The following is a 115,343-nucleotide window of genomic DNA, read 5'->3' on the forward strand; positions in this document are numbered from 1 at the left end:
ATCGGATAGATTCCGGGTCAGGCAAATCATTGTCTGCCTTTAGCCTCTGTCCTGTGTTTATCCATCTGACAAATAACTTGAGAATCTTTTTGAAGTCAAAAGTTGTGTTAGTTTCCTGTCCAGTTCTAGAATAATACTGCATTATTTGAGAAACCAGCTTTACTGAATCCTCTTTGGAGAATTTATCCCAATCTTTACCATAAAACTTTGTTAGATAATAGAGGGTTTTGATCTGTTTTAGTATGGTAATTTTTGCCATGGCCGAAGTAATTAGAACATCTTGGTATTTTTTCAATAATTCTATGTTTTTAGGGCTTAATTTAGCCTCGATTTTATTCCACACCCATGTTGACTGAGTGTCGGTATAGAAAACATCGTCACTTTTTTTGTTATTGTATGATCTGACATGAGTTTTACCGCCAACCCTTCTCATTTCTGATATGATATGCGGAGTAGGCACTTAAAGAATACGATGTATGCCAAGGGTGGGACTTGAATCCACGACGGCTCCGTCTTCAGCGGAGTGCTCTCCCAGGCTGAGCTACCTTGGCGTTAAACTTGCTCCAAATTTAGGAATTAAAGTGTCTTTTGATTATGGCTTCCAAATTACGTCTGGCGTGTCGGTACGCTTGTTTGCCAAGCGGGCCATCACAAAGAAAAGATCGGATAATCGGTTTAGGTATTTTTGGCAGGAAATGTTCGTTGTTTCTTTTTTTGATAATTCCACAGAAATAGTCTCTGCCCGCCTTGTCGTGGTTCGAGCAAGATGCAAAAATGCCGCAACTGTGTTACCTCCGGGCAGAATAAAGTTTGTAAGCGGTTTTAATTCTGATTCAAACCTGTCGATGTGTGATTCTAAGTTTAGTATCATGGATTCTGTGATTCGAGTTTTTTGGTCTGATAGATCTGGGTTCGATAGATCCGAGCCTGCGATAAAAAGCTCGTTTTGGATTTGTACTAGCAGTGATTTTATTTCAGAGTCTAGATTTTGTGTGAGAATTATGCCTAAAACCGAGTTGATTTCATCTACTGTCCCATATGCTCGGATTCGAAGATTTGACTTTGATATTCTTGTGCCTCCCTGCAAGCCAGTTGTCCCGTCGTCGCCTGTCTTTGTATAGATTTTCAACTTGTGTGCTAAACACACATGGAATTATTATCTCTTGATTATCACTAATAATTTAAAAGAAGCATCGATTGTGGGGGAATATGACCAAAGTCTCATGTCCTTACTGCCAATCTCAATTTGACAACAAGGAAGATCTCTCAAAGCATATAGACAGGGTTCATCATGGATCAGGCCTGCTTGAAGGCGACACTCGAAAATTCTAAATCCCTCTTTGAATTTATTTTAAAACTAAAGACGATTCCTAGGGCTGGTTGGCAAAAAAAGCTTGGAATTGCTCGACCAGAATCGGTAGCAGACCATACATATTCGGTTGCTGCAATTGCAATGGTATTATCGGATGCCAAAAAACTAGATACTGGAAAAATCCTCAAAATGGCAATACTCCACGATCTAGCAGAGTCCATAACTGGGGATTTGACGCCGGAAGACTGTCCAAAAACTAAAAAAATCCGACTGGAAAATTCCGCAATGAAAAAAATTCTATCATATCTGGATGTAAAAACGCAAAAACAATACTGGACTATCTGGATGCAATACCAAAAAAATTCTACACGTGAGGCAAGACTGCTTCATGATGTGGATAAGCTGGAAATGGCACTTCAAGCCAGAGTCTACTCTAAATCATACCAAAAGAAGAAACTGGAGCCGTTTTTTGATTCTGCAAAAATACACATTTTGGATTCTGATGTCAAAAAACTATTAGAAAAAATATCATAGGCAAATCCGGCAGGATCTGATTTTAACGGTATTCTAAAATAAAATATAGAGCCCATATCTCGCTAGCTTTCAACACATATTGAATCTCCAAAGAGCTCAATTATCCAATTGGATATTACAAGGCCAACCTAGTCACAGAAGCGAATGCGATTCCTTTAAGTACAATCTCTTGGATTGTAAATTTTGCGAGTTAATCTCTAGTTGAAATAATTGAATAAACATTGGATGGTTTTATAGTGGAATACGCTGGATCCGTAATATGTCGACACAGAAAAAAGATGAACTCATCATTGCACAAAACGAGCTAATCGGCATATTATTTGAGATAATCAAAAGATTTCAGGCAAACCATACCCTAGATGATGAATATTTCCAGATAATCTCAGGTAACCCGGGAGAATTTAGCAGAAAAAGATTGGATGAGATTTTATCGGAAAGAGAAGAAAACAGCAAGACAATATCGAAATTGCTGGAGAAAATCGAGCCTTAGTCGCATCCGCAACTGTCGTGGTCTGATATCATTTTGAGTTTTTTTGGAGCCTGTTCAAATCTTGACTGGACGTAGTGCGACATGTTTGTTATTCGGATTATTGTGGGCTTGTGAGTCCAGGTTCCCTCGTTGTCAAACCATGATTCTATTTCGTCTACGTCGTAACGCTGGCCTGAATTTAGGATCTTGCCAAATGTGTCCTTGATGAAGATTTCATCCTGCGTGCTAAGTGTCTTTTTGTTTTGCACGTTTGCGGTAATCTCGTTTAGTAAAATGATAACTTGGTTTGTCAGTGGCATTATACAGTGGTGGTTTCTTTACATTTTAATAATTATCGTATTGATTAGTATTGTTGCAGTATTTTGTTGCTCTAAAATTGGGACAGAAACGAGTTGCGGCATCGCGAGAATATCTAAACAAGCTGACAAACAACAGGGCAATGCCAGCACTTGCATTACAAAACTCAAAGTCCGATGTCTGGGAGCCGGTAGGTGAGGAAAACCTCTATGCAATAGTAGATGAGTCCAGCGGATTTGTCCTAACTGACACATCTGGGTATATCGTTGCAATTTGCGACAGGGGTGGATTTTCCAAGGCCATATTGCAGGGAGTCCAAAAAGAACAATGTGAGCAGCTAGTGGCCCAATTCGAAAAGGACGGCATTCCCAAATTCGCAGGCAAGGTAATCCTGCCTGTGTAGTGTGGTCAAATTTTGTGCATGGGATATATTTTAAATTCGTACTGGGTTGGTAGTAAATACTAAGGAGATAGTAAGGATATGACAAAATTTTCATCTGAAGTAGAGGTACGCGGGCACCTAATTGATTCCATGATACTGACCAAGATTTTTGATGTGATAATGGATCTTGGTGGTGAGTTTGAAGTCTTGCAGATGACCGTTGGGAAAAAGAAAAAAGAGCCAAGCTATGCCAAGCTGCTAATCCAGGGCAGAAACCAAGGAAACTTGGACAAGATATTAGAGCAGGTCTATCGCGAAGGTGCAACTTCAACTATTGGCAAAAACGTGATGCTCAAGCCAGCACCAAAAGACATGTTGATGCCGGAGGATTTCTATTCTACTACCAATAATACCACAGAAATTTTGCTATCGGGCAAGTGGATTACAGTGGATAACATGATGATGGACAAGTGTATCGTAGTAAAGGGGAAAAGAGCAAACTGCACACCAATCCGCGATATCAGAAAAGGTGACCTAATTGTGGTTGGAGAAACTGGAGTCAAGATAACTCCACCAGAGCGACCCCGCGAGGGCTCTAACGTATTTGCGTTTATGGGAAGCAGTAGTTCATCAGAGCGTCCAACTCAGCACATTGCAAAAAAAGTGGCAGAAGACATTTTCAAGACAAAAAAATCTGCCGGCAAAATCATCCTAGTTGGAGGTCCTGCTATTGTTCATACTGGTGCAGCCAATTCTATCGCAGAGCTGATTAGGCTAGGGTACATTGATGGTGTTCTTGCCGGAAATGCTTTGGCAGTACATGACATTGAATATGCGACACTTGGAACATCGCTTGGCATGAATGTCCATGATGGCTCACTTGCAATCAAGGGCCATAGGAACCATATGGACACAATAAATGCAGTATTTCGGGCAGGCTCTATTTCTGAGATGGTCAAAAAAGGAACATTGAAGCGTGGAATAATGTATGAATGCGTCAAAAAGAAAATCCCGTTCATCTTGGCAGGCTCTATTAGGGATGATGGGCCATTGCCTGATGTCATTACTGATACGGCAGTCGCTCAACATGAATACAAAAAGGTACTCAAGGACGCAAAAATGGTAATTATGATATCAACGATGCTTCATTCTATTGCTACTGGCAACATGCTTCCAGCAAACGTAAAGGTTATCGTGGTTGACATTAACCAGCCAACGGTTACAAAGCTGATGGATAGGGGTACATGGCAGGCACTGGGAATAGTCACTGATGTTGGGGCGTTTTTGCCGCTGATTTCCCAAGAGATCAAAAAGATACGAAAATAGATTATTTATCCAGCCTTTCTTCTCTTTTGATTTCTTTGATATGCCTGATTTTTTGTTGATTTTACCACATACTTTTGTGGGGGAACTATATGGTTACCCATTTTTCATTTTCTGAAATAATAATTGGTTTTTCTTACCATGCTGTATGCAGTGTTTCAAACTTATACAACACTCGGTTTCGAGTAAAACTGGAATTTAACTACACAAAAATCTAACTGCAAAGAACTGAATAGGAAAAGTATTGGAAATATCTAGAGTAAAAATAGGTCAGCTATTCTGTTTTATTTCGTCCAAGATTGATGGATTTTCAAGGCCAGACAAGTCTCCTAGCGGCGCACCTAGCAGTTTTGCCCTCAATAGTCTTCTCATTATTTTGCCTGTGCGTGTCTTAGGCATATCTGACAGGACATGAATTGATTTTGGACATGCGAGCTTGCCTATTTTGTCTGATACATAGTTCTGGATCTGTGTCTGAATGTCTTGGACTGGTTTATCTCTGAGTACAACAAACACTACTATTGCTTCACCAGTAATGTCATCTGGGATTGATATTGCTGCAGATTCGGAAATTTTTTGATGTGAAGAAACAACCCGTTCTATTTCTACAGTGCTTAGCCTGTGGCCTGAAACGTTGATTACATCATCTACTCGGCCGTGCATATACCACAATCCATCAGAATCTCTGACTACGAAGTCACCGTGAAACCAGACATCCTTGAATTGACTCCAGTATGTTTGGATGTACCTGGAATCATCTCCAAGCAAGCTACGCGTTATTGTAGGCCATGGTGCCTTTATTACAAGAAAGCCTTTTTGATTTACCAAAGAATTTTGGTTTTCATCTATTATGTCAAGATCAAACCCCGGACATGGCATGCCTACCGTGGTTGGCTTTAATTTCATTCCAGGAAATACCGATAGCATTGCTCCACCTATTTCGGTTCCACCAGCCAAATTCATGATTGGGATTTTTTTGTTGCCAATTTTTTCATATAACCACCACCAGGATTCTTCATCTATTGGCTCTCCTGTAGTTGGGATTATCCTAATTTTATTCAGATTGAATTTTTCCCTTGGATTGACTCCGGATTTTCTAAACATCCTGGTTGCCGTAGGAGAGATTCCAAAAACTGTCACTCCATATTTTGAGAGCAACTCCCATATTCTGTCTTGACATGGATAATCAATTGCACCATCATAGATTGTCGCAGTTGCACCAATTTCGAGCAATCCATATACATTCCACACTTGCCCTGTGATCCAACCAATGTCTGCAGGCCAAAACAAGACATCTTTTGGTGTCAGATCAATTAGGTATGACGCCTGGTGGCCCGCATAAACCGCAAATCCCCCATGCGTATGAATGACGCCTTTTGGATTACCAGTCGTGCCTGATGTGTATAGTATGAACAGAGGATCTTCCGAATCCATTATTCTTGTCTGGCATGTCTCTGATTGATTGGCCACCAGTTCTGCATAGTCTAGAATTTTGTCAGAAAAAGTGTATTTGTCAATGCTACAATATGGGACTATGACTATTTTCTCAATACTGGTTTGTTCTAATGCATTTTGTGCTGCGTCTATTTGAGATATTGATTTTCCCTTGCGACTAAATCCATCAGATACGAACAAGATTTTTGCTTTTGAATCCTTTAACCTAATGTTTAGTGCATCTGAGCTATATCCTGAAAATATTGTTGTCTGGATTGCACCTATTTTTGCACATGCCAATATGGCAATGATTGATTCTAGGATCATCGGCATGTAAATTGCAACGACATCGCCTTTTTTGATATTCAACGACAATAATGCATTTGCAAGCTTATTCACTTGGATTTCTAGCTGTGAATATGTGATTTTTTTCACAGTATTATTTTCTGATACAAAATAATACACAATTTTGTCTGGCGTTTTTTTGGCAAATTTAGTTACTGTGGAATTTATGATGTTTATCTTGCCGTCAATAAACCATTTTGCCCATGGCTTTCCAGCAGAAAAATCAGAAACAATTGTATACTTTTTGTCCCAGATTATTCCAATGTCTTCATTTACTGCATCCCAGTACCAATCGACATCAGATATTGACTTTCTATGGAGATCCTTCAAAGATGAAATTCCATGTTTTTGCATAAATCGAAAAATGTTCGAGTTTTCAGTCTGCTCTTTTGATGGAATAAACACAAAAGACATGGTCAGAAAATTACTAATCCAAGGCGCCTTGCACAGGAGATCATGGTCTTTCCATCATCCTCGTTTATTCCAACAGATGTAAATTTGGTAATCCAGGCTCCTTTTTCGTTTCTTGTGTTTTCTAGATAATATTCGTGTAGGACTTGTGCTATTTTGTTCCTAATTTCGTGCCTAATTTTACCTGGGTCTGCTGTATTAAGCCATGAAAACTCCGATAATTTTGATATTATTCGTATAATTTCTGCCTCGTCGGCACTAATCTCAGATTCCAATTTTTTTCTTGAATAGATTTAGTGTTATTGTCGGGTCAGCTTTTCCTTTGGTTTGTTGCATTACTTTTCCAACAAGATAGTTTATGGTTTGAGGATTTTCCTTTGCCTGCTGGATTGCAGTGCTTTCCTTGGATATTATGTCGTCAATTATTCTGCCCAACTCTGACTCGTCAGAGATTTTTGCTAAACCTGTACTGGATATGATATCTGATGCTGATTTTCCGGTCTTGATAATTTCTTGCAATGCATTTTTTGCAGAGATTCTGGTTACTTTGCCAGAACTTATCATTGATACTAGATCAGAGAGATGTCTTGGAACTAGCTTGGATTGCTCTCGCTTTTCCCTGGTGTCAACTAGGCCCATCAGATCAGTTGTGATCATGTTTGCAATTTCCTTGGCATTTGATTCATCATGTGCCTGTTCAAATAAATCAGAATAATATTTGTCAGAGGACAGGACGTCTGCCACCTGTCCAGGGATACCGTATTTCACGACGTATCTTTCCTTTTTGGAACTGATGCTCTCTGGCATGTTTTTCTTCCATGATTCGAGTGATGCCTCGTCCATTATTACCCACGGTATGTCGCCTTCGAGGATATACCTATAGTCCTCGTCCTCTTCTTTGGATCTGGATGATATTGTTATTTTTCGCTTGTCGTCCCAATGACGAGTCTCTTGTGCAATTTCTATGCCTCTTTCTTTGAGGCTTGTCTGGCGCGTAAGCTCAAAGTGGATTGCCTTTTCCAAATCGTGAAATGAGCCAATGTTTTTGACCTCTACTCGATTTCCGCCTTCGATGGAGACGTTTGCATCTGCACGCATGGCGCCTTCCAGAGTTGGGTCTGATACGCCTAGGTTTTCAAGCAAATCCGATAACACATTAAGAAAGATTCGCACCTGTCGCGGGTTATCGAAATCCGGCTCAGTTACTATCTCTACTAGGGGAGTGCCTGCACGATTGTAATCAACTAGGGTAATTGCGGTTCTCTCTGATGCTCCCTCATAGATTAGCCTGCCTGGGTCCTCCTCGATTTGGATTCGTCTGATCCTAATCTCTTTTCCCTCAATGGATATCTTGCCTTGTTCACCAATACTGGTTGGACCATACAGATTCAGCTGGGTTATTTGGAAATTTTTAGGCAGATCTGGGTAAAAGTAATTTTTTCTAAAAAAGCCAAGGCTTTTTGGCGTCTTGCAATTTAGTGCCATTGCAATCATCGTTGCCTTTTCTACTGCCTTTTTGTTCAGTCTTGGCAAAGTGCCTGGCATTCCCATACATACTGGACAGATGTTTGTGTTTGGCTCAAATCCGCGATAGTTTGCCTTGCAAGTACAGAAAAGCTTACTTTCTAGCTTGGTCAGCTGGCAGTGGATTTCTAGGCCTATCATAGTGGAACCTCCGGTAATTTGGTCGTGCTTTGTAGTGCATATGCTGCCTGAAGCAATTGTTTTTCCTGTAGGGTATTGGCATGAATTTGAATTCCTACTGGCAATCCGTTTTTGACTTCATACGGAACTGAAATTGCTGGAACTCCAGTCAAGTTGGCAGTAACTGTGTTGATGTCGGCAAGATACATTGCAAGTGGGTCGTCTATTTTTTCCCCAAACTTAAATGGCAATACAGGTACAGTGGGCGATATTAGAAAATCGCATTTTGAAAATGCGGATTGGATCTGTTTCTTGAGCTTACTTTTTACTTTTAGGGCCTTAAGTAAGTATTTTCCTGCAAATCCAGCAGACGGTACAAATCCACCAAGAATCATTCTTCTTGTTACCTCTGGACCAAAGCTGCGCCTTGCCTTTGAAATATATGATTTAAACTCATATCCTTCCGAATCCAAGTCATACCCATATCGTAAATTATCATACCTAGACAGGTTGCTTCCGGCCTCAGCCGTAGTAAGAACATAGTATGTCGCAACAGTATATTCCACCATATCTAGTGATACTTCTTCTATTTTGGCACCCATCTTTTCAAATGCAGATACCGAGTTTTTGAACACGGATGCTACCGTACCATCCAATCCGGCGCCGGAACTCATCTCTTTTATGATTCCAATTTTCTTGCCAGATATTCCGGCATCAATTCCAGATAGATAGTCTTGGTTTTTGTTGTTTATTGTGGTAGGATCATGTTGATCTTTTCCTGCAATATGGTTTAGTAGTAATGCGACATCTTCTACTCGCCTACCCATCGGACCAATCTGTTCAATACTATTTGCATATGACACTAGGCCATATCTGGATACCAACCCATATGTCGGCTTTAGTCCAACGATACTACAAAAGCTGGCTGGATTTCTAACAGAGCCTCCAGTATCAGAGCCCAGCGATAATATTGATTCGAGGCCTGCAACAGACACAGCACTTCCTCCAGACGATCCTCCCGGAACATAGTCAGTATTCCATGGGTTTTTGCTTGGGCCAAATGCGGAAAACTCGGTTGCAACACCCATTGCGAATTCATCGAGGTTTGTCTTGCCAATTATTATCGCATCTTGGGATTTTAGCTTGGATACTACCGTTGCATCATACGGGGATATGTAATTCGCAAGCATCTTTGATGCACATGTAGTCTTGCCACCATTGATGCAAATATTGTCTTTTACTGATATTGGCATTCCATAAAATGCACCGACGTTTTGTCCAGCCTTTAACTTTTTGTCTATTGCTCTTGCCTGTTCTAACGCATCATCATTTAATGAAATAAAGGCATGCAATTTTGGCTCTACTTTTTTTATATGCTCCAGAGTTTTTGCTACAAATTCCTCTGCCGTTATTGTACAGTTTTTGATGCCATTGATGTATTCTATGGCAGAGATTCCAAGATTCATCTAATTCATCTTAGGTGCGCGGACGTAGCTGCCCTTGTAGTTTTTGAGTTGTTGTATTAGAGAATCATCAAATCCTACATGTTTATCTTCTCTAAGCTCATCAATTGCAACCTGTTGCACCGGTACTTCCTCTCCCTCAATGTCTGCTTTGTCTAAAATATCAAAATAACCAAGAATTTTTTTTACCCGATCAAAATACTCGTCGGAATTTTCAATGTCTATTCTCATTAGCTTTGCAATGTGCTCAATGTCTTCTTTTGTTACCAAGGTTTCACCTAAGGCGTTAGCCTGTCTACGTCTCTTGGGTACAGGGTGGTGTCTCTTATGTTTTCAGTTCCAGTCAGAGCCATGATTAGTCTCTCTAGTCCTATTCCACAGCCTGCATGCGGTGGAATTCCATAGTCAAACGCCCGAAGGTGGTACTCGAATGTGTCCACTTTGAGTCCTTTATTTTTCATCCTCTCTTCTAGCTCTGCTTTTTTCTCAACCCTCGTGCTTCCGGAGGATAACTCCAAATCTCCAAACATTAGGTCAAAGGATTCAGATATTTTTGGATCTGATTTGTTTATTTTGACATAGAATGGCTTGGGTCCGGTAGGCCAGTCCTTGATAAAGTAAAATCCTTCCAATCCAATTTTTTTAAGATTTGATGGGTATAGATCATCGCCCCACTCTGTCTTTGCGCCTACCTTCTGCATTTTATCGACTAGTTCTGCGTATGTATATTGTGGGATTTTGTCTGGCAATTCCGGCACGACAAATTCGGATTCTGGGTTGTTTTTAGCGTATTCGGATACTATTCTAATTGATGCTTTAATCAAATCCTCGATTCTCTGCATGATGTCATTATAGTCCACATATGCTTCTTCTAGGTCTATCGAGATTGCCTCAGATAGGTGTCGGTTTGTTCTGGACGGCTCCGCTCTAAATATTGGTGCAATCTCGAATACTTTCTCAAAGCTCATCGTTAGTTGTTCTTTGTACAGCTGGGGGGATTGAGCCAAAAATGCCTCCTTGTTATAGTAAAATATTGGAAATAGTGCAGCGCCGCCTTCTGTTGCAGTTGCAATCATCTTTGGCGTGTTGATTTCTAAAAATCCGTTTTCATAAAAATAATCCCTAATTGATTTGAGAACCAGGCTTCGCGCCTTGAAGACATGTTGCAATGGCTTTCTTTTCAGATCAATTGGTCGAATCTCTAGTCTAGTATCGATGTTTTTGACTGTCTTTGCATATGGCTCAAATGGCGGAATTTTTTCAACTTCGGAGAAGACCCTGAGCTCTTTTGGTATGATTTCTATTCCGTTTGGTGCCTTTTCCGATGGTTTTATCGTACCTAGTACCCCAACTGACGAGTGGGCTTTTAGATGTGATATTTTTTCTCGCACATCATCTGGACAACTTCCCGCTTTTGCAACTATCTGAATTTCACCTTCTTTATCCTTTAATGCCATAAACGAAATGTTACCGTGGCCTCGAACCGATAGGACCCAGCCCATTACTATGACATCAGTGTTTTCCATTTTTACCGATAACTGATTAGAATAATGGGTCCTACGCCATTTTTCTAGGTCTGTGCCTATCATGGTATCTGTGCTTGGCAGTCTGTATTTATTTTTATGAAAGAGGCACTTTGAGCCTAGATTTTCATATTGAACACTTGAAAAATTAATTAGACAATTCTAGATCCATGTTACCATGAGCGGAAACGAGGATATTGTGGACTATATCAAGGAAGTAAGAATGGTTCTGGCAGATAGTATAGATACACTACTAACCCTTCAGCATGATTTGCAAAACGAAATTACTGTAGAAAAAGACGATGAGATAACATCGATCTCCAGCAAGGCCCAGCTTCTAGACATCACATATGATATTGCATATGATCAAAAGATCAAAAACGCTCAGGACGAACTTTCAAAACGCGACATTTTATGAGCAAAGAGTCTCGAGAGCTAAAAAGTGCTCCCAAGACCCTTTGACTGGCACAGTGAATTTGTAATTCACCTTTTGGGGATTCTTGATATGATGTGAACCGAAATTATTAAAATGGTTGCGTAGAAAAGATCCAGATTTTGTTCTTACATACTGACAATTTGTCCATCTTTTTGTCATGAATATTCACTCCAACACAAGATTAGATATTGGACCACTCCACAATCGTGGAGATTTCATACGATGAGATTTCCGATCTTCGGGATTTCATTGTGTCATTGAACTTATCATCAAGTGTCGTAATAGTAGAAGGGAAAAGAGATACTGCAGCACTCAAATCCCTTGGTTGTAGCCAACAAATTCTGGAGTATCACAAGTTTGGTGGTATGACTAAATTTGCAGATTCTGTATCTGATAAGAATTTAATTTTATTATTTGATTCCGACCGAAAGGGAAAGTATCTCGCAAGAAAGGTAATCGAGCAACTTGAGCGAAGAACTCGGATTGATCTTTCATACAAAAAACGTCTAGTGCAGATTACCCGTGGAAGAATTTCTGCTATAGAGGAATTATCACAATACGAAGATTTCATCAATCAATAAAAAAGAAATTAGTTGCCTCCAATTAGGAAGACAACGCTTGCGGATGCTGTTACTAGTTGGTCAGGCGAGAACACTGTGGTTGCAGATTTTGCTTCGGCAAAGTCCTTTACCCCATAGTATGGCATCGATGGTGTATAATATCAGCCATCTAGGCAAAAAAAAGACTAGAAATTACCAGGCCCAATAGTATTATCATGGTCTTATCTGACAGAGAAAAGCTTCTAGTTGTAATATCTAATGCAATTTCGGTCTATTCCATGTATACAAAAAACCCAGACACAATGCCAAAAAATACCACATTGATTGACTTTATTCTCAAGGCAACCCCTGAGGATCTCAAAAAAGACCTCACCATGGATCTAATAGACGAAGTATTTGCATTTGTCTCCAAGACACAAGCTGAACTTTCATAAAGGCTGAATTTATCCAAAATATCATGGTCTCCGTCGCAACCCTAGGTTCGCACTGCGCTCTGCAGGTGCTCAAGGGAGCAAAGGATGAGGGCCTCAAGACCATTCTAGTGTCTGAAAAAAAGCGAGAGCGACTATACAAGAGATTTGATTTTATTGATGAGATGATTCTGGTTGATTCATTTGAAGAGGTACTGGATAAAAAATGCACTACCGTGCTGGACAAGAACAATGCCGTATTGATTCCACATGGCACTCTGATTGCGCAAATGTCAACAAAACAGATTGAATCCATCACGACTCCTGTGTTTGGCAACAAATGGATTCTGAGATGGGAGTCCGACAGAAAACTAAAGGAACAACTCATGATAGAATCCAAGCTTAACGTCCCACAGGCAGTATCTAGCCCAAAGAAGATCAAGCGTCTAGTAATCGCAAAAAGACATGGTGCAGCTGGCGGCAAGGGCTACTTTTTAGCAAGCTCAGAGAAAGATTACATCAAAAAGCGCGATATTCTTGTTAAGCAGGGCCTAATCAAGGGCGACTCTGACCTATACATACAGGAATATGTCATGGGAGTATTGGCATATCTGCAGTTTTTCTATTCTCCGCTCAATAACGATCTGGAATTCTTTGGTGTTGACAAAAGACACGAGTCAGACATTGAGGGTCTAGCAAGAATCCCATCACAACAACAGCTAGGAATGGATTACATTTCCTCGTTTAATGTTATAGGGAATAGCCCAATGGTGTTACGAGAATCGCTATTAGATGAGGTATACCAGATGGGTGAGCGATTTGTGTCTGCATCAAGAAGGTTGGTGAAGCCAGGCATGAACGGTCCGTTTTGCATAGAGGGAGTCTATGATCAGGACGGAAAATTCTGGAGCTTTGAATTTTCTGCAAGAATAGTTGCTGGAACCAATATCTACATGGAAGGCTCTCCATACTCTACCTTACTATATGATATCCCAATGAGTATGGGTAGGCGAATTGCTCGAGAGATAAAACAGGCTTCAAAAATAAAGAAATTAGATAAAGTCACTACTTGAAGACAGTCAGTCTTTACTTTGAAATGATCAATGCCTCTGCAGACAGCACTCCCATTATTACCATTACATTCCTCCGTCTATCACCATTGTGTGGATTTTTTTGTGCAAATCAGATATCAACAGTATTGGGTTTGTTATGATGTGTTTATTTTCCTCTTGAATCACAGACGATGCAGCGACATTCTGCGATTCTAGAATACGTTCAGTTTGATTGGAGATTCAAAACAGGCGTGTTGCCGCCGACAATAATTTCTGCTTTTTTGATTCTCGATTTGTAGTATTTTATTTTCTTACCGGCATCGGATATCTCGTACCTATCTACTTCAATTAGTGTGAGATCTTCTAGCTGGGATAGTATCTTGTATACAGTTGAAATTGACATTTTCTGATCATCGGCTATTGTCTGTGCATCCTTTGCCTTGTTTATTATACAAAACAGGACTGCACGGGAATACACATTTGCGAGTGTCTCTATAATTTGTTGAGTTACGTCGTACTGACTGAGGTTGTAGGTTGACTTTTTGTCTAGCATAATACTCACAGGTTTGGTGCAAGACTCAGAACGGGCTCTGGTTTTTTGATTGAAATGTCTGCTTTGCTGATTCTGGAGCGGTAGACCTTGAATTTTCTGCCCTTGTCAGATATCATCCAGCGTTCCACGTGGACCAGAGTAAGATCCTCGAGGTCTGATAACTTTTTGTAAACAGAAGATAGGGGAATTTTGTACTTGTCTGATATTTCTGCTGCTGTCTTTCCTTGTTTTATTACCGAGAAAAGTATGGTTCTCGATTCTGCATCGGCCAAGGCCTCGATTACCTTTTGCGTGACGTCGTATTTTTTCAGCTGAGGTAAAGTAAATCGTCTAGTCAAGTTACTGTGTTACGTTTTCTCCTCATTAAATAAAATGTTATTGTTCTAGTTATATGGAATGAGAACAGATAATGTCGTTTTGGTGTCTTTTCTAGTAGGTATGATTCAGGGGTTGCTTCTTTCACATCACCCCCAAACCAGTGCACTAATGCCGAAAACACAACATGCTTACTACGGATTTCGCCTCAAAGCCCAGCAATCCAAATCCATTTCTATTGGGTCTGGGTTTTGCAGCATTGCAAAAAACACGGCATTGTATGCCCTGACAAAATGTGGATAGCAAAACTATTTGTCTTGTCATATAACCGCATAAGGTATGTCCAAAGTGACGCTTGCAATTCCTGTTGGAATTGGAATAGCTGCCGCAATCTTTGTGGTAGTTTTTTTTGGATCAAATACATCTCAGGATGATTTTGATTTTACATTGTCTGACCTAATAGAGCGCGGCTCTCCACACGTAGGAGATTCGTCTGCACAAATCACAATAGTGGAGTTTGGTGATTATCAGTGCACATTCTGCTTCAAATTCCACCAATCCAGCCTCGATGTGATCAAAAAAGAATACATTGACTCTGGCAAGGCAAGCCTTGTTTTTGTTGATTTTCCTCTAAACGGTCCTGACTCTGTACTTGCAGCAGAGGCGACTCATTGCGCAAATGAACAGGAAAAATTCTGGGCAATGCATGACGAAATATACCACAATTGGAACGGCGAGAGGACCGGCTGGATTAATCGGGATTCAATCTCCAAGTTCGCACAGACTGCCGGAGTGGATGTCGATTCCATGAATCAGTGTCTTGATTCCAAGAAATATCAAGATAGAGTTCTAGAAACGTATGATTTTGCTAAAGAAATCAATATTGATGCAACACCTTCATTTTTGGTAATATCTGGAGACAAAGTAATCAAGATTACCGGCAACCAGTCGCTAGAAGTGTTCCGAAAGGTCTTAGATGAAATTTAATCTAGACAATTACAATCGTATTGTTGGATTGTGAATATATTTTGGATTTGATTCCAACAATCCCCGGTGCAATCGTTACTTGATGCATTCATGGTATATTGAGGTTCTACACCACCAAATTTTCTTGTCCTAGTAGACATATCCAGAAATAAGATTTTGTTTTACAAGTTTTGCGTCTGGCATATGTTTACACGCATTAAAATTCCAAGCTTGACTAGTGTGTACAGGGTCGGGGGTTGATGTTATAGGTTGAACTCACACCAAATCGTAAATGTGATAATGCCCATGTCATGTTATTTTATAGTGGAATGACTTTGGATAGTCCTATATTTGGAATTGGCAGGTCTGTTTTTGCATGGATTAAGCACTGTCTGATTTTTATTGACTAATGTGGCATTTTGTAGTGTTTTGATGTGCTATTTTGGAATCTTAATATGGCATTCGAAAAAGCTTGTCTTCATTGGGAAAAATCAACATAGAAAAACAAGACTCGGTCAAGATTTACAAAATTAAAAGAACGTTAGACGAATTATCAAGAATTTCAGGTAGGGGAACTGAGCTTATCACGGTGTATATTCCAAAGGGTAAGCAGCTACACTTGGTCATAAACCAATTACGAGAAGAGCAAGGAACTGCCGATAACATCAAGTCTGCCATGACTAGGACTCATGTAGTGGATGCTTTGGGCAGAGTCCAGCAGAGGCTAAAGCTGTACAAAGAAGCTCCCGATCGAGGGTTGGTCATATTTTGTGGTGCAGTACCACCAGAAGGAGGCGGACCAATAGGAAGCGAGGTAATAAAGGTCTGGGAGTTAGAGCCGCCAAAAGAGCTTACCACGTCATTGTATAGATGCGATGATCATTTCCATGTAGATATTCTCAAGGACATGCTAAAAGACGACAACCTCATTGGATTTTTGGCAATCGACACTAAAGATGCAGGATGGGGTTTACTACACGGTGATAAAATTGAGGTATTGCGCGAGACAAGCTCCGGTGTTGCTGGCAAACACAGACAGGGAGGTCAATCTGCCAGAAGATTTGAGAGACTGCGGGAAATGGAATTATCATATTACTATAACAGGGTTGCCGAAGTTACCAAGGAATTTTTCATAGACATTTATCCAATCAAGGGCCTAATTGTCTCTGGGCCTGGACCGACAAAGGAGGATTTTCTAAAGGAAAACTATCTCGAATATAGACTTCAGGACAAAGTACTTGCAACACTAGACACTTCGTATTCCGGCTCTGAAGGAATTCGTGAAGCATTCATGAAGGCTCAGGATGTTTTGTCAGATTTCAGACTAGCTGAAGAAAAAAAACTGGTTGAGAGATTGTTCCGAGAGATAAACAATAGAACTGGTCTTGGGGTGTACGGCCTACAAGATATTCTAAAATTGCTCAAAAACAATGTAGTCGATATTTTGCTAATAACGGATGACACAAATCTAAACAGATTAGAGATTACCTGTAATAGATGTAAGAACACTCAAGAAGAAATTCTAGAGCATTCAAAGCTAATACCAAGAAGGACAGAACTGCTAAACAAACCATGTCCTTCCTGCAAGTCAATGGACCAATCAGAGGCATCACAGGATTTGGTGGATTATTTATCCACGATAGCTATTCCTGTTGGCACAAAAATCGAGGTCATTTCTGGTTTGTCAGAATACGGAGTGATGCTATCTAGCCTTGGAAAAGCAGCAGCCATTTTGAGGTATAATCCTAATCTCTAGCTTGTGTTTTTTGATCAAAGACTAGTTCCTGTTTTTTTCGTATTATCATATGGTGAAATGTTCTCTCAAGGCGAAAATTTGAATCATATTTGGAATTGGAATCGTGTGTTTACTGTATCGTTAGTGGTCTTCCGGTTCTCAGATTCTAAAATTGGATACACATGTCAACCCAGTCAAGCATATAAAAAGTGGAAAATTCCGAGGCGAAAATGTTTGATATGATTTCTGGGTAATTCCAGAAATAAACAGAATCTATGAATTTTTGAACAGACTAAAAGACCAAATGTTCGACTAGAGATTTTGCTTTATTGTGCTGGCCAGATTATCTAATTCTTCTGAGCTTGGTATGGTTCTCTTTGTCCAGACTGCGCCCATCTCGGCATATCTTGGTATGATATGCACGTGAACATGCGGGATTATCTGCTTTGCAGCCCGTCCATTGTTCTGCGCCAAAGAAAACGCAACTGCTCCAGTTGATGCCATTATCGCTTTTGCAATTTTTGGAATTTTTGAGAATAAATCACCTACTTGGTTTTCTGACATGTCTGTTATCTTTTCATAGTGGTGTTTTGGCACGACTAAAACGTGACCCTTGTCAATCGGATACTTATCCAAAAATGCCACATGGTTGTCATCTTCGTATATGAAATGCCCCTCCCTGTTCTTTGATATGATATCACAAAAAATGCAGCTCAACTAGAGAATCATTAAAACTGGATTTTATTATGGTTATGCGATTGATTAAATTAGTACTGGTATTGGAGTACGAATAACCATGGGTGAAAACCGAGATTCCCGACGTGAAAAAGAGAGGGAAAACTATGCTTCCAAGCAAAAGTCACAAAAACAGAAAAACAAGCTGATTGCAGCAGGAATTTTTGCTGTAATAATCGGAATTATAGCATTTGCATCGTATACTTATTATGAAAAAATAGCAGTCACAGGAACCCAAATGTCAGGACCTCCTGGTGCCGGCAGACTAGGGGATGAACACGAGCATGCAGCCATTCTTGTCAGGATCTTTGGTGACAAATTCGACTTTTCTCTACCGGATTATCAAGTAAAAAGTCCGTATATCCACTTTGAGAGCCAAAATGGTGACACCATCCACAGACACGCATCCAATGTTCCACTTGGATTCCTCTTTGACTCAATCAAGATAGGATTTGATGATGAATGCTTTGTGTTCCGAGACAAAAAACCAGAACATACATTCTGCAATAACGAGGATTATTCATTAAATTTCTATGTAAATCACGAAAAGGTACCAACACTGAGCAACCATATTCTCAAAGAAGATGACAGAATCCTAGTGCTATACGGCAATGAAAACCAGACCCAGATAGATAACTACCTAATGGAACTAGATGGGCTCTTCATAGAGAAGCAATAAGCTGAGAATCAGCCAAATTCTAATATGCTATTGCGTAAAATGGTGATATAATGGAGATTTCAAGTAGAAATGTAGTGTCTGGTACCGCGCGAGCGCCACACCGCGCAATGTACAAGGCAATGGGATTAACAGACAATGATCTGGATAAGCCGTTTATCGGGGTGTGCCATACAGGAAATGAGGCAACGCCATGTAATATCCACCTGCCAAGACTAGCTATTAGGGCAAAACAAGGAGTATCTGATGCAGGATTTACCCCAAGGGAATTTTCCACAATAGCAGTATCCGATGGCATAGCGATGGGCCACGAAGGTATGAAGTCATCTCTGGTATCTCGCGAGATAATTGCGGACTCGATAGAGATAATGGTGCGCGCTCACCAGTATGATGGATTTGTAGGAATTGCAGGGTGTGACAAAAGCCTTCCTGGTACAATGATGGCGATGGCGCGACTAAACCTGCCGTCGATTTTTGTATATGGCGGTACAATAATGCCTGGAATGCTTAACGGTCAACAGCTTACAGTACAAGACGTTTACGAGGCAGTTGGAGCATATGATGCCGGAAAGATTACACTGGAATCTCTAAAAAGTATAGAAAACTATGCTTGCCCCACTGCAGGATCCTGCGGTGGAATGTTTACTGCGAATACAATGGCGTCAATTTCTGAAGCATTAGGGATTGCATTACCTGGCAGTGCTTCTCCCCCAGCTGAGGATGAGAGACGTGAGAAGATGGTGTACGATACAGGTGTTGCATGTGTGCAGGCTTTGAAAAACAATATCCGACCGCGGGATATTTTGACATTTGAGGCATTTGAGAACGCTATTACCATACTGAATGCAATCGGTGGCTCTACCAATGCCATTTTGCATTTGCTGGCAATATCACATGAGGCCAAGGTAAATCTGACCTATGATGATTTTGAGAGAATTCGAAGAAAAGTACCTCATGTTGCTGATTTGAAGCCAGGTGGAATGTATGTCATGAATGATCTGGATAAAGTAGGTGGTGTACCATTGATGTTAAAGAGATTGTTAGACAGAAAATTACTCCATGAAAATGTGTTGACTATAACCGGCAAAACAATGAAGCAAAATCTGGATAGTATTGTGTTGCCGCCATCAAATGACGATATTATAAAACCCATGACAAACCCACTACACAATACCGGTACTGCTGTAATTCTGAAAGGATCACTGGCTCCAGATGGTGCCGTAGTAAAAATGTCTGGCGTAAAGATTACCAAATTCACCGGAAAAGCCAAGTGTTTCGACAGGGAGGAGCTTGCTTTTGATGCAGTATCACAGAACAAAATCAAGGAAGGCGACGTGGTTGTGATTCGATATGAGGGTCCAAAGGGTGGTCCTGGAATGAGAGAGATGCTGGCAGTCACTGCTGCATTGGTAGGCCAAGGATTAGGAGAAAAAGTGGCAATGGTAACCGATGGCAGATTTTCAGGAGCGACTCGCGGATTTATGATTGGACATGTGGCGCCAGAGGCCTTTATTGGCGGAAACATTGCTTTGTTGCAAGATGGTGATGAAATCACTATAGATACAGAAACCAACAAGATTGACTTGCATATTTCTTCTGATGAAATGGAAAACAGAAGAAAAGCTTGGAAGCCAAGAAAACCAAACTATGAATCCGGGGCATTGGCAAAATATGCATCACTGGTAGGCTCTGCAGCACAAGGTGCTGTGACTAGTCCTATTTGGTAAATTAAACACGATTATTGCTAAATCGATAGTCTCCAAGAGAAATCTTTTCGGAAATTGATGTGGAGTAAGTCCATGATTATGCAAGAGAGTCACAACTTAAACGAAATTAATTATTATCATTCCAAATCTCAGTTATTATCAAATTAGACGTCATATCTACCAGAATTGATAAGGAATCACGAAAACTATCCTCATTTGAAGACATTAGTTCATAGAGTCAAAATCTCCATGTCAGAGTATAGGCTGACTTTCTTCTGGTAAGATTTGCAGAATTGTTTACAAGATATCTATTGAGAAATTATATCGTAAAACTTTCTAGAAGGTCCTTGCTTTAGAAATCCCATTAACTGCATTGCTATCTGATGATGTTCTTGTGTCTGGTGTATTTTATGATGTGACTCTTCACTCTCAAACTCTGCAATAATGACATACTTTCCGTCACTTGATTTGCCCAGCCTTCTTCCTACAAATCCTGGATTTTTAGCAAGAATTTTGTTTGTTTCTGCAATCCAAGTCGCAAATTCCTCTTCTTTGTCCTCCTTGAGAGGCATGTCTATTATTGCAACATACATTATTCTACCAACATACAATCCAGTTAAGAGTATTTCTCAGATTTCCGGAATAAAATTATCACAGCCAGAGTTGCATGGCTTGTTCATTACGCCCTGGCATTTACCCATACCATCATGCATTATTCTGTGGTGACCGCAATTGCGACACTTTACCCTAAAGTATGCGATAAGATCATCCATTGGAATCTCAGATTTTGTAATTTTACCATCAGTGGCAATATAGTTTGATTTCTCATCTATCATTCATTCCACACCGATTGTTTTTTGAGCCAAGACACCAAATCATGGTACAGATGACTGGTCTGAACATTAATCACGTTAATTTCTACATTGGTGCTTGATTTTGCTGTTTTAGTATATGTATCATACTTGCAAAATACCACCCTGTCCAAATATGTCTCACCTTCAATCTCTTTTTTCCCAAGCTCATCTGATTCCGAAATTGAAAAGCTCACAAACAACACCCCGTCTGCCCAATATGCATTTGCAGACTCTAATGTAGAAATCATACTAACTAGATCATCAAGACTCATCTTTATCAAATCATGGACGTGGATTTTTTTGTAGGGCTCGTAGATAAAATCAGTCATGGATTGGTATCTTTGTAGCTGCTTTATCAGTTTTACAACTAGAATCCATGGACGCTGCAAACAAAAACGGTTCTATCCCCAATCTTTTTTGCAGTAATGCCAATTCCCTCCCTTAACTCCGACTTGCACAAGGCGCACATTACTTCGGTTGCAGAGCTTTTCAGTGGAATTTGCGGCTTGCCAAAATACATCTCCGAATACAGCACATGAGATTTTGGCTTTGCAAGCATCTGACTCATAATACAAATAGATCAAGATCGCATATAAAGGTACCGTACCATACCGTAATTCTTACAACATTGGAGCCTGATCATGCGTAAATTATCCCAAATTCTTGAAAAAATTACCAAAAACTCGCGACAAACAACTCATTAAATATCCCAAATCAGCAAGCAACACTATGGGTGGCCACCTTTGGTAACCATACTTGTACTATAATACCCCTAGGCCTACCTGGAACGCAATTCGATATCTATTCCAAACTAGAACAACATTACACCCACACATTTCTCTTTGAATCACTGACTGGTCCTGAAGAGATGGCAGAATCATCTATCATTGGCTTTGATCCAAAGATAATCATCCAAGGATATTCAGATAGAATTGTAATATCATACAAGGACGGCACTACCAAAATAATTCCAACCAAAGATCCAGTAGCAGAATTAAAACAATTCATTACACCAACCCAAGACCAGTCACATCGATACCTGGGCGGTGCAGTCGGAATCATAAACTATGACGCTATAAAACTGTACGAAAACATTCCAATCAATGACAATTCAAAACCAATAATGGAATTTGGAATCTACCAGGACGGAATATTATACGACAACAAAACAAAGCAATCATTATACTTCTATTATGATGAAAACAGAATAAATCAGATAAAACAATCAGAGAGAAAATTTGGTAACATCACTCTATCTGATATCACAACAAACATGGACGAATCACAATTTACTAATATAGTGAACAAGGCAAAGCAATACCTACACTCTGGCGATATCTTTCAAGTGGTATTATCTAGAAAATTTAACTTTTCAGCGTCTGGTGATATTCTGCGCGTATACAAGGAGCTGCGTGCACTCAATCCATCACCATATCTATACCACATGAAGTTTGTACAAAAAACCTACATTGGGTGTAGTCCTGAAATGCTAGTCCGAGTCACAGGCGAGGAAGTAGAGACATTTCCCATTGCAGGCACACGCAAAATCACAGACGATGAGGCAAAAAATAAGCAATTAGAGCAGGAATTGCTATCCGACCAAAAAGAAATCGCTGAGCATACAATGTTAGTTGACCTTGGACGAAATGATGTGGGTCGAGTCTGCAGATATGGCTCTGTTCGTGTACCAGAACTAATGCGGATAAAGCGATTTTCACATGTACAACATATTGTGACTCATGTTGTTGGAAAGCTAGATGAAAAAAATGATATGTTTTCTGCATTTGAGGCAGTATTTCCTGCAGGAACTGTATCTGGTGCACCGAAGATTAGGGCGATGGAGATAATCAACGAATTAGAGCCCGATATCAGAGAACAATATGCAGGGGCTGTTGGATATTTTTCCAACAATGGTTGTTGTGATTTTGCAATAACAATTAGAAGTATCTTTTTTGATGGTACTCAAGGCTTCATTCAATCAGGTGCAGGAATTGTCATAGACTCCACACCCAAAGGCGAGTTCAAGGAAACGGAACATAAGGCTGGGGCCATGATCGCAGCGCTAAAGGAGTCCACAAAATGAAATTTCTAGTCATTGACAATTATGATTCATTCACGTACAATATTGCACATCTGTTGGGCGATCTTGGTGTGGAATCCGACGTCATACGCAATGACAAGATAACTCTGGATGAAATAAAAAAAAGAAACTATGACGCAATAATAATATCACCAGGTCCAGGTACTCCTGAAGACAAAAGATATTTTGGAATCTGTTCCAATGTGATTCACGAGCTAGGGCCAAAAACACCAATTCTTGGAATTTGCCTTGGACACCAGGGAATAATACATGAATTTGGTGGCAAAGTAGTCAATGCAGGTTGCGCAAGACACGGCAAAACAAGCCAGATCAAGCATTATTCTGATTCATTATTTTCTGGTGTGCAAAACCCGTTTCGTGCAACGAGATATCATTCTCTGGTGGGTGATAAGACCATCATACCAGATGTTCTAAAAGTAACCGCAATATCTGAAGACGACGGTGAAGTAATGGGGGTATCGCACAAGGACTATCTAATCGAAGGAGTACAGTTCCACCCAGAATCGATACTAACCACAGAAGGAAAAAAGATCCTCCAGAATTTTATCAACAAGGTGAAAAAATGTTAGAAGACTACATTGCAAGACTCGAAGTCGGCGCAAATCTCAAGCATGATGAGATGGGCAAGGCAATGGAACTACTTCTAACCGAGGGGACATCTGACCAAGTAAAGGCCGTTTTTCTGCAGCATTTGGCAAACAAGGGCGAAACAGACGATGAATTGCTAACAATGCTTGGTAAAATGGAAGAGCGTGGTATCCACATATCGCCAAAATGCAAGTATGCCATAATAGACGTTTGCGGAACGGGTGGTGACAAACTACAGACATTCAATATTTCTACCACTGCGGCATTTGTCATTGCGTCCTGCAAGGGGATAGTGGCAAAGCACGGTAATCGCTCATCATCAGGAATTTCTGGTAGTGCCGATATTTTCGAGTATTTTGGCTATGATCTAAATATGGACCCTATCAAGATAACATCAATAATTGAAAAACACAGAATCGGATTTTTGTTTGCACAGAGATTCCATCCTGCAATGAAAAATGTCGCAGCTGCTAGAAAAATGCTCCAATCCAGGACCGCATTCAATGTTTTAGGACCATTGTGCAATCCTGCACGCGTAAAACACCAGCTAATAGGCGTCTTTTCCGAGGATTATCTAGAGAGATTAGTCAGTATTTTGAAAAGATGTGGTGCACAAAATATCATGACTGTTCACTCCCAGGATGGATTAGATGAATTATCCACCACATCAAAGAACAAGATCTGCTTTCTGCGGGATGGAAATATGGCAAAAATGATAATCGACCCGCTAAAGTTAGGATTGCACCAGGTAACAATTAAGGACTTGCAGATATCAACAAAACAAGAGGCCATAGAATCATTTGTTACAGTTCTAAATGGTACTGCAAGCCAGGCCAAAATAGAGATCACTGCACTAAATTCAGCTGCGGGCCTAGTTGTAGGAAATGTTGCCAAAGACCTAGAGGAAGGACTGGAAATGTCACTGGAATCAATAAATTCTGGTCAGGCATTTTCTCACTTTGAAAATTTTGTCAAAGATTGTGGTGATTATTCCAAGTTAAAGGAGATTACACAATGAAAACGCTACAGAAATTATTTGACAATTCCCACAAGGCAATATCTGACGGCATTTATGACATAACAGAAAAAATCCCAAAATCAAAAATTGATCTAATACAATCAATAAAAGAAAATAAGCATGCATCACTAATCACCGAAGTAAAGTTCTCATCTCCATCACTAGGTAAAATACGCAAAAAATCTGACCCGGTTCAGATTGCTCAAGCCATGGTGGGGGGAGGAGCCAAGGCACTATCAGTTCTCACACAACCATATCTTTTTGAGGGCTCACCGCAATATTTCATGGAAATTAGAAAGCAGGTAAAAATCCCAATGTTGATGAAAGATATAGTAGTTGACAAGGTGCAAATCGATGCGGCAAGAAAAATAGGCGCAGATTACATGTTATTAATCCAGTCGTTGTTTGATGTTGGTCTGCTCAAGGATATTGACGAGTATATCGATTATGGGCACAAAAACGGCCTAATGGTATTATTAGAAGCCCACACAAAATCAGAATTTACCAATTCTCTAAAGACAAAGGCGGATCTAGTTGGAATAAACAATCGAAACCTAGACACCTTGCAAATTGACATTAATACAACAAAAAAGCTGCTGGAAGGATTTGATAATCATAGAATCATAGTATCTGAAAGCGGAATTGAAACCCCCCAAGACATACAATTTCTAAAAAAATGCGGTGCAGGCGCATTCCTAGTTGGATCTAGCATAATGAAGTCAGAAGATATTAAAGAGAACGTAAGGAGTCTTGTAAACGGCATATGAAAATTAAATTCCCTAAAGACGGACGATTCGGAGAATTTGGTGGAAAATACATACCAGAAACCTTGTTTCCAGCAATCGAAGAGCTGGAGCAAAGCTATCTCAAATACAAAAACGATCCTGACTTCAAAAAAGAGTTAAACTATTACCTGACAGAATATGCAGGACGCCCAACTCCATTATACTATGCAAAAAATCTGACAGAGAAAATTGGCGGCGCTAAAATCTACCTAAAAAGAGAAGACCTGTTACACGGGGGCGCGCATAAGATCAACAATACTCTTGGTCAAGCTCTTCTTGCAAAGAGAATGAAAAAGACAAGAATAATCGCAGAAACTGGTGCTGGTCAACATGGGGTGGCTACCGCAATGGCATGTGCCGTCCTTGGACTCAAAGCTGAAGTATACATGGGCTACAAGGACACCATAAGACAAAAACAAAACGTATTTCGAATGAACATGCTTGGATGTGAAGTACATGCGGTTAAGGCAGGATCGCAGACACTAAAAGACGCAATAAACGAGGCGATTCGCGATTGGATTAAAAACGTAAAGGATACCTATTATTTGCTAGGCTCGGCAGTCGGGCCACACCCATATCCAGTAATGGTCCGCGATTTCCAATCTGTAATTGGCGAAGAGATTAAACAGCAAATCAAGGCCTTTGGGAAAAAAACTCCAGATACCGTAATTGCATGTGTAGGTGGAGGTTCAAATGCGATTGGAACGTTTTATCCACTAGTAGACACTGATACTGAAATAATCGGCGTTGAAGCTGCAGGACAAGGCCTAAAATCAAGGCGTCATTCCGCAACATTGTCTGCTGGAACAAAAGGTGTCCTACATGGCATGATGACATATTTGTTGCAGGATTCAGAAGGTCAAATCCAAGAAACTCACAGTATTTCTGCAGGGCTAGACTATCCTGGTGTAGGTCCAGAGCATTCCTATTTCAAGGACCAAAAAAGAATACAATATGTTTCTGCGACCGACAAGGAAGTAATTGATGCATTTTTGATGCTAACTAGGACTGAGGGGATTATTCCAGCACTTGAATCCGCACATGCAATAGCAGAGTCAATCAAGCTTGCTAAGAGACGATCAAAGTCAGATAGCATTGTAGTTACATTATCTGGAAGAGGAGACAAGGACGTAGAGGTGGTACAAGATTACATCGAGAATTCAAAATAAATTTGCCGAGCTAGAATCTGCTGGACAAAAGGCACTAGTCACCTATGTTATGGTTGGATATCCATCACACAAAGACACATTGTCAGCAGTTCGCGGATTAATTGAAGGCGGCGCAGACATTATAGAGTTAGGATTTCCTTTTTCAGATCCTCTAGCTGATGGTCCAGTAATCCAGCATGCAAGCAGTATATCGTTAGAAAAGGGAACTAAGATGACACAATTTTTGAGCCTAGTTCAACAAATCCGCAAGGAAAGTCAAATTCCACTAGTACTGATGACCTACACCAACATTCTGTACAATAAAGGATATGAAAAATTTTTCAAGCTGGCAAAAGAGGCAGGCCTAGATGGAATTATTACGCCAGACATGACAGTAGAAGAGTCCAAAGAATATCTTAGAGCTGCAAAAAAACACAATTTAGATACAATATTTCTGGTATCGCCAAATACCAGCAAGTCAAGGTTGCAGGAAATAGTAATGCAGACCACAGGATTTTTGTATTTGGTGGCAGTCTTTGGTACAACCGGTGTTCAAAACAAAATCCAATCTTATACGATTTCCGCACTACAAAATACCAAAAAGATCACAAAAGGTAAAGTCCCTGTAGGGATTGGATTTGGAATCTCAACACCGAGTGATATCAAATCTTATGTTAAGTATGGAGCAGACGCTGCAATTATCGGCTCGGCACTAATCAAACTTATAGAAAAGACACCTTCTGCTAAAATCCAGAGTACAATTACCAGATTTACAAGGCAGCTAAAATCAGCAACAAAATAGTTATTTCGAGTATTTTATCTTCAAGGTAAGCAATGTTACGTTTAGTGCTATTGTGCTAATGTTTGCTCCAATTATGACCCAGTCTTGTTTTATTATTCCATATCCAATCCACAAAGACAATCCAGCACATATTGTAATCATTAGCCAATATGACACATCGTTGAGGCTCTTTGTCCTATAGCCACGAATCACTTGTGGTACAAAGCTACCTGTGACTAGGATAGCCGCCACACTCCCAAGTACTGTAACCCAGACGTCCTCGATCATTCTTTGTGAGATAAATAGTGCTGATTAAAGCATATCCGCAAAAAAAGAAATAAAAATATCATTTTCCTTATCTAAATGTGCAGACAAAGTTCATTTTTGTTACTGGTGGCGTCATGTCTGGCCTAGGCAAGGGCGTAGTCACATCTTCTATTGCAAAACTGTTACAATTATCAAACCAAAGGATTTCTTGCGTCAAAATAGATCCATACCTCAACTATGACGCAGGAACAATGAATCCAGTAGCCCACGGCGAAGTATACGTCACAGATGACGGCGGCGAGTGTGATATGGATATTGGAAATTACGAGCGATTCCTAAATCAAAATCTTAAGAAAACACACAATATCACAACTGCGCAGATTTATTCAGCTGTAATAGAGGCAGAGCGCCGAGGTGAATACCTGGGTGCGTGTGTACAGATTATCCCACATATCACAGATGAAATCAAAAAGAGAATACACAAAATAGCAGACGATGAAAAGCTTGACTTTCTTGTCGTAGAGTGTGGCGGAACGGTGGGCGACATTGAATCACTCCCATTCCTAGAGGCACTGCGACAGATGAGACTAGAAGAAGGACCACAAAGCGTATTATTTGTCCATGTTACCCTGGCACCATCATTAGATGTGGTAGGCGAGCAAAAGACAAAGCCAACACAACATTCCGTTCAAGAGTTACGGCGAATCGGTATTCAGCCAGACTTTATGGCAGTTCGATGCACAGAACCACTCTTGGAATCAACAAAAAAGAAAATCTCAATGTTTACCAATGTAACGGCAAGCGATGTGTTCTCATGTCATGACGTACCATCAATATTTTCAGTTCCGCAAATTCTCTATGAACAAGGCATAGTCGATAAAATATTTACCAAGTTTGCCAAGGTGGGTATGATAAACTCGGCTGCAAATTGGGACAAGTGGAATGTCGTGGTCCAGTCAATGCAGCAAAAAGACAGCGAAATCAAAATAGCAATGGTTGGAAAATATGTCACACTGGCAGACAGCTATGTTAGTGTAAACCACGCATTAAAGCACGCAGGAGCTAAAATTGGAAAATCAGTATCCATCGACTGGATAGACTCTGAGGGGATCAACGGAAACGTCGATACGCTATCAAAATACAACGGCATCCTAGTGCCAGGAGGATTCGGAACACGCGGAGTTGAGGGAATAATAAAAACAGCAAACTTTGCGCGAGAAAAAAATATACCATATCTAGGAATCTGCTTTGGATTTCAGCTTGCCGCAGTCGCGTTTGGCAGACATGTCCTAAATTATTCCGATGCAAATTCAACAGAATTAGACCCAAACACTACCCATCCAGTTGTGGACTTGTTGCCAGAGCAAAAGACAATGTCAAATCTTGGCGGAACCCTGCGACTAGGTGCACATGATATCACAATAAAACCAAATACAATTGCATCAAAAACATACAATGCGGCTCATGTTTCAAGACGACACAGACACAGATACGAAATCAATACAAAATACCTGCAGGAATTCGAGAAAAAAGGCCTAGTCTTTTCAGCAGAATCTGATAATTCAAAGAGAATGGAAATGCTAGAGATTCCATCGCACAAATTCTATTTTGGAGTACAGTTCCACCCAGAGTTTAGCAGTAGGCCGGGCTTTCCAGAAGAGTCCTTTGAGGCCTTTGTTCGGGCTTCGGCAATCTAGGTCTTTGAAATTTCGTAGATTTTCTGCCTAGAATCCCGCATTGATATTTTCTTTTTGACATAGCCTTTATCCAACAAATGTCGCAATGCTAGGCGTACCGTTCTGTCTGGAAGTAGGGTCTTTGTCACCAGATCACGCTGTGTCATGGTGCCCTCAAACTCTAGTGTCTTAAGCAATAGCTTCGAGCTTGGAGGCATGTTAAGCAGTTCCTCTGCCAGCTTGACCTTTTTTGTTAGTGCAGAAACGGCTGTGGAGTCTTTTTTGATCTTGATTACTCGTGCTGACGACATGGATTTTGTACATTCTAGTGTGTTGTTTATTCTAAATCTGTCTACTCCATCCATTACAACCTCACAGAACAATCGGGATGAAATGTCATCTACTTCAATAATGCTGGTGTCATGGACGATGAGCGGCCTGCGGGTAGTGTCTAATGAGTTCACGGACACTATGCCAAATACTGGCGAGTCCTGAAATATCATTGGACCACCAGCAGACATTGAATATGCAGAAGAGCCAATTGGTGTGGATATAATGACACCATCGCTGGAATCATGCCAGACCTCCTCATGGTTTACGCGCAAAACATGTTCCATTAGCATGGCGCTCTTTGATGAGAACACTGCGACATCATTCAAAACAGGGTAGACAGCCTTTCCGTCAATTTTGACTCCAATTCTTGAGAATTCCGACGTTTCGTAGTCTGATTTTTTTATCCTGTTTACTATAGAGGAGAATTCCTTTAGATCAATTTGGGCAAAAAATCCGCTTGATTCAGATTCTCCAACGCCAAGGACTGGAACCGGCACATCTTGGGTCTTGTGGAAATAATTGCGAACTCCCCTGTCACCACCAGTAACAATTACACAGTCGAGGTCTTTTTGCGGTTTGTATCCTACATACCTAGATGGTAGCCCATAATCATCCAAAACGGTCTTGATTGTCTTTACGGCAATGTCTGTTGCAGTACCACCGGATATTCCTATTTGCACAGAAAATCTAAATTTTCTTGTAATAATAAAAGCTTAGACGTCCTTGAACTTCATTATATTATAGTAGTATGAGGCATTAACCTGAGTTTGGCTTCTGGTCGGAATCTTATCTAGCCCCACCTCTTTTGATTCAAGGGCAGCCTGTGCAGCGCCACCAGCAAAGCTTAGTGCCCATAATGCATCTTTTTCTTTGAGCATTGCACAGCAATATGTGGCAGTAAAAATGTCGCCAACTCCGACAGTGTCGTAAATGTCCATGTTTGGCAAAGTAATTGAATACTGTCTGTTTTTATGAAACAGTGAGACTTCGCGCTTGTTTGTATATAGCAAGTGTTCTATTTTTTTGTGCAGTATTTTTGCACCCTCAATTCCCTCGACTCCGGTTAGCTGATACACCTCATTTGGGTCTGACTTGAGAACGGTTATGCCGTCAAGATCAAGGCTTGTTCTCTCAAAGGATATCAACCCATCTGGGCCTTTTCTTCGTAAAAACCCCTGTGGATCCAATGCCACAAAATCAGAATCGGATTTTATCTTCTGCAATACTTCCACAGATATTTCATCAAATACAGGGCTGATCAGAATTCCATCTGCTTTTGTTTTGGTGTAATCAATTTTGTCACAGAGATTCTTTATCCATAATGTTCTTTCTGCGCCAGAGATGTCCAGTCTGAATCGTGTGGTATTTTTTTGGGATTGTGAGTTTTCAAACTTTATCTTGTTTTTTTGGAGATAATCTACACTGGTATAGTCAGGGCCAAACTTTGTATACAATTCCACATCAAAGCCCATGTTTTTTGCAGCCATGCCGCAATAACATGCAGGTCCGCCGGGCATGACATACAGATTTCCCCCAATGTAGATTTCATCTATTGTACAATGAGAAAAAATTCCAAGTTTCAATGTTCCCGCTCAATTCAGTTCGGATTTAGTTTTTTGCTTTTGAAAACAGTCTGGGCAGATAATCTGTCCACGCTCTATTACAATTTCCACGTTTGACTTCAGGCAGAAATGGCAGAGTCCTCGCATCTACTATAACATATCAAAACTAGCATAAATTTAAGCTAATAATCTTAGAAAAAGAGATATTCCAAAGATATCGGCCAAAGACTGTGAGAAAACTAATCCCGGTGACACTGGACAAAAAGCTGGTCTTCTTGGTCATGGCAGTTTCCTTAATTGGAATAGGCGTGACTTTTTTCATTTCATTTCATTATACCACCTTGATTTTGGGCGAGCGGGCTACAAATCAGCTAATAGGCGAAGCTGCAATCCGAGGCTCTACCGTAGAGAGTACCATGAACTCCAAAATCCAGGAAATACAGGTAATTACCACAAACCCCATGATGAGGATACTAGTCTCGGAGCTAAACCAAATTGAAGATACACGGATACTTGCAGAGGCAATTGCGCAAAAACGAATGGACTTTTTAATCGAGGTTCAAGCATATGAGGTAAGCATTGGAGGCCTAGACGACCTAGAAAATGTGGAAATCATAGGAATTGACGGAGAACGATTATTTGTACTCATCAACACGAAAAACAAAAATGACTATATGTCTGATCCAATCTTTGTTCGCGGATTAAAAGAGCCATTTACTCAAATAATTCTTGATGCAGACGGTAAGCGGAAAATTGTAACTGCGGCACCTATATTCGAAAAACCGGAAGACCAATCACCCATAGGTGTTGCAATAATCACTGCAAGCACAAAACAAATCGACAGCATATTGTTAAACAGAAAAGGCCTAGGTCAGACAGGTGAGTCATATCTTGTAAGCATGTACGGATACATGATGTCAGAATCACGATTTATTCCAAATGCGCCGTTTGTGCAAAAAGTAGACACTGAGCCACTCAAGTACTGCCTGGCAGATGGCCAGATCTATTACGGTATACACGATGACTATCGTGGCATTTCAGTCCTTGGTGCATCAAACTGCATGAAGAGTCTCGGGATGAGTATGATAGTGGAAATTGACGAAGCCGAAGTCTTTGAGCCAGTAAAAGAACTTCGAGACAAGATAATTGTCCTTGGCGTAATTATTACTGTTATAGTTGGAGTTGCCGCATATTTTCTATCAAAGCGCCTATCAAAGCCACTAATCAGGCTCAAAAATGCTGCAACCCAGGTTGCAAACGGCGACTTTAATGTCAGGACTAACATCAAAACTGACGACGAGATAGGCCAGCTTTCGCGCTCATTTGATCAGATGGCAGAGCAGATTCAGGACTCTCTTCTCAAAATTAAAGAGCGCGAGGAGGTAATCAAGCAGCAAAAAGACATACTATTACAGTTTTCCCAGTACAGCTCCAATTACTGTGTCTGCTTTGTAGACATTGTTGGTTCTACAAAACTAACATCAAAATTATCAGACATTGAGACAAGCAAGTTTTATTCTATATTTTTGAACTCAGCTGCCGGTACAATTACGCAAAACTATGGAATCGTAGTCAAAAACATCGGCGATGCATTACTGTATTATTTCCCAAAGACTGAATCTGAAGATCAGGCCCCATTTGAAGAAATGCTACATTGTTGCATGAAGCTAATCGAGGCTAGAACCACAATCAACTTGTTACTAGGCGCAGAAAACCTACCTGAGGTAAGCTATAGGATATCTGCAATGTATGGTCCAGTCAGAGTGGCAATAGTCGCAACTTCTACAATTGATGACATCTTTGGCTCCACAGTGAACAGCTGCTCGAAGATAAACTCGCTTGCAAAACCAAATACACTTGTAATCGGTGAATCACTGTATCAGAAAGTCAAAGACATCAAAGAATACAAGTTTGAGAAAATCTCAGAATATACAATAGATGCAGAAAACAAGTTTGCCGTGTATCTAGTATCGCAATAATCACATCAAGATTATAAAGAGGCACTCGGAAGGGAAAGCCATGCCATTAAAGCGTGCAAGCAGGGGACGACGAAAGGGCGGAAAAGGCTCCTCAGACCGTATCCAGTGCACAAACTGCGGCGCTACAGTTCCCAAAGACAAGGCAAAAAAAGTAACATCCAGACTAAACCTGGTTGAGGCATCGCTTGCAAAAGAACTGCGGGCACAGGGAGCATACATTGCATCGCCAAAGGTTCTCAAATGGTACTGTGTGTCATGTGCAATTCACTTTGGTATACTGAAGATTAGATCTGCCGATTCTAGAAGACAGACAGGCAAGCTATACTAGTCTTCTTTGATGTTTTTGGACGTTACGATAATTCTCTGAATGAATGTAATTCCTGCAATTACAATTACAATACCTATTGCATACGGCATCAATCCTGGAATCATGCCAATTATGGCAATCACAAGTAGTCTTTCAGCGCGCTCGCCAATCCCAATTCCCTGCAGTTTGACTCCAAGGGATTCTGCACGAGACCTTGCATAGCTTACCAATAACGATAATGTGATGGCGAGTAAGACCCAGATTGGCTCTGCAAATCCACCTACCAGCAATCCCGTAAAGATTGCAACCTCGGCAATTTTGTCAAATATTGAATCTAGGAATCCGCCCCTTTTTGTTACCTTTTTTGTATATCGGGCAACTTGTCCGTCAACCATGTCAAAAAACCCAGAAACTAAAAGCAACATCCCGCCAATTATTGTCGCAGAAAAATACGGTGAAATGTACTGGTTAAGGCCATATGCTATGGCAGACAAAAATGCAAATGCGAGGCCAACGCCTGTCCAAAAGTCAGGAGAAAGACCTGTCGCGCCAAACTTTGCGCCAATCTTTTCCAATGCAGGCCTTAGTGATTCTCTAAAATTATTAAGCAATATCGTGAAATGATTTCCGATTCTATTTAAAATTCATGGCGACCATGGTAGATAACAGCTTGGCTGCAAGCGATGCAGTAGCGCCATTGTCATATGTCGGGTTTAGCTCCACCACATCCAGAACAGAGATTTTGTTATTTTGCATTGAATATATCATCTCAAATAGTTCACGTGATGTAATTCCCACTGCCTCTGGATTTCCCACGCCGGGCGCAAATGCTGGGTCCAGCACATCCAAATCCACACTTACATAGGTTCTGTCAAATGTTGATAGTGCGTCTTTGACCATCTTTGGGCCTTTTCCATCACGGATGTCTCTGTCAGTAATGGTGCGAATTTTATTTTCTTTGAGAAAGGCAAGCTCTTCTTTTACAAAAGAACGAGCCCCAACATGTATTATCTTGTCTGCACCTTTTTTCTCCACCACTCTTCTCAGATATGACGCATGAGAGAATTCCTCCCCTGCATATCCATCTCTCAAGTCATAGTGAGCATCAAATACGATATAGCCAGTCTCCTTTGGAACATTCATGTACGTACCATAGGTTAGCGAGTGCTCTCCTCCCAGAATAATCAACAATCTGTCTTTTTTTGTAAGCTCCGCAGTGAGTTTTCCAACCATGTCGAGCATTTCTTCCACATTTGCAGTGTGCATCGAGTTTCCCAAGTCCTCTATTGCTACGCCTTCCAGGTCAACTCCCAAGTCAGGGTGGAAAATTTCTATATTGTTAAAGGCCTTACGGATTGCGTCAGGACCAAACCTGCATCCGGGCTTGTAAGAATGCGTTGAATCAAAAGGAATTCCATATACAGTAGCAACCGGAGTTTTGGCATCACCGGGACTGATAATCAGTGGGTCCTTGTTCAGATACAAGTCCAGATAGCTCATTATATTTTCAGAAAAAACACTAGAAAATATACTATGCTATGACTTTGCGGCCGACTCTTTGTATGCCTTACCACTTTTTTACTAGACTGACGAGCTTAACAGTTTTTTGACAAACTGGAACCGGTTGCTCAATCCAAGATCGCAAGCTTTGATTCCAGATCATTTGCAAAAATTACTAATAAAACAAATGTTTTGATTTTTGTTTAGATTTCTTTGGTAGCCTCTAATCCATTCATTTTTGGTATCATAATCCAAGATAATCATATTATGAGATTCACACTAGTGTTAGTTTAGTAGCCTATGTTCTTTCAAACATAAACGAATCAGACCATTATCTGCGGTCTTTTCGATAAATGTCTCGATAGGTTTAACTTTGTAAAGGGTTTGCCTTGTGTCTGCTTTTTTATCTCAGAGACAAATTCGTCGAATGATAATTCCATGACATTTCCTGTCTTTCTGTCGCGTATTGACAAGTTTGCCTTGCCCATTTCTTTTTCTCCTATTACCAATGTGTATTGAATCCATTCCGTTTCAGATTCGCGAATTCTCTTGCCCAGAGTTTCATTTCTGTCATCAATATCCACTCGAATATCGGATGAGCTTAGCCTGTCTGCTAGCTCGTCGCAATATTTGAGAAATTCGTCCTTGAGTGGAATTATTCTAACCTGTGTTGGAGTAAGCCATAATGGAAATTTCGCCTTTCTCCCCTCTTTTTGGTCCAGCGCAGCTTTTTCCAATAACGCATAGATTACTCGCTCTATAGCACCGCTCGGCGAATTATGCAGTATTATGGGGTGGTGCGGTGTGTTGGATTCATCGAAGTATCTGATTCCATAGCGAGCGCCGTTTTCCACATCTATCTGATCAGTTGATAGTGCAGATGCCTTGCCCATATTATCCACATAGTTAAATTCCCATTTTAGCACAAAATAGAAAAATCTCTCCTTCCACATTTCTACCAGGACTGGTTTTCCCAGTTTTCTAACCAGTTCCTCAATGTGGGCCTTGTTCTCATTGTAATATTCCTCTGTGAATCTAATTGCCATTTCATAATCAGAGTCGTCGATTCCAACTTCTTTGAGAACATTTCGAGACAGGTCAAATCGCTTTCGGAACTCTTCTATTGCCTGCGGAATACCAGTACAGAATGCATGACAGTCAGGCATGGTAAATGCTCGCAGTCTTCGCAGGCCAACCAGTTCTCCTGATTGTTCTCGTCTGAAGCTATATCTGGTAAGCTCGTACAGCTTCATCGGCATGTTCTTGTATGATATTTGAAAGTCACTTGCCATTAAGAACTGACCAAAGCATGCTGCAAATCTCAAAAAGAGTTGCTTACCTTCAGAGTTGATGTTGTATTGTCTTGCAGGAAATCGATTAAAGTAGCTCTCCATGCTAGGGTGGTGTGAATCATACATGATTGGCGTCTCTACTTCGAGGCCACCATATTCCTTTACCTGGTCTGTAACGAATTGCTCCAGTAAGGACTTGATTAGTCTGCCGTTTGGATAAAACCTCATATTGCCCGAGTCAGATGCCGGCTCATAGTCCGCTATTGCCATTTTCTTCATAAGTTTGACGTGTGGTGGCGGCTCGTCTACTGCCCTTTTTTTGGCAGCCTCGTATTTTGCCAGGATTTCGAGTTTTTCATGTTTTGCAAAGTTAAACTTGTCAACCTCTGCCATTGTGCCGTCTGGCGATAAAATATACCAAAATGATTTAATTTTAGATTCTGATTTTAGTGCCTCCGATGCCTGACCTTCATCATCATGTGAATTTCCATTATCACGTGGTGTGGCATCCTTGGAAAAAACCTTGGAGCTCTCTGCCAATGGGTGTCCCTTTACTTTTACATTGTATGATTTTGTCCAGCCAAACGGGGCGTGCGACACTTCTAAATCAGATGCAAGGGACTCCATTTCTTTTAGTAATGATAGTGCGATATTTGGTGCTGCCAAATTTGACGATAGATGTGCATATGGGTATAGTAGTAATTTTTTACAGCCAACTTTGCCCATGCTGGTCTTTATTTCAGATATTGCCTTTTGCGCAATTTCGGAATCATCTCCGTGTTCTATTGCCAGAAATACCACAACAATCTCTTCTAGTCTTTTTGGCTCCGGTATGATTTCTTCTGCCGTTTTTATCTCTTTTTTAATAGGATTGTATTCTATACTGTCGCAGTGCAGTTGTAGTATTCGCACAATTTGAAGAACATTACGTTATTGACTTAAGTGTTACGACAAGAAACAAAGTATTGCGATCAATTTTACTGCCATTATTGTGCATCTGCTTTGTGCAATACCGGATTGGAAACTATTCCAAGAAACATCTCTTTTTCTGCCCCTCTACCGCGCGAGCCGATCACTACAATTGCATAGTCGCCGGGGTTTGACAGCTCGGTAATCTTTTCCGCAGTATTGCCTGAATCTGTCTTTGGCTTGAAATAACACTAGACCTTGCCTCCAAGTTTGACACCTCTGAGAACACTTGATCTGCAAAAAGATTTCTTTTCTTCTCTGTTGTGGATTGAGTCGTTACCTCTTTTGGATGTATTTCACAACTTACAGCCCAGTTATTGTATCACCTGTTGGCCGTGATTTTATTCTGAGGGCACGAAGCGAGTTAGCAGAGCCATCTAGGGGGGCGGAATTTTTTGTATTTTGTCTATTACTTATTGTACTATAGTTTTTTGATTAATTATAAATTCGACAATTATCAAAGCTGAACATTTAACTTTTAGACTGTAGTGCAATCACAGAGCGAAGTATTATGCTGGATAGTCCAAGATTATTCATCAAAAAGTTGGCAGCACGGTTCAATGTGTTTTCTCCCCTATATCCCTCATCGTAGATCATCTCCACGTCCCCTTGATCCGTTTCCACAAGTGAGGTTATCAGAGAATAGTCGCCTAGATTTGTGTCATTTTTTTCCACAAATAGGCGCAATGAAATTTTTTTTATCATAAATCCTTGCTCTTTAAAATTTCCGGAATCTACCAATACAACTACATCATCCGGATCCCGGTTTACTCTGTTTGGATTTGTCATGTCTATGATTTTCATAGTATCATACACATCACAGTAATCATTATAATATTATTGAAATCGAAATCCACCGTATGTCATGAAGTCAGAATAAACAAAACAGATTAAAATTTAAAAAACTAGAATCTATCGAATCTAGCTCGCTCCAGATCTCGGTCATCTTTGGTTTCCTTCTTCCATTCTTTATAGTGCTCCTTGCACAAAATTGCCTTTTTTGTAGATGTGTTGAGTCGCAGTCCAGCATTTTCCACCTTGGATGAGTTCAAAGAGCGAGTCCCATCGTTGGAGCATCCAGTGACGTTACATTTTGCGCCTTTAGATACAATTCCCATAGGTCTTCTTGGGATTGATATTATTTATAGTTGGACTTGATAATTGCCTGAAACAAAATAACTGGTAGTTAAAATTTCCTCAATACCCATTCATAGTAAGAGTGACATGATGTGGAAGAATCTACTTCCTTTTTACTAAATTTTGCATTTAGTGTGTGGACACTCAACAGAAGCTTAGTTTGGAAGTATTGTCAAGTTAGACCATCAATTTCTAGAGCGAGAAAACACATTGAGAGTAATTTGTACAACTTTTGTAATTTTACAACTGATTGACTATTAATTATCTAAAAATTTTGTTCGTCGAGCTTACCTAGCTAGTACAAAATCAATTAGATCCGTTTTATCGCTAGATTCCAGCCTCAATTAATGCGCAAGATTACAATCATGCTCAACGACCAAGACTATTTTGATTTTCTTGCCGAATGTGTAGAGCACGGAAAAGGCTCCGTGGATGAGCTAATCTATGAGATTATCAACTATTATCTGATTGTTCACAGAAGACGATTTAGGCCGAACTTTAGAAAATCCCAGATAAAGAGGCTCTCAGAATGAAGCCCAAGGATGCAAGGCACATTCTGGAACAATTCAGAAATACCGACCCAATGCTAGCTAGAAAAATCTATGACCAGTTATTGAGGTATCAAAGCTTGGATGATTTACTAGAGGATGCATATGAGGGAATGCATGAAGAATCTAGGAAGCAAAAAACCTTGACTTTTGGTTGATGCACCATCTAGCAATTACAACTTTGCTAGTTATGTAATGATGTAGTAAGACTGTTTGTTTTTTTGTAAGGATAACGTTTTTGCAATCATGCGCTCTATCGTTTATAAATGGAGGATTTTTCACAAGTCACATGGGCGGAGCAAAGAAAAAGGGTGCAGCAGCCATGGTAAAATCACAAGATGACTCCAAGGCAAAAGAATCTGGAGGCAGAAAGGACAAGAAAGACAGAAAGGGAGAAAAGACAGAAAGAAAAGCCGAAATTTCAGTTATTCTAGCCGAAGACCAAGCACTCAAGCTCATAAAATCAAACAATTATCTTACTATCCAAGAATTAGCAAAACAAACTGGAGTCAAGATATCAGCTGCAAATGCATGTCTTGTCGGCTTGCTCAAAAAAGGCGCAGTAAAGCGAGCAGGCGGATTTTCAGGGCACTGGATTTACCAATCAGCCTAGATACAGCGAAATCACATCGCCAGACTTTACATCCTTAAGCGCATCGACATTTGCAAGAATTTTTCCAATTGGTGTTAGTGACTTTGACGTGATAACATCAGACACAAACAAACAGATGCTAGAGCCAGATGGTGTAAACGCAATGTCGCCTTTTTTGAATTCCTTTTTCTGTCGCTCTATTCCAGAATTTACCTTTGTTTCAAAATAGACAATGTTTTGGCCCATAAAGTGCGCATTACCATCAAGCGGCAGGGATCTCATGATAATTCCAACTGTTTTTGGGGAGAGGTGTCTTTTCAGCTCGCAGTCTAGCTTTGATTTGCCCTTGATCTCTAGAATTAACCTAGTTGTCGACACGGTACCTGCGCTCATTACATCAGATTGCGCGAATTGGAATATATAACCGCATTAGGGAGTTTTTTCACTTGTCTGATCCTGAAGAAGTTGAGATTGAAGCTCCAGAGGAAATAGAGGGAGAGCCTGAATTTGCCAGACCAGTTGGTGAAGAGGCGGCAGAAGACACCACGATGGAGGATGCCGTCAATGCATACAAGAAGATTTTCGAAACTAAAGAGCTTACAGATGACGAGCGAGTAGAACTGGACAAAAAAATCAAGGCAATGGAAACTCGGGAAATTATCGACATGGACCCAGTCCACGAGGTAATAGAAATCCCGCTTTCAGGTAAAGGCAAATTAGCAATCGGACCACCAAATCTCACTAGATTTGAAAAGGCGAGAATTTTGGGCGCACGCGCATTACAGTTATCACAAGGAGCACCGCCATTTATCGGGATTCCAACAGACGCCAGAACCTCACTGGACATAGCACTAAAAGAGCTTGACGATTACGCAATACCAATTGTCATTAAAAGAAGATTGCCAAACGGGGATTACCAAAACATCCCAATTGATTATTTTAACTAGTGGATGAATCGTCGACAAAACTTAATAGAATTAATTTTTGGAAAAGACTGAATGATTAGTATGGAAGAAACAAAACAGATCGCACAACAACCCCCATACACATATTTTGTAAGAAACGATCCAATAATGCCATCCGCATTAGATGTCTTTACCATCATAAATAAACATGGCAAAGCCGTCTTACTTGCAAAAGGTCTCAACATACCGGCAGCAGTAGCAATTGCAAATATCATAGTGGAAAAAATGCTTCACAATTCGTGCAAGCTAGACCACATCAAGTTAGACTCTGAGAATGAGTTTGGCAAAAGAATGCTATCTACAATAGAGATTTCTATTTCAAAGAACTAGTATACAGAGCCTGGGCCCTTTAGCAACATGTTTTCGCATTCCTTGCAGATTGCCTCATCAATGTTGGATTCAAGTTTGTGGTGAATCTCACAAATCAAAAGACTGGATTTGATGTAATTACAAAGACTGATGAATTTTGCCAAGCTAGATGGGGTGTATGCCATGTCTGATGATAGTCGGTCTGAGAGTTCGTTTATCATCTCAGATACTTGTTTGTCTGAGACGAGTTTCTCGATAAGTTTTGGATCACCGCGCGTTCCTCGAATGTAGTTGCTTATTGCAGCCTGTGTTACTCCGAGCATTTTTGATATCTCGTCTTCTCGAACTTTGTGGTCTTCAGCAAGCTTTTTTGCCAATATCGCACGAAGCGCTGGAATCAACGTCTTTGATTCTATTTCGGCAGGAAGTAACATTATGCAAAAGTCCTAGGTTAATCTATTTAAAGTTAACAATGAATTTTACAAAATTTCTAATCAACAAATGTTGAATCAAAACTAGCTTCAGCTAATCGCAAAAACCTTAATTGATTTTTTTACGCACCAACACAATGCAAAAGATTTTTGAGCTCTTATGGAATGCAGCAAATTCCTGTACAGCAAAACACTTGGCACTATCTGGCGGATTGGACAGCACAATACTTGCATATCTTCTCAAGGAAAAAAAACAAGACTGTCTTGTAATAATATCAAAGGATCACATTGCACATGATCTGACATATTCCCAGATGGCGGCAAAACAGTTTGGACTAACATTATCCATACACACCTATGATATCTCGCAGATCCTAGACGCAGTAGAGCAGACAATCAAGATTCTTGGTAATTTCAACGATATTGAAATAAGAAATAACATAGTTCCATATCTGGCAATATCTGAGGTGAAAAAACTTGGATTTGACAAAATAATAACAGGCGATGGTGCCGATGAGCTCTTTGCAGGGTATAATTTTCTAATATCAAAGTCAGACGATGAACTAAAAAAAGATCTGGCAAGAATTGTAAAAATTATGCATTTCCCATCACAAAAAATAGGCAAAGAACTTGGTGTTACAGTCGAGTCGCCGTTTTGCCATGCCGACATAGTGGAATTTGCAAGGGAACTTTTGCCAGACGAGCTCGTAGGGAGTCATAATGGCAAAAAATATGGCAAATTTATCCTAAGAAAGACCTTTGAAGGTTTAATTCCAAATAACATAGCATGGCGCCAAAAATCCCCCATGCAGGAAGGTTCTGGGACTCAAGGGCTAACAGAATTCTTTGATGGTGTAATTCCAGATGATACGTTCTTTGAAAAGGCAAAAAAAATCAAGCTAAGTGATAATGTAATCATTAGAAGCAAGGAATCCATGCATTACTACGAAATTTTCAAAAAATATCACACCTTAAAGCAATCTTTTGATAATTTTTGCCCAGACTGCCATTATAAGATTGAGGAAAACTCTAGATTCTGCAGAATGTGCGGTAGATTTCCAGTATAGTTATTCCTAGATTTTGTAATCTTCTGACTTTTTTGGCTTGTGCAATAACTCAAAGACACGTCCGGAGAGTCCATCAAATGACAAACCGTTTTGGTTTTGATGACATATACTACTCTTACATCATACCCAATAATCTTGACTGCCTAATTGTCAGTCTTTCGATCGACTGTGATGAGCAAAAGAAGTTTTGTGAGTACGCAAAAACGACTGCTCCGTCAATGGAGCTACGCCACTAGCAATAGTGTAGTGATGACTAGAGTTACTCTGCGTAAACGTAGTCGATTGTTATCGTATGTATTCATTACATATTATTCAGCAGAGTGCTGTTAAGTTGAGTGTTGTGCGAAATCACAACAGTTGGATATATCTAATTCCAGAAAAACTGATCCAGGCCGGTTTGTTTTGGTTTTCCAACCATGCTATCAAAATCCAAATCCATCGATGATGTGATTTGATCTAGTGTAGATTCCATAAATTCCATATATTTTTCAGAATCAATCTCGTCTGGGCGGGCCATTTCTACGGGTTTTACTCCTGGTTTGTTGAGTATTTTCACATAGGATATGATGTCGCCACGCTTTATCTCACGTTGTTGTTCTAGCAGTTTGGCTGCACGGATATGTTGAGGAATTGTTTTGTCATATTCTGATGGTGCCTTGCTTATCATGACGTTAAATGCCAATTCTGGAATTGGGATCTTTCTTTCCTTGACTCTAATGGCGCATGAAGAGATTTTCTCCTTGATCTCTTTTTTTGCCGCCTCGAAATCTTGGGCGGTTTGGACTTTGGATAGAGTGTCTATCACCTCAAAGAACAGATTTCTAATAAACGGGGGCGTGTGTGATTTTTTGCCGGTTAGTCCCTTGACATCTACTTTTCCTTCCCCCGTAACCCCAAGATAGTTTTTCTTTCTGCCGCTTAGTACAACATAGCGATATTCCTTGTCAATTTCCAAGTCGACACCTTGTTCTATTTTGGTGTCAGCTATTACCTGATGGATTTGTTCGGTAGTTGGATTTTTTACAAATAAGGAATCAGTATCACCGTACAAAACCTCAATTCCATTTGCCTGACATTTTTTGATTGTCTCCATGATAATATAGCGCCCAACTGCTGTAGTCGCTTCAGCTGCAGGAAGAAAATACAGAGGAAAAATATCTGCACCCATTACCCCATAGCTGGCATTAAGAATTACCTTGAGTGCTTGACTGACTACGGTGTATTGCTCTTTTTGCTCTAATGTCTTTGCTTTTTTTGCCAAAGACTTGTAATAGTTTACGCGTAGATCCCGAAGAGAGCCAATTAGCATTGATGTCAAGCCGTTGTATTTTGTGCAGACCCAATGATTTGTATCTGGGATTTTATTTGTTTTACATTCTTCATGCATACATCGAACCGTCTCATATGATAGATTTCTGACCTTGATAATACTAGGATACAGGCTGGCAAAGTCCATTACTGTTACATTAAAGTGAATTCCTTCTGTTGGCTCCACTACTAGGCCACCGCGATATTTTTTGTCCTTGATTATTGCATCATTCATTACTCCTTGAGATTTTGCATCCAGTTCTTCTCGCCTTGGAATGAGCGCATTTCTTTGCCTGTGTTCATAATACAGCAAGCTTCGAATCCACTGCGACACGCCCATTCTCGCGATATCATCAATTGGCATTCTTGCTATTCTGGATATTACGACTAGCAAATTCATCAACAAATCATTGTTAAAGCTGGTAAGCTTGTACGTGATTCTAGCATCATTGTAGCAATAACTAGCAAGCTGATAGTTTGTGAGTTGGTCCAGTTCCAACCCATAATCGAGCTTGGATTCATTGAGCAGTGCCAATGAGACGCTGTTTAGTGAAAAATCAGTATACTTGTGCGAAAACGCATAGATCTGAAAGGATCTGTTAGACATAGTCCTATACAAGTCAATGTGTACTCCGTGCTTTAGTGTGGCCGAGTCGCGCATCATGTATAGTGGGTTTTCAGAGTTTTTGATTCCAAGTCTTTCTGCGCGATTATACAAATACGGCATGTCAAATTCATCACCGTTGTATGTAATAACAAACGGATAATCCAAAATTATCTTGAATGCATCTTCAATCATATTTTTTTCTTCATTTTGTGCGTAAAATGTCGCCTTGACCCCTTCAGGGAGATCGTTTTTGCCATCATTGGAGCCGTCCTTGCGCAAAACAAAGATCTGTTTTAGTCCGTCTGTTCCCTCAAATCCAATTGCTGTGACTCGCTTTTCTGCTATTTTCGGGTCTGGAATTCTTCCAATCTCAGATTCTACCTCAATGTCAAAGCTGAGTCGCTTTATTTTCGGTATTGGCTGGTTGAGAAGCTCCGCCCACTGTGAAATGTATTCTTGGAATTCCTTTGTGTTTACAATTCCTTTTGCAGTGTTTACATCCAGTAAAAGGCTCTTCATAGCTAGCGCGACATCTTCTGTCACCTCAAAGTCATGCGGAACTATCTTGCCTTCCTTTATTTCATAAAATTTGCCAACTATGAGGCTTCTATCGTACAGATAGTTCTCATAATATTTGATGTCAGATTCCCATGTTTCTATGATGTTTCGAATGCTCTTGTCTGTCTGGGTTCCACCTATTGTCAGGGGATCAGTTACTATGATTTTTGATACTTCGGATTCCTTGTCCTTGAGAAAGTCTCTTCTTTTAACAGATTCTATCTTTATGATGTCTTTTCTGTTTTTAAGAAATGATAACTCGTCAGGATGTAATTTGGAGTAACAATATGGTTTATGGCCAATTTCATCTGCCCATAAAATCACTTTTTCTGATTGTGGATTATAAAATTTCAGAATTGCTGCTTGTTTTTGGCTGTCATATGTTGCTGAGACCAAAAGTGATGGACCAAGTGTTTTTAGCGTTTGTTCTTGTGCTTGCATTATACATTACCGCTTTGGCTCATCTAGTAGCATGTATGCCCAGCGCTGAACCTTCTTTTTGTCTAGCCTTATGATTTCAATTCCCGCCTCCCTCATTAGGTCATAGTCGGCTTCAGGGTACGTATCCAAGCAAATTATTTTTTTGATGCCTATTGTGATTGCCATTTTAGAGCACTCTAGGCATGGAACAAATGTCGTGTAGAGTATGGCGTCCTTCGTTCCTGCCTCTATTCCCATTATGGCACAATGCATTATCGCATTTGCCTCTGCGTGGTTACACAGACACCTATCAAGTGATGCACCGGATTCAATTTTGCCCTCCATTCTAAGCTGACATCGATTGCATCCACCCTCAAAACAATTCTTTACACCGGGAGGTGTTCCGTTGTATCCTGTTGCTATCTGACGATTATTTCTAACAATTACTGCGCCAACTTGACGTGTCATGCAATTGGATCGAAGCTTGGCAAGCTCTGCTTGAAGCATAAAGTATTCATCCCAACTAGGGCGCTCAAAGCTTGCACACATGAATCGTAGTACGATAATTCAATATTTAGGGTGATCCATTGTTTAATTCAGAATTAACCTATGGATTGCATTTAGTGACTCGAAACTATAAAATTCAAAGATCGTAAAATTACTGCTGATTGACAGAATACATTACTCATAAATTCATCAAGCCAAACCAAGTCGAGTCCCGCGAATACCAGGTCTCGTTGGCAAATCAGGCAAAATTGGAGAACTGTTTGGTCGTATTGCCCACGGGCCTTGGCAAAACTACAGTAGCATTGCTAGTAATAGCAGATTATCTATCTCGCGGTACTGGCGGAGTTTTGTTTTTGGCACCAACCAGAGTTTTAACAAACCAGCACTATGAATTTCTAAAAAATAATTTGAATCTGGAAGACATCGGGTTGTTGACAGGCGAAGATACAATAACAAAACGAAAGAAATCTTGGGCAAACTCTGTCATTTGTGCCACGCCGGAGATTACAAAAAATGATCTGGACCGAGAAATAGTATCACTAGACCAATTTTCTTTGGTAATATTTGATGAGGCGCATCGCACCGTAGGAGATTATGCTTATTCGGGCATAGCGCATAGATTTGCGGGCAAAAATGTGCGTATTATGGGCATGACTGCCACTCTCCCTGCTGAAAAAGACAAGGCAACGGAAATTATCACAACATTGCGAATTGCAAGTGTTGCACAAAAAACAGAAGACAGTCCAGATGTTGCTCCATACATACAGAAAACAAACACAAACTGGGTCAAAGTTGACCTACCTCACGAAATGAAAGAAATCCAGTTCTATCTGAGAAAAGCTTTGGAAGTACGGCACCATGAACTAACAAAATGTGGATTGCGGCTGTCTGATAATGTTTCATTGTCGCAATTATTGAGAGCCAGAGATTTTGTATTACGACAGAACAGGCGAGCAGCAAAACCACTATTCACTGCAATACGACTGCACTATGCTCTGAATATTTTGGAATCTCATGGAGTGACGTCATTTTTGAGATTCTGTGACAGAACACGAGAAAAAAAAGGAGTAGGAATAAAAGATCTTTTTGAGAGTGATTCTAACTTTATTCGTGCATTGGCACATGCGAAGGACGCACAGGAAAAAGGAATAGAGCACAGCAAAATTGTCAAGCTTGCTGAAATTATCAAAGGTTTGTCAGGCCGCGCAATTGTGTTCACAAGCTACCGAGATTCTGTGGAAATCATACATGACAAATTGGTGGATCTTGGAGTGTCTGCCGGATTTTTAATTGGTAAAGCTGGCGAGACAGGCCTCAAACAAAAACAACAGGTAGAAACGGTGCAAAAATTCCGAGACGGAAAATATCAGGTACTAATTGCAACTCGTGTGGGCGAAGAAGGCCTTGATATTTCAGAGGTAAATGATGTTATCTTCTTTGATAATGTTCCAAGCTCGATTAGATTTGTGCAAAGAAAGGGTCGAACTGGAAGAAAATCCGCAGGAAATCTGACAGTCTTAATTGCCAACGGGACAATAGACGAGACATATTACTGGGTTGGGCAGCGAAAGATGAAATCAGCTCAAACCATGGGCGAGCGACTCACAAAAGACTTACAGAAACAGTCAGAAAACGCACCTGCAGGTCTTGACGCATACTTTTAGGCAAATCGTTTGATTATATGGTAGCCAAACTCTGTCTTTATGGGTTCTGATATCTGACCCACCGCCAGTGCAAATGCAGCTGCCTCAAATGGCTTTACCATCCTTCCGCGTCCAAAGTAACCAAGATCTCCCCCTCGCTTTCCACATCCTGTATCTAGCGAGAGTTCTTTTGCCAAGTCTGCGAATTTTTCTCCCTTTTTTAGTCGTTCTAGTATGGCAAGTGCTTGACTTTGCTTTTCAACCAAAATGTGTGAGCACTTTATCTTGTCTGCCATAATACAATCTCATAATCGGGATTGAAAAATCTTATGATAGGCCCCAAGAGGTCTCAGTAGTTGGTATTAGCTTCAAAAACGGAGCCTCGTCCTCTTTCCACGGTTCACGTCGAACCCACTCAAATTTATTAAAAAATTTTTCATATATTTTTTTAAATTCTGGGCCATGTTCTATGATTTTGACTTTTCCTTGTGCCAGAACCGCCTTGTGTCCTCCTGGCTTGTAGATGTCAATCGATATTGCTGCCTTTGGGTTTTTTGCAACATTCTTGTATGTTCGTGTTTTATAGTCTGTTGCAAGATAAAATGAATCATCATGAAAAATAAATGACACTGGCTTGACGTGAGGAGTTGTTCCGTTTACGGTTGCAAATCTTGCCTCTTCGATTGTTTGTAGGAATTTTTTTTCTTTGGGTGAAAAATTCAACTATAGATCCTCTCGCGGATTTGTGGGATTTTAGAATAAACTATGTTGCGCACCTTGATTTGGTCCTCATCTGAGGGCATGCCGTTTCTCATGGCAGCGATAGCCGCGCTTGCCATGCCTAGAGACATGCCAATTATTACTCCAAATACAAATTCACGTACGTTTTCTACGTGCAGTTCTGCCTTGTTTTGCTCTATATCCTGTAAATAGATCGGTATTGCCGAAAGTGTCCCATCCAAGATTTGATTGATCAGCTCTTCGAGTTGCTGCTCTTCGCTCATGCCTTTTGTTGGAATATGATTGGTAATAAATTTGCAGAGAAATCCACAACAATCCTTTTAATGACGATATTTTGCATTGGAAATATTGCCCACCTATTTTACGATTCAAGAAGCAAATGCGGCATTGCCTAATGTAATTCAAAAATTTAAAACACTACAAAGACAGCGAGTCGAAGTGAAAAAAATAGAGGAGCAACTAAACTCACAGATTGGCATGTCATTTAATTTAGGAGATTATACCACACTGAAAAAACAGCTAAACTCGGCAGTCACAAAATTCTATGCCGCAGTGGAAGATCTTGAAAATTCTGGCGTGGTGCTCAAAAGCATAGAGGAGGGACTTCTGGACTTTCCATCAAAAAGATTTGATGAGGATGTTTGGCTGTGCTGGAAGGAAGGTGAAACTGAGATAAAATTCTGGCATGAGAAAGATGTTGGCTTTATGGGACGAAAACCATTAAGCGTAAGTGACGAATCTCTTGTATGAGCATTTCAGTTTGGTTCCGCGTAATTAGAATAAAGTTTCTCCTAGCATCAGTAATTGCAGTATCGCTTGGTCTTGCGTTATCATTTTGGCAGACAAAATCGATAGATATCTCATCGGCTGCAATCACAATGGGTGGTGTAGTGTTGTTGCATGCAAGCGTTGATCTTCTTAACGAATATTCAGATTATAGGCGAGGAATCGACGCCATAACAAAGCGAACCAAGTTTTCTGGAGGAACTGGAGTGCTTCCAGAAGGCTTGTTAAAGCCTTCCACCGTATATTATGCAGGCATAATTTGCCTTGTTTTGGGTTCACTTGCAGGCGCGTATTTTGTCATTGCTCATGGCTGGATTATTGCTGTAATCCTGGGATTTGCTATCTTGTCCATCTATTTTTATTCGACAAAAATAGTTGATTCTGGACTAGGTGAAATCTTTGTTGGCATCAAAGGAACCATGATTGTCCTTGGTACGATGTTTATCCAGACTGAGCAAATCCTATCTGCAAACATTTTGGCAGGAATTGTTGCAGGGGCACTATCTTCATTTGTCTTGTTTATCACATCATTTCCAGATCATGATGCAGACAAACAAAAAGGAAGAAAGACTTTGGTTATCGTACTTGGTAAATCGCGTGCGGCGAATCTGTATTTGGTTTTCCCGTGTGTAGCATATGGACTAATCTTATTTGGAATCACCTATGATCTGTTGCCAATATACAGCGCAATAGTGTTTACCACCATCCCATTGATAATACAATCTAGTAAAAAAATAAAAAAATCAATTGATGGTTTGGAGGAATTTATTCTTACGATGAAGGCAACCGTTTTGTTCTCTAGACTTACCGGAACATTGTTTGTAATTAGCATAATAATTGCCATTGTAACCAACAGTTAAATTCAACAAATTAAAAACTCTGACATGATTCCAGGCTTTGCAACTCCAGAGGGAACAAAAAAATTCTCGACTAGGCCTGGCACGATTCCGCAAAACTACAAAACAATTCAAAACCTCACCCTATCAAATGTCGGAATCGGGACATACCTTGGTAATCCAGATTCACAAACAGACGCAATGGTAGAAGAGGCAGTCAAAAAATCAATCTTGGCTGGAATCAATATAATTGACACTGCCATTAATTATAGGGCGCAAAAGGCAGAACGTTCTGTAGGAAAGTCAATCGCATCCCTGATTTCACAAGGCAAGGTTGAACGAGATGAGATTTTTGTGAGCACGAAAAATGGCTATGTCACAAATGATGCAGACATCAAAGAAGAATTCTGGGCATACATACAGCGCGAGTACGCAAAGCCAGGTACAATCAAGGCAAACGACATTTCGTCTGGATATCACTGCATGACAATACCGTACTTGCAGGATCAGCTAAATCGGAGTCTAAAGAACTTGGGCTTGGAATGCATTGACTTGATGTATCTACACAATGCAGTTGAAGGTCAGCCAGACATACCTCGCCATCAGTTCCTGCAAAATCTACAGGATGTCTTTGCATTTTATGAAAAAATGAGAGTGGATGGAAAAATTCGATATTATGGTATGGCAACATGGGAATGCTACAGGGTCTCAAAAGAAAGTCCACAATACTTGTCATTGTATGATACTGTTGAATTGGCAAAAAAGGTTGGAGGGGAAAATCACGGTTTTAGGTTCGTCCAACTGCCATACAATTTGTATTATGACCAGGCCTTTATGTTAAAGTCACAGCAGATCTCTGGCACCGACGTATCTCTCCTAAATGCCGCAACATCACTTGGTGTTGGAGTATTCACCAGCGTTCCTCTGATGCAGGGGAGATTGCTTGCTCCAGGAACAGTACCAGATTTTGCAAATATTACACAGTCGTCGCTTAGATGTCTCCAGTTCGTTCGCTCAACTCCAGGAGTTCTAGCGCCACTAGTAGGACAAAAAACCCAGAGTCATGTTGACCAAAACCTTCAGATAATGAAAATTCCTCCTTTGTCAGAATCAGAATTTACTGATGTATTAAAGAAATTCACCAGTTAATTCTTTATTTTGTCGCCGAGGCCCACGACACTTCCAGAGATTTTAGGAATTGTTTGCTGTATTTCAAATAGCAGTCCTCGACTTGCTCTAATTGAATTGATGAATTCGCAAGATATTGATCTATTTTCATTAGGATGCTTAACTATCAGATTATCAATTTAGTTGATTTCCAAAAAAATATCTTCATTTTGTTGAATAACATAATACCAAAATGTTACACTATTACGATTAATCAACAATTTTTGCAAAATCTGTATGTATTTTTGTTGGTGTGTTGGTGTCAAACGGATTAGTTCGCTGATTTAATATAATAATCAAAACGGCAAAAATCATGCTGCCCCAATTTTCTAGTCGTGCCTTTTTGGCACCCATGGCCGGAGTGAGCGATCCCGCATTACGACTGATTTGTAAAGAAATGGGCGCAGGTCTAGTGGTGACTGAACTCACAAGCATCCATGCAATAATTGCCAAAGAAAAACAGCTGCAGGCGCAAAACCAAGACATTTCCGAGTTTATCGAGTATTCATACAAAGAGAGGCCTCTCGCAGTACAACTTTTTGGCTCTGACTTGGCTTCACTGGAAAAAGCAGCCAAAATAGTAGAGCCATATTTTGACGTCATTGATTATAACATGGGATGTCCAGCACCGCATATCACTCAACAAATGGCTGGCGGGGCATTGTTACAAAACCTCAGCCTGACACGGAAAATTCTAGAAACACTAGTCAAATCAACCGACAAGCCAGTCACATTGAAAATGCGCGCTGGGGTTGATGACAATTTAGTATTCAAGGACATCGCATGTGTCGCAGAGAGCGCAGGTGTACAGATGATAACGTTACATGCTAGAACAGTAAAACAGGGATATTCGGGTGAATCAGATTGGTCTTTAATCAAAGAACTAAAACAAGTAGTAGACATCCCAGTTGTCGGAAACGGCGATATTACAACTCCAGAACTTGCCAAAAAAATGATTGATGAGACAGGCTGTGATTATATCATGATAGGCCGAGGTGCGATGGGAAATCCATTTTTGTTCGAGCAGATCAATGATTATCTCAAGACTGGAACATACACCGAATATTCTCAAAAAAACAGGACAGAGATGTTTTGCAAGTATTTGGATTATGCAACACAATATAAAATCAAATTTACAAATATCAGACAACAGGCAATGCGATTTACCAAAGGCCTACGACATGGTGCCAAGTTTCGCTCTGGAATAATGCTTGCAAAAACAACAGATGATCTAAAATCAATAATGTTACAGATCACTTAATGTATAAATAGAAAATAATTGGCGATACTTTGTGCCAGTAGATCCTGTCTGCGGAATTGAAATGGATGAATCCCTAGCGGTTTCATACGAACATAATGGAAAAAAATACTTTTTTTGCTGCAATGGATGCAGGCGAATTTTCAAGAAAAAACCAAAGAAATGGGCAAAAAAGGTCTGATTCTGACCTACACTAGCAACCAAATCTTAGAACCCAAGACTATCATGCAAATTTACTTTTCCTGTAGAGTAGCTTGGTAACTGTGGATCTTAGTTTTTCAGCAAGGCTTCATTGAAATTTATTGCGATCGGGTCATATCACTGCAAGCGCACTTGTCAAAGAAATCATAATGGATAGCGTCAAAACAAATCAAAAGCAGATAGACTATCAAGTAATTGTATGGTGTCATTATCATTTTAATCTGCAAAGCTTTGCATTGCATCAGAGCCAGACGAATTATTATCAATAACAGTTTACTGTTTACAAACTCGGATGAGATGGTAGGCAGCAGCTTTACTTTGCGCACATTAATTTGGAAGTGGTCATTCCAGTAGAATTATAGTCCTAAAAACAATAAATAGCTCAGCAAGCCAACAACACAAAGATCTTGTTTATCATCAATTACAAAAACTATGATGAAATTGCAGGCGTGAAATCGGCCAAACTTGCATCAGTTGCAGATAAAATTTCAAAAAAGTTCAAGGTCAAAATAGCAATCGCCCCTCCGCATCATCTTTTAGGAGTAAAATATTCAGGCCCAATCCTTGCCCAGCATACCGATAATGTCAAAGTGGGTAACACCACGGGCTTTGTCATACCTGAGCTTTTAAAAAAATCCAAGATAGCAGGTTCTCTGATAAACCACTCTGAGCACAGAATTCCGCCAAAAAACATTGAAGAGTTAGTTAATCGATTTCGTGAGTTAGGACTAGTCTCGGTAGTTTGTGTTCAGGATGCAAAAGAGGCTGCAAGGTATGCCAAGCTAAATCCAGACTATATTGCAATAGAGCCACCAGAGCTGATTGGATCAGGCAAAGCAGTATCAACAGAGCAGCCTGAGCTAATAACCAAGTCAGTTCAAGCAGTAAACAATGCAAAGAACTCTACCAAGCTGCTTTGTGGCGCAGGGATTGTTTCAGGTCAAGATGTAAGAAAGGCAATCGAGCTTGGCTCTTCAGGCATACTTGTGGCAAGCGGTATTGTCAAGGCAAAAAACTGGAGTGCGATCGTAGAGGAGTTTGCCAAGGCAATGCTTAAAACCCCTTCAAATCGATAGAAAAAACCGTGATAAAATAATGAAAATGGTTTACTTTTTTGATGAGGGAGACGGCAAGAACAAAAAACTCCTAGGTGGCAAGGGTGCCGGTCTATGCGAGATGACACAGCTCAAGCTACCAGTACCACAGGGATTTACCATTACAACCGATGTTTGCAAATTATACTATCAAAACAACAAGACCGTTCCAAAGGAATTATGGGACCAGGTAAAAAAGAACATTACCAAGCTAGAAAAGATTACAAAAAAGAAATGGAATTCATCAGAAAATCCATTATTGGTATCGGTACGTTCAGGTGCAGCACTTTCAATGCCAGGAATGATGGATACTATTCTAAACCTAGGGCTAAATGATGTCACGGTAGAGGCACTATCCAAAAAGACAAACAATCCAAGATTTGCATTGGACTCTTATCGCCGATTCATCCAGTTGTTTGGCAAAGTAGTCTTTGGGGTTAACGACAAAAAATTTGACCATGTCCTAGAGGAGGCCAAGAAAAAACAAGAGGTGACAATAGACAGCGACCTTAACGAACAATCACTAAGAATCGTCGTATCACAGTACAAGCAGATTTGTCAAGATCATACCGGAAAGCCATTCCCGTCAAACCCAGACGAGCAATTACGATTAGCAGTAATGGCAGTCTTTAACAGCTGGATGGGTGAGCGCGCAGTAGTATACAGAGAGAAAAACCACATAACAAAAGACATCGCAGATGGCACCGCGGTCAATGTAGTTGCCATGGCATTTGGAAACATGGGTAATGATTGCGCAACAGGGGTAGTCTTTACCAGAAACCCAGGTGATGGAACAAACCACATCTTTGGCGATTATCTAGTCAATGCACAAGGTGAAGACGTAGTTGCCGGCGTGAGGACTCCAAAACCTGTTGATGAAATGAAATTAGAAATGCCAAAAAGCTATGAATTATTATTGAAGACCTGCAAAAATCTAGAAAAACACTACAAAGAGCCACAAGACATCGAGTTTACAATAGAACAGGGAAAATTCTACTTACTTCAGACCCGTTCTGCAAAGATGAACGCTCAGAGCATGATCAAAACTTCAGTAGACATGGTAAAAGAAAAACTCATCAATAAAGAACGAGCATTAACTAGACTAAATGCAGACCAGCTTGAACAATTACTACACAAGACAATCGACTTGGAAAAGGCAAAGCAATTCCAAAAAGCAGTTCGAGGAATTGCGGCATCTCCAGGTGCGGCAAGCGGAATTGCTGTATTTGATGTAAAGCGAGCAGTTGCAATGGGTGAGAACGGTACAAAGGTAATTCTAGTACGAGAGGAGACAAAGCCAGAAGACGTTCCGGCATTTTTTGCATCAGTTGGAATTTTGACTAGTCGTGGGGGCAAGACATCCCATGCAGCAGTAGTTGCAAGGGGAATGGGTAAACCATGCATTGTAGGATGCGCTGACATGAAAATCTCCCAAGATGCAAAACTAGCGAGCGTCGGAAATGTTACAATACGTGAAGGAGATGCAATAACAATTGATGGTTCACAAGGCGACGTCTATTTGGGCGATGTACCAACAATAGAGCCAAAAATAACTGATGATTTCAGAACTATTCTAGAGTGGGCACAAAAAACAAAATCAATTGGCATCAGAGCAAATGCAGATACACCTGACGGCGCCCAACTGGCAAGAAAATATGGTGCCCAAGGAATAGGTCTGTGCAGAACAGAGCGCATGTTCAATGCAGCCGACAGACTAGGATTATTTGTCAAGCTAATCATGGCAAAGTCAGTCGAAGAACGAAAGCAGCACTTGGAAAAATTACAAGAGCTGCAGAAAAGCGACTTTATCCAGATTCTAAAAGCAATGGAAGGCTACAAAGTCACAATACGACTGCTCGACCCACCATTACATGAATTCCTACCAAACCCAGAAGAATTAATCAACAAAATCCACAAGATGGAAAAACAAGTCGGATCTCCAGACCTAGAAGAAACCATGATAGTTTTGGCTAGAGCAAAAGAGCTTGCAGAGATAAACCCAATGATGGGTCATCGTGGTGTCCGTGTTGGTATCACATATCCAGAAATCTACGAGATGCAAATTAGGGCAGTGTTTGAGGCAGCTACCGAACTTGCAAAGCAAAAGGCAAACACATTCCCACAAATAATGATCCCGCAGGTAGGAAGTGTAGCGGAGCTAAATCACATCAAATCCATTTATGATAAAGTAAAATCCGAAGTAGAGTCAAAACATGGCCTAAAACTAAAGATAAACTTTGGAACAATGCTAGAGGTAGTCCGAGGGTGTCTTACATCACATGAATTAGCGAATACTGCCGAGTTTTTCAGTTTTGGTACAAACGACCTAACCCAAGCAGTGTTTAGCTTCTCAAGAGAAGACGCCGAAGGAAAATTCCTCCCAGAATACATAGAAAAAGAAGTCCTAGAGCGCAACCCATTCCAAACAGTTGATGTAAACGGTGTCGGCAGCCTAGTCAAAATAGCAATCGCAAACGGAAAATCTGTCAAGCCCGGTATCGAAATAGGAGTTTGCGGAGAGCATGGTGGTGATCCAAACTCTATCAAATTCTTCCATAATTCCGGAGTATCCTATGTTAGTGCGTCACCACACAGAATCCCAATTGCAATAGTAGCAGCTGCTCAGTCAAGAATACAACAAAATTCGGCACCTTCCAAAAAAAAGGCACGAAGAAAGGTAGCCAAAGTCAAAAAAGCAAAGAAAAAATCCAGACGTTAACCTAGTGATACTATCTTACGTGACAGCCGCCCAAGAGTGAGCGGTTTTTCCAGCAATACTATTTTGCTAAACAACACATCAGTATCGTCTTCTACTGCCCATCTCTGATATACAGTAACAAAAAGAATTTTCTGGTCAGAGTTTTTGGTAGTGTTTCTTTTGCTGACTATGCTCCTTTTTTCGGCATATTATGATCCGACATCAGCAAATCAATTGGAATTCGTCTAGTGAATTAAATTCGGATTTTGAGATATCCTCACTTTTTCAATTGTCTCTGCTTTAGGGCAGTTGCGCGCTCAAAACACTTGTCAGATTCCTCTGTTCTTCCTAGGATCTTTAGTGCAAAGCCTTTGTTGTACCAGGCATCAAAATAGTTTGGGTTTATCTTGATTGCCTCGTCAAAGCATTCAATGGATTCATCTAGGTTTTTTGTCTTGCCTAATGCAAAGCCCTTTCCATTCCATGCCAAGGAATTATTCCTGTTTAGTTTAATTGCCTCATCAAAGCATTTGATGGATTCTTCAAATTTACCAGATTTCCCAACTGCAGTGCCCTTGTTGTACCATGCATCGGCGTTTTTTGGGTTTATTTTGAGTGCCACATCATAACATGGAATTGCCTTCTTTGTTTTGCCAGATTCATCTAGTGCAAATCCCTTGTTGTTCCAAGCCTGAGAGTTCTTCATGTCCACTTTGATTGCCTCATCAAAGCATTGAATTGCCTCTTCATAGTTACCACAGGATGCAAAGGAATTACCCTTGTAAAACCAATCTTCTGTAGTTTTACAATTAGGATATTTTTTGCTAATTCCGCCGAAAAGGCCCATCAGATCCTATTTTGTTATTGTGAATATGAATTGATGCAGCAAACTTCATAGGATTACTATGTATCACAGGATCATGCTTCCAAGAATCGACAGCATAAAGCAGGCAAGAACAAAGATCGGCATAACCCAAAAAGAACTTGCTAAAATGACCGGAGTAAGCACATCAATGATAAACCAGATAGAATCTGGTCGAAGCCAGCCTAGCTATGAAACTGCAAAGAGAATCTTTGACAGTCTGGCTACACTTGAGGGTAGAGCAGATCCAAACAAAGCTGGAGATATTTGCAGTAAAGAAATTGTCAAGTTAAAACCAACTGACTCGCTTCATGATGCCATACATAAAATGAGAAGCATGTCAATTAGTCAAATTCCAATTTTCAGTAATGGTGAACCAGTAGGTGCAATTAGCGAAGACGGGGTGGTTAAACATCTGGCAGACAGTGACGAGTCATCCTGGAAAAAAATCAGGTTAGCAGATGTTATGGAGGCACGACCACCCATTGTAGACCATCAGACTCCGGCTAGAGCGCTAGTCCCACTGATTCGATATTCCAAGTGTATTTTGGTTACCAAGACAGGTAAAATTATTGGGATTATAACAGCGTCAGATACTCTAAAGATGCTAGAATGATCTAGTGCTTTGGATGGGAGCAGAGTTCAGTGAGTACTCCGCTTAGGGATTTTGGATGAATGAATGTGATCTTTGTTCCCTCAGAGCCAGGCCTTATTTTGCCCAAGAATTGGATTCCACATCCTTCCATTCTTTGGTATTCAGACTCAATGTCTTCTGTTGCGAGCGCCATGTGATGCAGACCTTCACCTTTTTTCTCTAGGAATTTCTTAATTGGACTGTCATCGCGCGTTGGCTGCATCAGCTCAATTCTACCATTTTCCAGTTTTATGATAGCCAGTTTGACTCCTTCGGATTCTACTGTTTCGTATACAATTTTTTCAACGCCAAGCGCATCTTGGTATTGTTTTGCCGCAACCATTACGTCATTAACAGCAATTGCAATGTGGTCTATTTTCATCTAGAACACTTCCTTTGGTCGGTATTCGCCAAATACTTGACGGAATGTGTTGCTAATCTCGCCAGTAGTAGCATAAACTTTGACAGCATCGAGAATAAACGGCATGAGGTTTTCTTCCTTTTCCGCAGCAGACTGCATCTTTGATAGTGCATATTGGACTTTTTTGCCGTCTCGCTCAGATCGTAGTTTTTTGAGTGCCGTTCTTTGTTTTTTCTCTACAGTATCGTCTATTCGAAGTAGTTCATGCTTTGACTCTTTTTCATCAGAGAACTTGTTTACTCCAACTAGGACTCGCTCGGTAGAGTCAACTTCTTTTTTGAGCCTGTACGCATTTTGTCTTATTTCGGATTGGAAGAATCCTTTTTCTATTGCTTTTAGCGCGCCACCCATTTTCTCAATTTGCTTGAGGTATTTGCGCACGCCATCCTCTATCTCATCGCATAGATATTCCAGATAATATGAGCCAGCCAATGGGTCTACTGTCTTGGTAATGCCCGATTCATGAGCAACAATCTGTTGTGTTCGTAGTGCTATTTTTGCAGACTCGGCAGTTGGCAATGCCAATGCCTCATCACGTGAGTTAGTGTGAAGCGACTGTGTTCCTCCAAGAACTGCAGCCATTGTTTGTATTGCCACCCTAACAATGTTGTTGTCTGGTTGCTGCGCAGTAAGCGATTCTCCGCTTGTTTGTGTGTGGAATTTTAGTTGTAGTGATTTTGGATCCTTTGCGTGGAATTTTTCTTTGAGAATCTCCGCATAGATTTTTCTTGCGACTCGGAACTTGGCAATCTCTTCAAAAAATTCTATTGTACAGCAGAAAAAGAACGATAGTCTTGGAGCAAAGTCATCTATTTTGAGTCCCCTGTCAAGGCAGGTCTGAATGTATGCAATTGCATTTGCCAACGTAAATGCTACTTCTTGTGTGGCAGTAGAACCAGCTTCTCTCATGTGATAGCCGGAAATTGAGACAGGATACCATTGTGGTACATGCTTTGCGCAATATCCAATCATATCACCAATTAGTCTCATGGATGGTTGTGGTGGATAGATGTACGTGTTTCTTGCAATGTATTCTTTTAGAATGTCATTTTGTGTTGTGCCACGCAATTCCGTGCTGGCAAATCCCTGTGATTCACCAACCGCAATGTAATATGCCAATAACGTAGATGCAGTAGAATTAATCGTCATAGAGGAGCTCACCTTTCCAAGTGGAATGCCATCAAAAGCTGTAAACATGTCTTTGAGTGATGATATTGAGACACCTACCTTTCCTACTTCGCCTTCTGCCTGCGGAGCATCGGCGTCGTGGCCTATCTGTGTTGGAAGATCAAATGCCATGGACAGGCCGGTCTGGCCCTTTTCTAGCATGAATTTAAAGCGTTCATTGGTCTGCTTGGCATCACCAAATCCAGAATACTGACGCATTGTCCAGAATCTCTCTCGGTACATTTCTGCATGGATTCCACGGGTGAAAGGATACTTGCCGGGCTCTTCTTTTGCTTTCTTTTTTGTTTCACGATATACACGGGATACTGGGAAATTAGAATCGGTTAGAATTTTTTTTGGTTTTTGTTCTTCTTTCTGTGCCATAATATCACTTGATTATCCTCTCAGATATTTTGTCCGCTGCCTCAAATGGATCCATCTCCTTTGATTGGAGTTTTTTTAGGTATTTGGAATAGTTTTTGTCAGATTCCAACAATGTATCGATTTTGAGTCTAACATTATTTAAAACAATATCTTTTAGCTCAATTGCTAGTCGTCCCGCGTCGTGTTCCTTTTTGGTTTTTTGCTTTTGTGCCATCAGTTCCTTGAGTTTTTTTGCAAATTCGTCAATTCCCTTGTTTTTCGTAATCGAAGTCTGAAGTATCACTGGGTTTCGTTCAGTCATACCAATGAATTCCTTGACGGATTCGAATAGTTGGGTTGCGCCATCTAGATCAGATTTGTTTACGAGATAGATATCACCAATTTCTGTAAGGCCTGCTTTGATAGTCTGTATGCTATCGCCAGTATGCGGATTAAACACTACAACGGTAATGTCTGCAATGTTTGATATCTCTACTTCTGTCTGACCGGCACCGACGCTTTCTATTATAATTGGATTAAAGCCAGCATATTCCAGTACACGAATGCTGTTTCTAATGGAGCGTGATACAGCACCGGTCGCGCCACGCGACGCAATACTTCTGATGTATGTACCAGAGTCGGTAGATTCCGTCATCCTCACACGGTCGCCCAAAATTGCACCCCCTGTGACATGACTTGTCGGGTCAATTGCAAGAACTGCTGGTTTGAGCCCAAGTTTTTTGAGTGCAACTGAGGTCTTGTTAATTAGTGAGCTTTTGCCTGCGCCTGCAGGGCCGGTAATTCCAATTATGACGGATTTGCCAGATGTCTTGAATATCAATTTGATTAGCTTGCGTGCTTCTTGCTCATCATTTTCAACAATAGAGATTGCCTTTGCAATTGCTCCACGCTTTGCCTTCTTTAAATCAGCAAGTAACAAACAAACTAGTTTTTGGCATCTACAATAAATTCTTGTTGTACTAGAGTTGGGTAAAGATTGTACCGCTTGACTTGCCTACGTCATGTATGTCGGTTTTGACGCCAACCTTGCCAAATTCAGGATGATTCACAACCAGTGTGATCGGAACCACTTTCCAACCATATTGCGGTTCTTCCTCAAATGGTACTGTGATGGTAAAAGAGTACCCATCAAACGTTCTCTGGAATGATTTTTCCATTCCCAATATTTCCATCACAACACTAGTAGTTTTTTGGGTCTTGTCGGCAAATGTGATTTCCACTAGTTTTTTTTCTGGATAGAATGTTCCATCTAGATATAGTAGGTCTTGGTATTTTTCGTGTACAGAGTTGCTTTGAGATATTGAAATACCAATCCCAAATGCAATTATTGTCGCAATTGATGCCAAAATGATTTTTTTATTCATCAGGCAAACTCTGCGCGTAATTGTCTGAGGAATTGAGAGTGAATTCGAATTCGCTCCAATGTTTGCGACAGTGTCATCTCCGTTCCAGGAGTGTGGTTTTTCTTGAAGAATTGTTTTATTTCACCTTGCATGGATTCGTCTGCCACTGCTGAAATGCTAGTGACCACTCTGTTTAGTAGCGGGCTGCCGACTCCTACTTTGACTCGGAGTTTTTTCCAGTTCTTTTTTAGCCATGGCCAAAGTATTTTTTTGCCATGATGATTTGCAGAAATGCGCATTATTGGAATGTGCATGTTTTGAGAGCGGACATCCTTTGACTGCGAAAGATCCAGTGTTTTAAGCAGTAATTTCGGATCTTTGAAGCTAGATAATGCTCCAAGAAATCTTATTTTTTGCTCCTGGGATGGCGCCTTTTTGTACAATTGTAGCAACTTATCATAAGAGATAGCGCCACTCCATGCGGCAAGTGAGAATACCGCATCCTGAATATCGGGATTTAACGACTCTGGTTTTTGCAGATATTCCTTGAATCGATTGTTTGCCTCGCATAATATTTCATCATCATCCATTTTTCCCAAGGCAGCAATTACAAAGCCACGCAAAAGTGCGTTGGTGTGTGGCTCGTCAGGGAGTGCATCCCATCCAAGTGAGTCAAACATCTTTCTGAGATATCGGTGTGCTACTTTTTGGATTTCAGAATTGTATGCTTCACCTGTTGTCCTGTGATATAACGCATACAGATTTCCAGACACATTGGATTGTGTTAGATAGTCATCTTCGTTTTCATATGACGAGGCAAAATCAAGATAGTCGCGAGTCCTGCCATCGCCAGACACGCACAATGCAAACAGATCGTTTTGAATTGCCCATCTATCAATGTGAGATATTGATTTTTGTAAAATCATTTCCTTTAGCTCAGACATTATGTCCGGCGAGTATTTTACTCGATAGAAACCATTTCTACCGGGATTTACCAGGGTTTGCTCGGATTTTACCGGAACGGTTTGTTGCTTTTTCTTCAGTATTTTGCTTGTAACTTTACCATTATCGTTGACCACGACTGGGATTTCCCATAGTCCTTTTGCGGTGCCATTTTTCTCTAAAATGAATCGCTTTTGCGACAATATCAGATGCGAGCCTTGTTTTTGAACATCCACTAGTGGAAATCCTGTCTGCTTTAGCCAAGAATTGATCATAGAGCGGACCGGCATTTTTGCCGCCCTTCCAATCTCATCCCACAGATCATTTCCTTCTGCATTTTTGTAGGAGAATTTTTTGAGATATTTCTGTAGTCCTGCCCTAAAGTTTTTCTCGGAGACAAAACTTTCTAGCATTTTTAGAACACAGCCGCCCTTGTCATAGGATATTGCGTCAAAGATCTCCCTGATTTCGGATGGCGAATTTACCTTGACGTCAATTGGATGTGATGAATGCAATGCATCAAGGCTCATCGCAGTATTCATAGTATCTTCTAGAAATTGGTCCCAGAGTTTCCACTCTGGATAGAACTTGTCAACAAATTTTGTTGCCATAAACGTGGCAAATGATTCGTTAAGCCACAGATCATTCCACCACTCCATTGTTACCAGATTGCCAAACCACATGTGTGCCAGCTCATGTGATACTACCTCCGCGATGTATTGTTTTGTTTGCGTAGATGAGGTTTTTTCATCAAATAGCAGTATTGTCTCTCTGAATGTGATTGCACCCCAGTTTTCCATTGCGCCGGATGCAAAGTCAGGAACCGCAATAAGGTCTAGTTTTGGTAGTGGGTACTTTATTCCAAAATAGTCCTCGTATGATTTTACAAGCTTTTTGCACAAGTCCAGTGCAAATTTTCCCTTTTTGCTGTTTCCCTTGGTTGCGACAATTCTCATTGAAACTTTACCAGATGTTGTACTCAGAAATTCAAACTCTCCAACACCAAGATATACCAGATACGTTGACATTATCGGCGTTTTTGCAAATTTGTATAGTGTTTTTTTACCCAGTTTTTTTCGCAGGATTTGATTTGTATTTGATATTGCAGTATGACTTGATTCAGTGATTATCGAAATACCAAATGTGGCCTTTGCTGCAGGCTCATCCCAGCAGGGAAATGCACGCCTTGCATCAGCTGCCTCAAATTGAGTGGTTGCCATGTATTTTGTCTTGCCAGATTTGTCCTTGTATTGGCTGCGGTAAAATCCAACCAGCCTATCATTTAGAATTCCACTATACTCGATGTGAATTAATGCGGTTTTGTTGATTTTGCCAGGTATTTTTATTATCAGTGTTTCATTTTTCTCATCAAGGGTTGTTTGTCCAACATATGATTTTCCTGCTGATTCAACGGTGCATTTTTTTATTGTTAGCTCGGATGAATTCAGAATAATTGTGCTAGTTGGCTTTGTTATTTTGACATTTATTGTCTCTTTTCCTTCAAAGGTGAAATTTGAAAAAATTGGTTCAAATGTAAGCTCATAGTGTACAGGAATTACTTGCACAGTGATGTGTGTCCCAAATGGCTTTATGTACATTAGCGTTCATAGCGATCAAAATTAACTTGTGCATATCTCAAGATTTAGCACGTTCATTTTATCTATTATTACAATAGATCATGCATTTTGTATAACTTGATGGAAAAGACACAAAAAATAAGAATATACAAAATTCATCATGTCTGTAGAAATTATTACTAGATTTTCACTAGGGAAATAATATCGGATCTTGAAATAATTAGGGTTCAAGTCTTGTCAAGCTTGCCAGATTGCAGGATATCACGCAGGGCAAAAAACTGTAAAGTTTTAAAATACAGTCCGATCAAATACTCTCAGATGAAGCAAAAGCTTGCCACTCGTCGAATCAAGATCCTTGTCGCAAAGCTAGGCCTCGATGGACATGATAGAGGCGCCCTAGTTTTGTGTAGAGCGTTCAGAGATGCAGGCATGGAAGTAATTTATTCAGGTTTGTTTGCCACACCAGAGCGCGTAGCGCAAATAGCTGAGGATGAAGATGTGGATGCAGTTGCACTGAGCCTTCTAAACGGCGCTCACAATACACTGTTTCCAAGAGTAGTAAGAGAATTGCACAAAAAAGGACTCAGGGATGTTCTAGTAGTAGGTGGAGGAGTAATACCAGAAGAAGACAAGAGTGGTTTGGAAAAATCAGGAGTCTCCAAGGTGTTTGGTCCAGGATCTCCACTATCAGCAATAATAGAGCACATCAATTCTGGTGTCGTGAAGCTAAGAAAAATCTGATTATTCTTTAGAATCTGGCCACATCATTTTACGCATTTGTCTGCCAACCTGTTCTATTTGGTGTGACTCAAGCTGTTTCATATAGCGGTCAAATGCGTTTTTACCATTTTTGCGATATTCAGAAATCCATTCTTCATTGAACGTACCGTCTTGGATCATGTCTAGTACTTTTTTCATGTTTGCCTTGTTTTGCTTATCCATGACCATTGGGCCTCGCGTTAGACCACCATATCGTGCAGTCTCAGATACACGTCTCCACATTCCGTTTATTCCATATCGCTGGATCATGTCCACAATTAGTTTGAGTTCGTGCAATACCTCAAAGTATGCAATTTCAGGTTGATAGCCTGCTTCAACCAGCGTCTCAAATGCGTTTGTTACCATTGACGCACATCCGCCACAAAGATCAGCCTGCTCGCCAAACCAATCAGTCTCAACTTCTTCTTTGAACGTTGTCTGTATCAGACCTGCACGTGCAGAGCCAATACCCTTACCAATTCCTAAAACTCTGTCCCATGCCTTACCGGTTTTATCCTGATATACCGCAACTATAGCAGGTGTTCCAAATCCTTCCAGGTAGGTCTCTCTAACCTTTGAGCCAGGTCCTTTTGGTGCAATCATGATGACATCAACATTGTCTGGCGCCTTGATCCAATTCCACTGGATAGCAGCTGCGTGTGAAAATGATAATGCCTTTCCAGCAGAAAGGTATGGTCCGATTTCATCTCTATAAACTTGGGATTGGATCATGTCAGGAAGCAAGATATGAACAATGTCGCCTTGCTTTGTGGCCTCTGCAACAGACATTACGGTATGGCCATCGGATTTTGCCATGTTCCATGTTGGGCTACCCTCCTTTAGTCCCACTATAACTTTGAGGCCGGAATCTTTGAGATTTTTTGCTTGCGCGTCACCCTGAATACCATATCCAATTACTGCGATTGTTTGATTTTTAATAGGTTCTAAACTAATATCGGAATCTTTCCAAGTCTTTGCCATAATACAATTCCAAAATATAGACAATAAAAACCATCAAAATCATATGGTCAGTACCTTATTGCAAGTAACACATCTCACTTGAACTGTATCATCCACATCAAGCCGCTCAAATTTTTTGGAGCCACATGAAGGACAGATTGGGCACGCCCGAAGGCCTTTCATGTTCTAATATTGTTCAGTATGGTAATTAATTTTCTATGTGATTTTGCCGCTGCCAAGTAATCTAATACTGGTAGATTCGGGCTTTAATATAACACAGATGTCTCCTTTGTTATGAACTACTGGTTTTTCAAGTGTTAATTTTAGTGGGGATATAGAGGCAAACTTTGCAGGCTTGATTTGAAGGCCGATATTAACAAGACACATCTGGTTTGATGCTATATCGCCTTTGTAAAATTGGCTCTTTGTGAATTCTAATTCAAGTTCAGTTGATACTAATTCGGGTCCTGGAGCGCAGAGCATATCACCCCTTCCAACTTGATCAGGAGTTACTCCTTTTACCGCTAAGCCTACTCGCCCTGGAGAGACAGCTTCGTCTACAGGATCATCATGCATTTGTATTGATTTTATGAGGACGTCTATTCCGGCAGGTAAGAGTTTGAGTGTATCATATTGTTTTATTTTTCCACGTTCCACTTTTCCCAATATGACGGTTCCAACACCTTTAACATCAAAGCAATGATCAATTACGACACGTGCACTACCATCTTGTGAGATCTGTGTTAGCCTGTCAGATTCTTCTTTAATTTTATCCTGTTTGATTTTTGGATAATTAATCAAAACGGTATTTTTTATCATTGTGTTTAACATGTTTTCATCGACATCATATGTGTAAGAGAGCAATCCAGATTTTTTCTGCAACATATCCAATGCGACAATCTGCTCACCGGCAAATTTGTCTAGCTTATTTATGTGAAATATCACATGTTCTGCAAGATTTATTGTTTGAAGTAGGGGTTGTATTTTGTCTGGAAATCCACTAGGTGTAGTATAGGTACGAATGACTCCTGATTCTTTTTTGTCATACATAGTCATATCCGTGGCTGTTCCTTTTTTCCCAAGACTGGCGGCTATGCTCTGATCACCCAACACTACAAAATTGACGGAGTTTGTCATCATACCAACACAAAATCACTTCAATATATTCAGAGATTATGGGTACGACTTTAGAATTTTGGCATAGCTAGCAAATCTATGATTGTCCGGGCGCACATGTTTTTGGGCATATTTAGCCACAGTTTTTCCAATGGCCCCAGAATATCCAATTGGTTCTGGAATTAACCCTTGCTCAAATGAATACTTGAGGACATTATCAAACTGGCTATAATAATTGACAAATTTCTGGTGGATAGTTTTTTTGATAATGGCACCATATTTGTTCAAGTTTGCAGAATCAGATGGAATTGACGCACCAAAAATATACACTGCCTCTACTAACTGTTTATTTTTCAGATTTTGAAGTGTAGAAAGTATCACTTGAGAGCCAAGGGAGTGACCGATCAGCCGTATCTTTATCATTGGATATTTTCTTTTTATGTCAACTAGAAAATTTGCTAGGTTTTTTCCATTTTTCTTTGCAATTATGATTCCAACATCAGTAGCATGTTGTTCATGAGACTTGTATTGAACTCCAATAGTGTTAGAATCATAGCTAAACCCAATTACTGGGTGCATGTATCCAAGTTGTTGTAATCTATATTGCGCAATCATGAATTTAACAAGTGCGCCGGATTTATTATTACGCAAGCCATGAATCATTATTGTTATTTCTCTAATATCATACAAATTATCAAAGAATTTTTTTGGATAAAGATCGTATGATCTTTTATTTTTTGTTTTTCCAGTAGAAAGATCATAAAATCCCCTAGTAGAAATTCTAGGAACTCTTTTATTTTGTTTCAAATTTTTCTTTGCGTTTTTTGATGTCTGCTTCTTCCACTCGGCCAAATATTGGCGAGATTTCCCCTAGTTTGTGACCAGATTTTAACTCCAACTCGGAAATTGACTTCCAAGGTTTTGTAGAAATATTGCCAGACATGCCTAGTTGTTCCCATATTTTTTGTGAGGATTTTGGCAAAAACGAATTTAGTGCTATTGATATAGAATATACTGCATTTGCAGCCAAAAATACGCACGTTTCTGTTCCAGGTCCTTTTTTCCATGGTTCCTTGTGCTGGAAATACTGGTTAAAATATGCAGAAAACTCCATGATTTTCTTCATAGCCCTGTCAAGATGATTCTGTTGCATTAATCCAGATAATTCAGATGCTAGTGTGCGGATTTTCGATTCTGCCTCCTTGTCTTTGTCATCATATGCACCAGGTGCTGGAATCACACCATCGAATGTTTTTTTAGTAAACCCAAGTGCACGATTAACCAGATTGCCAAGATTGCCGATCAGCTCAGAGTTAATTCGAGTCATAAAATCATCCCAATCAAAGTTAAGATCATCCTGAGAGTATGGGTTGATTGAAACTAGGTAATATCGTAAATAGTCAGCTGGATAAAATTCCAAGAACTCTTTTAATCCAATGTACCAATTTCTACTCTTTGAGATTTTCTTTGATTGTAATGTAAGATGCCCTCTGGTAGGAATATAGTCAGGCAGTTTGTACTCTGAGTCAATCCCAAGCCGCATCGCTGGTAAAAACAAATAGTGATGATATACAATGTCTTTACCAATAAAGTGGTAGATATCAGCAGAGTTCCAAAATTCTTTTCCATCCAGTCCTTTGTCATTTAGGAATTTTATTGCAGAGGAAATGTATGCCAGATGATTGTCAAACCACCCATAAAACACCTTTGATTCATCACTTGGTATGGGGACGCCCCACGATATATCACGGGTGATATCCCAGTCTACTAGTCCAGATGTGATCCAGTTTTGGACATATTTTTTAACATCTTTTTGTAAGTTTTGATTTTCTTCTAACCACTTTAACAACGGTACACCGAAATTTTTCAGCCTAAAGAAGTAATGTGTCGTCTTTTCTTTGGTTGGAGTTGCGCCACAAATGGCACATTTTGGATTTCCTATTTCTTCTGGAACACGCCCACATTTTTCGCACAAATCCGAGTATTGATCAGGAGCCTGACAATGTGGGCAAATTCCAATGACATATCGATCTGGGAGGAATTTTTTATCATTTTTGCAGTAAAACTGTATGATTTCTGACTCGTAAATGTGCCCATTCTTTTTTAGCTTATCAAATACATGCCTAACAAATTCAATGTTCTCTGGGGAACTAGTACGATAGAACAAATCAAATCCTATATCAAATGCAGAAAAATCCTCATAGTCTCGCTTATTCCAATGTGCGACATATTCTTGAGTAGTTTTCTTTTCTTTTTCCGCCGCAATCAAAATTGGTGTTCCAAAATCATCTGATGCACATATGTAATACGCCTCTACACCATTTTGCTTTAAAAATCTAGTAGTTACATCTGCAGGTAGGTATGTTGACGCTACGTGTCCCAGATGGATTTCGCCATTAGCATATGGTAAGGCACTAGTAATGATTGCACGAGGGTTCATGTGGAAGAATTTTGTTCGTATTATTTAAGAAGGTTTGTTACCAGTTCTCTCGATACGCGATTTGTTTCTTGGTAAGACGATCAATTTTGACATCAAACGCTGCCAGTGCATCTTCAGCAACTTGAGTATCGATTTCTAGCGGCACTGTGATCACTTTTTTGCCAATCTTTTTGTGATTTTTACTAATATATAGAATGGACATTATTTGATTTGAAAATGATTGTGCCATCACCTCTGGTGGATGGCCTTCTGCGGCAACCAGGTTTGCCAGTCTTCCTTTTCCTACAAGGTAAACCTTTTTGCCATTTTGTAAAACGCACTCATCTAGGTTTGGTCGGACTTCGCGCACAGATTTAGACTGATTTAGTAAATAGTCAGAATCAATTTCTACATCAAAATGCCCCACATTGCCCATAACTGCACCATCCTTCATTTTCAAAATGTGTTCTTTAGTTAAGATATCTCGCATGCCAGTGCACGTGATAAAAATATCGCCGATTTTTGCAGCCTCCACCATATTCATTACTTCAAATCCGTCCATGTGTGCTTCCAAAGCCTTTACTGGATCTATCTCAGTCACTATCACCTTACAGCCCATTCCACGAGTTCTTTCCGCAACGCCACGACCCACCCAACCATAGCCAGCAATGACTACCCTCTTTGAAGCAAATAGTAGATTCATTGCGCGTAAGAATCCATCTATTGTTGACTGACCCGTACCGTACCTATTATCGAACATGTGTTTTGTGTATGCTTCGTTTACTACTATGACAGGATATCGAAGTTTGCCTTTTTTTTCCATTGCCTTGATTCTATTTACTCCAGCGGTCGTTTCTTCTGTTGCACCAAGAATTTGCATTTTTTTGTATTTTTTATCAAAATGTAATTTGACATTCATGTCTGCGCCATCATCGGTTATGATAGTCGGTTTGTGATTGAGTACTTGATCAATACACCAGTCATACTCTTCGTTAGTTTCATCATTCCAAGCATAAGTATGGATTCCTTCTGATGCCAAAAATGCAGCGACATCATCTTGTGTAGTAAGAGGATTACCAGCGCACACAGCCACGTCTGCCCCAAGTTCTTTGGCACCAATCAAAAGAACAGATGTTTCTTTTGTGATGTGGAGACAAAAACCCAGTGTTAGTCCTCTGAATGGTTGAGACTTCTTTAATCTGTTGATGGTTTTATCCAAAATCGGCATATGGTTTCGTGCCCATTCATAAGACATCTTGCCCTGCTCGGCTAAGCTTTCATCTTTTACTTTACTCAACATTCGTACCCTATTCCATATACTAAAAAATCTTTGTTGGATCAATAAAGTAAATAACCAACAGGACTTGTTGCAATTCAATGGTCTGGCAAAAAGTAGCGGAAAAAGACTCGATCGAAAAAGGAAAAGGAATCGAAGTTAGAATAGGCGAGAAAAGAATTGCCATTTTCAACCAAGATGGCTATCATGGAATTGATGCATTATGTGTACATCAGGATGGCTCCATTGTGCCAGGAAAACTCAATGGTTGTGTGGTAGAATGCCCACTTCATTTTTGGCATTATGATATAAAGACGGGGGAGCTTTTGGACTACCTAAAAGGCGTAAAGCTCCAGACATACAAGGTAGAGTCCAGAAACGACGGCATTTACATGGAAGTCTAGATACGATTTTTAATCAATAATTCAATGCCAGATTATTGGACAAGATTCTAAAAGAAGTCATCGCTCAAAATTACACCCAAATCCAGAACAACATCGAATCATTTCTCAGAAAGTATGTTGTGAATTCAGGAGGATTTGTTTTCGGATTATCAGGTGGGATAGACTCTGCAGTAATTGCGCATATTTGTGCAAAATCATTTAAGGAAAATTCACTTGCACTCATAATGCCAGACAGCAAGATTTCGCCAAAAGAAGAAACGGAGGATGCGTTATACACCGTAGATAAACTAGGTCTCGATTACAAACTAATTGATATCAGCATGATTCACTCACAATGTGCAAATATTCTGGAACCTGATCAAAGGGCGCTTGGAAATCTTCGAGCAAGAATTCGTGCTAATCTCTTATATTATTATGCAAACCTGAAAAACCATTTTGTTTTGGGTTCTAGCGACAAGTCAGAGTTTCTCATTGGTTATTTCACAAAGTTTGGTGACGGGGCAGCTGATCTATTGCCAATAGTGTCACTATACAAAACACAGGTACGTCAGCTTGCAAAACACTTGCAGGTGAAGGAATCAATAATAGCAAAAAAAAGTAGTCCGCATCTTTGGCCAGAACATTTAGCAGAAAATGAGATAGGTATACCATACGAAGAAATTGATTGCGTTTTGTATTGTATGATGGATAAGAAGATGTCAGCAGACAAAATTTACCAAGAAACTAACATCAATCCAGATAAAATCGAAAAAATACAACAATTGTACAAAAACAGTGAACATAAAAGGACAGCGCCAAGTAGATTATGATGAAAGCCAGTTGAAAATCTACGACACATTAAGCACAAAAGAACAAGAAATTACATCAGACGACATCAGAATTTATTTGTGCGGAGTTACAGTATACGATGAATCCCACATAGGCCATGCGAGAACCATAATAATCTTTGATGTGTTGCGAAGATTTCTGGAAGCAAAGGGAAGCAAAGTAAACTTCGTACAGAACTTCACTGATGTTGATGACAAAATAATCAACAGAGCAAATACTGAATGTGTTCATCCACTTGAGATCAGTAAGAGGTACATCAATCATTATTTTGAGGATTTTGATAGATTGAATATTAGGCGTGCCACTGCCCACCCAAAAGCGACAGAACACATCTCAGAAATAATAGAATTGATCAAGGATTTGATCAAATCAGGATACGCATATTTGTCATTAAATGGTGTTTACTATTCAGTATCAAAATTCTCAGAATACGGTAAGCTTTCAAAGAGAAAAACCGAGGACCTCATAGCTGGTGCTAGAATAGCAGTTGATGAAACGAAAAATGACGCACTAGACTTTGCATTATGGAAGTTTTCTGAAACTGAGCCAAATTGGCCTAGTCCTTGGGGCAAAGGTAGGCCCGGCTGGCATATTGAATGCTCCGCGATGAGTCTCAAATACCTAGGTGAAGAATTTGAGATTCATGGTGGCGGACGTGATCTGATCTTTCCACACCACGAAAACGAAATAGCGCAGACTGAAGCCGTGACTAAAAAACCACTCGCCAAGTTGTGGATGCATGTGGGCATGGTTACAATAAATGGTGAAAAAATGTCGAAGTCGCTTGGAAACATTAAATCAGTTAGACATGTTTTAGACAACTGGGGTCCAAATGTCATTCGGCTCTTTTGTCTCTCAGGTCATTATTCTAAGGCAATTGATTACTCAGAAGATTTGTTAAAAGAGAATCTCATAAAATGGAGACAGGTAGAAACAGCATATTATGAGATGATCATGTCAGATGATATAGGTCCAATAGACGAGATGAAAAATATATTATCAGAGTGCAGAACAGAGTTTGACTCCGCACTTGATTCGGATTTTAACACCGCGCTTGCGACAAATGCATTTTTCAAATTAATCAAAGGAATCAACAGATTTGCGGCCTCCGAATCCATGACAAGATCTATTTCCAAAATTGCATTACCAGAATTTGAATACATGTCTAACGTTTTAGGATTGCAAGTACAAAAGGTCACAGAACAAGAAAAACAATCAATCACAGACCTCATCAAACAACGAGATATGTTTCGCGTACAAAAAAAATACCAAGATGCAGATAAAATCCGTGACCAGATCTCAGCACTGAACATTGTTCTGCTAGATCACAAAAACAAGACAGTCTGGATGAAAAAAGAAAAAATCTTGGCAGATACCTAATGTGGTTTTTTGCTAGTAGATGCTGAAACCAGTGATATTACGTCCCTATCTCGAAGCTGATAATTTATGGGCAATCTTAGATTATAGCGGATATCTTTTGCATACAACAACCCCTTTGTAAGACTGGTGTGTATTTCCTTTGCCAGATCAGCCACAGTTGCACCGTCTTTTAATAAAATCAAATCAGGTAAGACATTTCCTTTCTTGTCGGCTAGTTTTTCTTCATCTGCTACTGGATATATCGCATTCATTTTGAGGAGCTTAAAGACGGTAACGTTAATTGCGAATTGGACTCCAGTTCGCATGTATTCTCCCATGATTTCTTTGGTGATAAAGTCAAGTGCTCCTTTTTGCTTTTGAGATAGATCATTTGGCTTCATGATATCAAATTGTTCAGATCCAGGTGAATATTTTATGAGGCCTTTTTGTTCTGCACGTCGTAGTGATAGTTCACTGTCTGCACTTGCAGGCACCACTATGGTGTCAATATATCGCTCTCGAAGTCTTGCAAAATTCTTATCTGCACCGTCAACATCAATTTTGTTTGCCACAATTAGAGTGGGTTTAGAGATTTTACGTAACACCGTTGCAAATTTTTTGGATTCTTGAAAGCCGATGTCATCAAATTCCTTATCAGCTATCCCAGCAGAATGTAATGCCTCTTTTACATGAGAATTGCTAACGCCTATCCCTCGGTATAAATCGGCAATTGCCACTATCTTGTCCATACCAGAATGTATTGTCTTTGAAACTTTGTCGCGGTTTCCCTCCAGAATCTTGAGATACCACATTATCAGTTCTTCCTCTATGTCTGCAAAATCAGAGATTGGATCTCCGGCTCCCGCTTCCGCAATTTTCCCAGACGAGTCAATACCACCTGACACGTCTACAACATGCAGTAATGCATCAGATTGCGCTGCTACAGATAGAAATTGGTTGCCAAGTCCTTTTCCTTGCCATGCATCCTTGATTAATCCGGGAAGATCAATAAGCTCAATTGGAATATACCGCCAACCATCAATGCACCTAGAATTTTTCGGATTATCAAGCACATTAAACTCCGGATGAACACAAAGTGTGATTGCATTTGCGGTTGCAGTTTCAGGTTTCTTTGTAGTAAACGGATATGTAGAGATTTCTGCAGTTGAAAGTGTTGCGGAATTGAAAAATGTAGTTTTGCCAGTATTTGTTTTGCCGATGATTCCTATTTTTATTGGCATAATAAAATGCGCTTTTCATGCTATTTATCTCTGACTAGTGAGTATGATCATTGTGTGGGTTCGCCAGTATTTTTTGACAGGTGTTTTTGAGTTCGTCTAACGACCAAACTATTTCATCTATTTCCTCATGTGTTAAATCAGATTCCCATTTGTCCAGAGTAATTTTTGCTATCTGACATGCATTATACAGCAAACTCCAGTATGGATGGTGTTCTGCCGTGGTAAAGGCAAGTTCTGATACGTTTGCAAGGCCATTTTTTGCTCTGCCAAGAGAAGATACACCTTCTCCAAAAATTTGAATTATTTGTGATTCTAGATCTGACTCAACTTTGATCATCGTTTCATTATCAGTGTAAGATTTTACCAGTGCTAAAAGTTCATTATAGAAATCATCAAATTTGGCCATTAGAACAACCGCTGATGTTCTGCCAACATGCATCTATTAAAAACAACTTGGATTCCCGCTTTTCTAGCAAGATCTTCTGCTTCTTCATTATGAATTCCTTCTTGAAGCCAGATTACTTTTGGCTTTATTTTGATTGCTTCTTGTACTACAGGTAAGATCTGATCAGATGGTCTAAACACATCTATAATGTCAATTGGTTCGGTTATTTCAGATAGATTAGCATGGCATTTTCGGTCAAGGATGCAATCTGTGGTCGGGTTAATTGGTACAATGTCATATCCTTGTGAAATCAGGTACTTTGGAACATAGTTTGCCGCTTTTCCTTCATTTTTAGACATACCAACTACTGCGACTTTTTTTAATGATAGAATACTTCGTATTTGATCATCAGTGTGCGGATCTCGCTCCATGATACGCTTACTTAAAAGGGATTATAATCTATTTTGAAAAATTATATAGGCTATACAATAATTTTCATTATGGAAGAAGAGCCAAAAGATATTATCGTATTAGGCGCAATAAAAAATGGCGCTAAAAAATTTGACAAAATACGTGCCAAGACCGGTATTTCACCTGAAGAATTAAATCAAATACTTGAAAAACTTGAAGAGCGAGGATTTATCAAAATAGATAAAAAGAAGGGATTTCTCGGTGGAGAAAAAATTGAGTTAAACATCACAGACAAGGGAAATAATGAACTCCAACAACGAATCTACGAAATGGAACAAAAATGGAACCAGATGGTCCAACTATACAAGCTTGGTGACAAAAAGAAGATGGAGGAATTCATGGGCTCTAACAAGTCCGACTTTGCTATGATGATGTTCTTCGGAATAATGAATATGATGATGTTCTCGATGATGTTCTCTATGATTGGAGCATCGATGTCTAGCTATGTTCCAGCAGACCAAGTTCCGCCAGGTGCCGAAAACCAAATGTCAGATACAGGGGCAGATGCGGGAGGAGATGCAGGCGGCGATATGGGCGGCGGAGACGGTGGCTTTGACATAGATATCGGTTTTTAGAAATCTTAAATCAACCACGTTATAATTAAGTCATTATTGCTATACACTTCAGATGAAAATCAAGGATTGGTCAAGGTTTTACAATTCCTCAAGGCTCATCGCCTAGAATATCTCTCAGGAGAAGACCTAAGCGAAGTCCTTAAGATAAGCAGAGTGGCAATTTGGAAACACATCAAAAAAATACAATCACTTGGATACAAGATAGAGTCAAAACAAAACCTCGGATATCGCCTAATCGACACAACCAGCCTTTTACTTCCATGGGAAATAACGGATGGAATAAAGACAAAACAACTTGGAAAAAGAGTCTACTATTATGATGTCATTGATTCTACCCAGCGTATAGCTACAAATATTGCAAAAGACAAGTCAAGTTTTGGCTCAGTCATAATAGCAGAGTCGCAGACACTTGCAAAGGGCAGACAAGGTAGAAGGTGGATTTCTCCGAAAGGAGGAATTTGGATGTCAATCATTTTGGAGACAAAATTTGACATATACAAAATAACATTGATCCCATTTGCAGTAGCAATAGCACTTGCAAATGCCATTGACAAAACACTTGGGATAAAAACCAAGTTGAAATGGCCAAACGATGTTACATTGGACGGGAAAAAAGTTGCTGGGATAATAATTGATGCGTCAATTGAATCAACAAAAATAGAAAGTGTCACAGTCGGTGTTGGAATTAACTTTCACGTAAATGTAAAACAAATTGAGAATAAGATAAAAACAAATAGTAACTTTTATGGAGTAACTACTTTAGTTAAAAAGAAAAATGTGAAACCAGCAGGCCTAGTCAAAGAATTTCTCTTTGAGCTTGAAGCAGCACTAGAATTGTTGCATGCAAATAAAACATATGAAATAATAGAGCAATGGACAGAAAAATCTTCGACTATTGGACAAAAAATCACGGTTACGGATCTAGGTATTAAAATATCGGGTAAAGCAATAGGATTGGACAAAGACGGCAGTCTAATTGTGCGTCATGGTTCAAAATCAACCAGAATCACGTCTGGCGACATATCACATCGAAAGTGAGTTAAACTTTTTTGCGTTTTTTTGTTATTTTCTTTGGTTTTTCAGATTGAATTAGGGATGCTTGTGTTTTTATCAAATCCTTGAGATCAGATTGAATTGAGAACAAGGAGTTTACTATTTGATCTAGTTGTTTAGTATATTCCATGTAGGCTGCAATTAGATCAGTCCTTTTTTCATTCGATTTTATAAGATACTCATTTTGTCGCAGAATATTGGTTGCACTTATCATTTGTTCAAGAGGTAAATTTGGTTCGCCAAGCAAATTGAGTTCTTGATGTAACTTTTGGATTCGTATCTTTAGTTCGTTCAGATTATTACCAGGCCCCTCCATATTCATCATATGAAATATTTTGTTATTATGATTTTTGTAGTGTTTACGATAATAATCATTCAAATTGAACCGATTTTCGCAGATGAAATAGTAAAACAGTCAAACATTGCATACAAAGAAGCCACAAAACACTTTCTGAAAGGCCAATACAAAGATGCAATCGAACTATATGATAAAATTCTCAAAAATTATCCTGATCATACAGAAGTACTAAAAAGGAAAGGAGTTGCACAAAGCAATCTAGGATTACATCAAAAATCAATGTCAGATTTTTACAAAGTTTACAAAAAAAATAACAATGACGTCACAGCACTACTTGGACTCGGAGTAGGCTTTGGCAACTATGGTGAGTATAAAGAAGCGAAAATCTACTTTGATCAAGCATATCAGATATATCCAAACAACACGGTAGCAAAAAACTATAAAGAATTTGCAGACAAAGTAATTAAAAAATATCCATATCACCCAACGGTTAAGCCAAAGAATTGGAGCACAGCCCCAGATCAAAAAACATTTGAATCATACGTAAACAGTATCTCTTCCAAAGTGAAAAAAGACAAGCGATATATCGAATATCCAAACCCAAGTTTTGATGTGATTAAAAAATTCTTACGAGATTATGAAAAGTGGAATTTTGAACAACAGATAAAGGCGGGATCTTCAGGATTTCCAAATCCCGTTATAACAAGAGAGAATAACATGTACGTGCTAAACTATAAGATTTTTGTAAACAAACAACCTGCAGGTCTGCCATTAGATCATGTGAGTACATTAACGCAGTCAACCAAGTTCTGGGAAAGTCATATCTTCAATTCAACTCAGGGACAAGCAGTCGTAAAATTCTCCTACACAGAGACCAAATCAGATGCAAACGTCTGGGTCACTTGGACAGTAAGAAAGCTCGGTGAGGGAGTACTAGGACATGCACATATAGGAAAAGGAGTTGTAGAAGTCGCTCTAGGTGATTACAATTGCGATGGCAGATTTCAGCTGTATGATGTAGCAACTGTTGAGAAGATAATGAGACATGAACTAGGACATTCCATTGGCCTAGGACACACCGACAATACAGATAGCATCATGTATCCATCGATGAAACCCAAGTATGCGTATTGTCTTCTCACCTAATCTCCTAGCGTAGTTCTTTGAGTAGCTGTATGACGGTTTTTTCACGATAAGATCAGTGTCTTGACTTATTTTCTCAGGCAGATATTTCATGTGAACAGTTCTTCTTATTTTCTATCCAAGTTGACTCTAAGAGATTTTATCGGTTAGATAGCTCAGCATTGCGTCGATTTGAAAAGGTATGCGAACTATACACATGTTCCATATCTGTTTAATTCAGGATATATCTAACTATGTCAATATCCGGCTTTGCAGAAAGTGTTTCAACGGAACTGGTCGTGTTTGGAGTAATCCGAAGCATACTTGGATATAGATTTCGTCATGGCCAAAAAGCCTAAAATTTTTGTGATTACCACTGGGTTCATTTATCACCGAGTATCGATTCTAGAATAAAATGGCCGATCTTGTCTGTTCAAAACTGACAGATAGTCACATTATCATTCAATAGGTTTGTCCGCGAGTCTTTTGAAAGTTATATAATTCCGACATTCAAAGCCACAGTATCTTGGAGATTTCAATAGAACCATGGAAAAAGCTCGTAATACACGAAGTCATCGAGTATAATTTTGAAGACTGGATGACTCAGATCGCATTTAGTAGTAAAACCGCAGGTGGTGCAATACCAGCCATAAACTGGACAAACGGTGTGGTATTTCAGTCATTTAATTTTCCAGACGCAAATATCATAGTGGAAGAAAAGATCAAAGGAGTATTGCATTGGTCATCAGTAATGTTTGCGCTCAAAGAAAAATATGAAAGGCGGATCATAAAAGATAATGCAACTATTAACCTGATAGACGTTAGCGTAAATGAGATATTTAGAGAACTCGCAGATAAGCTAAAAGACCACTCCAGACAAAAATCCCAAAAATAAGTTCTACCGCCATAGAATGAGACTTAGCTTTACCTACACACAAATAATCATCGAAATTGTGCAGAACCCATAATAACTTAAAATGACTATTTATAGACTGATGACAACCTCACAATCAAGATGCCCATCATGTGGAAAGAACACCATACAAGTTGATGCGGTAAATGGTGAAATTTATTGCAGAAATTGCGGTTATGTAGCTGCGGAAAAAATTGAGGAGGCTGGGCCAGAATGGAGATCGTTTTCAAATGATGGTTCAGATAAAAGTCGAGTAGGTGCCGCCACGTCACTCACAATGCACGATATGGGATTATCCACCGTGATAGGAAGTGCTGACAAGGATGCCACTGGAAAACCGTTATCGGCGGCGATGAAAAATTCTATTGAGCGATTACGAACATGGGACAGTAGAACCCAGGCACATACATCTGCAGATAGGAATCTAAGACAGGCACTAAACGAACTTGAAAAAATGAAAGACAAATTAGGTCTTGCAGACGCAGTAATTGAAAAAGCAGCATACATCTACAGAAAGGCAATGGAGAAAAAGCTCGTCAGAGGCAGATCCATTCATGGTTTGATTGCCGCGTGCCTTTATGCAGCATGCAGAAATACAGAGACGGTGAGAACTCTGGATGACATTGCAGAGAGTATCAACATCAGGCGAAAAAATGTAGCAAGATGCTACAGACTCATATACAAAGAGTTAGATCTCAAAATGCCAGTAGCAGACCCAATAAAGGGGATAGCACGAATTGCAAGCATGGCAAATCTTTCTGAAAAGACCAAAAGAAAGGCAATGGAGATACTTAAGAAAGCCAAAGTAATCGGAATGGTTGCGGGAAAGGACCCAATGGGGCTTGCAGCAGCTGCACTGTATTTGGCATGCGTATCCAATGGTGAGATTAGATCGCAAAAGGACATATCGGTGGCCGCAGGAGTAACCGAGGTAACAATTAGGAATCGTTGTGTCGGACTGAAGGGATTGCTAGACAAATAACATTCAAAACAAGGCAGCAGAGTAATTCTAGTATGACTGAAATTGCATGGTCAGAATGGCTGGATTACAACTTGGAGCAAATATCAAAGATTCCAGAAGAGGGTGGCGTCTACATGATGCATGCGGCAATGAAGATTTTGTACGTTGGGAATACGAAAAACCTCAGACAATCAATTTCAGAATCACTGAATAATTCATGCACCAAAGAAGCAAAACGATTCAAATATTCTATCGTATCAAATCATGAACGGATTGGCTCTCAACTCCTAAAAGAGTATCAAGAAAAACATGACGGTAAACTGCCAAAATGCATGGAGTAATTATTGTTGTCTGAGTGATTTAGACATACACATGAATACTAACCGATTTGTTTTTGGTTTGTTTAGGTTTGTTGAATTATCCCATAATTTTCCCTTGCCATACCAAATGATATCCCCTTGGTTCTTCAGAACCATTTTTGTAAATAGGCTCAAAGTATGCAAATAATTAAAACACTACTAAGAACTGGGTAAACTTAAGGATAGTAAAAGAGCAAGACGGACGATAAAACTAGACCAGCTATTGCATATCGGAGAGCAAACATCGTAAATCACTCATGACATACGCACTCAATTAACAATCATAGTCAATTATACCATCGGTTACAAAGAATTCTAAAAATAAACTTGAAAAGAGATTACTAGACCGGCTTGGATTAATTGAAGAAAAGCATGAAAATATGTCAGTAAATTGAAACTGTTCTAAATAACATAAAATTACCTCCATTGAAGTTACAATTCATTAGTTACTCACTATTCTAAAGAAAGTTATGAATAGAGTACAAACTTCGGATTATCTCATAAAATATTTCCCAAAAATTAATTCTGTTATTGTGTGTAATATAGATAAGCTTGAAATTATTTTTTTGGTAAATTATTCAACAACATAATTGAAACGATGGGCAAATCAGGTAGATAGTAATAATACTGCCAAAAAGCTAGACTTTAGATTTTGCTTTTCTAATTGAAAAAACAGTAATTCCGATCACGCCTGCAATAATGATAGGAGCGATATAATACCAGACAGAGTAATCAGCTCCATCCAGAGATTCGGCTTGCATGTCTTGTACCTCATCTACAGGTTCGCTGGATTCTACAGTTACCGGATTTGTTGACGTGTGGGTTGAACCTGGTTTCTCAAAGCCTGAAATCACAATCTTGTTCTGTGTAGAGCCAGATACATCAAACACGACATGCCAACTACCTTCTTCATCTATACTCTGAAGGAACTGAACGACTTTGCCGTTAACGACAACCTTAAATTTTTCATTGTCCGAAGTTTTTGGAAATTCAAAATTCACATATGTCGGGAACTTAAAAGAGTTCACGCCTGTAAGTGAGAGTACAGTACCTGTTTCATCAAATCCCCCATCCACTGAAAACGAGGCAGTGGAGTCATAACGAAAATTAAATTTTTCACCATTTCTGACTGCATATAATGGAATAATTGTTTCATCGCCTATTGCAAAACAGCTATAATAATGAATGTCTTGCGCAACAATAGAATCAGGATACATTGTAAAGTCAATAATTTGTCCAGGGTCTATTTTGTCGATTCTTTCAAGGTTTTTTGCAGTATCAATGAATGAATTATTCTCTCCATGAATTGTGGCGTAAATTTTGACATCATATTGAGTTTGATTTCCTTTATTGATTATTTTTCCAGTTAGGTGACCATCTGCGTGTTTTTTCAGGGTTCTATCGTAGACTACTTCTACTTTTGATTCAAGTTTATCGAAAACTTGACTGAACGTTACATCAAAATTCGTAATTGATGCATCGATTGCAGTTATTTCAGAAGATTTGATTTTAAATGGAATGTCCTTATTTGGAAAAACCGTTGGGAGGCTTTGACTAATTGAGATCTCTTTGCCATTATCAAGTATAGTCAAATGAATCACTGGTAATATGGCATATTTTTCAGTGTTTTTTACTACGCCCACAATGGTGTAAATTCCCTCAGAATCATAGTATCCCAGAATTTGATCCTCTGGGATCATAACATCCGCGTAAATTTTTCCAAACAATCCGGTAAGCATAATCATTGACATGAGGATGATCAGTTTATTTTCCACGGTATGATTGTGCAGTGATTCGTATCTTAAACTAATCTGATGTTTTCACTTTCGGTATTGCTCTATTATTTTAAGAGCATTAAATGGAAATTTAGCAAAATTTAGATCTTTTTCTGCAGAAATAAGTAGAATTTCTTTATTAATTGGAAAACTCATTACGATCACCTTATCCCTATACGACATGGCAAATCTCACAGGACCTAGTTCTTGGTCAAACTCTTGGCGCATTCTGACTCGTAATGCAAGCTCCATGTAGAGCATCTCGTCTTTTTTGGTGTCTTCAAGAGTGTTTTTTCCCTGAGTCATTCCGCCCGCTTCCAAGTGACCCTTGTCATTAATCAGTCCCACAAAACGTATGGAGGAGTCTAATTTTTTAACTGACTCACATAATACGTCTTTTTCCATTACGATTCCTCCATGATTTTAGATGACATTTAGAAGACGATCTATTTATTGCGAGCTTTTGTATTTAATCAACATGTCACAGGACGTCAAGCTTCCGCTCGATTATTTCAAACATACATCCCTATTCTGGACTGACTTATTGCATCTCATGTCAGGTAAACCCATTGCACTAACATCAGTCGGACCATCAAGAAATTGGGCAAATGATGCGAAAAAGGTCATAACAGAATTAATTGATGCAAATGATGATCTAATAGATTTCAACCAGAGATTGATTGAATATTACAAGCAGCTCTCTGAGACATGGATAGAATCACAGAAGAAAGTTAATGTAAAAATTACCACAATTCCACAAGATGTAGAAAGTCTGGAAGCATACAAGCGAGTTTGGATTGACATTTTTGAAAATGATTTTACCCAACTTTTTGATTCCGAGAAATTTGGCGAAAACTACGGAAAATTAGTATCAGCGGAATTGGAATTAAGTCGACATTGGGAGAGCATTACCAATGTAATTTTACAATCGATGAAACTCCCAACACGAAAAGAGATTGACGAAGTCTACAAAGAATTACACGAGCTAAGAAAAAGAATCACAAAATTAGAAAAGAACGATGAGAAGATAAATGGAAAATGAGATAATTGATCCAAAATTAATGGAGGAATTCCTCAGTTTTACAAAAAATGTTACAGAGGCACCAAATCTAGTTCCAGTCCCAGATGAAATAACATTAGAGTCAACTCCGTTTGATGTTGTATATGAGCAAGACAAAATGCGGCTACTCCATTATAGGCCACTCGTTGAAAAGCAAACCAAGACTCCCTTTCTGATAAGTTATGCAATCATCAATCGATTTCACATTCTAGACATTCAACAAAAGAAAAGCTGGGTAAGAAAGTTGATCGAGAGTGGTATTGATGTATACATGATTGATTGGGGTACACCTTCAAACATTGACAAATATCTCGACTTTGATGACTATGTTAATTTGTACATGGACAATTGCGTAGATTTCGTAAGAAAAGAAGCCCAAGTCGACAACATATCGGTGCAGGGATATTGTACTGGTGGAACAATAGCCACAATTTACTCGACACTACACCCAAAAAAGGTGCGTAATTTGGTAGTAACCGCGCCAGTGATTGATGGATGGAAGGATACCACCGTAGTAAGCAACATGGCAAAACACATGAAAATTGACATGTTAGTAGATACAATCGGAAATATGCCTCCAGAATTCATGTATTATTGCTTTTCAATCCTCAAACCATTTGAGCAGGGATTAGAAAAATATTACAAATTTTTCAAAAATATACACGATAAAGAATTTGTGGATAATTTCCTGCGCATCGAAAAATGGCTTAGTGATACTCCACCCATACCGGGAGAGTTATTCAGGCAATGGATGAGGGATATTTATCAGGAGAATCTACTAATCCAAAACAAGATGTATGTAGGTGGAAAACAAATTAATCTCAAAAATATCACTATGCCAATTTTTGTTCAGGTTGCGGTAGGGGATCATCTTGTCTCACCAGAATGTAGCATGCCCATATACTATGCCGTTTCTAGTGAGGATAAAACGATGCGTGTGTATCCAATAGGACATGTTGGAATGATTGCAAGTTCTTTTTCACAAAAGCAAATTTTGCCTGAGCTTTGTCAGTGGATTAAAGAAAGATCTTAGGACTGGCGCTTCTTTTTTTCTAGAGGAATCACAACTACTTGGACTAGGTCGCCTTCATTGATTCGCAGTGCATCACGTTCTGCTTCTGGAATTGAGATTCTTCCATTACTTCCAATTGTTGTCTTAAAAGCACCATACCCAATGAAGTTTTGCAAAAGATTACCCATATTGAAAAATTGTTCCATGGTGTTTTTTTGAGCATTTGACATAGATGCCATAAGATTGGCTTGTGCCTCAGAAGATTTTGTAGTCAGTTCTTTGAGAGTATTTACTGGATCAAATTTTTGATTAGTCTCCATGTAAGCTGAAAATGCTTTCATAAATTCTGCCTGTGCACGTCCGCCTTTTTGCACCCATTCTTGAAACATAGATAGATAATCTTGGTTATTGTTACCAATCATTGGCATTGTTTGGTGCACTACTTATTTAAAGATACCATAGTTCAGTGAATAAAACCGAGTGCGATTTTGACAAATTCTTTCGGATCCTCCACATAAGGCGTGTGGCCGCAGTTTTCCATTCGATAGAACCTACAATCACGAATCTTCTGCACAAAATATTCCGCATATTTTATCGGTATTACCGGATCCAGTTCACCCCAGATAACTAGTGTGGGAATTTCTAGCACCTCCAGTTTTGTAGATATTTCTGGTGCATTTTTTAGTCCAAGAATTGTAGACATGAACGCATATTTTGCGTTGGGCATCAGCATCCTTTGCACGAAACCATCCACGGTGGTTTGGTTAACTTCTTTATTATTTCCAGTCATCATGGAGAATGCATTTTTCGCGGTATCATTATCAGGATACAAAGCAGCCATTATGTATGCATCCAACGCAGGAGTCGATTGCTTCATTGCACCTGCAGGTGAAACTAGAATCAATTTTTCAACATTTTGTTGATTGTGTATTACATAATCAATAGCTATTTGACCACCAAGTGAAGAACCAACCACCGTGACTTTTTTGACATTAATTTCTCTCAGAAATGAGGAAATAAAATCAGAGAAAAACTCTGTAGTATAATCCACGTTTGGTTTTTCACTGAGTCCAAATCCGATCAGATCCGGAACATAAACTGTAAAGTGTTTGCTAAAACTCGGAATTACAAATTCCCATCTTTCTGCGGATGCTCCAAGCCCATGAATGAGTAATAGATTTTTCTTTTCAGAACCTGCCTTTAGGTATCGAATCCTATTGCCGTCAACAGTTACAAATGCTTCTTGCATTGGATCAACATTATCGTTTTTTTGGTCTAGATAAATTTTGGCCTTATTATGATCGTGAAAGATTTCACAGTTTACAAAAAATAGAAAAATTCTAGGTTCAGCCTAATGCCCTAGAATGTTTGTAAGTGTGTGGTCGTTCGCCTGGAAATTTTCTTCTCATATGCGCAGAGGGTCTGCCATACAAGAGTTCCAAGAACCACGCCTCGTGTTCTATTTCCTCACGTAAGATGTCTTTAGCGACATCATATGTAGCCGGATCTTTTCCATGTGTCATCTGACATATTTTGTTCCAATTTACAATTGCACCTTGTTCTGCCTTGAGGCATTTTTCCATTATTGCCCTAAGATCAGTTTTGTTCGGTGGGAGTTGCAGAAACTCGCAGCCAGACATTTTGATAAACTCAGTGGCATCATTTGGTAGACTTCCACCAAGCTCATAGATCCTAGACAGACAGGACTCGAAATGACTAAGATCTTCAAGACGTGCATCTTCGATTACGCCTTTTATTCCCTCACCATCTACTCCGGTGCAGTGCATTCTAAGATTCGTGAAATAATAGTATGCAGTGAATTCCACCGACGCGTTGTAGATTAGAAGTTTTATTAGCTCGTCAATATCTACGCCATTTTGTTTTAGAACACTTACGCCGACAACGTTTGGTTCTGAACTTGTAACCATACCAAGTTGAAACAGATTATGGATAAAAATCTGCTTCCCGATGGGTTATTTTTGGGATTTTGCCTTGAGTTCTTCCAGTGGTTTGTGGCTTTTCATATGAGTTTCTTTTGATACCCCTAGCTTTTTGTTTTTCTTCTGCGCTCAATCCAAATTTTTGTAACACAGATGTATGTTTTCTCAGGTTTCTTAGATTGACGCATCTCCTATATTACCCGCTTCTCAGAGTTTCTGGCTATTTTGAATCGGTTTCCGATGGTCGCACTTTGAAAGTTTTATTGATATTTTATTGTCCCGTGATGCAGCTTCTCTTTTCTCGGCAGCAAGCTTTTGTTTTGCCACGATTGCTTTTTGATCTGTTCCATGTCATTTGATTCCAGAATAGTCAAAATATCCCAAATATCATATGCCCTTTTTACTATTTTTGCACAGAGATTTTTTTGATTTTCTCCAAAATGTCTTTTTATTTTTTAAACAATATTCACAGAACACATGCTTCATTATTCGGCTGATATATTACCATTAATTTAAAAAGTAAAATTGGTTTTCCAGTTCCTATGATACAACACTGAAGATTGTCACGACTCTTTTTGCTAGGTTTTCAATCTCAACAGTTGGTTCTGCAGAAATCAGCAAAACAATTCGACTAACTGGAAATGGAAAACTTATCAAAACCAATCTGTCTCGCCTTGCCGCAAGGTAGTTGATTGGACCAAGAGTTTTATCAAACTCCTTTCGTAGTGACACCCTAGATGCAAATTCCATGAAGTCGTCAAGCTTATTCTCATTGTTTTCAAGTGGCGTTATACCATTTTTGAATCCGCCAGCCACCAGTTTGCCGGACTCGTCAATGATTCCAGCAAAGCGGATATCTTTTTCCTGTATTAGTTGAGCACATTTTGATTCATAGAATTTATTTTGTGCTGAATCACTCATTGAAAAATCATCATTTCGTCCATAATAAAAGATTTGTAGTCGTGTAATTTTAAAATCAAAAACCTAGTTTACACTAGGGTTTGATTTTAAATGAAAAAATCATCGCGCATAGTCTCTATGTAATGTGGCTAACCAGTGCGTTGGTCTATTAGTAATGGCAGGCTCACCACTCGCCGAAGCTTGTGATCTATACCTCCATCCTATCAAAGTAGTCTTCTACTACCGACCTCCATCGTAAGAAAGGTTATTTTGTTTCAGGAAGGGTTTCGCGCTTAGATGCTTTCAGCGCTTAGCCCAGATGGCTTAGCTGCCCGGCCTGCCTTGTCAGACAACCGGTAAACCAGTGGCCACGCTGCTCTGTTCCTCTCGTACTCGGAGCAACTTCCCCTCAAATAACCACACTTCCATCAGGCAGAGACCGACCTGTCTCACGACGGTCTAAACCCAGCTCATGTTCCCTTTTAATAGGCGAGCAGCCTCACCCTTGGCCCCTGCTGCAGGACCAGGATAGGAAAAGCCGACATCGAGGTACCAAACCGCGGGGTCGATAGGAGCTCTCGCCCGCGACGAGCCTGTTATCCCTGGGGTAATTTTTCTGTCACCTCCGGGCCCCAATAGTGGGCACACGAAGGATCGCTAAGCCCGACTTTCGTCTCTGGATCCCGTGCGTTTGGAGATCCAGTCAATCCAGCTTTTGGCTTTGCCCTCTTCAACGGATTTCTGACCCGTTTGAGCTGAACTTTGGGCCCCTTTGATATCTTTTCAAAGGGGTGCCGCCCCAGCCGAACTGCCCACCTGCACGTGTCTCAGGTCTTCACCTGATAAGCGATACTGCAAACAAGGTCTGGTGTTACAACGACGCTTCTTAACATCCCGGAGGACGTTAAGCATGGCTACCAGATACACTATGCAATGTCAACTATACCGCAAGCACAAGCTGCAGTAAAACTCCACGGGGTCTTCTCTCCCCGATGGAAGATGATGGACTGTTCGTCCACCTTATGTAGCTTCACCGGGTTGTAGGCGGGGACAGTGGGGCTCTCGTTGTTCCATTCATGCACGTCGGAACTTACCCGACAAGGCATTTGGCTACCTTAAGAGAGTCAGAGTTACTCCCGGCGTTAACTGGCCCTTAGCTCGGTTGAACCCAAGTTTTAGGTACCAGCACCGGCCAGGATTCAGTGACTATACACATCCTTTCGGACTAGCAGTCACCTGTGTTTTTATTAAACAGTCGGAACCCCCTTGTCATTGCAACCTGCTATCCCAATTTCTCATTAGGATTGCAGGCATCCCTTATACCGAAGGTACAGGACTAATTTGTCGAGTTCCCTCGCCTACGGTATACCCGATACTTCTTGGACTACTCATCCAGTGCACCTGTGTCGGTTCTCGGTACGGACACGACAGATTGCTCTCTACATGATTTTTCACGGTCCCCAAGACTCGGACAAACTCAGCTAACGCCAAGCCATTCCCAACTCGAATTGGTTCTCGTCATTACGACACTCCCCAATTCTAGAAAAGTTAGATACAACGACGGTTGTACTTGCCCTATCTTAAAGCGATCAAATAGATGATAACGCTACTGTCGGGTACTGGAATATTAACCAGTTCCCCTTTCGAATAATTCTGTTGAGATTATTCTTAGGACCGACTAACTCCAGGCTGATGACGCATTGCCTGGAAACCCTTGCACTTGCGAAGGTAAGGATTCTCACCTTACTATGCTGTTACTGCTACCAAGATCTGCAATAGCAATCGGTCCACAGGACCTCACGACCCTGCTTCGACCCAATCACTACGCCAACCTACCATGACTTGCCATAAGGCAAGTATCCAAAGTATCGGTACTATGCTTTAGCCCCGTCCATTTTCGAGGCCATCACGCTCGGCAGGTAAGTTGTTACACACTTTTTAAAGGATAGCTGCTTCTGAGCTTACCTCCCTGCTGTCTTGGCGTAATGACGCTCTTCAGCTTGACACTTAGCATAAATTTAGGGACCTTAACTTTGGTCTGGGTTAAACCCCTCTCGGTTGCGAACCTTACGTCACGCAAACCCGTCTCCCTGCTTCTACGACGCACATCCATTCGGAGTTTGAATAGGTAGTGAGGAATTTCTTCCCCGGTCTACCTTATCAGTGCTCTACAAGAAGTGCTATCTCCACAAAGGACACCCTACGGGATGCTTCGGTTGGAACTAGCGAGCGCCGAGCTAGATTGGTTTTTGACCCCTATCCCCAAGTCAGACAAACAATTTGCACGTTAGAACTGCTTCAGCCCTCCAGCGGGCTTTCGCCCACCTTCAGCTTGCTCAGGGATAGATCGCTCGGCTTCTAGCCTTGCCGCTATGACTCTACGCACTTTCACACGCTTTCCCTCACAATGTTGCGGAAATTCGGTTTCCCTTCGCCTCCACCCTGTTAAGGTTTAGGCTCGCCATAACGGTAAGCTCCTTGGCCCGTGTTTCTAGACGGAACGGATGACACTGATGACTAGAAACCCAAACCTTCAGCCCTATTGCTAGGACCTCCAATCTGGAAAAATCACCTTCCATGCCACCCACGTCTGTAACCAGTAGGTTTCATGCACTTTTCACCCCCCTTCCGGGGTACTTTTCAGCTTTCCCTCACGGTACTAGTTCACTATCGGTCTTGAGTAATGTTTAGCCTTAGATGCTACTTTCACCTAATTTCCTTGCCCACTGCCAAGGACAAGTACTCTGGTCATGATAAGATCCAATACTGTTTCGCCTACGGGGGTATCACCCTCTATGCCGTAATGTTCCAAAAAACTTCGGCTGCATTCTTGGATCGTAATATCATAACCGAACACCACATCTCTGTTATGTTACCACAACAGATTCAGTTTGGGCTGTCTCCGTTTCGCTCGCCGCTACTTGGGAGATCTCAATTGATTTCTCTTCCACATGGTACTAAGATGCTTCAATTCCCACGGTTCGATCACCGCTCTTGCGAACGGTGTGTATGTAAATACAGGATTCCTATTCGGAGATCCCGGGATCATAGGACGCGTGCGCCTACCCCGGGCTTATCGCAGCTTGCCACGTCCTTCATCTCTTCTCAAGCCTAGCAATCCTCCTACTGGCGTCTATGCACTGGTATGATTAGCCACAATATTACACGACTATGCACGATGATCATTGCGTGGTACTGGGGTACCCCGCTACATCCTTCATACACCACTTTCGTGATGCATTGCATCGATGGTTTGTACGTGAAGATTAGTGCATCCATCACATTTTTTCTAAGGAGGTGATCCGACCGCAGGTTCCCCTACGGTCACCTTGTTACGACTTTTCCCTCGTTACTGACCTCAAGCTCGATAATGCCAAGTAGACACTACCTCACTAAAGGCCAATTTCGATGAAACGACGGGCGGTGTGTGCAAGGAGCAGGGACGTATTCACCGCGCGGTAGTGACGCGCGGTTACTAGGGATTCCATATTCGTGAGGGCGAGTTACAGCCCTCAGTCATAACTGAGATATTGTTTAATGATTGCCTCCTCCTTTCGGATTCGGAACACATTGTCAATACCATTGCAGCCCGCGTGTAGCCCTAGGGTTTCGGGGCATACTGACCTGCCGTGGCCCCTTCCTTCCTCCACATTAACTGTGGCGGTCCGTCTAATTCGCTCCACTACTCCAGAGAGTAATGGTAGCAACTAGACGCAGGGGTCTCGCTCGTTACCTGACTTAACAGGACATCTCACGGCACGAGCTGGCGACGGCCATGCACCACCTCTCAGCGTGTCTGGTAAAGTCTTCAGCTTGACCTTCATTCTGCTGTCTCCCCAGGTAAGATTTCTGGCGTTGACTCCAATTGAACCGCAGGCTTCACCCCTTGTGGTGCTCCCCCGCCAATTCCTTTAAGTTTCATACTTGCGTACGTACTTCCCAGGCGGCAGACTTAACGGCTTCCCTGCGGCACTGCATTGGCCACAAGCCAATGCATCACCGAGTCTGCATCGTTTACAGCTGGGACTACCCGGGTATCTAATCCGGTTTGCTCCCCCAGCTTTCATCCCTCACCGTCGAACGTGTTCTGGTACACCGCCTTCGCCACAGGTGGTCATCAATAGATCAAAGGATTTTACCCCTTCCTACTGAGTACCGTGTACCTCTCCCACTCCCTAGCTGCACAGTATTTTCGGCGGCCTATACGTTGAGCGCATAGATTTAACCGAAAACTTATGCAACCGGCTACGGATGCTTTAGGCCCAATAAACCTCCTGACCACTCGAGGTGCTGGTTTTACCGCGGCGGCTGACACCAGAACTTGCCCACCCCTTATTCACCAGTGATTCTACAACTGACAAAAGACTCCTTTAGCAGGAGACACTCGGATTAACCTTGTCGTGCTTTCGCACATTGCAAAGGTTTCTCGCCTGCTGCGCCCCATAGGGCCTGGGTCCGTGTCTCAGTACCCATCTCCGGGCCCCTCCTCTCAGAGCCCGTACCTGTTATAGCCTTGGTGGGCCATTACCTCACCAACAAGCTGATAGGCCGCAGTCCCATCCTACAGCGATAAATCATTTCAACCACAGGCCATTCCAGGCACTGTGGTCTATTGGGTATTATTCTCAGTTTCCCGAGGTTATCCCCATCCATAGGTTAGGTTAACTACGTGTTACTGAGCAGTTCGCCTTGTATTGCTACAACGACTCGCATGGCTTAGTACCAATCCGATAGCAGTCAGGTCCCGCAGGATCAACGGGATTCTTGGTTTAATATTATTACATTTTGGAATTGGACGGAATGCACTAATCTTCACATACTCAGATTAGATCATTTGATCAAATCCTCATTTTGTATGCGTAACTGGAGGCTCGTAAATCACAAAATGGCATAATGCCACACTTCATCACAAGCGCCGCCAAAGCGTTACGTATGCAAAGTGGAAACAAAGAGAATATCATATAAACCATGCAGAATTTTTTGCAAAAAATTAGGAATTTTCGATCAAAAATATATTGCTCAATATAAGGCAAGAAGCGAGTTGGATAAAATAGAAAGGATTTACAGAAAAAAAACAATAAAGTCAGCCAAACTATTTGCAGAATCAAAAAAACGTCACGTTAACGGCGTCAGCCATAATATTCGATTTTTTCCCCCATACCCATTTGTGACAAAGTCAGCATCTGGGAAATACCTAATTGATGTAGATTCCAACAAATATGTTGATTTTTGGATGGGGCATTGGAGTCTCATTTTGGGCCACAAAGCATCTCAGGTCTTTGCTAGTGTTCGTGAGCAACTACGTCATGGTTGGATGTATGGAACCGTCAACAAGAACACAATAGAACTATCAGAAAGAATCGCTGTAGTAGTTCCAGTTGCAGAAAAAATTCGCTACGTTACAACAGGAACAGAGGCCACAATGTATGCAGTTAGACTTGCTCGTGCAATTACCAAGAAAAAAATAATTGCTAAAATCGATGGTGGGTGGCATGGATACACAACAGACCTTTTAAAAACGGTGAACTATCCTTTCAATCAAACAGAGAGTAGCGGTCTAACAGATGAAAAAAATATCATATCATTACCCTATAATGATTTGGAGAAATCAATTAGCATTTTACAATCTGCAAAAAATGATCTTGCAGGCATATTAATAGAGCCAATACTAGGTGGGGCAGGCTGCATTCCTGCAACAAAAGATTATCTAAAAGGAATTCAAGAATTTGCAAAAAAGAAGAGCGCACTATACATTTTAGATGAAATTGTGACGGGATTCAGGTTCAGAAACGGCTGCCTCTATAGTACTATGAATTTGGATCCGGACATTGTCACATTGGGAAAAATTGTTGGGGGAGGATTTCCAATCGGTGTAATTTGTGGGAAAAATGAGATCATGCAATATGCCGATACTCAATCATTTTCAAGAAAGGATAGAGCATATATCGGCGGAGGAACTTTTTCAGCAAATCCGATGACAATGACTGCAGGCGCCACCACATTAGATGTTTTAAAGAATAACAAATCAATCTATCCAAAAATCAAAAGACTTGGAGACGAAGCACGTAGAAAAATAGCACGTGTGTTTGACGGCAAAGTGATCACGACTGGAAAAGATTCTTTGTTTATGGTACATTTTGTACAGAGTGGAGTTTCAGAAGTAAACAATGCAAAGGACGCATCAAAATGTGATATGAGAATGCTACATAAATTTCACTTTGAAATGATTGTAAAGGATGGGATATTTTTCCTACCTGGAAAACTTGGAGCATTTTCCAATGCGCACTCTACATCAGATTTAAAGATGCTTGTTGACGCATCTGAAAGATTCTCCGAGAACAACTGAATAATCAGTTTATTGAGGAATGATTTATTGTTATACCGCATCGGCACAATCATTTGAGAGTAAGTGAGATATACTATACAAATCACTGATTCAAAAGATTCAGATCAGCATAAACAAAGACATGATAATTAATCAATTTTAGTCTAAAAGAATCCCGGGTTCTAGCCAGGTAATCAAACATGGTACTATTGATAAATAGGGTAGTATCAAAAATCTACAAATTAAAACACAATCAATAAAATTTTAAAACAGTAACGAATATGAGATTTGTTGGATTCATCACAGGCATATCTAATATTGAATCTAAGGCCTAATGCAACACATAATGAAGTCAAGCAGGCATACAGAAAGCTCGTTTTAGAATCACACCCAGATCGAAACGATTCTGAACAGGAAGGGAATAAATTCAAGATGATCACGGAGGCATACCATACTCTAAAAAACAATAGAGCCCAGTCCTCAAAACTAAATCAAAAAAGAAACATACATCCCAGAACAGAACAAGAAAAATCCACATACAGATGGGGGTCACGTCATACGGATAAAATACCAGAAGAAGATTGGAGTAAGTACACAAAACAAACAGAACAAGCAGACCCACATTTTTGGCAGGAATACGTCGCAGAATTTTGGAAAAACTATGAATCTGTAAAATCAAAACAAGCCAAGAATCCATATGATTTTGAGGTAACACAGGAAAAGAAACCCAATTTGTTTTCAAGTGTAGAGCACAGTCTGTGCATTGGGTGCTGTAGTTGTGAAATTATAGCACCGCAGGTATTTCATATCGATAAACTATCAAAGATGAATCCTAAATCAAATGTAATAAATCAGACAGGTGCAAGTGTCGAAAAAATAATGGATGCCGCCCAAACATGTCCTACAAAAGCAATCAAAGTAGAAGATATAGAGGCTGGAAGACGCCTATACCCATACTAGCTAGTTTTTAGCTTGGATAAAATTTTATCAAATTCTGCATCTGATAGTTTTGGTCTATGCCTGAACATTGAATGTACCGCACCAGCACCATCAGATTGACTTCGTGGAATCAAATGTATGTGGATGTGTGGAATTTCTTGGCCGGCATCTTTCCCGTTATGGATTGAGATTAGAGAGGAGCCATTTATTGAATCAATTTTTGGAATTAGAGCATGCATTAGAGAAAACAGATCAGCGTTATCCTCAGAAGTAATATCCTGTAATTTTGAATAGTGGTTTTTTGGAATAACTAGAGTATGTCCTTTGGTCAGTGGGAATGCATCCAAAAAAGCAATTGATTTTTTTGATTCGGATACTATTCTTGCCGGAATTATACCATTGGCAATTTTGCAAAAAATACAATCCATACAAATACAAAATACTCAATTATTGATATATTTTACAATTATTTTGTACGACATAAAACTCGAAATACATTATAATGGATAAGAATTCAGCACAAACATTGACAGTTAAAAATATCACAGTTCTTGGTTCCGGCATCATGGGACACGGTATTGCCCAAGTCAGTGCAATGTCCGGTTATAATGTAGTACTGAGAGATATCGAGCAGCAATTTTTGGACAAGGCAATGGAGAAAATCAGATGGAGCCTTGAAAAGCTAGTAGGTAAAGGAAAGATCTCAAAACAAGAATCAGATTCAATTCTGTCTAGAATCAAGACCGTGGTTGATCTTAAAGAGGCAGTAAAATCAGCAGACATGGTCATAGAGGCGGTTCCAGAAATAATGGAACTAAAAAAGAAAGTATATTCCGAATTAGAGCAAGTAGCAGACAAACGGATTATCTTTGCGTCAAACACCAGCACACTGCCGATTACTGAAATAGCAAATACAACAAGCAGGCCGGATAGATTTATTGGAATTCACTTTTTCAATCCACCACAATTAATGAAACTAGTAGAAGTAATTCCAGGACAAAAAACAGATCCTCAAATAGTCAATCTTACAGTGGATTATGTCAAATCAGTAAAAAAGGAACCCGTTATTTGTAAAAAAGATGTTCCCGGATTCATAGTGAATCGCCTTTTCATACCCATGGTTCATGAAGCGTGCTGGTTAAAACAAAGAGAAACCTACACCTTAGAAGAAATCGACTCTGCAGTGAAATTCGCCATGGGGTTTCCAATGGGAATTTTTGAGCTTGCCGACTTTACTGGCATGGATGTAATCCACAAAGCAACAATTGAATTACAAATACGTGACAAAAAAGTTATCTTGCCACATCCGCTTATTGAAAAGCTCTACAATGACAAGAAACTAGGTCAAAAAACAGGCGAGGGATTTTACAAATATTCCGACGAGAAATATGAACGAATCCAGCTTGATGAAGAATTAGCAAAAAAATGCAACCCAATATCACTTGTCGCAAATATACTGAACAATGCTGCATGGCTTGTCACAAACAAGGCAAGCGACATTACAGAAATTGAAAAGGCGGCTCAGCTTGGTCTTGGCCTCAAAAAACCGATTTTTGATACTGCAAAAGAATTCGGCATCAAAAATATAACATCCGAGTTAAATGGATTGGCACAAAGATACGGTACTTTTTACGAGCCAGATCCTCTGCTAATAACTATGCAGTAATTTGACTTAGGATATAATCGACAGCTTCTTGCGGTGTCTCTACACCAACAATTTTGACATTTTGTCTATGATCTAAATATTGATCTGCAAATTTTGTTGCGATTCCTCCAGAAGATCTTAACGCTGTGATTGGTTTTTTGTGCATGTATGCAGCACAAGTTTCAGACAAGGTTCCAGAGCCACCGCCCACAATAATTACGCCATCTGCCGATAACGCGTTAAGAAAATCCCTAGATAGACCCAGTCCACTTGAAATGACTATATCGCAGTATTCGTTTGCATATGAGGGATTGTCCTGTGGGATTATTCCAACAGTAAGCCCGCCAGCATCGTGCGCGCCATGCGATGCTGCCTTCATCACACCTCCAAGTCCACCAGTTATTAGAACAGAGTCAGATTTTGCTACTTCAAATCCAACCTCATATGCAAGTTTTTCTATCTCAGGAGTCGAACCGCTTTCATCATTTCCTATGACTAGAATTTGTCGTTTTTTTGCCAATATAGAATCAGAATACTTCGGCCAAATATTGTTTAAGATCGTTTTCGATCATCTTTATGAGCGCAAAGGATATAAAATTAGTAAGGCACTAATGATTATGGCGAAAAGAACTATGCCAGTATGCTTAACTGCAGACCAATACAAAAAACTTGAAGAGATTGCAAAACTTAATGGCATGCTGGATGCAGGACAAGCAGTGGAAAAGATCCTAAGAGAAATCTAAGGTTTTTACTATTCTTTTTATGATTACATTTTTTAAAAGATACCGTTTATTGGTACCTATTGGGCATTTTTGATAAAAAGCCAGTGACATGCACTCTATGTAACAAACAGACCACGCATAAGCACAAGGCAAAAAAGGAATGGAACATGCAAAATCCTCTCTGCACTGATTGCTATATGAAAACAATGGAGCAGTACTACAATGGCACAATTAAGCAAAAATGCACTAGTTGTGGAATTGTTCAAAAAATAACTGATTTGTGGGAGCCGCGTTGGCAGTGGGACATGGAAGGATTGTTATGTAAAAAGTGCTTTGACTCTAAAGAAATTGATTTTAATCAGAAAAAAGAATTTTGCTCAGCCTGCGGTACGCGACTTAGTTTCTTTAGATATAATCCAAAAAATGAATGGAAGTTCGATGGACAGTTATGCCGAAAATGTTGGGATGAGCAAAAGGAATCTCGTAGATGATATTTAGAAAAAGAAATCTCTGTGACAAATGCGACCAAAAATTTGCCTCACAGGAAGAATTAATGCAACACAAGCAAATTGTGCACGGTAAAGAGCTTCCTTACGACTGCAAAGCATGTAATGAATCATTTACAAATATGCAAGATATGCGAACGCACCTGCAGAAACGTCACAGTTATAGAAATGATTAGACTGCTGGCAGTGTTTTGACGATTGGTGGTCGTGCTTTGGTAAATACTCTGAAACCACAAATACACTTTATTTCAGGTAGTCTTGTGAGTTCGGTATTTGTCACGTTTGTTCCGCAACGAAGGCATGTGTAAATAACATCAAACTTTTCAGTTGCTGGTGCCATTTCGACTGGTGCGTCAATTGTATTAGGTTCTTCCGACATTTTTCTAATCCTACTTTAATGACAACTCGATATAAACATCATCAGGAATTTTTAGTCTCATTAACTGTCGTATTGCTTTGTCATCAGCGCTAAGATCAATTATTCTACGGTGCATTCTCATTTCCCATTTTTCATAGGTTTCAGTTCCGTTGCCGCATGGTGATTTTCTTGTAACCACATTTAGTCGCTTTACTGGCAATGGTGTAGGACCTTTGACTTTGACTCCTGTTTTCTCTCCAATACCCATAATCTCTGTGCAAACGCCATCAAGTTTAGGAAGATTGGTGCTTGTCAGTTTTATGCGGGCGGATTGAGTCAAGACAAAAACCAGACTTATGGCTTGTGTTCTTCAGTGATATCTTTGATAATACCAGCTGCAATTGTTGCACCCATGTCTCGAAGTGCAAAGCGTCCCATTTCTGGAAAGTCTTTGAATGTCTCAACACATGTTGGGCGCACTGGTCGAATTTTTACAATTGCCGAATCGCCGACTTTAAGGAATTTTGGATTTTGTTCATCAACTGCACCTGTTGCTGGGTTGATTTTTGCTTCAAATTCTGTTATTGTTGCTGCAACTTGTGCGGTGTGTGCGTGCATTACTGGCGTGTAACCAGGTGCTACTGCTGTTGGGTGATGAATTACGATAATTTGTGCTCTAAATTCTTTGGCTGCCTTTGGTGGATTGTCTGGGTGTCCCATGACATCACCTCTTTTGATGTCTTTCTTTTCAACACCACGAAGGTTGAAGCCAATGTTGTCACCGGCTTCTGCCTTTTCTAGCTGAGTGTGGTGAGTTTCAATTGATTTTACTTCACCTGTTGCGCCAGACGGCATTACAATTATCTTATCGTTTGGTTTGAAAACTCCAGTTTCTACTCTTCCCACCGGGACTGTACCTACTCCGGTAATTGTATAGACATCCTGAATTGGAACGCGTAGTGGTTTACCAATTGGCTTTTCTGGGTTTGTGAAATCATCGAATGCAAGTAATAATGTCTTACCTGTCCACCAAGGCATATTTTCAGATTTCTTTACTAAGTTGTCTCCTTTCCATCCAGAAACTGGGATGATTGGAACGTTTTCTAGTTTGTAACCAACGGATTTGATTAGTTTTTCAGCTTTTTCCTTTGCAACTTTGAATGCTGCTTCAGAATATTTGCTGTCGTCCATTTTGTTGATTGCTACAATTAATTGGCTTACACCTAGTGTTTTAAGCAAAAATGCGTGTTCTCTTGCTTGTCCACCTGGAGCAATAGCAGTATCAGTTTCACCTTCTTTTGCTGAAAGGACTAGAACTGCAGCGTCTGCTTCAGATGCTCCAGTAATCATATTTTTGATAAAGTCTCTGTGACCTGGTGCGTCAATCAGAGTGAAAAAGTACTTCGGGGTTTCAAACTTCTGGAAAGCCAGATCGATTGTGATACCTCTTTCTCTTTCGTCTTTAATGTTATCCATAACCCACGCGTACTTGAAAGTGTCTCCTTTTCCAGTCTTTTCAGACTCTGCTGCGTGTGATGCGATGGTTCTTTCGTCTACAAGACCCATATCCATTAAGAAATGTCCCATTGTGGTCGATTTGCCGTTATCAATGTGACCTGTTACGATCAAGTTCAGGTGTGGTTTTGTTGCCATGTGATTGTTCCTCTTCTGAGGGGTTTATTACCGTTACGATTTTTTCAAGACTTTCTGTTGTTTTTTGGATTTTTTTGAACAATGGGATTTTGTAAAAAAAATTGACAAAACAATACTCAAATACTATAAATCAAAGTAATCAAAGTCTGAAATTGTGAAAGTTACAGTTTCTGCAATCAAAGCTGATGTTGGCGGTATTGGCGGCCACACAAGACCAAGCGATGGGTTGTTAGATGCTGTAAGAATGACCATTAAAAATGCAGGTAATCTATTACTAGATTATTACATAGGATATTCAGGTGATGATGTACATATCATCATGTCTCATACCAAGGGCACGGATAATGCTGAGATTCATGGATTAGCGTGGAAGGCATTTGAAGAGGGTACAAGAGTTGCCAAGTCAGAAGGATTGTATGGTGCAGGACAAGACCTTCTAAAGGATTCATTTTCAGGAAACGTAAAGGGTATGGGTCCGGGAGTAGCAGAGTTAGAATTTGAGGAAAGACCGAACGAGGCATTTACTGTTTTAGCGGCAGACAAGACGGAGCCAGGTGCATTCAATTATCCATTTTATCGATTATTTGTGGATGCGTTATCAAACACAGGATTAATTGTAAACAAATCACTTGCTGCAGGAGTAAAATTCAACATAATGGATGTGGAAGAGGGAAAAATTGCAGAGTTAGAACTTTGGCAAGACAAACCAGTCTTGGAGGCAGCGCTAATGTATCCCGGTAGATATGTGATTTCTTCAGTATACACAAAATCTGGCGAGCCAATCGCGTCATTATCAACTGATAGATTACACAACATTGCAGGGACATATGTAGGAAAAGATGATCCAATCGCCATAGTGCGAACACAGAAGAACTTTCCTGCAACAGAAGAGCTAGGAAGTGTTTTCAATAACCCACACTATGTAGCTGGCAATACAAGGGGTAGTCACCACATGCCATTAATGCCAGTTAAGATAAACACTGCAGCGTCAATCGACTTTTGCATACCGATCATAGAGGCGCTAGTGTTCTCAATGCATAACGGCAAATTCACAGGTCCGTTTGATGGGTTTTCGACTCCAGATTGGGACTATGTGAGAAACATTGCTACACAAAAAGCACTTGCAATGCGAAGCCAAGGATTCATCCACCCAGCAACACTCGTTCCAGCAGAATTAGAATATGCTGAAGGATACAAAGCTGCAATCGAAGGTTTGCATAAGAGGATGAAGCCCATGGAATCCACTGCCAAGTCAACAGGTAACAAAAACTACGAAGATCCAGACTAGGCCAAATAAACATCAATAAGGTTAAGTGTTATTACGAGAATAACTGGTCATGCTGAACTCAATTATGGTACTACTTTTCTTTGCAATAGGCATCGTAGCGAACATTTTCATTTCTGTCTTTGGTCAAATAGTACCAACCGCCGTTGGGGGATTTTTCCGAGAGGTCGCCAGCGCCTTCATAATAGCGGCAGTACTGATTTTTGCATTTACGTGGTTCATGAAGGCAAGGCCCCATAGCAAAGCAAAGAAATACAATGTGATCGTATTTGATATCAACAATCAACAATTCCAATTAGAAGGAATCAGGACGGAATTTACAAATCATGATGTGGCATGGTCTTTTATGAAACAGTACAAGTTAAACTATCCAATGTTTAACTTTGCAATGGTGGCCGACTCCAAGGGTACTGACAAAAAAACAATTTTCAGATACATCTAAAAATATTTGAGCACTAGTTCTAAATAGTAAAAACGAGTCAATTTATCAGGTTGCCACTAGATATAATCGAAGAAAAACATCTTAATGACATCATCATCTACGCTCTGGACTATCCAAGTATGGTACTAACCCATGTCAAATCCCCAGCCCATACAGGTTCATTGGTAGATTTAGCATATGGCCTGTACGTCGGATACATTAGTGGAGTGTTTTTTGAAGGATTTTTGGGGAGAAACAAGAGATTTCTAAATGAGGACGAGATGTCACACTTTAACAAAATCATTGGTGAGAATAACAAGACAATTGTATTGAAAATAAAAGCAAACCTTCACTTGTAACACAATCAAACGGCTGGCTTTTATCTGAGAGTGCAAAACTCTATCCAATGCGGTTTTCAGAGATTGCAGATACTTTTGAAAAAATGAGCTCCACCACAAAGAGATTGGAGCTTACTCAGTATTTGGTGGAATTATTCCAAAAAACACCGCAGGAGACAATCTCAAAAATGGTATACCTAATCCAAGGTAAGTTGCGCCCAGACTTTGAAGGGGTTGAACTTGGCTTGGCAGAAAAACTCGCAATACATGCGCTTGCAAAATCATCTGGGATCCCGATAAAAAAGATAAACTCCGTCTATGCGGAAGATGGAGACCTAGGTAGTGCCGCAGCAAAAATTCTAGAACAAAAAACCCAAACTACGTTCTTAGCACAAGACATTACGGCAGAGCGGGTATACGAAACACTATACAAAATAGCCAAACTGGAAGGACAGCGCTCGCAAGACATGAAAATGAAATATGTTTCTAGTCTGCTAAATGATGCAACTCCTCAAGAGGCAAAATTCATACTAAAAATTGCTATGGGTACACTTCGCCTAGGAATTGCAGACAATACCGTAATGGATGCCCTCGCAATATCATTTACCGGCTCTAAGGAAAATAGAGAGAAATTAGAAGCAGCATATAACGTATCATCTGATTTGGGAAGCGTTGCTGAGACCATTGCACGTAAAGGATTGGACGGGTTGAGGGATTTTCATGTTAAAGTTTTCAGTCCCATACGACCAATGCTTGCGGAACGAGTCAAATCAGAATCGGATGCAGTTGAAAAACTCGGAACGGGATTTGCTGCAGAATACAAACTTGACGGCGAACGTGTTCAGATTCACTATAAAGACAACAGCGTAATATTGTACTCCAGGAGATTAGAAAACATCACCAGTTATTATCCAGACATTTTGGAAAATGTCCCAAAGGCACTAAAAACAACTGACGTCATACTAGAGGCAGAGGCAGTAGCGGTAAATCTTGATTCTGGGGAATTTCTCCCGTTTCAGGAATTAATGCATCGACGAAGGAAGTACGACATTGACAGAATCGTGGAGAAATACCCAATCACAGTAAACCTATTTGATGTACTGTATCTTAATGGGCAAGACCTTTTAAATGAGCCATACATGGCAAGACGAAAAAAACTTGAAGGGATAACAGTCGAAGACGACTATACTAAGATAGTCACACAGACCATAGTCCATACTGAAAATGAAATTGAGGATTTTTTGGAAAATGGGATTAATGCAGGATGTGAGGGGTTGATGCTCAAAATGCTTGATGCCCCGTACAGGGCAGGAGCACGAGGAAATAATTGGCTCAAATTAAAGCGTGAGTATAGAAACGAGCTTGGGGATAGTTTGGATCTAGTCGTAATTGGGGCATTTTTTGGAAAAGGTCGTAGGACTGGAAAATACGGAACACTTCTTTTGGCCTCATACAACGCAGATAGAGATGTTTTTGAGAGCATTTGTAAGGTAGGAACAGGATTCACAGATGAAAACTTGGATCAATTTTTTCAAATACTACAAGACAAAGTCACACTCAAGAAAAACCCAAGGATAGAAAGCGGAATGGAGCCAGACGTATGGTTTGAGCCAGAACTGGTAATTGAGATAGTGGCTTCAGAGATAACACTCAGCCCAGTACACATGACGGCAAAGGATTCAATCAGGTCCGGAAGCGGACTTGCCTTGAGATTTCCAAAGTTCACAGGTAAAATCCGCATGGAAAAAGCTGCAGAAGACGCATCCACAGATCAGGAAGTAATCGCACTATACAAAAATCAGAAAAAGGTGACCCAAAATGTATCCGAAGTCTAAAATTTGCAAGCTTAATTAATACCACCTAAAATTAACCAAGAAGGATGTATAGTGGAGAACTAGAGGTCCAAGCAAAACGAAAAGCAATTGCAGTTTTGCAAGACGAAATCAACAGAATACTAAATGCTGCAAGAGAACTAGCGACGCTTCCGGCATTGATCATGAAAAAAGATAAGGCCGGAATAAAGGCAATAAACGCGCAAATTTCCAGTATTGAGGAAGAGGTGGAGAACCTTCGACGCAAAATTACACGTGAAGTAGCAGACGTTGGCGGTTTGATAATGAATAGAGAGAATCTACTTAACACCGCATATACCATGGATGAGATTGCAGGCTACATCACTGGAATCGCATTCAAATTATCAAACATAAAGCCAGCCACATTAAAAACTGCAAAAATAGATGAAGACATATCCACTCTGATCGATTTACTTGTTGACGAAGTCTACAAACTTAATGAGATTGTGAGGGGTCTTAATACAAACACTGCGAATGCGATCGAGCTTGCCCAAGAAACCCAAAAAATAGAACGTGAAATAGATAAAAAGTACAGACAGACAGTAATCAAAGCACTTGATGAGATTTCAAACACAAAAGAGCTTTTACTGGTTAAAGACGTGATTCAGGGAATTGAGGAAATGTCGGACAAATGCCAGCAGGTGTCAGACTCTTTCATTATGCTCGCATTGAGTCTATAATCCAACTTTTTATACCCAAATACAATCATTTTTTGTAACAATGCATGGCGAGCTTGTAGAAAATAGAATTGTCGTATGGGATGTGAAGAAATCAAGAGAGCTTTTTTCAGAGTCATATTATGGCAAACCAATAGGTATGGCAAAGCCAAAGCCAGAAGAAATTGATGTCCCATTAATCCTGGATTTGATAGAAGGATTCTATCTTCAAGGAAAAGACCAGTTAGTAATTCACAAATCAAAGAAAAAAATAACCAAGCCACAATTATTGGAGATCTGCAGAAAAGAATACCATAATTTTGACAAGAAATATCAAGTTTACAAAGATTTTAGAGACAAAAACTATATCGTAAATCCGGGGATAAAATTTGGTTGTGATTTTGCAGTGTACCAGAGAGGGCCAGGAATTGATCATGCGCCATACTTGGTTCAGGTACACAACAAGACAGACGCAGTAACATCAACGGGAGTTGTGTTGGCAGGAAGACTTGCAACCAGTGTAAAAAAGCACTTTATCTTGGCAATACCGGGCTCTGATAATGTGAATTATTTGGCACTTGATTGGTGGCGTGCCTAGATTTTCTTTACGTGCTCTGCGATTTTGTTGTAAATTGCATACATGTCTTTTGTGATTTTGAACTCGTGAGAGTTTTTCCACTTACTGTAAATTCTGACTCCGTTGTTTGACGGATCGATGTAGATGCTAGCATCCTTGATGGATTGTTGTGCGATCAGTTCATTTAGCGCAGAGTCTTTGTTTAGCTCATCTGCAAGCAGACCACCATTCCAGCTCACAGATTCGACTTTTTTGCCATTAAAATGACCAGATGTCTTCAGGATTGTTCTTGCTACATACTTGGATGGGTTTGATGTCTCTATTTTGACGATAAAGTGAGCCTGAAATCTGTCCTGAGCGCCCCAATGAGAAACGAGTGGATCTTGCATTTTTCTTAACCTTTTTGGATTATTTGGATAACGTCGATATTAGAATTTTTTAGTTCAACAGTGCCACGATTTGTGACCATTCTTGTCGTCTGTGAAAATACCCTACTAGAATAATCGTCTTGCTCTACAGAATCTGTTCCTTGCTCTTTGGCGGAAGATTCAACACCAATAGTCTTTAGCATGTGAGACACTTTTTCTGGCCATGTCTCATAGACGAATGTGTCAGATTCTGTATCATCCATGTTTTTGGTGTTTTGGTACCCACAAATAAAGATTTGATATCGAATTGATCCACATAAATAATACAAGCCAAATGTCAGATTCATGTTAAAATTTCAAAATAAAGTCGTTCTAGTCACTGGGAGCGGTACTGGTATTGGTCAGACAGTTGCAAAATTATTTGCCGAAAATGGTGCAAGTATCATAATTTTAGGCAGAAGAAAAGAACCCCTAGAGGATACAAAAAAGATCCTAGACGAGATAATTAATCGTGTAAAAAGTAATGCCAAAGTTTGGCTATTTCCAGGAGTAGACGTCAGTGACGAAGCAGGCGTCTCACAAATGTATGATAGTCTGCAGAAATCAGGAACATTTGTAGATGTTGTAGTAAATAATGCAGGCGTTTCAGGACCAGTCACGTGTTTTGCAAATTCACCCCTTGATGAATTCAAAAGTGCTGTTGGAATACACCTGACGGGTACATTTTGGACGTCAGTTCAGGCACTTAAGGTGATGAAGTCAGGTGCAAAGATTGTAACAATTTCGACATTCTTTACAGAAGAAAAACCATACGAACAGAGACCATATCGTTTTCGTAGTCCCTACACTGCAGCACAGGGGGCAAAGAACCGACTTTCCGAGGCAATGTCATGGGAGCTAGTCGAAAAAGGAATAATATCTATTGCAACAAACCCGGGTCCGGTTCACTCCGATAGGATTTACAAAACCGTATATCCAAAGGCGGCAGCCGAATTTCTACGAGTAAGTGGGTTTGAGGATCTGACCCCATCTGAAGTAGAAATTGCAAATAAGGACATTGTCGGTTTACTTGGAGAAGACGAAAGGACAATTAGTGAGGGAATCATAAAGGCCGCCGAAGCAGTTGTCAAAGTAAAAGGCGGCGATGTACAAAAAATTGCAGATACCATAAGAAAGATTCTTCCCAAAATTCAAGAGATTGCAGAAAAAGTTCAAAAGAACACATCATTTATGATTGCAGACAAGCAATTCCTATCACAGATGCAGGTAGCGCAGACAGTGCTCACACTTGCAGACGATGATATTGGAAAAATTCTAAACGGTAAAGTGATCCCAGGAGATAGAGTCTTTTATCCAGTAAAACCACATATTGCAACTATTACACCGCATGCACAACCAAACTTTGCATCAGAAGTAGTAGTGTTTGCAATAGACGCGACAGACAAGCAAGACTCTGAGAGGGCGGAATTTTTGGCACAACATATAGAGAAAAACGGTGGAAAAGCAGTATGTTTTATCTCAATTTCTGCGCCAAAAGAGATACAAGACTCGATTAGTTCAAAATTCCACAGTCATGTGATTGATTTCACAAACCAAGCCGAGGTACAAAGATGGTTAAACACTGCAAAAACAGTAGGAAGACTTGCTACCTTAGTATACATAACTGGTAAAGTACCATCAACCGTCAAAATCACCCAATTATCAAGAAATAGTTGGGATGGTCTAGTTGATAAATTCATAAACACACCAGCAACAGTAATCCAAACGGCCCTTGAAACATTTGTTCCTGGGGGCAAAAAAGACCCAAGGTTGTACAAGTCTGCAAAAGCAACAGTAATGGTGATTGGTCCAGACCTACCAGCAGGACCAAAGGTTTCTGGCGCGGATAGAGCACGAGTAGAAGTGTTCAGAGGAGCACTAAGACCATTTACAACCACGGTAAACCAAGAATTAAGTGATGTGCTTAAATCCAACATTAGATCATTTTTGGTCTTACCTGGAAGCATCGATGGAAAGGATGGGGATAATTCAAAAATTGCAAATGCATTGAACTATTTTGTCACCGATCCTGCGCGTAGTTCATCAGAAGTAATATTCTGTATTGACGAGACAAGAGATTAGATGAAAAAATTTTCTGATCTCAAAGTAGGAGACGAGTATTTTTCCACATGTACGTTTTCCAAAAAAGAACTTGAGTCATACTTGGCGTTTGCCAGAATAAAAAATACAATATTTGATGATGATGAATATAGTAGTATTGTTTCGGGCCGTGCAATAACAGCAAGGATTGAGGGCGAATTCACAAGGCTAAGCCAAATCTATGGAAACATGATTCTCTTATATGGAATGGACGGTGACCCAGGCTGGGAAAACAGAAACACTCGATTCCTTAAACCGCTGCATGTAGACGAAATTCTCAAGATCAAATACACAATATCAGAAAAAAAAGACCAAGATGATGAATTCGGTATCATAGTAGTTGATTTTGAAGGTAAAAAGGATAACGGGGACATAGTCGTAATAGCAAAGAAAAACTTGTACAGAATTAAAAAAGATCCACCAAGATAATTTATTCTGGAACGGAAACTGTCTCTAGTTTACCATCCTTGATTTTGATGTGTAAAGATCGGTTTCCCTGAAATACCAAGGTGATGCCACCGTCTTTGTCTGGATCTTGAACTGAGATCAACTCTTGCATTCGGATTCCATCAAATTTTACCATACTAAGTAACCAAGACACCTGATTATATCCTTAATCAAATACCAAGTGCATCCAAGAAAAGCTTGATTGCTGCAACCAAAATGACGGATATTATTAGAACCCTAATCTTGTTTTCTTTTATTTCAAGAGATAGCCTTGCACCGACTAGTCCCCCTGCAAAAGCACCTATTGACAGCAAAATAGAATATTCAAAGTTAGCATGACCTAGCAAAACATGAATAATGATTCCAGAAGCTGATGAAAACAACAAAATTAACTGCGATGTGGCAGTAGAGTTTTTGACTCCAATTCCAAGTCCAATTATCATTAGTGGGACAAAAACAATTCCACCCCCAATCCCAAAAAAGCTTGACAGAATTCCTGCAAAAAAGCTAGCCCCAGATGACACCGCCAACATTTTAGCTGAAAAATTGCCTTGTTTGGACTCAAGATTTCTCTTCACAAATAGATAATAGCACGATGCAACAAGTACCACACCAAACAATATTTTGAAGACGTCTGGCGTTACCTGGCCAGACAAAATTGCTCCAAGAATTGTTCCTGGAATAGAAAACAATCCCAAACGGAGTCCAATTTTGTAGTCAATACGTTTTTGCTTTGCGTATATACTCGTGGACGCCACAGAATTGCTGAATGCTGCAAAAAGACTACTACTTGATGCAATTGTATGAGGAATGCCAAGAATCGTCAACACCGGAACGACAACAATCCCACCTCCAAGACCAACAATAGAGCCAATCACTCCTGCCACAAAGCCAAGCGGGATTAGCCATAGATTTTCAAACATTTCTGCTATAGGATGGAATTAGTTTTTGAATCTTGTCCTATTTGGTTCTGCTAACTTGTTGAATGGTGAAAGTGGATCTTCTTCGGGTTAATTATGAATCGATTTTTATGAAAAATCTGGGCTTATTTTGTTTTACAAAATGGCGTTCTACTAGTTTTTGTTGTAATTATAATTAACTTCAATATATTCGGAATCTGTTTTTTCAATATATGCTCTTTTACTGGAGTCTGTAAGAACACAATTAGACCAATACTACTTCAATTGCTCCAGCAGAGTTATTTGGAGTTATATTTTTCAACGTTCTAAGATAATTGAGCAACTGCAGATTAGCCTTGCTAGACTGAGATTATTTTCAACTTGGAGTTTTCTGTTATACCAAACTTGTCTACAAATCCAGCAGCCACTTCAAGTACGTATTTAGCTTCTTCGCCATTTCCATTTGTAAATGTGCAAGTCATAGTTTCAAGTGCGGATTTGCAAGGTTGAGTATCTTTTTCTATATGGACTACATTCCCTTGTGCATCAATCCACATGATATCTAGGGAAAATTGCATGTTTAGCATCCACATTGAGCGAATTCCTTGGTCTTCAAAGATGAAAAGCATTCCTTGATCATATGGTAATTTTTCTTGGAACATCAGGCCTCTCGTTTGGAGCGGTTTTGTGTCTGCAATTTGAACTTGGAGTGTTTCGTCGTCGATTTTGATTATGCCTCGCGGAAATTCAGTCTGTTCTAGCTTGACGTCTTTTGGTATAGATGACATTCCTACAACGCCAATTATTACTGCGGCTATTCCGATTGGTATTAGGACCTGAGCGCGACTTGCCACAGAATTACAAAATCAAATGGTCGTTAAAAACCAATTATCCAATTTGATTATAAGAGCCGCGATATACCACAAAACAATTTGAAGAAAAAAGGCGAGATACGATTAGAGTCAATCAAGGCTGCCCACAGATCAACTAAATCAGATCTTTCCAGGATGGAGGACTATTTGGAGGTAATATCAGAGCTTGTTGAGCTAAAGGGATACGCTACAACTCTTGATGTTTCTCGCTACATGAATGTCAGTGCGCCAAGCGTCACCAAGATGCTACAAAGACTAGATGAGGGAGGTTATCTCAAATACGAAAAATATCATGGAATAAACCTAACCACGAAGGGAAACAGTGTTGCAGACGCAATACGACAAAAACACGGAATCCTACTAGAGTTTTTTGAAATACTTGGAATAGAACACGAGACTGCAAATCAAGATGCCGAGGGAATAGAGCATCATCTAAATCCGAAAACCATAAAACAGCTACGAAAGTTCATCGCATATTTGAAGTCTAATCAGAAAATTCTCGAAGGGTTCAAGAATCTTTAATCATAATATCGATATCATTTTTTGAAAAAGCTGATCTGGATAGTATTTTTCCTGCATCGGAACGTTTGGACATCTTGATTTTTCCGTGTCTAGCAACTCTTGCTGTTGCAACATATTGGTCTTTGATGTATAATTCTGCAAGCTGTCCACTGAAACGCTTGTTTACTTCAAAGAGTAAAGTATTTTTTGATTCGGAGAAATCAAATGATACTCCATGTCCTGAACTCTCTGAAAATGGTTCTTGTGAGTCTTTTTCCTGGACATCGATGTGGACATGTAGTATCTTTTCCATCTCATTAATGGTAGTGCCGCCTTTTCCTATCAGTGACGGAATTGCGTCCTTTTTTATTTTGATTCGAACATTGTTTTCTGACAGGACCTCGATTTGCGGATTTGGATCAAATCTTCGTATTGTTTCTTTGATTTTTTCTGCAGCCAGTTTGTAAACCCCAGACTTGGTTTCTGCGCCTTCCGTTACCGGAACAATTACGTTTTCTTCGCCAAAGGTATAGATTTCATACTCTAGTGTACCAGTCTCAAAATCTGCAATCTCTATTACAGGTCTTGCCAAGTCTTGCTCAACCATTCCTGACGGTACCTTGACTTTTAATTCTAAATCATAAACTTTGGCAATACCTCCATCTTTTACAAACACCACAGTATCAATTACGCTTGGAATCATCCCGAGCTCTATTTTTCCAATAAATCTTTGTATTCCATCAAGAGGCATGTTTGCGTGAACCACGCCAACCATCCCTACACCTGCAAGCCTCAAGTCAGCAAATACCCTAAAGTCATTCCTTTGTCGCACCTCATCAAATATTGTATAATCTGGCCTGACAAGTAACAAAATATCTGCTGAATTCTCAAAGCTACCATCCAGTTTGGTGTACTGAGTTACATTTTTGTCGACTTGGAGGTCTCGCGGTGACTCAAATGTCTTTACAACATTTCCCTTTGAGGCATAAAAATTCGCAATGCTTGATGCAAGTGTGCTTTTGCCAGAGCCCGGAGGCCCAGAAATAATTACTCCTTCGGCTTGGTCTGAAAGCCTTTCCATTAGTTTTGTAGATACACAATATTGGTCCAGCGTCATTTTTATGGTTGGATGAACTATAGTTATTTCGTGTGATTCCGAAAATGGTGGTCTAGTTATCGCTATTCTGTAATCTGCATATTGTATGACTAGTGCACCTGATTTTGAGATTTCTATTGTTCCTGCGTTCGATATTTTGCTTGCTTCCAGAATTTGTGTAGTGATTAATTCCAGGTATTGCTCATCAAGCGTTTTTTCTTCTAGTTTGACTAGAACAAATGCACCTGGTCTTCCTTTTTTGGCAAAAGGAGGATTGTTTTCCTTTAGGTGAACACTCATTGTTGTATTGTCAAAGAATCGCAAAAATTCAAGATTTGATGCAATTTTTTCCGGCTTTTGATAGAATACTGAAATTCCCTCTGCTTCTGCAGTCAAGCCCTGAACATAATCTGCCGTGTACAGTCTTGCAGAGTATTGTTTTGCAATGTCCTTTATGATTGCGTCAATTCTACCATGTTTTGCAAGTCGTATATCGTCAAGGCTTGGTCGCTGGCCTACAAACTGGATTTGGGTGTTGTTTTGCTGGCATAGTTTTTGGATTTTTTTTATTTCCTCCAAGCCTACAAAGCCCTGCTCTTTTCCCTGCGAAGCTTGCGCCTGCAGCTCATCTAGTGCAGCCATTGGGATTATCAGATCATCCTGTATTGACTTTGACTCGAGTTGTTTTGCTATAAAGCCATTAATTATTACACTGGTGTCTGCAACTATTTTTGGCACAAGTCCCCAAGACAGACTGGCACTATTAACCATAACTACAAACTAAACTTTTCATACCAAATAAAGATCAGAAAAAACAATTTCAACAATAGGAGACAAGAATGTGATTATCATAGAAGACGGCCCAGGCGCCGGCATTTTGCCAAAATAATTTCTAACCAAATTTGGACTCAAAAATCTACTATTTTCAAAGTGGCAAAACCTGAATAGCGGCGTTTATGGAACCAGTATAATCAAAAAGATCCCGCTAGGTTTCTAGATTACAACTTACAGATGTGGCTGGTTCGTGAACCATGGTTAGATTTACTCTTACAAAGGGAGGCCATAAAGTCGCAATGTAATCAAATAATCAAAACTTTTCAACATAGCCCAAAATAACCCAAGTTTTGCGATTCCCAAGCATGGATAAGAACACTGAATTTTATGCCACGTGTAGTGAATATTTTGCGGCATTGCGCAAGGCAGGCAAAAACGACTATGCGTTTGAGGATGAATACTTTTACACTATGCCGGTGATTTCAGGCAACAAATAACAATAAGCAACATCTCAAAAAATCGTGGAATGTCAAAATGCAATCAAAATTGCGCTAGAGCATGGCGCAACATACTGCGATGTCAGATCAGAGCGGAGTAAAAAGCAAGGAATCGTAGTGGAGACTGGACATCTGGAACAGTCCCAAATAAAATTTGACAGAGGGATAGGAATCAGAATTCTCTATGATGGTGCTTGGGGATTTTTTGCCACAACCGATGATGGAAAAGTAAATGATGGTATAATTTCTGCAATAAAGGCAGCAAAGGCCACATCAAAAAAGAACAAAGTAAAACTTGCAAACATACCAACAAATAAAAAAACAATAGAATTTACGATTACTAAAAAACCGGAAATCGAAGACTTGACAAGATTAGCATTTGAATGCGACAGCATAATGAAGGAAAATAAGAAAATTACAAAAAGACAGATCTTTGCACAGTCAATCTTTACTGAAAAGAATTTTGAAAGCAGCGAAGGAGTCATAATTACTCAAAACTATATGGATTGTACAATAGACCTAACGGTGACTGCTCGACAGAACATAACACAATCAATCAACATTACTGAAGGTGGGCGCGGCGGGCTTGAAAAGATCAGCGATGCAACAAAATCTGCAAAAGAGATATCGGACAAGGTAGTCCAGCTCCTAGACGCCAAGGCGCCGAAGGAGGAAAAGGCAACACTTGTGATGAATCCCGACTTTGTTGCACTGCTTACGCACGAGATTTTAGGGCATCCATCAGAAGCAGATAGAATCCTTGGAAAGGAGATGGCTTGGGCAGGAGGTGCGTGGTGGGCAGGAAAGCTGGGGCAAAAAATCGGCTCTGATACCCTAAATGTAATTGATGATCCCACAATGGCAAGCCTTGGCCAATTTGCATTTGATGACGAGGGGGTAAAGACAAAAAGAACAAGACTAGTTCATAATGGCACCCTAGTAAACCACATGCACAGCCGAGAAACTGCAGAGATCTTTGGGGTGGAGCCGACTGGCTCTATGCGGGCAACATCATATCAGTTCATGCCGTTGATTAGAATGTCATGTACATGTATAGAACCGGGAGAATGGAGCCCCCAGGAAATTATCAAGGAAGTCAAACATGGGTATCTTATATCAAACATGAAAGTGCCGTCAATAGACATGAAACGCCACAACTGGAGCATTTCTGCCCAATATGCAAACAGAATTGAGAATGGAGAGGTAAAGGAATTGTTGCGTGATATCATTATAGTAGGAACTGCTCCAGAATTTTTCTCGTCAATTGACGCATGTGGTGATGACTTTACCATACGCCCAATCACCAACTGTGGCAAAGGAGATCCAATGCAGCAAATGAAAATGGGAAACGGAGGACCTACAATACGTGGCGTGGCAACAATTAGGAGCGCGGGATGAATATTTCTGAAATTAGGGATCAGGTAATTTCTTGCACCAAATGTGAACTATGCAAGACTCGTACCAATGCAGTTCCAGGAAAGGGAAATCCAAGTGCCAAAATTGTATTCATTGGTGAAGCACCTGGAAGAATGGAAGACATAAGAGGCGAGCCGTTTGTGGGCTCGGCAGGAAAGAAACTAGCCGATGCACTTGCAAAAAATGGGATTTTGCGAGATTCTGTATATATTACAAACGTGGTCAAGTGCCGCCCGCCAAGTAACCGGGTTCCAAATGAATCCGAGCGGGAATCATGCAGAGCATATCTTGATGCAGAGATAGAAGTAATGAATCCGGAGATAATCTGCGTATTGGGCAACACCGCAAGCAAGTCTGTCTTTGGGCAGGGAGAAATAACAAAGAACAGAGGCAAGATTATAGAAAAAGATGGCAAAAAATATTTTCTGACGTTTCACCCTGCGGCAATGATTTACAACCAAGAATTGGCCGCAATATTTGAGTCAGACATTGCAACACTTGCAAAACTAGTAAAATGATACTAGCACGAAAATTCTACGAGCAAGACACAGTAGATGTCGCAAGGAACCTCCTAGGCAAAGTTCTGGTGCGCAAAATAGGAAAAACCACAGTATCAGGCATAATTACAGAGACTGAAGCCTACCGCCAAGCGGATGACCCTGCAAGCCATGCATATAGAGGAATCACTCCTAGAAACCAGGCAATGTTTGGAAACGTCGGATGTACCTACGTGTATTTTACATACGGAATGTATCATTGTCTCAATGTTGTGGCAAGAAGCCAAAAGCATCGAGCAGGTGCAGTCTTGATTCGCGGATTACAGCCAAAGACTGGAATTGACACCATGATAAAAAACAGAAAGACCGACAAGATTACAAATCTGACAAGCGGTCCTGGTAAACTCACAATAGCGCTAGACATTACAAAAAAGCAGTACGGCGAAGACTTGGTAAGATCATCAAAATTATACATCACCGAAGGAGTTACGCCGGACAGAATAATTGCGTCGCCTAGAATCGGGATTCGACTAGGTGTGGATAAGAAATGGAACTTTAGGACTAGTCATCGTCTTTTTGTATAGTCCATGGTGCGAACCTGCCAAGGATTTTTTCCCAATTTAGGCGTAAGACCAATAGCACTGAGCCTGTTGTTACTGCTACAAACACGCCAAATCCTACATAGATTATGGTCGGATCCTCTATGTCCTCCAGAAACGGGTCGACATGGTTCATTCCAAAATAATGTGATATCAGCACTATGATATAGCACAAAATTATTTTACCAATCAAAGTAGAGATGAAAAATCTTAGAGGGTTGTATTTTGCAAGACCTAGGGGAATATAGATGAGATCATCTGGAATTGGAGTAGCGGCAGCTACAAATGCGGCTGCTGCCCCGTAACGCTTGACTAGTCTCTCAAATGGCCTCATTCTTTTTCTTGTCTTTTCCGTTATTATTCTTCGTCCTTCATATGATATCAGAAATATGATCTGCTTTGCGACAGTAGATGTTATCGCCGCAATTAACACCAAATAATGTATGTTGAACTTATCACCAGCAGACATTGTAGCTAATAATATGAAAGAAGGTAGCGGAACAAAAGGGATGAGTGAACCAAAAAAGCTTACCAGTGCCAGGCCCAAATAGCCAATCTCGTCGGCAAATGGAAAAATGGTTGATAAATCCACGAACTTGGAAACGACAGATGATTATTAAGCCATTATACCACCACGAGCTTAAAATAGAATAAACCAATACCAACAGAAAATGGCTGCAAAAAAGCTGGAAGAAATCTGCAATAAGATTTCCGCAATTAGCCCTTACGTCCGGTTTGTTGGAATAATAAACACGACTGGGGAATTGTTGGCATACAAGATGAGAGAGGGCATGACGCCATTATTGGATTCTACGGCTACAAAAAACCAGTTTGCGCATATTGCCATAAAAACAGACATGGAGGCAAAATTTGATAAGAGTTTGGGCGAGGTACAGTTCGTGTGGGAGGAGCGCAGAAGAATCCAGACAATATCGTTTGCGGTGGGAAAGCATCGAGTTTGGGTTTCAATCGACAAAAAAGTCATACGAACAGAGATGCTCCGAATTATTGACTCGTGCTTGCCTATTGTGAAAAATTACTCGTAGAGCCAGCACTGCACGTATCCTGATTGGGTCTTGGTATATTTTGGGTCCAAGGTACACTTGTCC

The 115,343-nt window shown here is 40.1% G+C and carries 129 protein-coding genes, 1 tRNA gene and 2 rRNA genes (1 of these 132 running past the window's edge); 65 read left to right on the forward strand and 67 right to left on the reverse strand.

What is annotated here, in order from left to right; genetic code table 11:
* The 3 genes from FJ354_00005 to FJ354_00015 all read right to left on the reverse strand — a co-directional run.
* Positions 1 to 295: integrase (locus tag FJ354_00005; GenBank protein MBM3905055.1), on the reverse strand; the 295-nt coding region annotated here is incomplete at its 3' end.
* Positions 296 to 477: 182 nt separating this feature from the next.
* Positions 478 to 551, reverse strand: a tRNA-Phe gene (locus FJ354_00010).
* 41 nt (positions 552 to 592) lie between these two features.
* Positions 593 to 1,129 (reverse strand): cob(I)yrinic acid a,c-diamide adenosyltransferase, encoded by a 537-nt coding sequence (locus FJ354_00015; protein MBM3905056.1) that lies wholly within the window; start codon positions 1,127 to 1,129, stop codon positions 593 to 595.
* Between the two features lie 162 nt (positions 1,130 to 1,291).
* Here FJ354_00015 and FJ354_00020 point away from each other — a divergent pair, with 162 nt between their 5' ends.
* Both FJ354_00020 and FJ354_00025 read left to right on the forward strand, forming a co-directional pair.
* Positions 1,292 to 1,846 carry an HD domain-containing protein gene (locus tag FJ354_00020; protein MBM3905057.1) on the forward strand — a complete coding sequence of 185 codons (555 nt, stop codon included), beginning with the start codon at positions 1,292 to 1,294 and terminating at the stop codon, positions 1,844 to 1,846.
* A gap of 259 nt (positions 1,847 to 2,105) precedes the next feature.
* Complete coding sequence (locus tag FJ354_00025) at positions 2,106 to 2,336, forward strand: hydrolase (GenBank protein ID MBM3905058.1); 231 nt, start codon at positions 2,106 to 2,108, stop codon at positions 2,334 to 2,336.
* On the opposite strand, the gene FJ354_00030 is transcribed toward FJ354_00025, so the two are convergent.
* The gene (locus tag FJ354_00030; GenBank protein MBM3905059.1) at positions 2,333 to 2,635 is read right to left on the reverse strand and encodes a hypothetical protein; all 303 of its coding nucleotides are present in this window, start codon (positions 2,633 to 2,635) and stop codon (positions 2,333 to 2,335) included. The two genes, FJ354_00025 and FJ354_00030, sit on opposite strands and share 4 nt — an antisense overlap.
* A 53-nt stretch (positions 2,636 to 2,688) precedes the next feature.
* Between FJ354_00030 and FJ354_00035 the strand changes: the two genes are divergently transcribed.
* Positions 2,689 to 3,036, forward strand: coding sequence for a hypothetical protein (locus tag FJ354_00035; protein ID MBM3905060.1), 348 nt, complete (start codon positions 2,689 to 2,691; stop codon positions 3,034 to 3,036).
* Positions 3,037 to 3,114: 78 nt separating this feature from the next.
* Entirely contained in the window at positions 3,115 to 4,341 is a 1,227-nt protein-coding gene (locus FJ354_00040) for a TIGR00300 family protein (GenBank protein ID MBM3905061.1), read from the forward strand.
* 267 nt (positions 4,342 to 4,608) lie between these two features.
* Here the strand turns inward: FJ354_00040 and FJ354_00045 are convergent, their stop codons facing one another.
* From FJ354_00045 to aspS, 6 genes are all read right to left on the reverse strand, one after another.
* The gene (locus FJ354_00045; GenBank protein ID MBM3905062.1) at positions 4,609 to 6,471 is read right to left on the reverse strand and encodes an acetate--CoA ligase; all 1,863 of its coding nucleotides are present in this window, start codon (positions 6,469 to 6,471) and stop codon (positions 4,609 to 4,611) included.
* Positions 6,472 to 6,533: 62 nt separating this feature from the next.
* Positions 6,534 to 6,803: a hypothetical protein gene (locus tag FJ354_00050; protein MBM3905063.1), complete on the reverse strand. Its 270-nt coding sequence runs from the start codon at positions 6,801 to 6,803 to the stop codon at positions 6,534 to 6,536.
* Positions 6,793 to 8,193: an Asp-tRNA(Asn)/Glu-tRNA(Gln) amidotransferase subunit GatB gene (gene gatB, locus FJ354_00055; protein ID MBM3905064.1), complete on the reverse strand. Its 1,401-nt coding sequence runs from the start codon at positions 8,191 to 8,193 to the stop codon at positions 6,793 to 6,795. The genes FJ354_00050 and gatB overlap by 11 nt, the downstream gene beginning before the upstream one ends.
* On the reverse strand, positions 8,190 to 9,638 hold the full coding sequence (gene gatA, locus FJ354_00060) for an Asp-tRNA(Asn)/Glu-tRNA(Gln) amidotransferase subunit GatA (GenBank protein MBM3905065.1): 1,449 nt from the start codon (positions 9,636 to 9,638) through the stop codon (positions 8,190 to 8,192). Before gatA ends, gatB begins: the two co-directional genes overlap by 4 nt.
* The gene (locus FJ354_00065; GenBank protein ID MBM3905066.1) at positions 9,639 to 9,905 is read right to left on the reverse strand and encodes a hypothetical protein; all 267 of its coding nucleotides are present in this window, start codon (positions 9,903 to 9,905) and stop codon (positions 9,639 to 9,641) included.
* Positions 9,906 to 9,913: 8 nt separating this feature from the next.
* A complete protein-coding gene (aspS, locus tag FJ354_00070; GenBank protein ID MBM3905067.1) occupies positions 9,914 to 11,224 on the reverse strand; it encodes an aspartate--tRNA(Asn) ligase in 1,311 nt (436 codons plus the stop codon).
* A gap of 112 nt (positions 11,225 to 11,336) precedes the next feature.
* On the opposite strand from aspS, the gene FJ354_00075 reads away from it, so the two are divergent.
* The 4 genes from FJ354_00075 to FJ354_00090 all read left to right on the forward strand — a co-directional run bounded on the left by FJ354_00075 (position 11,337) and on the right by FJ354_00090 (position 13,637).
* Positions 11,337 to 11,576 (forward strand): hypothetical protein, encoded by a 240-nt coding sequence (locus FJ354_00075; GenBank protein ID MBM3905068.1) that lies wholly within the window; start codon positions 11,337 to 11,339, stop codon positions 11,574 to 11,576.
* Positions 11,577 to 11,800: 224 nt separating this feature from the next.
* Positions 11,801 to 12,175, forward strand: coding sequence for a topoisomerase (locus FJ354_00080; protein MBM3905069.1), 375 nt, complete (start codon positions 11,801 to 11,803; stop codon positions 12,173 to 12,175).
* A 194-nt stretch (positions 12,176 to 12,369) separates the two neighbouring features.
* Positions 12,370 to 12,588 (forward strand): hypothetical protein, encoded by a 219-nt coding sequence (locus FJ354_00085; GenBank protein MBM3905070.1) that lies wholly within the window; start codon positions 12,370 to 12,372, stop codon positions 12,586 to 12,588.
* A 23-nt stretch (positions 12,589 to 12,611) separates the two neighbouring features.
* Complete coding sequence (locus FJ354_00090; protein ID MBM3905071.1) at positions 12,612 to 13,637, forward strand: formate--phosphoribosylaminoimidazolecarboxamide ligase; 1,026 nt, start codon at positions 12,612 to 12,614, stop codon at positions 13,635 to 13,637.
* 202 nt (positions 13,638 to 13,839) lie between these two features.
* Here FJ354_00090 and FJ354_00095 read toward each other — a convergent pair whose 3' ends face one another.
* Both FJ354_00095 and FJ354_00100 read right to left on the reverse strand, forming a co-directional pair.
* Complete coding sequence (locus FJ354_00095) at positions 13,840 to 14,169, reverse strand: ArsR family transcriptional regulator (GenBank protein ID MBM3905072.1); 330 nt, start codon at positions 14,167 to 14,169, stop codon at positions 13,840 to 13,842.
* A 5-nt stretch (positions 14,170 to 14,174) separates the two neighbouring features.
* Complete coding sequence (locus tag FJ354_00100) at positions 14,175 to 14,507, reverse strand: helix-turn-helix transcriptional regulator (protein ID MBM3905073.1); 333 nt, start codon at positions 14,505 to 14,507, stop codon at positions 14,175 to 14,177.
* A gap of 316 nt (positions 14,508 to 14,823) precedes the next feature.
* Here FJ354_00100 and FJ354_00105 point away from each other — a divergent pair, with 316 nt between their 5' ends.
* Together FJ354_00105 and prf1 are read left to right on the forward strand one after the other, a co-directional pair.
* Positions 14,824 to 15,471: a disulfide bond formation protein DsbA gene (locus tag FJ354_00105; protein ID MBM3905074.1), complete on the forward strand. Its 648-nt coding sequence runs from the start codon at positions 14,824 to 14,826 to the stop codon at positions 15,469 to 15,471.
* A 460-nt stretch (positions 15,472 to 15,931) separates the two neighbouring features.
* On the forward strand, positions 15,932 to 17,206 hold the full coding sequence (gene prf1 / locus FJ354_00110; protein MBM3905075.1) for a peptide chain release factor 1: 1,275 nt from the start codon (positions 15,932 to 15,934) through the stop codon (positions 17,204 to 17,206).
* Between the two features lie 291 nt (positions 17,207 to 17,497).
* Here prf1 and FJ354_00115 read toward each other — a convergent pair whose 3' ends face one another.
* Positions 17,498 to 17,902: an HIT family protein gene (locus FJ354_00115; protein MBM3905076.1), complete on the reverse strand. Its 405-nt coding sequence runs from the start codon at positions 17,900 to 17,902 to the stop codon at positions 17,498 to 17,500.
* A gap of 79 nt (positions 17,903 to 17,981) precedes the next feature.
* On the opposite strand from FJ354_00115, the gene FJ354_00120 reads away from it, so the two are divergent.
* Positions 17,982 to 18,599, forward strand: a complete 618-nt coding sequence (locus tag FJ354_00120) for a protein-disulfide isomerase (GenBank protein ID MBM3905077.1) — start codon at positions 17,982 to 17,984, stop codon at positions 18,597 to 18,599.
* Between the two features lie 50 nt (positions 18,600 to 18,649).
* The gene (ilvD, locus tag FJ354_00125; GenBank protein ID MBM3905078.1) at positions 18,650 to 20,323 is read left to right on the forward strand and encodes a dihydroxy-acid dehydratase; all 1,674 of its coding nucleotides are present in this window, start codon (positions 18,650 to 18,652) and stop codon (positions 20,321 to 20,323) included.
* 287 nt (positions 20,324 to 20,610) lie between these two features.
* Here the strand turns inward: ilvD and FJ354_00130 are convergent, their stop codons facing one another.
* From FJ354_00130 to FJ354_00145, 4 genes are read right to left on the reverse strand one after another with little or no spacing between them, the layout of a single operon-like run.
* Positions 20,611 to 20,895, reverse strand: coding sequence for an antibiotic biosynthesis monooxygenase (locus tag FJ354_00130; protein ID MBM3905079.1), 285 nt, complete (start codon positions 20,893 to 20,895; stop codon positions 20,611 to 20,613).
* A gap of 36 nt (positions 20,896 to 20,931) precedes the next feature.
* Positions 20,932 to 21,138 carry a hypothetical protein gene (locus tag FJ354_00135; protein ID MBM3905080.1) on the reverse strand — a complete coding sequence of 69 codons (207 nt, stop codon included), beginning with the start codon at positions 21,136 to 21,138 and terminating at the stop codon, positions 20,932 to 20,934.
* Positions 21,135 to 21,485, reverse strand: a complete 351-nt coding sequence (locus FJ354_00140) for a hypothetical protein (GenBank protein ID MBM3905081.1) — start codon at positions 21,483 to 21,485, stop codon at positions 21,135 to 21,137. The genes FJ354_00135 and FJ354_00140 overlap by 4 nt, the downstream gene beginning before the upstream one ends.
* A gap of 38 nt (positions 21,486 to 21,523) precedes the next feature.
* Positions 21,524 to 21,724, reverse strand: coding sequence for a hypothetical protein (locus FJ354_00145; protein ID MBM3905082.1), 201 nt, complete (start codon positions 21,722 to 21,724; stop codon positions 21,524 to 21,526).
* 165 nt (positions 21,725 to 21,889) lie between these two features.
* Here FJ354_00145 and FJ354_00150 point away from each other — a divergent pair, with 165 nt between their 5' ends.
* Genes FJ354_00150 through FJ354_00175 form a run of 6 tightly spaced genes read left to right on the forward strand, consistent with a single transcriptional unit; the run spans position 21,890 to position 27,598 of the window.
* Complete coding sequence (locus FJ354_00150; protein ID MBM3905083.1) at positions 21,890 to 23,239, forward strand: anthranilate synthase component I family protein; 1,350 nt, start codon at positions 21,890 to 21,892, stop codon at positions 23,237 to 23,239.
* Positions 23,236 to 23,826: an aminodeoxychorismate/anthranilate synthase component II gene (locus FJ354_00155; protein ID MBM3905084.1), complete on the forward strand. Its 591-nt coding sequence runs from the start codon at positions 23,236 to 23,238 to the stop codon at positions 23,824 to 23,826. Before FJ354_00150 ends, FJ354_00155 begins: the two co-directional genes overlap by 4 nt.
* A complete protein-coding gene (gene trpD, locus FJ354_00160; protein ID MBM3905085.1) occupies positions 23,820 to 24,863 on the forward strand; it encodes an anthranilate phosphoribosyltransferase in 1,044 nt (347 codons plus the stop codon). The genes FJ354_00155 and trpD overlap by 7 nt, the downstream gene beginning before the upstream one ends.
* Positions 24,860 to 25,630 (forward strand): indole-3-glycerol-phosphate synthase, encoded by a 771-nt coding sequence (locus FJ354_00165; protein ID MBM3905086.1) that lies wholly within the window; start codon positions 24,860 to 24,862, stop codon positions 25,628 to 25,630. Before trpD ends, FJ354_00165 begins: the two co-directional genes overlap by 4 nt.
* A gap of 2 nt (positions 25,631 to 25,632) precedes the next feature.
* Positions 25,633 to 26,817, forward strand: a complete 1,185-nt coding sequence (trpB, locus tag FJ354_00170; GenBank protein MBM3905087.1) for a tryptophan synthase subunit beta — start codon at positions 25,633 to 25,635, stop codon at positions 26,815 to 26,817.
* Positions 26,795 to 27,598 carry a tryptophan synthase subunit alpha gene (locus FJ354_00175; protein ID MBM3905088.1) on the forward strand — a complete coding sequence of 268 codons (804 nt, stop codon included), beginning with the start codon at positions 26,795 to 26,797 and terminating at the stop codon, positions 27,596 to 27,598. Before trpB ends, FJ354_00175 begins: the two co-directional genes overlap by 23 nt.
* Here the strand turns inward: FJ354_00175 and FJ354_00180 are convergent, their stop codons facing one another.
* The gene (locus FJ354_00180) at positions 27,599 to 27,865 is read right to left on the reverse strand and encodes a hypothetical protein (protein MBM3905089.1); all 267 of its coding nucleotides are present in this window, start codon (positions 27,863 to 27,865) and stop codon (positions 27,599 to 27,601) included.
* A gap of 77 nt (positions 27,866 to 27,942) precedes the next feature.
* Between FJ354_00180 and FJ354_00185 the strand changes: the two genes are divergently transcribed.
* Positions 27,943 to 29,541, forward strand: coding sequence for a CTP synthase (locus FJ354_00185; protein ID MBM3905090.1), 1,599 nt, complete (start codon positions 27,943 to 27,945; stop codon positions 29,539 to 29,541).
* Here the strand turns inward: FJ354_00185 and FJ354_00190 are convergent.
* Positions 29,538 to 30,533, reverse strand: a complete 996-nt coding sequence (locus tag FJ354_00190) for a sugar kinase (protein ID MBM3905091.1) — start codon at positions 30,531 to 30,533, stop codon at positions 29,538 to 29,540. The genes FJ354_00185 and FJ354_00190 overlap by 4 nt on opposite strands.
* Positions 30,534 to 30,566: 33 nt before the next feature.
* Positions 30,567 to 31,436, reverse strand: coding sequence for a ribokinase (locus FJ354_00195; protein ID MBM3905092.1), 870 nt, complete (start codon positions 31,434 to 31,436; stop codon positions 30,567 to 30,569).
* Positions 31,437 to 31,645: 209 nt separating this feature from the next.
* Here FJ354_00195 and FJ354_00200 point away from each other — a divergent pair, with 209 nt between their 5' ends.
* Both FJ354_00200 and FJ354_00205 read left to right on the forward strand, forming a co-directional pair.
* Positions 31,646 to 33,394: an adenylate/guanylate cyclase domain-containing protein gene (locus FJ354_00200; GenBank protein ID MBM3905093.1), complete on the forward strand. Its 1,749-nt coding sequence runs from the start codon at positions 31,646 to 31,648 to the stop codon at positions 33,392 to 33,394.
* A gap of 40 nt (positions 33,395 to 33,434) precedes the next feature.
* A complete protein-coding gene (locus FJ354_00205) occupies positions 33,435 to 33,722 on the forward strand; it encodes a 30S ribosomal protein S26e (protein MBM3905094.1) in 288 nt (95 codons plus the stop codon).
* On the opposite strand, the gene FJ354_00210 is transcribed toward FJ354_00205, so the two are convergent.
* The 6 genes from FJ354_00210 to FJ354_00235 all read right to left on the reverse strand — a co-directional run bounded on the left by FJ354_00210 (position 33,719) and on the right by FJ354_00235 (position 38,580).
* Positions 33,719 to 34,312: a CDP-alcohol phosphatidyltransferase family protein gene (locus tag FJ354_00210; GenBank protein MBM3905095.1), complete on the reverse strand. Its 594-nt coding sequence runs from the start codon at positions 34,310 to 34,312 to the stop codon at positions 33,719 to 33,721. The genes FJ354_00205 and FJ354_00210 overlap by 4 nt on opposite strands.
* Before the next feature lie 22 nt (positions 34,313 to 34,334).
* Complete coding sequence (gene speB / locus FJ354_00215; GenBank protein ID MBM3905096.1) at positions 34,335 to 35,201, reverse strand: agmatinase; 867 nt, start codon at positions 35,199 to 35,201, stop codon at positions 34,335 to 34,337.
* A gap of 323 nt (positions 35,202 to 35,524) precedes the next feature.
* The gene (locus tag FJ354_00220) at positions 35,525 to 37,405 is read right to left on the reverse strand and encodes a threonine--tRNA ligase (protein ID MBM3905097.1); all 1,881 of its coding nucleotides are present in this window, start codon (positions 37,403 to 37,405) and stop codon (positions 35,525 to 35,527) included.
* 74 nt (positions 37,406 to 37,479) lie between these two features.
* Positions 37,480 to 37,608, reverse strand: coding sequence for a hypothetical protein (locus tag FJ354_00225; GenBank protein MBM3905098.1), 129 nt, complete (start codon positions 37,606 to 37,608; stop codon positions 37,480 to 37,482).
* Between the two features lie 325 nt (positions 37,609 to 37,933).
* Positions 37,934 to 38,266, reverse strand: coding sequence for a hypothetical protein (locus FJ354_00230; protein ID MBM3905099.1), 333 nt, complete (start codon positions 38,264 to 38,266; stop codon positions 37,934 to 37,936).
* 101 nt (positions 38,267 to 38,367) lie between these two features.
* Positions 38,368 to 38,580 (reverse strand): hypothetical protein, encoded by a 213-nt coding sequence (locus FJ354_00235; GenBank protein ID MBM3905100.1) that lies wholly within the window; start codon positions 38,578 to 38,580, stop codon positions 38,368 to 38,370.
* A 366-nt stretch (positions 38,581 to 38,946) separates the two neighbouring features.
* Here FJ354_00235 and FJ354_00240 point away from each other — a divergent pair, with 366 nt between their 5' ends.
* Both FJ354_00240 and FJ354_00245 read left to right on the forward strand, forming a co-directional pair.
* Complete coding sequence (locus FJ354_00240; GenBank protein MBM3905101.1) at positions 38,947 to 39,132, forward strand: hypothetical protein; 186 nt, start codon at positions 38,947 to 38,949, stop codon at positions 39,130 to 39,132.
* 304 nt (positions 39,133 to 39,436) lie between these two features.
* The gene (locus FJ354_00245; protein MBM3905102.1) at positions 39,437 to 39,760 is read left to right on the forward strand and encodes a MarR family transcriptional regulator; all 324 of its coding nucleotides are present in this window, start codon (positions 39,437 to 39,439) and stop codon (positions 39,758 to 39,760) included.
* Here FJ354_00245 and FJ354_00250 read toward each other — a convergent pair.
* Positions 39,752 to 40,132 (reverse strand): hypothetical protein, encoded by a 381-nt coding sequence (locus tag FJ354_00250; GenBank protein MBM3905103.1) that lies wholly within the window; start codon positions 40,130 to 40,132, stop codon positions 39,752 to 39,754. The genes FJ354_00245 and FJ354_00250 overlap by 9 nt on opposite strands.
* 155 nt (positions 40,133 to 40,287) lie before the next feature.
* On the opposite strand from FJ354_00250, the gene FJ354_00255 reads away from it, so the two are divergent.
* Together FJ354_00255 and FJ354_00260 are read left to right on the forward strand one after the other, a co-directional pair.
* Positions 40,288 to 40,686, forward strand: a complete 399-nt coding sequence (locus FJ354_00255) for a DNA-directed RNA polymerase subunit K (protein ID MBM3905104.1) — start codon at positions 40,288 to 40,290, stop codon at positions 40,684 to 40,686.
* A gap of 51 nt (positions 40,687 to 40,737) precedes the next feature.
* Complete coding sequence (locus FJ354_00260; GenBank protein MBM3905105.1) at positions 40,738 to 41,034, forward strand: DNA-binding protein; 297 nt, start codon at positions 40,738 to 40,740, stop codon at positions 41,032 to 41,034.
* On the opposite strand, the gene FJ354_00265 is transcribed toward FJ354_00260, so the two are convergent.
* Complete coding sequence (locus FJ354_00265; GenBank protein ID MBM3905106.1) at positions 41,031 to 41,447, reverse strand: transcriptional regulator; 417 nt, start codon at positions 41,445 to 41,447, stop codon at positions 41,031 to 41,033. The two genes, FJ354_00260 and FJ354_00265, sit on opposite strands and share 4 nt — an antisense overlap.
* A gap of 134 nt (positions 41,448 to 41,581) precedes the next feature.
* Here FJ354_00265 and FJ354_00270 point away from each other — a divergent pair, with 134 nt between their 5' ends.
* A complete protein-coding gene (locus FJ354_00270) occupies positions 41,582 to 42,511 on the forward strand; it encodes an asparagine synthase (GenBank protein MBM3905107.1) in 930 nt (309 codons plus the stop codon).
* 367 nt (positions 42,512 to 42,878) lie between these two features.
* Here FJ354_00270 and FJ354_00275 read toward each other — a convergent pair whose 3' ends face one another.
* Complete coding sequence (locus tag FJ354_00275; protein MBM3905108.1) at positions 42,879 to 45,425, reverse strand: DNA-directed DNA polymerase I; 2,547 nt, start codon at positions 45,423 to 45,425, stop codon at positions 42,879 to 42,881.
* Between the two features lie 6 nt (positions 45,426 to 45,431).
* Positions 45,432 to 45,953 (reverse strand): dCMP deaminase family protein, encoded by a 522-nt coding sequence (locus FJ354_00280; GenBank protein ID MBM3905109.1) that lies wholly within the window; start codon positions 45,951 to 45,953, stop codon positions 45,432 to 45,434.
* Between the two features lie 119 nt (positions 45,954 to 46,072).
* Here FJ354_00280 and FJ354_00285 point away from each other — a divergent pair, with 119 nt between their 5' ends.
* Positions 46,073 to 47,575 carry a DEAD/DEAH box helicase gene (locus tag FJ354_00285; GenBank protein ID MBM3905110.1) on the forward strand — a complete coding sequence of 501 codons (1,503 nt, stop codon included), beginning with the start codon at positions 46,073 to 46,075 and terminating at the stop codon, positions 47,573 to 47,575.
* On the opposite strand, the gene FJ354_00290 is transcribed toward FJ354_00285, so the two are convergent.
* The 3 genes from FJ354_00290 to FJ354_00300 are packed head-to-tail and all read right to left on the reverse strand — an operon-like array spanning position 47,572 to position 48,558.
* A complete protein-coding gene (locus FJ354_00290; GenBank protein ID MBM3905111.1) occupies positions 47,572 to 47,850 on the reverse strand; it encodes a peptidylprolyl isomerase in 279 nt (92 codons plus the stop codon). The two genes, FJ354_00285 and FJ354_00290, sit on opposite strands and share 4 nt — an antisense overlap.
* A gap of 31 nt (positions 47,851 to 47,881) precedes the next feature.
* Positions 47,882 to 48,277 (reverse strand): pyridoxamine 5'-phosphate oxidase family protein, encoded by a 396-nt coding sequence (locus FJ354_00295; GenBank protein ID MBM3905112.1) that lies wholly within the window; start codon positions 48,275 to 48,277, stop codon positions 47,882 to 47,884.
* Positions 48,274 to 48,558, reverse strand: a complete 285-nt coding sequence (locus tag FJ354_00300) for a hypothetical protein (GenBank protein MBM3905113.1) — start codon at positions 48,556 to 48,558, stop codon at positions 48,274 to 48,276. The genes FJ354_00295 and FJ354_00300 overlap by 4 nt, the downstream gene beginning before the upstream one ends.
* An 85-nt stretch (positions 48,559 to 48,643) precedes the next feature.
* Here FJ354_00300 and FJ354_00305 point away from each other — a divergent pair, with 85 nt between their 5' ends.
* The 7 genes from FJ354_00305 to FJ354_00335 all read left to right on the forward strand — a co-directional run bounded on the left by FJ354_00305 (position 48,644) and on the right by FJ354_00335 (position 56,356).
* Positions 48,644 to 49,045 carry a DUF2203 family protein gene (locus tag FJ354_00305; GenBank protein ID MBM3905114.1) on the forward strand — a complete coding sequence of 134 codons (402 nt, stop codon included), beginning with the start codon at positions 48,644 to 48,646 and terminating at the stop codon, positions 49,043 to 49,045.
* Positions 49,042 to 49,941 carry a prenyltransferase gene (locus FJ354_00310; GenBank protein ID MBM3905115.1) on the forward strand — a complete coding sequence of 300 codons (900 nt, stop codon included), beginning with the start codon at positions 49,042 to 49,044 and terminating at the stop codon, positions 49,939 to 49,941. Before FJ354_00305 ends, FJ354_00310 begins: the two co-directional genes overlap by 4 nt.
* Before the next feature lie 24 nt (positions 49,942 to 49,965).
* Positions 49,966 to 51,066: an aldo/keto reductase gene (locus FJ354_00315; protein ID MBM3905116.1), complete on the forward strand. Its 1,101-nt coding sequence runs from the start codon at positions 49,966 to 49,968 to the stop codon at positions 51,064 to 51,066.
* Positions 51,067 to 51,397: 331 nt separating this feature from the next.
* On the forward strand, positions 51,398 to 52,345 hold the full coding sequence (dusB, locus tag FJ354_00320; protein MBM3905117.1) for a tRNA dihydrouridine synthase DusB: 948 nt from the start codon (positions 51,398 to 51,400) through the stop codon (positions 52,343 to 52,345).
* 31 nt (positions 52,346 to 52,376) lie between these two features.
* Complete coding sequence (locus FJ354_00325; GenBank protein ID MBM3905118.1) at positions 52,377 to 52,523, forward strand: YHS domain-containing protein; 147 nt, start codon at positions 52,377 to 52,379, stop codon at positions 52,521 to 52,523.
* 427 nt (positions 52,524 to 52,950) lie between these two features.
* The gene (gene tpiA, locus FJ354_00330) at positions 52,951 to 53,619 is read left to right on the forward strand and encodes a triose-phosphate isomerase (protein MBM3905119.1); all 669 of its coding nucleotides are present in this window, start codon (positions 52,951 to 52,953) and stop codon (positions 53,617 to 53,619) included.
* Positions 53,620 to 53,638: 19 nt separating this feature from the next.
* Positions 53,639 to 56,356: a pyruvate, phosphate dikinase gene (locus FJ354_00335; GenBank protein MBM3905120.1), complete on the forward strand. Its 2,718-nt coding sequence runs from the start codon at positions 53,639 to 53,641 to the stop codon at positions 56,354 to 56,356.
* Between the two features lie 256 nt (positions 56,357 to 56,612).
* Here the strand turns inward: FJ354_00335 and FJ354_00340 are convergent, their stop codons facing one another.
* Entirely contained in the window at positions 56,613 to 57,182 is a 570-nt protein-coding gene (locus tag FJ354_00340) for a tetratricopeptide repeat protein (protein ID MBM3905121.1), read from the reverse strand.
* 73 nt (positions 57,183 to 57,255) lie between these two features.
* Here FJ354_00340 and FJ354_00345 point away from each other — a divergent pair, with 73 nt between their 5' ends.
* Positions 57,256 to 57,813: a CBS domain-containing protein gene (locus FJ354_00345; protein MBM3905122.1), complete on the forward strand. Its 558-nt coding sequence runs from the start codon at positions 57,256 to 57,258 to the stop codon at positions 57,811 to 57,813.
* A gap of 1 nt (position 57,814) precedes the next feature.
* Here FJ354_00345 and mce read toward each other — a convergent pair whose 3' ends face one another.
* From mce to FJ354_00370, 5 genes are read right to left on the reverse strand one after another with little or no spacing between them, the layout of a single operon-like run.
* Positions 57,815 to 58,213 carry a methylmalonyl-CoA epimerase gene (gene mce, locus FJ354_00350; GenBank protein ID MBM3905123.1) on the reverse strand — a complete coding sequence of 133 codons (399 nt, stop codon included), beginning with the start codon at positions 58,211 to 58,213 and terminating at the stop codon, positions 57,815 to 57,817.
* A complete protein-coding gene (locus FJ354_00355; protein MBM3905124.1) occupies positions 58,214 to 59,803 on the reverse strand; it encodes a methylmalonyl-CoA mutase in 1,590 nt (529 codons plus the stop codon).
* Positions 59,804 to 59,807: 4 nt separating this feature from the next.
* Positions 59,808 to 60,752 (reverse strand): methylmalonyl Co-A mutase-associated GTPase MeaB, encoded by a 945-nt coding sequence (gene meaB / locus FJ354_00360; protein MBM3905125.1) that lies wholly within the window; start codon positions 60,750 to 60,752, stop codon positions 59,808 to 59,810.
* A 10-nt stretch (positions 60,753 to 60,762) separates the two neighbouring features.
* Positions 60,763 to 61,167, reverse strand: coding sequence for a hypothetical protein (locus FJ354_00365; GenBank protein ID MBM3905126.1), 405 nt, complete (start codon positions 61,165 to 61,167; stop codon positions 60,763 to 60,765).
* Entirely contained in the window at positions 61,167 to 63,653 is a 2,487-nt protein-coding gene (locus FJ354_00370; protein ID MBM3905127.1) for a M1 family metallopeptidase, read from the reverse strand. Before FJ354_00370 ends, FJ354_00365 begins: the two co-directional genes overlap by 1 nt.
* A gap of 330 nt (positions 63,654 to 63,983) precedes the next feature.
* Between FJ354_00370 and FJ354_00375 the strand changes: the two genes are divergently transcribed.
* Positions 63,984 to 64,406, forward strand: a complete 423-nt coding sequence (locus tag FJ354_00375; GenBank protein MBM3905128.1) for a cobalamin B12-binding domain-containing protein — start codon at positions 63,984 to 63,986, stop codon at positions 64,404 to 64,406.
* Here FJ354_00375 and ilvC read toward each other — a convergent pair whose 3' ends face one another.
* The 5 genes from ilvC to FJ354_00400 form a co-directional block, all read right to left on the reverse strand.
* Positions 64,407 to 65,405 carry a ketol-acid reductoisomerase gene (ilvC, locus tag FJ354_00380; protein MBM3905129.1) on the reverse strand — a complete coding sequence of 333 codons (999 nt, stop codon included), beginning with the start codon at positions 65,403 to 65,405 and terminating at the stop codon, positions 64,407 to 64,409.
* Positions 65,406 to 65,600: 195 nt separating this feature from the next.
* Positions 65,601 to 66,521, reverse strand: coding sequence for an elongation factor Tu (locus FJ354_00385; GenBank protein ID MBM3905130.1), 921 nt, complete (start codon positions 66,519 to 66,521; stop codon positions 65,601 to 65,603).
* A 36-nt stretch (positions 66,522 to 66,557) separates the two neighbouring features.
* Positions 66,558 to 67,307, reverse strand: coding sequence for a DUF726 domain-containing protein (locus FJ354_00390; GenBank protein MBM3905131.1), 750 nt, complete (start codon positions 67,305 to 67,307; stop codon positions 66,558 to 66,560).
* Positions 67,294 to 68,940, reverse strand: coding sequence for a methionine--tRNA ligase (metG, locus tag FJ354_00395; protein MBM3905132.1), 1,647 nt, complete (start codon positions 68,938 to 68,940; stop codon positions 67,294 to 67,296). Before metG ends, FJ354_00390 begins: the two co-directional genes overlap by 14 nt.
* Before the next feature lie 37 nt (positions 68,941 to 68,977).
* Positions 68,978 to 70,216, reverse strand: a complete 1,239-nt coding sequence (locus FJ354_00400) for an adenosylhomocysteinase (protein MBM3905133.1) — start codon at positions 70,214 to 70,216, stop codon at positions 68,978 to 68,980.
* Positions 70,217 to 70,296: 80 nt separating this feature from the next.
* On the opposite strand from FJ354_00400, the gene FJ354_00405 reads away from it, so the two are divergent.
* Genes FJ354_00405 through FJ354_00415 form a run of 3 tightly spaced genes read left to right on the forward strand, consistent with a single transcriptional unit; the run spans position 70,297 to position 72,807 of the window.
* The gene (locus tag FJ354_00405) at positions 70,297 to 70,599 is read left to right on the forward strand and encodes a Rieske 2Fe-2S domain-containing protein (GenBank protein MBM3905134.1); all 303 of its coding nucleotides are present in this window, start codon (positions 70,297 to 70,299) and stop codon (positions 70,597 to 70,599) included.
* A gap of 35 nt (positions 70,600 to 70,634) precedes the next feature.
* On the forward strand, positions 70,635 to 71,408 hold the full coding sequence (locus tag FJ354_00410) for an NAD+ synthase (GenBank protein MBM3905135.1): 774 nt from the start codon (positions 70,635 to 70,637) through the stop codon (positions 71,406 to 71,408).
* A 10-nt stretch (positions 71,409 to 71,418) separates the two neighbouring features.
* Complete coding sequence (locus tag FJ354_00415; GenBank protein MBM3905136.1) at positions 71,419 to 72,807, forward strand: cysteine--tRNA ligase; 1,389 nt, start codon at positions 71,419 to 71,421, stop codon at positions 72,805 to 72,807.
* Here FJ354_00415 and ychF read toward each other — a convergent pair.
* The 3 genes from ychF to FJ354_00430 are packed head-to-tail and all read right to left on the reverse strand — an operon-like array spanning position 72,804 to position 74,843.
* Positions 72,804 to 74,027, reverse strand: coding sequence for a redox-regulated ATPase YchF (gene ychF, locus FJ354_00420; protein ID MBM3905137.1), 1,224 nt, complete (start codon positions 74,025 to 74,027; stop codon positions 72,804 to 72,806). The two genes, FJ354_00415 and ychF, sit on opposite strands and share 4 nt — an antisense overlap.
* 34 nt (positions 74,028 to 74,061) lie before the next feature.
* A complete protein-coding gene (locus FJ354_00425; protein MBM3905138.1) occupies positions 74,062 to 74,433 on the reverse strand; it encodes a hypothetical protein in 372 nt (123 codons plus the stop codon).
* Positions 74,433 to 74,843: a CoA-binding protein gene (locus tag FJ354_00430; protein ID MBM3905139.1), complete on the reverse strand. Its 411-nt coding sequence runs from the start codon at positions 74,841 to 74,843 to the stop codon at positions 74,433 to 74,435. Before FJ354_00430 ends, FJ354_00425 begins: the two co-directional genes overlap by 1 nt.
* Before the next feature lie 69 nt (positions 74,844 to 74,912).
* Here FJ354_00430 and FJ354_00435 point away from each other — a divergent pair, with 69 nt between their 5' ends.
* The 6 genes from FJ354_00435 (at position 74,913) to FJ354_00460 (ending at position 80,146) form a co-directional block, all read left to right on the forward strand.
* Positions 74,913 to 75,458: a hypothetical protein gene (locus FJ354_00435; protein MBM3905140.1), complete on the forward strand. Its 546-nt coding sequence runs from the start codon at positions 74,913 to 74,915 to the stop codon at positions 75,456 to 75,458.
* Positions 75,459 to 75,494: 36 nt separating this feature from the next.
* The gene (locus FJ354_00440; protein MBM3905141.1) at positions 75,495 to 76,496 is read left to right on the forward strand and encodes a biotin--[acetyl-CoA-carboxylase] ligase; all 1,002 of its coding nucleotides are present in this window, start codon (positions 75,495 to 75,497) and stop codon (positions 76,494 to 76,496) included.
* Between the two features lie 340 nt (positions 76,497 to 76,836).
* Positions 76,837 to 77,955, forward strand: coding sequence for a tetratricopeptide repeat protein (locus FJ354_00445; protein MBM3905142.1), 1,119 nt, complete (start codon positions 76,837 to 76,839; stop codon positions 77,953 to 77,955).
* Positions 77,956 to 78,457: 502 nt separating this feature from the next.
* Positions 78,458 to 78,826: a hypothetical protein gene (locus FJ354_00450; GenBank protein ID MBM3905143.1), complete on the forward strand. Its 369-nt coding sequence runs from the start codon at positions 78,458 to 78,460 to the stop codon at positions 78,824 to 78,826.
* A gap of 100 nt (positions 78,827 to 78,926) precedes the next feature.
* Positions 78,927 to 79,826 carry a transcription initiation factor IIB gene (gene tfb, locus FJ354_00455; protein MBM3905144.1) on the forward strand — a complete coding sequence of 300 codons (900 nt, stop codon included), beginning with the start codon at positions 78,927 to 78,929 and terminating at the stop codon, positions 79,824 to 79,826.
* 32 nt (positions 79,827 to 79,858) lie between these two features.
* Positions 79,859 to 80,146: a hypothetical protein gene (locus tag FJ354_00460; GenBank protein ID MBM3905145.1), complete on the forward strand. Its 288-nt coding sequence runs from the start codon at positions 79,859 to 79,861 to the stop codon at positions 80,144 to 80,146.
* Between the two features lie 656 nt (positions 80,147 to 80,802).
* Here the strand turns inward: FJ354_00460 and FJ354_00465 are convergent.
* Together FJ354_00465 and FJ354_00470 are read right to left on the reverse strand one after the other, a co-directional pair.
* Entirely contained in the window at positions 80,803 to 81,939 is a 1,137-nt protein-coding gene (locus FJ354_00465) for a peptidase (GenBank protein MBM3905146.1), read from the reverse strand.
* Between the two features lie 45 nt (positions 81,940 to 81,984).
* Positions 81,985 to 82,344 carry a hypothetical protein gene (locus tag FJ354_00470; protein MBM3905147.1) on the reverse strand — a complete coding sequence of 120 codons (360 nt, stop codon included), beginning with the start codon at positions 82,342 to 82,344 and terminating at the stop codon, positions 81,985 to 81,987.
* Between the two features lie 148 nt (positions 82,345 to 82,492).
* On the opposite strand from FJ354_00470, the gene FJ354_00475 reads away from it, so the two are divergent.
* Both FJ354_00475 and phaC read left to right on the forward strand, forming a co-directional pair.
* On the forward strand, positions 82,493 to 82,981 hold the full coding sequence (locus FJ354_00475) for a hypothetical protein (GenBank protein MBM3905148.1): 489 nt from the start codon (positions 82,493 to 82,495) through the stop codon (positions 82,979 to 82,981).
* Positions 82,971 to 84,032: a class III poly(R)-hydroxyalkanoic acid synthase subunit PhaC gene (phaC, locus tag FJ354_00480; GenBank protein MBM3905149.1), complete on the forward strand. Its 1,062-nt coding sequence runs from the start codon at positions 82,971 to 82,973 to the stop codon at positions 84,030 to 84,032. Before FJ354_00475 ends, phaC begins: the two co-directional genes overlap by 11 nt.
* Here phaC and FJ354_00485 read toward each other — a convergent pair.
* From FJ354_00485 to FJ354_00510, 6 genes are all read right to left on the reverse strand, one after another.
* Positions 84,029 to 84,433, reverse strand: coding sequence for an AbrB/MazE/SpoVT family DNA-binding domain-containing protein (locus FJ354_00485; protein MBM3905150.1), 405 nt, complete (start codon positions 84,431 to 84,433; stop codon positions 84,029 to 84,031). The two genes, phaC and FJ354_00485, sit on opposite strands and share 4 nt — an antisense overlap.
* 41 nt (positions 84,434 to 84,474) lie before the next feature.
* On the reverse strand, positions 84,475 to 85,260 hold the full coding sequence (locus FJ354_00490) for an alpha/beta hydrolase (GenBank protein ID MBM3905151.1): 786 nt from the start codon (positions 85,258 to 85,260) through the stop codon (positions 84,475 to 84,477).
* 97 nt (positions 85,261 to 85,357) lie between these two features.
* A complete protein-coding gene (locus FJ354_00495; protein MBM3905152.1) occupies positions 85,358 to 85,939 on the reverse strand; it encodes a DNA protection protein DPS in 582 nt (193 codons plus the stop codon).
* A 552-nt stretch (positions 85,940 to 86,491) separates the two neighbouring features.
* The gene (locus FJ354_00500; GenBank protein ID MBM3905153.1) at positions 86,492 to 86,872 is read right to left on the reverse strand and encodes a hypothetical protein; all 381 of its coding nucleotides are present in this window, start codon (positions 86,870 to 86,872) and stop codon (positions 86,492 to 86,494) included.
* Between the two features lie 188 nt (positions 86,873 to 87,060).
* A 23S ribosomal RNA gene (locus FJ354_00505) occupies positions 87,061 to 89,982 on the reverse strand.
* Between the two features lie 155 nt (positions 89,983 to 90,137).
* Positions 90,138 to 91,616, reverse strand: a 16S ribosomal RNA gene (locus FJ354_00510).
* Together the 16S and 23S rRNA genes form the textbook arrangement of a ribosomal RNA operon.
* Positions 91,617 to 91,892: 276 nt before the next feature.
* Between FJ354_00510 and FJ354_00515 the strand changes: the two genes are divergently transcribed.
* Both FJ354_00515 and FJ354_00520 read left to right on the forward strand, forming a co-directional pair.
* Entirely contained in the window at positions 91,893 to 93,197 is a 1,305-nt protein-coding gene (locus tag FJ354_00515; GenBank protein ID MBM3905154.1) for an aminotransferase class III-fold pyridoxal phosphate-dependent enzyme, read from the forward strand.
* Between the two features lie 270 nt (positions 93,198 to 93,467).
* Positions 93,468 to 94,136: a molecular chaperone DnaJ gene (locus FJ354_00520; GenBank protein ID MBM3905155.1), complete on the forward strand. Its 669-nt coding sequence runs from the start codon at positions 93,468 to 93,470 to the stop codon at positions 94,134 to 94,136.
* Here the strand turns inward: FJ354_00520 and FJ354_00525 are convergent.
* Complete coding sequence (locus tag FJ354_00525) at positions 94,133 to 94,543, reverse strand: HIT domain-containing protein (GenBank protein ID MBM3905156.1); 411 nt, start codon at positions 94,541 to 94,543, stop codon at positions 94,133 to 94,135. The genes FJ354_00520 and FJ354_00525 overlap by 4 nt on opposite strands.
* Before the next feature lie 98 nt (positions 94,544 to 94,641).
* Here FJ354_00525 and FJ354_00530 point away from each other — a divergent pair, with 98 nt between their 5' ends.
* Complete coding sequence (locus tag FJ354_00530) at positions 94,642 to 95,781, forward strand: 3-hydroxyacyl-CoA dehydrogenase family protein (protein ID MBM3905157.1); 1,140 nt, start codon at positions 94,642 to 94,644, stop codon at positions 95,779 to 95,781.
* On the opposite strand, the gene FJ354_00535 is transcribed toward FJ354_00530, so the two are convergent.
* On the reverse strand, positions 95,771 to 96,280 hold the full coding sequence (locus tag FJ354_00535) for a TIGR00725 family protein (GenBank protein ID MBM3905158.1): 510 nt from the start codon (positions 96,278 to 96,280) through the stop codon (positions 95,771 to 95,773). The two genes, FJ354_00530 and FJ354_00535, sit on opposite strands and share 11 nt — an antisense overlap.
* Before the next feature lie 282 nt (positions 96,281 to 96,562).
* On the opposite strand from FJ354_00535, the gene FJ354_00540 reads away from it, so the two are divergent.
* Both FJ354_00540 and FJ354_00545 read left to right on the forward strand, forming a co-directional pair.
* Positions 96,563 to 96,973 (forward strand): hypothetical protein, encoded by a 411-nt coding sequence (locus FJ354_00540; GenBank protein MBM3905159.1) that lies wholly within the window; start codon positions 96,563 to 96,565, stop codon positions 96,971 to 96,973.
* The gene (locus tag FJ354_00545; protein ID MBM3905160.1) at positions 96,970 to 97,164 is read left to right on the forward strand and encodes a hypothetical protein; all 195 of its coding nucleotides are present in this window, start codon (positions 96,970 to 96,972) and stop codon (positions 97,162 to 97,164) included. The genes FJ354_00540 and FJ354_00545 overlap by 4 nt, the downstream gene beginning before the upstream one ends.
* On the opposite strand, the gene FJ354_00550 is transcribed toward FJ354_00545, so the two are convergent.
* From FJ354_00550 to tuf, 3 genes are read right to left on the reverse strand one after another with little or no spacing between them, the layout of a single operon-like run.
* Positions 97,161 to 97,367, reverse strand: a complete 207-nt coding sequence (locus FJ354_00550; protein ID MBM3905161.1) for an RNA polymerase Rbp10 — start codon at positions 97,365 to 97,367, stop codon at positions 97,161 to 97,163. The two genes, FJ354_00545 and FJ354_00550, sit on opposite strands and share 4 nt — an antisense overlap.
* Positions 97,368 to 97,377: 10 nt before the next feature.
* Positions 97,378 to 97,686 (reverse strand): 30S ribosomal protein S10, encoded by a 309-nt coding sequence (locus FJ354_00555; GenBank protein MBM3905162.1) that lies wholly within the window; start codon positions 97,684 to 97,686, stop codon positions 97,378 to 97,380.
* Between the two features lie 14 nt (positions 97,687 to 97,700).
* Positions 97,701 to 98,999, reverse strand: coding sequence for a translation elongation factor EF-1 subunit alpha (tuf, locus tag FJ354_00560; protein ID MBM3905163.1), 1,299 nt, complete (start codon positions 98,997 to 98,999; stop codon positions 97,701 to 97,703).
* Positions 99,000 to 99,153: 154 nt separating this feature from the next.
* Here tuf and FJ354_00565 point away from each other — a divergent pair, with 154 nt between their 5' ends.
* The 6 genes from FJ354_00565 to endA are packed head-to-tail and all read left to right on the forward strand — an operon-like array spanning position 99,154 to position 104,150.
* Entirely contained in the window at positions 99,154 to 100,287 is a 1,134-nt protein-coding gene (locus FJ354_00565) for a fructose 1,6-bisphosphatase (GenBank protein MBM3905164.1), read from the forward strand.
* 49 nt (positions 100,288 to 100,336) lie between these two features.
* A complete protein-coding gene (locus FJ354_00570) occupies positions 100,337 to 100,726 on the forward strand; it encodes a hypothetical protein (protein MBM3905165.1) in 390 nt (129 codons plus the stop codon).
* Positions 100,727 to 100,776: 50 nt separating this feature from the next.
* Entirely contained in the window at positions 100,777 to 101,064 is a 288-nt protein-coding gene (locus FJ354_00575) for a hypothetical protein (GenBank protein ID MBM3905166.1), read from the forward strand.
* Between the two features lie 47 nt (positions 101,065 to 101,111).
* Positions 101,112 to 102,878 (forward strand): ATP-dependent DNA ligase, encoded by a 1,767-nt coding sequence (locus FJ354_00580; protein ID MBM3905167.1) that lies wholly within the window; start codon positions 101,112 to 101,114, stop codon positions 102,876 to 102,878.
* Between the two features lie 44 nt (positions 102,879 to 102,922).
* A complete protein-coding gene (locus FJ354_00585; GenBank protein MBM3905168.1) occupies positions 102,923 to 103,576 on the forward strand; it encodes a DUF47 family protein in 654 nt (217 codons plus the stop codon).
* Positions 103,577 to 103,616: 40 nt separating this feature from the next.
* Entirely contained in the window at positions 103,617 to 104,150 is a 534-nt protein-coding gene (gene endA, locus FJ354_00590; GenBank protein MBM3905169.1) for a tRNA-intron lyase, read from the forward strand.
* Here the strand turns inward: endA and FJ354_00595 are convergent.
* A complete protein-coding gene (locus FJ354_00595; protein ID MBM3905170.1) occupies positions 104,147 to 104,518 on the reverse strand; it encodes a hypothetical protein in 372 nt (123 codons plus the stop codon). The genes endA and FJ354_00595 overlap by 4 nt on opposite strands.
* 5 nt (positions 104,519 to 104,523) lie before the next feature.
* Positions 104,524 to 104,760, reverse strand: coding sequence for a hypothetical protein (locus FJ354_00600; protein MBM3905171.1), 237 nt, complete (start codon positions 104,758 to 104,760; stop codon positions 104,524 to 104,526).
* An 82-nt stretch (positions 104,761 to 104,842) separates the two neighbouring features.
* On the opposite strand from FJ354_00600, the gene FJ354_00605 reads away from it, so the two are divergent.
* Both FJ354_00605 and FJ354_00610 read left to right on the forward strand, forming a co-directional pair.
* Entirely contained in the window at positions 104,843 to 106,618 is a 1,776-nt protein-coding gene (locus tag FJ354_00605) for an SDR family oxidoreductase (GenBank protein MBM3905172.1), read from the forward strand.
* Entirely contained in the window at positions 106,619 to 107,065 is a 447-nt protein-coding gene (locus tag FJ354_00610; protein ID MBM3905173.1) for a hypothetical protein, read from the forward strand.
* Positions 107,066 to 107,253: 188 nt separating this feature from the next.
* On the opposite strand, the gene FJ354_00615 is transcribed toward FJ354_00610, so the two are convergent.
* A complete protein-coding gene (locus FJ354_00615; protein ID MBM3905174.1) occupies positions 107,254 to 108,006 on the reverse strand; it encodes a sulfite exporter TauE/SafE family protein in 753 nt (250 codons plus the stop codon).
* A 335-nt stretch (positions 108,007 to 108,341) separates the two neighbouring features.
* Positions 108,342 to 108,836, reverse strand: coding sequence for a DUF192 domain-containing protein (locus tag FJ354_00620; GenBank protein MBM3905175.1), 495 nt, complete (start codon positions 108,834 to 108,836; stop codon positions 108,342 to 108,344).
* 153 nt (positions 108,837 to 108,989) lie between these two features.
* Between FJ354_00620 and FJ354_00625 the strand changes: the two genes are divergently transcribed.
* Entirely contained in the window at positions 108,990 to 109,376 is a 387-nt protein-coding gene (locus FJ354_00625; protein ID MBM3905176.1) for a transcriptional regulator, read from the forward strand.
* Here FJ354_00625 and FJ354_00630 read toward each other — a convergent pair.
* Positions 109,363 to 111,189, reverse strand: coding sequence for an ATPase (locus FJ354_00630; protein MBM3905177.1), 1,827 nt, complete (start codon positions 111,187 to 111,189; stop codon positions 109,363 to 109,365). The genes FJ354_00625 and FJ354_00630 overlap by 14 nt on opposite strands.
* A gap of 554 nt (positions 111,190 to 111,743) precedes the next feature.
* Between FJ354_00630 and FJ354_00635 the strand changes: the two genes are divergently transcribed.
* The 3 genes from FJ354_00635 to FJ354_00645 are packed head-to-tail and all read left to right on the forward strand — an operon-like array spanning position 111,744 to position 114,219.
* Complete coding sequence (locus tag FJ354_00635; protein ID MBM3905178.1) at positions 111,744 to 113,120, forward strand: TldD/PmbA family protein; 1,377 nt, start codon at positions 111,744 to 111,746, stop codon at positions 113,118 to 113,120.
* Positions 113,117 to 113,656: a uracil-DNA glycosylase gene (locus tag FJ354_00640; protein MBM3905179.1), complete on the forward strand. Its 540-nt coding sequence runs from the start codon at positions 113,117 to 113,119 to the stop codon at positions 113,654 to 113,656. Before FJ354_00635 ends, FJ354_00640 begins: the two co-directional genes overlap by 4 nt.
* Positions 113,653 to 114,219 (forward strand): DNA-3-methyladenine glycosylase, encoded by a 567-nt coding sequence (locus tag FJ354_00645; GenBank protein MBM3905180.1) that lies wholly within the window; start codon positions 113,653 to 113,655, stop codon positions 114,217 to 114,219. Before FJ354_00640 ends, FJ354_00645 begins: the two co-directional genes overlap by 4 nt.
* Here the strand turns inward: FJ354_00645 and FJ354_00650 are convergent.
* Positions 114,197 to 114,826: a DedA family protein gene (locus tag FJ354_00650; GenBank protein MBM3905181.1), complete on the reverse strand. Its 630-nt coding sequence runs from the start codon at positions 114,824 to 114,826 to the stop codon at positions 114,197 to 114,199. The genes FJ354_00645 and FJ354_00650 overlap by 23 nt on opposite strands.
* Before the next feature lie 79 nt (positions 114,827 to 114,905).
* Here FJ354_00650 and FJ354_00655 point away from each other — a divergent pair, with 79 nt between their 5' ends.
* Entirely contained in the window at positions 114,906 to 115,280 is a 375-nt protein-coding gene (locus FJ354_00655) for a hypothetical protein (GenBank protein ID MBM3905182.1), read from the forward strand.
* Here the strand turns inward: FJ354_00655 and FJ354_00660 are convergent.
* A protein-coding gene (locus FJ354_00660) for an ABC transporter ATP-binding protein (GenBank protein MBM3905183.1) crosses the window boundary here: on the reverse strand, positions 115,271 to 115,343 show its 3' end. 857 nt of this gene lie beyond the right edge of the window; 73 of the gene's 930 nt are visible here — the last part of the coding sequence; its start codon lies beyond the right edge, outside the window; the stop codon is at positions 115,271 to 115,273. The genes FJ354_00655 and FJ354_00660 overlap by 10 nt on opposite strands.

The organism is Nitrososphaerota archaeon (assembly GCA_016872055.1).
In the GTDB taxonomy this organism is placed as follows: Archaea; Thermoproteota; Nitrososphaeria; order Nitrososphaerales; family Nitrosopumilaceae; genus Nitrosotenuis.

What these genes read in the sequence shown, in the direction of transcription:
- FJ354_00020 (MBM3905057.1), top strand. Translation starts at nt 1,292, where the DNA reads ATGGATCAGGCCTGCTTGAAGGCGACACTCGAAAATTCTAAATCCCTC.
- FJ354_00025 (MBM3905058.1), top strand. Translation starts at nt 2,106, where the DNA reads ATGTCGACACAGAAAAAAGATGAACTCATCATTGCACAAAACGAGCTA.
- FJ354_00030 (MBM3905059.1), bottom strand. Translation starts at nt 2,635, where the DNA reads ATGCCACTGACAAACCAAGTTATCATTTTACTAAACGAGATTACCGCA.
- FJ354_00040 (MBM3905061.1), top strand. Translation starts at nt 3,115, where the DNA reads ATGACAAAATTTTCATCTGAAGTAGAGGTACGCGGGCACCTAATTGAT.
- FJ354_00045 (MBM3905062.1), bottom strand. Translation starts at nt 6,471, where the DNA reads ATGCAAAAACATGGAATTTCATCTTTGAAGGATCTCCATAGAAAGTCA.
- gatB (MBM3905064.1), bottom strand. Translation starts at nt 8,193, where the DNA reads ATGATAGGCCTAGAAATCCACTGCCAGCTGACCAAGCTAGAAAGTAAG.
- gatA (MBM3905065.1), bottom strand. Translation starts at nt 9,638, where the DNA reads ATGAATCTTGGAATCTCTGCCATAGAATACATCAATGGCATCAAAAAC.
- aspS (MBM3905067.1), bottom strand. Translation starts at nt 11,224, where the DNA reads ATGATAGGCACAGACCTAGAAAAATGGCGTAGGACCCATTATTCTAAT.
- FJ354_00075 (MBM3905068.1), top strand. Translation starts at nt 11,337, where the DNA reads ATGAGCGGAAACGAGGATATTGTGGACTATATCAAGGAAGTAAGAATG.
- FJ354_00085 (MBM3905070.1), top strand. Translation starts at nt 12,370, where the DNA reads ATGGTCTTATCTGACAGAGAAAAGCTTCTAGTTGTAATATCTAATGCA.
- FJ354_00090 (MBM3905071.1), top strand. Translation starts at nt 12,612, where the DNA reads ATGGTCTCCGTCGCAACCCTAGGTTCGCACTGCGCTCTGCAGGTGCTC.
- FJ354_00095 (MBM3905072.1), bottom strand. Translation starts at nt 14,169, where the DNA reads ATGCTAGACAAAAAGTCAACCTACAACCTCAGTCAGTACGACGTAACT.
- FJ354_00105 (MBM3905074.1), top strand. Translation starts at nt 14,824, where the DNA reads ATGTCCAAAGTGACGCTTGCAATTCCTGTTGGAATTGGAATAGCTGCC.
- FJ354_00120 (MBM3905077.1), top strand. Translation starts at nt 17,982, where the DNA reads ATGGGTGAAAACCGAGATTCCCGACGTGAAAAAGAGAGGGAAAACTAT.
- ilvD (MBM3905078.1), top strand. Translation starts at nt 18,650, where the DNA reads ATGGAGATTTCAAGTAGAAATGTAGTGTCTGGTACCGCGCGAGCGCCA.
- FJ354_00130 (MBM3905079.1), bottom strand. Translation starts at nt 20,895, where the DNA reads ATGTATGTTGCAATAATAGACATGCCTCTCAAGGAGGACAAAGAAGAG.
- FJ354_00135 (MBM3905080.1), bottom strand. Translation starts at nt 21,138, where the DNA reads ATGATAGATGAGAAATCAAACTATATTGCCACTGATGGTAAAATTACA.
- FJ354_00140 (MBM3905081.1), bottom strand. Translation starts at nt 21,485, where the DNA reads ATGACTGATTTTATCTACGAGCCCTACAAAAAAATCCACGTCCATGAT.
- FJ354_00145 (MBM3905082.1), bottom strand. Translation starts at nt 21,724, where the DNA reads ATGAGTCAGATGCTTGCAAAGCCAAAATCTCATGTGCTGTATTCGGAG.
- FJ354_00155 (MBM3905084.1), top strand. Translation starts at nt 23,236, where the DNA reads ATGAAATTTCTAGTCATTGACAATTATGATTCATTCACGTACAATATT.
- trpD (MBM3905085.1), top strand. Translation starts at nt 23,820, where the DNA reads ATGTTAGAAGACTACATTGCAAGACTCGAAGTCGGCGCAAATCTCAAG.
- FJ354_00165 (MBM3905086.1), top strand. Translation starts at nt 24,860, where the DNA reads ATGAAAACGCTACAGAAATTATTTGACAATTCCCACAAGGCAATATCT.
- FJ354_00180 (MBM3905089.1), bottom strand. Translation starts at nt 27,865, where the DNA reads ATGATCGAGGACGTCTGGGTTACAGTACTTGGGAGTGTGGCGGCTATC.
- FJ354_00205 (MBM3905094.1), top strand. Translation starts at nt 33,435, where the DNA reads ATGCCATTAAAGCGTGCAAGCAGGGGACGACGAAAGGGCGGAAAAGGC.
- speB (MBM3905096.1), bottom strand. Translation starts at nt 35,201, where the DNA reads ATGAGCTATCTGGACTTGTATCTGAACAAGGACCCACTGATTATCAGT.
- FJ354_00230 (MBM3905099.1), bottom strand. Translation starts at nt 38,266, where the DNA reads ATGAAAATCATAGACATGACAAATCCAAACAGAGTAAACCGGGATCCG.
- FJ354_00235 (MBM3905100.1), bottom strand. Translation starts at nt 38,580, where the DNA reads ATGGGAATTGTATCTAAAGGCGCAAAATGTAACGTCACTGGATGCTCC.
- FJ354_00240 (MBM3905101.1), top strand. Translation starts at nt 38,947, where the DNA reads ATGCGCAAGATTACAATCATGCTCAACGACCAAGACTATTTTGATTTT.
- FJ354_00245 (MBM3905102.1), top strand. Translation starts at nt 39,437, where the DNA reads ATGGGCGGAGCAAAGAAAAAGGGTGCAGCAGCCATGGTAAAATCACAA.
- FJ354_00250 (MBM3905103.1), bottom strand. Translation starts at nt 40,132, where the DNA reads ATGAGCGCAGGTACCGTGTCGACAACTAGGTTAATTCTAGAGATCAAG.
- FJ354_00255 (MBM3905104.1), top strand. Translation starts at nt 40,288, where the DNA reads ATGGAGGATGCCGTCAATGCATACAAGAAGATTTTCGAAACTAAAGAG.
- FJ354_00260 (MBM3905105.1), top strand. Translation starts at nt 40,738, where the DNA reads ATGATTAGTATGGAAGAAACAAAACAGATCGCACAACAACCCCCATAC.
- FJ354_00265 (MBM3905106.1), bottom strand. Translation starts at nt 41,447, where the DNA reads ATGTTACTTCCTGCCGAAATAGAATCAAAGACGTTGATTCCAGCGCTT.
- FJ354_00270 (MBM3905107.1), top strand. Translation starts at nt 41,582, where the DNA reads ATGCAAAAGATTTTTGAGCTCTTATGGAATGCAGCAAATTCCTGTACA.
- FJ354_00275 (MBM3905108.1), bottom strand. Translation starts at nt 45,425, where the DNA reads ATGCAAGCACAAGAACAAACGCTAAAAACACTTGGTCCATCACTTTTG.
- FJ354_00280 (MBM3905109.1), bottom strand. Translation starts at nt 45,953, where the DNA reads ATGTGTGCAAGCTTTGAGCGCCCTAGTTGGGATGAATACTTTATGCTT.
- FJ354_00290 (MBM3905111.1), bottom strand. Translation starts at nt 47,850, where the DNA reads ATGGCAGACAAGATAAAGTGCTCACACATTTTGGTTGAAAAGCAAAGT.
- FJ354_00300 (MBM3905113.1), bottom strand. Translation starts at nt 48,558, where the DNA reads ATGAGCGAAGAGCAGCAACTCGAAGAGCTGATCAATCAAATCTTGGAT.
- FJ354_00310 (MBM3905115.1), top strand. Translation starts at nt 49,042, where the DNA reads ATGAGCATTTCAGTTTGGTTCCGCGTAATTAGAATAAAGTTTCTCCTA.
- FJ354_00315 (MBM3905116.1), top strand. Translation starts at nt 49,966, where the DNA reads ATGATTCCAGGCTTTGCAACTCCAGAGGGAACAAAAAAATTCTCGACT.
- dusB (MBM3905117.1), top strand. Translation starts at nt 51,398, where the DNA reads ATGCTGCCCCAATTTTCTAGTCGTGCCTTTTTGGCACCCATGGCCGGA.
- FJ354_00335 (MBM3905120.1), top strand. Translation starts at nt 53,639, where the DNA reads ATGAAAATGGTTTACTTTTTTGATGAGGGAGACGGCAAGAACAAAAAA.
- FJ354_00340 (MBM3905121.1), bottom strand. Translation starts at nt 57,182, where the DNA reads ATGGGCCTTTTCGGCGGAATTAGCAAAAAATATCCTAATTGTAAAACT.
- FJ354_00345 (MBM3905122.1), top strand. Translation starts at nt 57,256, where the DNA reads ATGCTTCCAAGAATCGACAGCATAAAGCAGGCAAGAACAAAGATCGGC.
- mce (MBM3905123.1), bottom strand. Translation starts at nt 58,213, where the DNA reads ATGAAAATAGACCACATTGCAATTGCTGTTAATGACGTAATGGTTGCG.
- FJ354_00355 (MBM3905124.1), bottom strand. Translation starts at nt 59,803, where the DNA reads ATGGCACAGAAAGAAGAACAAAAACCAAAAAAAATTCTAACCGATTCT.
- FJ354_00365 (MBM3905126.1), bottom strand. Translation starts at nt 61,167, where the DNA reads ATGAATAAAAAAATCATTTTGGCATCAATTGCGACAATAATTGCATTT.
- FJ354_00375 (MBM3905128.1), top strand. Translation starts at nt 63,984, where the DNA reads ATGAAGCAAAAGCTTGCCACTCGTCGAATCAAGATCCTTGTCGCAAAG.
- ilvC (MBM3905129.1), bottom strand. Translation starts at nt 65,405, where the DNA reads ATGGCAAAGACTTGGAAAGATTCCGATATTAGTTTAGAACCTATTAAA.
- FJ354_00385 (MBM3905130.1), bottom strand. Translation starts at nt 66,521, where the DNA reads ATGACAAACTCCGTCAATTTTGTAGTGTTGGGTGATCAGAGCATAGCC.
- metG (MBM3905132.1), bottom strand. Translation starts at nt 68,940, where the DNA reads ATGAACCCTCGTGCAATCATTACTAGTGCCTTACCATATGCTAATGGC.
- FJ354_00405 (MBM3905134.1), top strand. Translation starts at nt 70,297, where the DNA reads ATGGTCTGGCAAAAAGTAGCGGAAAAAGACTCGATCGAAAAAGGAAAA.
- ychF (MBM3905137.1), bottom strand. Translation starts at nt 74,027, where the DNA reads ATGCCAATAAAAATAGGAATCATCGGCAAAACAAATACTGGCAAAACT.
- FJ354_00425 (MBM3905138.1), bottom strand. Translation starts at nt 74,433, where the DNA reads ATGGCCAAATTTGATGATTTCTATAATGAACTTTTAGCACTGGTAAAA.
- FJ354_00430 (MBM3905139.1), bottom strand. Translation starts at nt 74,843, where the DNA reads ATGGAGCGAGATCCGCACACTGATGATCAAATACGAAGTATTCTATCA.
- FJ354_00435 (MBM3905140.1), top strand. Translation starts at nt 74,913, where the DNA reads ATGGAAGAAGAGCCAAAAGATATTATCGTATTAGGCGCAATAAAAAAT.
- FJ354_00445 (MBM3905142.1), top strand. Translation starts at nt 76,837, where the DNA reads ATGAAATATTTTGTTATTATGATTTTTGTAGTGTTTACGATAATAATC.
- tfb (MBM3905144.1), top strand. Translation starts at nt 78,927, where the DNA reads ATGACAACCTCACAATCAAGATGCCCATCATGTGGAAAGAACACCATA.
- FJ354_00460 (MBM3905145.1), top strand. Translation starts at nt 79,859, where the DNA reads ATGACTGAAATTGCATGGTCAGAATGGCTGGATTACAACTTGGAGCAA.
- FJ354_00470 (MBM3905147.1), bottom strand. Translation starts at nt 82,344, where the DNA reads ATGGAAAAAGACGTATTATGTGAGTCAGTTAAAAAATTAGACTCCTCC.
- FJ354_00475 (MBM3905148.1), top strand. Translation starts at nt 82,493, where the DNA reads ATGTCAGGTAAACCCATTGCACTAACATCAGTCGGACCATCAAGAAAT.
- phaC (MBM3905149.1), top strand. Translation starts at nt 82,971, where the DNA reads ATGGAAAATGAGATAATTGATCCAAAATTAATGGAGGAATTCCTCAGT.
- FJ354_00485 (MBM3905150.1), bottom strand. Translation starts at nt 84,433, where the DNA reads ATGATTGGTAACAATAACCAAGATTATCTATCTATGTTTCAAGAATGG.
- FJ354_00490 (MBM3905151.1), bottom strand. Translation starts at nt 85,260, where the DNA reads ATGCAAGAAGCATTTGTAACTGTTGACGGCAATAGGATTCGATACCTA.
- FJ354_00495 (MBM3905152.1), bottom strand. Translation starts at nt 85,939, where the DNA reads ATGGTTACAAGTTCAGAACCAAACGTTGTCGGCGTAAGTGTTCTAAAA.
- FJ354_00500 (MBM3905153.1), bottom strand. Translation starts at nt 86,872, where the DNA reads ATGAGTGATTCAGCACAAAATAAATTCTATGAATCAAAATGTGCTCAA.
- FJ354_00525 (MBM3905156.1), bottom strand. Translation starts at nt 94,543, where the DNA reads ATGGATTGTATTTTTTGCAAAATTGCCAATGGTATAATTCCGGCAAGA.
- FJ354_00545 (MBM3905160.1), top strand. Translation starts at nt 96,970, where the DNA reads ATGATATTTAGAAAAAGAAATCTCTGTGACAAATGCGACCAAAAATTT.
- FJ354_00550 (MBM3905161.1), bottom strand. Translation starts at nt 97,367, where the DNA reads ATGTCGGAAGAACCTAATACAATTGACGCACCAGTCGAAATGGCACCA.
- tuf (MBM3905163.1), bottom strand. Translation starts at nt 98,999, where the DNA reads ATGGCAACAAAACCACACCTGAACTTGATCGTAACAGGTCACATTGAT.
- FJ354_00570 (MBM3905165.1), top strand. Translation starts at nt 100,337, where the DNA reads ATGCTGAACTCAATTATGGTACTACTTTTCTTTGCAATAGGCATCGTA.
- FJ354_00580 (MBM3905167.1), top strand. Translation starts at nt 101,112, where the DNA reads ATGCGGTTTTCAGAGATTGCAGATACTTTTGAAAAAATGAGCTCCACC.
- FJ354_00585 (MBM3905168.1), top strand. Translation starts at nt 102,923, where the DNA reads ATGTATAGTGGAGAACTAGAGGTCCAAGCAAAACGAAAAGCAATTGCA.
- endA (MBM3905169.1), top strand. Translation starts at nt 103,617, where the DNA reads ATGCATGGCGAGCTTGTAGAAAATAGAATTGTCGTATGGGATGTGAAG.
- FJ354_00595 (MBM3905170.1), bottom strand. Translation starts at nt 104,518, where the DNA reads ATGCAAGATCCACTCGTTTCTCATTGGGGCGCTCAGGACAGATTTCAG.
- FJ354_00600 (MBM3905171.1), bottom strand. Translation starts at nt 104,760, where the DNA reads ATGGATGATACAGAATCTGACACATTCGTCTATGAGACATGGCCAGAA.
- FJ354_00605 (MBM3905172.1), top strand. Translation starts at nt 104,843, where the DNA reads ATGTTAAAATTTCAAAATAAAGTCGTTCTAGTCACTGGGAGCGGTACT.
- FJ354_00610 (MBM3905173.1), top strand. Translation starts at nt 106,619, where the DNA reads ATGAAAAAATTTTCTGATCTCAAAGTAGGAGACGAGTATTTTTCCACA.
- FJ354_00615 (MBM3905174.1), bottom strand. Translation starts at nt 108,006, where the DNA reads ATGTTTGAAAATCTATGGCTAATCCCGCTTGGCTTTGTGGCAGGAGTG.
- FJ354_00625 (MBM3905176.1), top strand. Translation starts at nt 108,990, where the DNA reads ATGGAGGACTATTTGGAGGTAATATCAGAGCTTGTTGAGCTAAAGGGA.
- FJ354_00640 (MBM3905179.1), top strand. Translation starts at nt 113,117, where the DNA reads ATGAATATTTCTGAAATTAGGGATCAGGTAATTTCTTGCACCAAATGT.
- FJ354_00645 (MBM3905180.1), top strand. Translation starts at nt 113,653, where the DNA reads ATGATACTAGCACGAAAATTCTACGAGCAAGACACAGTAGATGTCGCA.
- FJ354_00655 (MBM3905182.1), top strand. Translation starts at nt 114,906, where the DNA reads ATGGCTGCAAAAAAGCTGGAAGAAATCTGCAATAAGATTTCCGCAATT.